This window comes from uncultured Aquimarina sp. (assembly GCF_947496855.1).
In the GTDB taxonomy this organism is placed as follows: Bacteria; Bacteroidota; Bacteroidia; order Flavobacteriales; family Flavobacteriaceae; genus Aquimarina.
In genome coordinates this window covers 288,357-403,699 of sequence record NZ_CANMED010000002.1, presented here as the reverse complement: position 1 = coordinate 403,699, position 115,343 = coordinate 288,357, and the positions used below count along the sequence as shown (strand labels likewise).

93 protein-coding genes (2 of these 93 cut by a window edge) are annotated in these 115,343 nt (G+C 32.2%); 60 read left to right on the top strand and 33 right to left on the bottom strand.

What is annotated here, in order from left to right:
• From Q0921_RS07765 to Q0921_RS07745, 5 genes are all read right to left on the bottom strand, one after another.
• Window positions 1-798: the 5' end (the start) of a RagB/SusD family nutrient uptake outer membrane protein gene (locus Q0921_RS07765; protein WP_299255672.1), read on the bottom strand. 984 nt of this gene lie to the left of the window's left edge; 798 of the gene's 1,782 nt are visible here — the first part of the coding sequence; the start codon lies at window positions 796-798; its stop codon lies beyond the left edge, outside the window.
• 5 nt (window positions 799-803) lie between these two features.
• A complete protein-coding gene (locus Q0921_RS07760; RefSeq protein WP_299255670.1) occupies window positions 804-3,935 on the bottom strand; it encodes a TonB-dependent receptor in 3,132 nt (1,043 codons plus the stop codon).
• Between the two features lie 32 nt (window positions 3,936-3,967).
• Window positions 3,968-6,949, bottom strand: a complete 2,982-nt coding sequence (locus tag Q0921_RS07755; protein WP_299255668.1) for a sulfatase-like hydrolase/transferase — start codon at window positions 6,947-6,949, stop codon at window positions 3,968-3,970.
• 299 nt (window positions 6,950-7,248) lie between these two features.
• The gene (locus tag Q0921_RS07750) at window positions 7,249-7,602 is read right to left on the bottom strand and encodes a hypothetical protein (RefSeq protein WP_299255666.1); all 354 of its coding nucleotides are present in this window, start codon (window positions 7,600-7,602) and stop codon (window positions 7,249-7,251) included.
• A gap of 18 nt (window positions 7,603-7,620) precedes the next feature.
• Window positions 7,621-8,655, bottom strand: a complete 1,035-nt coding sequence (locus tag Q0921_RS07745; protein ID WP_299255664.1) for a family 16 glycosylhydrolase — start codon at window positions 8,653-8,655, stop codon at window positions 7,621-7,623.
• Between the two features lie 285 nt (window positions 8,656-8,940).
• Between Q0921_RS07745 and Q0921_RS07740 the strand changes: the two genes are divergently transcribed.
• The 30 genes from Q0921_RS07740 to Q0921_RS07595 all read left to right on the top strand — a co-directional run bounded on the left by Q0921_RS07740 (window position 8,941) and on the right by Q0921_RS07595 (window position 55,176).
• Window positions 8,941-9,588 (top strand): bifunctional 4-hydroxy-2-oxoglutarate aldolase/2-dehydro-3-deoxy-phosphogluconate aldolase, encoded by a 648-nt coding sequence (locus Q0921_RS07740; RefSeq protein ID WP_299255662.1) that lies wholly within the window; start codon window positions 8,941-8,943, stop codon window positions 9,586-9,588.
• A 166-nt stretch (window positions 9,589-9,754) separates the two neighbouring features.
• Complete coding sequence (locus Q0921_RS07735) at window positions 9,755-10,621, top strand: AraC family transcriptional regulator (protein ID WP_299255660.1); 867 nt, start codon at window positions 9,755-9,757, stop codon at window positions 10,619-10,621.
• Window positions 10,622-10,855: 234 nt separating this feature from the next.
• On the top strand, window positions 10,856-13,987 hold the full coding sequence (locus Q0921_RS07730; RefSeq protein WP_299255658.1) for a TonB-dependent receptor: 3,132 nt from the start codon (window positions 10,856-10,858) through the stop codon (window positions 13,985-13,987).
• Between the two features lie 12 nt (window positions 13,988-13,999).
• Window positions 14,000-15,718, top strand: coding sequence for a RagB/SusD family nutrient uptake outer membrane protein (locus Q0921_RS07725; RefSeq protein ID WP_299255656.1), 1,719 nt, complete (start codon window positions 14,000-14,002; stop codon window positions 15,716-15,718).
• Between the two features lie 587 nt (window positions 15,719-16,305).
• On the top strand, window positions 16,306-17,724 hold the full coding sequence (locus tag Q0921_RS07720; protein WP_299255654.1) for a sulfatase-like hydrolase/transferase: 1,419 nt from the start codon (window positions 16,306-16,308) through the stop codon (window positions 17,722-17,724).
• A 302-nt stretch (window positions 17,725-18,026) separates the two neighbouring features.
• Window positions 18,027-20,018, top strand: a complete 1,992-nt coding sequence (locus Q0921_RS07715) for a beta-L-arabinofuranosidase domain-containing protein (protein WP_299255652.1) — start codon at window positions 18,027-18,029, stop codon at window positions 20,016-20,018.
• 4 nt (window positions 20,019-20,022) lie between these two features.
• The gene (locus Q0921_RS07710) at window positions 20,023-21,843 is read left to right on the top strand and encodes an alkaline phosphatase D family protein (RefSeq protein ID WP_299255650.1); all 1,821 of its coding nucleotides are present in this window, start codon (window positions 20,023-20,025) and stop codon (window positions 21,841-21,843) included.
• A gap of 9 nt (window positions 21,844-21,852) precedes the next feature.
• Complete coding sequence (locus Q0921_RS07705; protein WP_299255648.1) at window positions 21,853-23,715, top strand: CRTAC1 family protein; 1,863 nt, start codon at window positions 21,853-21,855, stop codon at window positions 23,713-23,715.
• Window positions 23,716-23,731: 16 nt separating this feature from the next.
• The gene (locus tag Q0921_RS07700; protein WP_299255646.1) at window positions 23,732-25,297 is read left to right on the top strand and encodes an MFS transporter; all 1,566 of its coding nucleotides are present in this window, start codon (window positions 23,732-23,734) and stop codon (window positions 25,295-25,297) included.
• A gap of 23 nt (window positions 25,298-25,320) precedes the next feature.
• Entirely contained in the window at window positions 25,321-26,295 is a 975-nt protein-coding gene (locus Q0921_RS07695) for a family 16 glycosylhydrolase (protein ID WP_299255644.1), read from the top strand.
• Window positions 26,296-26,358: 63 nt separating this feature from the next.
• Complete coding sequence (locus Q0921_RS07690; RefSeq protein ID WP_299255642.1) at window positions 26,359-28,740, top strand: beta-galactosidase; 2,382 nt, start codon at window positions 26,359-26,361, stop codon at window positions 28,738-28,740.
• A 2-nt stretch (window positions 28,741-28,742) separates the two neighbouring features.
• Complete coding sequence (locus tag Q0921_RS07685) at window positions 28,743-30,380, top strand: sulfatase (RefSeq protein WP_299255640.1); 1,638 nt, start codon at window positions 28,743-28,745, stop codon at window positions 30,378-30,380.
• A 12-nt stretch (window positions 30,381-30,392) separates the two neighbouring features.
• A complete protein-coding gene (locus Q0921_RS07680; protein WP_299255638.1) occupies window positions 30,393-32,315 on the top strand; it encodes an FAD-dependent oxidoreductase in 1,923 nt (640 codons plus the stop codon).
• A 3-nt stretch (window positions 32,316-32,318) separates the two neighbouring features.
• Window positions 32,319-33,452: a hypothetical protein gene (locus tag Q0921_RS07675; RefSeq protein WP_299255636.1), complete on the top strand. Its 1,134-nt coding sequence runs from the start codon at window positions 32,319-32,321 to the stop codon at window positions 33,450-33,452.
• A 196-nt stretch (window positions 33,453-33,648) separates the two neighbouring features.
• Window positions 33,649-35,304 carry a sulfatase gene (locus Q0921_RS07670; protein WP_299255634.1) on the top strand — a complete coding sequence of 552 codons (1,656 nt, stop codon included), beginning with the start codon at window positions 33,649-33,651 and terminating at the stop codon, window positions 35,302-35,304.
• Window positions 35,305-35,308: 4 nt separating this feature from the next.
• Window positions 35,309-37,195 (top strand): CRTAC1 family protein, encoded by a 1,887-nt coding sequence (locus tag Q0921_RS07665; RefSeq protein ID WP_299255632.1) that lies wholly within the window; start codon window positions 35,309-35,311, stop codon window positions 37,193-37,195.
• Window positions 37,196-37,212: 17 nt separating this feature from the next.
• The gene (locus Q0921_RS07660; RefSeq protein ID WP_299255630.1) at window positions 37,213-38,673 is read left to right on the top strand and encodes a hypothetical protein; all 1,461 of its coding nucleotides are present in this window, start codon (window positions 37,213-37,215) and stop codon (window positions 38,671-38,673) included.
• 1 nt (window position 38,674) lies between these two features.
• Entirely contained in the window at window positions 38,675-40,951 is a 2,277-nt protein-coding gene (locus Q0921_RS07655) for a beta-galactosidase (protein WP_299255628.1), read from the top strand.
• Window positions 40,952-40,955: 4 nt separating this feature from the next.
• Window positions 40,956-42,464 carry a sulfatase-like hydrolase/transferase gene (locus Q0921_RS07650; RefSeq protein ID WP_299255626.1) on the top strand — a complete coding sequence of 503 codons (1,509 nt, stop codon included), beginning with the start codon at window positions 40,956-40,958 and terminating at the stop codon, window positions 42,462-42,464.
• Between the two features lie 1,038 nt (window positions 42,465-43,502).
• A complete protein-coding gene (locus Q0921_RS07645; RefSeq protein WP_299255624.1) occupies window positions 43,503-45,584 on the top strand; it encodes a T9SS type A sorting domain-containing protein in 2,082 nt (693 codons plus the stop codon).
• Window positions 45,585-46,119: 535 nt separating this feature from the next.
• The gene (locus Q0921_RS07640; protein WP_299255622.1) at window positions 46,120-47,079 is read left to right on the top strand and encodes a 2-dehydro-3-deoxygalactonokinase; all 960 of its coding nucleotides are present in this window, start codon (window positions 46,120-46,122) and stop codon (window positions 47,077-47,079) included.
• A gap of 232 nt (window positions 47,080-47,311) precedes the next feature.
• Window positions 47,312-48,874 carry a hypothetical protein gene (locus Q0921_RS07635; RefSeq protein WP_299255620.1) on the top strand — a complete coding sequence of 521 codons (1,563 nt, stop codon included), beginning with the start codon at window positions 47,312-47,314 and terminating at the stop codon, window positions 48,872-48,874.
• 211 nt (window positions 48,875-49,085) lie between these two features.
• Window positions 49,086-49,676, top strand: coding sequence for a Crp/Fnr family transcriptional regulator (locus Q0921_RS07630; protein WP_299255618.1), 591 nt, complete (start codon window positions 49,086-49,088; stop codon window positions 49,674-49,676).
• Window positions 49,677-50,197: 521 nt separating this feature from the next.
• Complete coding sequence (locus Q0921_RS07625) at window positions 50,198-51,970, top strand: cbb3-type cytochrome c oxidase subunit I (protein WP_299255616.1); 1,773 nt, start codon at window positions 50,198-50,200, stop codon at window positions 51,968-51,970.
• 11 nt (window positions 51,971-51,981) lie between these two features.
• The gene (locus Q0921_RS07620) at window positions 51,982-52,986 is read left to right on the top strand and encodes a cbb3-type cytochrome c oxidase subunit II (protein ID WP_299255614.1); all 1,005 of its coding nucleotides are present in this window, start codon (window positions 51,982-51,984) and stop codon (window positions 52,984-52,986) included.
• A gap of 128 nt (window positions 52,987-53,114) precedes the next feature.
• The gene (locus Q0921_RS07615) at window positions 53,115-53,381 is read left to right on the top strand and encodes a hypothetical protein (protein ID WP_299255612.1); all 267 of its coding nucleotides are present in this window, start codon (window positions 53,115-53,117) and stop codon (window positions 53,379-53,381) included.
• Window positions 53,381-53,803, top strand: a complete 423-nt coding sequence (locus tag Q0921_RS07610; RefSeq protein WP_299255610.1) for a cytochrome C — start codon at window positions 53,381-53,383, stop codon at window positions 53,801-53,803. The genes Q0921_RS07615 and Q0921_RS07610 overlap by 1 nt, the downstream gene beginning before the upstream one ends.
• A 6-nt stretch (window positions 53,804-53,809) precedes the next feature.
• Window positions 53,810-54,076, top strand: a complete 267-nt coding sequence (locus Q0921_RS07605) for a DUF2024 family protein (protein WP_299255608.1) — start codon at window positions 53,810-53,812, stop codon at window positions 54,074-54,076.
• 153 nt (window positions 54,077-54,229) lie between these two features.
• Window positions 54,230-54,574, top strand: coding sequence for a cupin (locus Q0921_RS07600; RefSeq protein WP_299255606.1), 345 nt, complete (start codon window positions 54,230-54,232; stop codon window positions 54,572-54,574).
• 179 nt (window positions 54,575-54,753) lie between these two features.
• Window positions 54,754-55,176: a hypothetical protein gene (locus tag Q0921_RS07595; protein WP_299255604.1), complete on the top strand. Its 423-nt coding sequence runs from the start codon at window positions 54,754-54,756 to the stop codon at window positions 55,174-55,176.
• A 125-nt stretch (window positions 55,177-55,301) separates the two neighbouring features.
• On the opposite strand, the gene Q0921_RS07590 is transcribed toward Q0921_RS07595, so the two are convergent.
• Window positions 55,302-55,871 carry a Crp/Fnr family transcriptional regulator gene (locus Q0921_RS07590; RefSeq protein WP_299255602.1) on the bottom strand — a complete coding sequence of 190 codons (570 nt, stop codon included), beginning with the start codon at window positions 55,869-55,871 and terminating at the stop codon, window positions 55,302-55,304.
• Window positions 55,872-56,020: 149 nt separating this feature from the next.
• Here Q0921_RS07590 and Q0921_RS07585 point away from each other — a divergent pair, with 149 nt between their 5' ends.
• From Q0921_RS07585 to Q0921_RS07560, 6 genes are all read left to right on the top strand, one after another.
• Window positions 56,021-56,473 carry a hypothetical protein gene (locus Q0921_RS07585; RefSeq protein ID WP_299255600.1) on the top strand — a complete coding sequence of 151 codons (453 nt, stop codon included), beginning with the start codon at window positions 56,021-56,023 and terminating at the stop codon, window positions 56,471-56,473.
• 6 nt (window positions 56,474-56,479) lie between these two features.
• Entirely contained in the window at window positions 56,480-58,822 is a 2,343-nt protein-coding gene (locus Q0921_RS07580; protein WP_299255598.1) for a TolC family protein, read from the top strand.
• A gap of 25 nt (window positions 58,823-58,847) precedes the next feature.
• On the top strand, window positions 58,848-59,933 hold the full coding sequence (locus Q0921_RS07575) for an efflux RND transporter periplasmic adaptor subunit (protein ID WP_299255596.1): 1,086 nt from the start codon (window positions 58,848-58,850) through the stop codon (window positions 59,931-59,933).
• 19 nt (window positions 59,934-59,952) lie between these two features.
• The gene (locus Q0921_RS07570) at window positions 59,953-63,069 is read left to right on the top strand and encodes an efflux RND transporter permease subunit (protein WP_299255594.1); all 3,117 of its coding nucleotides are present in this window, start codon (window positions 59,953-59,955) and stop codon (window positions 63,067-63,069) included.
• Between the two features lie 77 nt (window positions 63,070-63,146).
• Window positions 63,147-64,238, top strand: coding sequence for an adenylate/guanylate cyclase domain-containing protein (locus Q0921_RS07565; RefSeq protein ID WP_299255592.1), 1,092 nt, complete (start codon window positions 63,147-63,149; stop codon window positions 64,236-64,238).
• Between the two features lie 105 nt (window positions 64,239-64,343).
• Window positions 64,344-65,333, top strand: coding sequence for a lipid A deacylase LpxR family protein (locus tag Q0921_RS07560; protein WP_299255590.1), 990 nt, complete (start codon window positions 64,344-64,346; stop codon window positions 65,331-65,333).
• A 424-nt stretch (window positions 65,334-65,757) separates the two neighbouring features.
• On the opposite strand, the gene Q0921_RS07555 is transcribed toward Q0921_RS07560, so the two are convergent.
• From Q0921_RS07555 to Q0921_RS07550, 3 genes are all read right to left on the bottom strand, one after another.
• Entirely contained in the window at window positions 65,758-67,287 is a 1,530-nt protein-coding gene (locus Q0921_RS07555; RefSeq protein WP_299255588.1) for an Iota-carrageenase, read from the bottom strand.
• Between the two features lie 161 nt (window positions 67,288-67,448).
• On the bottom strand, window positions 67,449-67,637 hold the full coding sequence (locus Q0921_RS25055; protein ID WP_366520001.1) for a T9SS type A sorting domain-containing protein: 189 nt from the start codon (window positions 67,635-67,637) through the stop codon (window positions 67,449-67,451).
• 96 nt (window positions 67,638-67,733) lie between these two features.
• Entirely contained in the window at window positions 67,734-68,543 is an 810-nt protein-coding gene (locus Q0921_RS07550; RefSeq protein ID WP_299255587.1) for a family 16 glycosylhydrolase, read from the bottom strand.
• Window positions 68,544-68,893: 350 nt separating this feature from the next.
• On the opposite strand from Q0921_RS07550, the gene Q0921_RS07545 reads away from it, so the two are divergent.
• Complete coding sequence (locus Q0921_RS07545) at window positions 68,894-71,227, top strand: hybrid sensor histidine kinase/response regulator (RefSeq protein ID WP_299255585.1); 2,334 nt, start codon at window positions 68,894-68,896, stop codon at window positions 71,225-71,227.
• Window positions 71,228-71,726: 499 nt separating this feature from the next.
• Here Q0921_RS07545 and Q0921_RS07540 read toward each other — a convergent pair whose 3' ends face one another.
• The 6 genes from Q0921_RS07540 to Q0921_RS25050 form a co-directional block, all read right to left on the bottom strand.
• Complete coding sequence (locus Q0921_RS07540) at window positions 71,727-72,743, bottom strand: DUF6588 family protein (RefSeq protein ID WP_299255583.1); 1,017 nt, start codon at window positions 72,741-72,743, stop codon at window positions 71,727-71,729.
• Between the two features lie 189 nt (window positions 72,744-72,932).
• Window positions 72,933-73,124, bottom strand: coding sequence for a hypothetical protein (locus tag Q0921_RS07535; RefSeq protein ID WP_299255581.1), 192 nt, complete (start codon window positions 73,122-73,124; stop codon window positions 72,933-72,935).
• 199 nt (window positions 73,125-73,323) lie between these two features.
• Window positions 73,324-76,290 carry a carboxypeptidase-like regulatory domain-containing protein gene (locus Q0921_RS07530; protein WP_299255579.1) on the bottom strand — a complete coding sequence of 989 codons (2,967 nt, stop codon included), beginning with the start codon at window positions 76,288-76,290 and terminating at the stop codon, window positions 73,324-73,326.
• Between the two features lie 331 nt (window positions 76,291-76,621).
• Entirely contained in the window at window positions 76,622-77,578 is a 957-nt protein-coding gene (locus tag Q0921_RS07525) for a prolyl oligopeptidase family serine peptidase (RefSeq protein ID WP_299255577.1), read from the bottom strand.
• A gap of 30 nt (window positions 77,579-77,608) precedes the next feature.
• Window positions 77,609-78,280: a GTP cyclohydrolase I FolE gene (folE, locus tag Q0921_RS07520; protein ID WP_299255575.1), complete on the bottom strand. Its 672-nt coding sequence runs from the start codon at window positions 78,278-78,280 to the stop codon at window positions 77,609-77,611.
• Between the two features lie 6 nt (window positions 78,281-78,286).
• Window positions 78,287-78,691 (bottom strand): MerC domain-containing protein, encoded by a 405-nt coding sequence (locus Q0921_RS25050; protein ID WP_367183327.1) that lies wholly within the window; start codon window positions 78,689-78,691, stop codon window positions 78,287-78,289.
• Window positions 78,692-78,791: 100 nt separating this feature from the next.
• Here Q0921_RS25050 and Q0921_RS07515 point away from each other — a divergent pair, with 100 nt between their 5' ends.
• The 5 genes from Q0921_RS07515 to Q0921_RS07495 all read left to right on the top strand — a co-directional run bounded on the left by Q0921_RS07515 (window position 78,792) and on the right by Q0921_RS07495 (window position 82,818).
• Entirely contained in the window at window positions 78,792-79,424 is a 633-nt protein-coding gene (locus Q0921_RS07515) for an ABC transporter ATP-binding protein (RefSeq protein WP_299255573.1), read from the top strand.
• 50 nt (window positions 79,425-79,474) lie between these two features.
• Window positions 79,475-80,608 (top strand): FtsX-like permease family protein, encoded by a 1,134-nt coding sequence (locus tag Q0921_RS07510; protein WP_299255571.1) that lies wholly within the window; start codon window positions 79,475-79,477, stop codon window positions 80,606-80,608.
• The gene (locus tag Q0921_RS07505; protein WP_299255570.1) at window positions 80,601-81,038 is read left to right on the top strand and encodes a hypothetical protein; all 438 of its coding nucleotides are present in this window, start codon (window positions 80,601-80,603) and stop codon (window positions 81,036-81,038) included. The genes Q0921_RS07510 and Q0921_RS07505 overlap by 8 nt, the downstream gene beginning before the upstream one ends.
• A gap of 136 nt (window positions 81,039-81,174) precedes the next feature.
• Window positions 81,175-81,891: a 5'-nucleotidase C-terminal domain-containing protein gene (locus tag Q0921_RS07500; protein WP_299255568.1), complete on the top strand. Its 717-nt coding sequence runs from the start codon at window positions 81,175-81,177 to the stop codon at window positions 81,889-81,891.
• A gap of 12 nt (window positions 81,892-81,903) precedes the next feature.
• Complete coding sequence (locus Q0921_RS07495) at window positions 81,904-82,818, top strand: bifunctional UDP-sugar hydrolase/5'-nucleotidase (RefSeq protein ID WP_299255566.1); 915 nt, start codon at window positions 81,904-81,906, stop codon at window positions 82,816-82,818.
• Between the two features lie 140 nt (window positions 82,819-82,958).
• On the opposite strand, the gene Q0921_RS07490 is transcribed toward Q0921_RS07495, so the two are convergent.
• From Q0921_RS07490 to Q0921_RS07455, 8 genes are all read right to left on the bottom strand, one after another.
• On the bottom strand, window positions 82,959-84,176 hold the full coding sequence (locus tag Q0921_RS07490) for a GTP-binding protein (protein ID WP_299255564.1): 1,218 nt from the start codon (window positions 84,174-84,176) through the stop codon (window positions 82,959-82,961).
• 18 nt (window positions 84,177-84,194) lie between these two features.
• Window positions 84,195-85,022, bottom strand: coding sequence for a hypothetical protein (locus tag Q0921_RS07485; protein ID WP_299255562.1), 828 nt, complete (start codon window positions 85,020-85,022; stop codon window positions 84,195-84,197).
• A 33-nt stretch (window positions 85,023-85,055) separates the two neighbouring features.
• Complete coding sequence (locus Q0921_RS07480; protein WP_299255560.1) at window positions 85,056-86,009, bottom strand: DUF5829 family protein; 954 nt, start codon at window positions 86,007-86,009, stop codon at window positions 85,056-85,058.
• Window positions 86,010-86,077: 68 nt separating this feature from the next.
• Window positions 86,078-86,665 (bottom strand): HupE/UreJ family protein, encoded by a 588-nt coding sequence (locus Q0921_RS07475; RefSeq protein ID WP_299255558.1) that lies wholly within the window; start codon window positions 86,663-86,665, stop codon window positions 86,078-86,080.
• 13 nt (window positions 86,666-86,678) lie between these two features.
• On the bottom strand, window positions 86,679-87,197 hold the full coding sequence (locus Q0921_RS07470) for a DUF6702 family protein (protein WP_299255556.1): 519 nt from the start codon (window positions 87,195-87,197) through the stop codon (window positions 86,679-86,681).
• Window positions 87,198-87,260: 63 nt separating this feature from the next.
• Window positions 87,261-87,758, bottom strand: a complete 498-nt coding sequence (locus tag Q0921_RS07465; protein WP_299255554.1) for a hypothetical protein — start codon at window positions 87,756-87,758, stop codon at window positions 87,261-87,263.
• Window positions 87,759-87,807: 49 nt separating this feature from the next.
• Window positions 87,808-88,107, bottom strand: a complete 300-nt coding sequence (locus Q0921_RS07460) for a hypothetical protein (RefSeq protein ID WP_299255552.1) — start codon at window positions 88,105-88,107, stop codon at window positions 87,808-87,810.
• 6 nt (window positions 88,108-88,113) lie between these two features.
• Entirely contained in the window at window positions 88,114-88,518 is a 405-nt protein-coding gene (locus Q0921_RS07455; RefSeq protein WP_299255550.1) for a MerC domain-containing protein, read from the bottom strand.
• Between the two features lie 440 nt (window positions 88,519-88,958).
• Here Q0921_RS07455 and Q0921_RS07450 point away from each other — a divergent pair, with 440 nt between their 5' ends.
• A complete protein-coding gene (locus tag Q0921_RS07450; protein ID WP_299255548.1) occupies window positions 88,959-90,227 on the top strand; it encodes a S8 family serine peptidase in 1,269 nt (422 codons plus the stop codon).
• A 73-nt stretch (window positions 90,228-90,300) separates the two neighbouring features.
• Here the strand turns inward: Q0921_RS07450 and Q0921_RS07445 are convergent, their stop codons facing one another.
• On the bottom strand, window positions 90,301-90,684 hold the full coding sequence (locus Q0921_RS07445) for a Fur family transcriptional regulator (protein WP_299255546.1): 384 nt from the start codon (window positions 90,682-90,684) through the stop codon (window positions 90,301-90,303).
• Window positions 90,685-90,940: 256 nt separating this feature from the next.
• Between Q0921_RS07445 and Q0921_RS07440 the strand changes: the two genes are divergently transcribed.
• The 6 genes from Q0921_RS07440 (at window position 90,941) to Q0921_RS07415 (ending at window position 98,501) form a co-directional block, all read left to right on the top strand.
• Window positions 90,941-91,447, top strand: coding sequence for a hypothetical protein (locus tag Q0921_RS07440; RefSeq protein ID WP_299255544.1), 507 nt, complete (start codon window positions 90,941-90,943; stop codon window positions 91,445-91,447).
• A gap of 418 nt (window positions 91,448-91,865) precedes the next feature.
• On the top strand, window positions 91,866-92,171 hold the full coding sequence (locus Q0921_RS07435; RefSeq protein WP_299255542.1) for a hypothetical protein: 306 nt from the start codon (window positions 91,866-91,868) through the stop codon (window positions 92,169-92,171).
• A 250-nt stretch (window positions 92,172-92,421) separates the two neighbouring features.
• Window positions 92,422-93,117 carry an ABC transporter ATP-binding protein gene (locus Q0921_RS07430; protein WP_299255541.1) on the top strand — a complete coding sequence of 232 codons (696 nt, stop codon included), beginning with the start codon at window positions 92,422-92,424 and terminating at the stop codon, window positions 93,115-93,117.
• 24 nt (window positions 93,118-93,141) lie between these two features.
• Entirely contained in the window at window positions 93,142-95,628 is a 2,487-nt protein-coding gene (locus tag Q0921_RS07425) for a TonB-dependent receptor (protein WP_299255540.1), read from the top strand.
• 78 nt (window positions 95,629-95,706) lie between these two features.
• Window positions 95,707-97,158, top strand: coding sequence for a DUF3526 domain-containing protein (locus Q0921_RS07420; protein ID WP_299255538.1), 1,452 nt, complete (start codon window positions 95,707-95,709; stop codon window positions 97,156-97,158).
• Entirely contained in the window at window positions 97,155-98,501 is a 1,347-nt protein-coding gene (locus tag Q0921_RS07415; RefSeq protein ID WP_299255536.1) for a DUF3526 domain-containing protein, read from the top strand. The genes Q0921_RS07420 and Q0921_RS07415 overlap by 4 nt, the downstream gene beginning before the upstream one ends.
• Window positions 98,502-98,571: 70 nt before the next feature.
• On the opposite strand, the gene Q0921_RS07410 is transcribed toward Q0921_RS07415, so the two are convergent.
• From Q0921_RS07410 to Q0921_RS07395, 4 genes are all read right to left on the bottom strand, one after another.
• Window positions 98,572-99,627, bottom strand: coding sequence for a succinylglutamate desuccinylase/aspartoacylase family protein (locus tag Q0921_RS07410; protein ID WP_299255534.1), 1,056 nt, complete (start codon window positions 99,625-99,627; stop codon window positions 98,572-98,574).
• Window positions 99,628-99,999: 372 nt separating this feature from the next.
• A complete protein-coding gene (locus tag Q0921_RS07405; protein WP_299255532.1) occupies window positions 100,000-100,443 on the bottom strand; it encodes a hypothetical protein in 444 nt (147 codons plus the stop codon).
• A 554-nt stretch (window positions 100,444-100,997) separates the two neighbouring features.
• Window positions 100,998-101,309 (bottom strand): hypothetical protein, encoded by a 312-nt coding sequence (locus Q0921_RS07400; RefSeq protein WP_299255530.1) that lies wholly within the window; start codon window positions 101,307-101,309, stop codon window positions 100,998-101,000.
• A 98-nt stretch (window positions 101,310-101,407) separates the two neighbouring features.
• Complete coding sequence (locus Q0921_RS07395) at window positions 101,408-102,373, bottom strand: sodium-dependent bicarbonate transport family permease (protein WP_299255528.1); 966 nt, start codon at window positions 102,371-102,373, stop codon at window positions 101,408-101,410.
• 1,115 nt (window positions 102,374-103,488) lie between these two features.
• On the opposite strand from Q0921_RS07395, the gene Q0921_RS07390 reads away from it, so the two are divergent.
• The 6 genes from Q0921_RS07390 to Q0921_RS07365 all read left to right on the top strand — a co-directional run bounded on the left by Q0921_RS07390 (window position 103,489) and on the right by Q0921_RS07365 (window position 108,561).
• Window positions 103,489-104,325, top strand: a complete 837-nt coding sequence (locus Q0921_RS07390; protein WP_299255526.1) for an RsiV family protein — start codon at window positions 103,489-103,491, stop codon at window positions 104,323-104,325.
• An 11-nt stretch (window positions 104,326-104,336) separates the two neighbouring features.
• Window positions 104,337-104,654 carry a hypothetical protein gene (locus Q0921_RS07385; RefSeq protein ID WP_299255524.1) on the top strand — a complete coding sequence of 106 codons (318 nt, stop codon included), beginning with the start codon at window positions 104,337-104,339 and terminating at the stop codon, window positions 104,652-104,654.
• A gap of 12 nt (window positions 104,655-104,666) precedes the next feature.
• Window positions 104,667-105,554 (top strand): YitT family protein, encoded by an 888-nt coding sequence (locus Q0921_RS07380; RefSeq protein WP_299255522.1) that lies wholly within the window; start codon window positions 104,667-104,669, stop codon window positions 105,552-105,554.
• A 23-nt stretch (window positions 105,555-105,577) separates the two neighbouring features.
• On the top strand, window positions 105,578-106,369 hold the full coding sequence (locus Q0921_RS07375; protein WP_299255520.1) for a hypothetical protein: 792 nt from the start codon (window positions 105,578-105,580) through the stop codon (window positions 106,367-106,369).
• 145 nt (window positions 106,370-106,514) lie between these two features.
• Entirely contained in the window at window positions 106,515-106,844 is a 330-nt protein-coding gene (locus Q0921_RS07370; protein ID WP_299255518.1) for a hypothetical protein, read from the top strand.
• Window positions 106,845-107,280: 436 nt separating this feature from the next.
• The gene (locus Q0921_RS07365) at window positions 107,281-108,561 is read left to right on the top strand and encodes an FAD-dependent oxidoreductase (protein WP_299255516.1); all 1,281 of its coding nucleotides are present in this window, start codon (window positions 107,281-107,283) and stop codon (window positions 108,559-108,561) included.
• Window positions 108,562-108,571: 10 nt separating this feature from the next.
• On the opposite strand, the gene Q0921_RS07360 is transcribed toward Q0921_RS07365, so the two are convergent.
• The 5 genes from Q0921_RS07360 to Q0921_RS07340 all read right to left on the bottom strand — a co-directional run bounded on the left by Q0921_RS07360 (window position 108,572) and on the right by Q0921_RS07340 (window position 110,714).
• Window positions 108,572-108,934 (bottom strand): DUF2237 domain-containing protein, encoded by a 363-nt coding sequence (locus Q0921_RS07360; RefSeq protein ID WP_299256125.1) that lies wholly within the window; start codon window positions 108,932-108,934, stop codon window positions 108,572-108,574.
• A 28-nt stretch (window positions 108,935-108,962) separates the two neighbouring features.
• Window positions 108,963-109,394, bottom strand: coding sequence for a hypothetical protein (locus Q0921_RS07355; protein WP_299255514.1), 432 nt, complete (start codon window positions 109,392-109,394; stop codon window positions 108,963-108,965).
• 34 nt (window positions 109,395-109,428) lie between these two features.
• Window positions 109,429-109,650: a hypothetical protein gene (locus Q0921_RS07350; RefSeq protein WP_299255512.1), complete on the bottom strand. Its 222-nt coding sequence runs from the start codon at window positions 109,648-109,650 to the stop codon at window positions 109,429-109,431.
• Window positions 109,651-109,881: 231 nt separating this feature from the next.
• Window positions 109,882-110,019 (bottom strand): hypothetical protein, encoded by a 138-nt coding sequence (locus Q0921_RS07345; RefSeq protein WP_299255510.1) that lies wholly within the window; start codon window positions 110,017-110,019, stop codon window positions 109,882-109,884.
• Between the two features lie 338 nt (window positions 110,020-110,357).
• Entirely contained in the window at window positions 110,358-110,714 is a 357-nt protein-coding gene (locus Q0921_RS07340; RefSeq protein ID WP_299255508.1) for a VOC family protein, read from the bottom strand.
• A gap of 527 nt (window positions 110,715-111,241) precedes the next feature.
• Between Q0921_RS07340 and Q0921_RS07335 the strand changes: the two genes are divergently transcribed.
• From Q0921_RS07335 to Q0921_RS07315, 5 genes are all read left to right on the top strand, one after another.
• Window positions 111,242-112,078 carry a universal stress protein gene (locus Q0921_RS07335; protein WP_299255506.1) on the top strand — a complete coding sequence of 279 codons (837 nt, stop codon included), beginning with the start codon at window positions 111,242-111,244 and terminating at the stop codon, window positions 112,076-112,078.
• Between the two features lie 24 nt (window positions 112,079-112,102).
• A complete protein-coding gene (gene cls / locus Q0921_RS07330; RefSeq protein ID WP_299255504.1) occupies window positions 112,103-113,524 on the top strand; it encodes a cardiolipin synthase in 1,422 nt (473 codons plus the stop codon).
• A 12-nt stretch (window positions 113,525-113,536) separates the two neighbouring features.
• On the top strand, window positions 113,537-114,322 hold the full coding sequence (locus Q0921_RS07325; protein WP_299255502.1) for a patatin-like phospholipase family protein: 786 nt from the start codon (window positions 113,537-113,539) through the stop codon (window positions 114,320-114,322).
• Window positions 114,319-114,951: a Crp/Fnr family transcriptional regulator gene (locus Q0921_RS07320; protein WP_299255500.1), complete on the top strand. Its 633-nt coding sequence runs from the start codon at window positions 114,319-114,321 to the stop codon at window positions 114,949-114,951. The genes Q0921_RS07325 and Q0921_RS07320 overlap by 4 nt, the downstream gene beginning before the upstream one ends.
• A gap of 220 nt (window positions 114,952-115,171) precedes the next feature.
• Window positions 115,172-115,343 carry the 5' portion of a sulfite exporter TauE/SafE family protein gene (locus Q0921_RS07315; protein ID WP_299255498.1) on the top strand. The gene runs 626 nt beyond the window's last position, so the window shows 172 of its 798 coding nt (coding positions 1-172); the start codon lies at window positions 115,172-115,174; its stop codon lies beyond the right edge, outside the window.

Below are 115,343 nucleotides of genomic sequence, written 5' to 3'. Positions count from 1 at the left end.
CGTTGTAAACATCTTAGCCATGTCTGTCTCCAGCTGGTAACCAAAATCATTTATTAAACTTTGATAAAGAACTTTTGCAGTTTCAATGGATGCATCTGTACCCTCGTATAAATAACTATTCGCTAATATCATTGTAGCAGCGCCTTTGGTAATCCTTCCCTTTTCTTCAATCTCACTTGGATTTGGTAAAAACTCAATAGCTTCTTCTAGATCTTGTCTAAAAAATTCTCTTACTTCCTCAGAAGGAGATACATCTCTATTTCTAGCATCTAAATCTTCTTCATATCGATCACGAATAATTACATTCCCGTTGTTAAAAGTAGAATGTAGATAAAAATGATAAAGTCCTCTAAAAAATTGAGCTTCTGCTTTTTGCTTATTCCATTCGTCGATTTCAGGTTGAGAGTTAATTGTGGATTCAATAAGTTCTAATCCATAAAGAGCTTGATTAGCTATAAAAATACCTCGATATAAAGCTGCCCATTTTCTCGAAACTTCTGTCGTCGCAGAGTTATACTCATGTCTATACCAGACTAATCTATCTAGTGGGTTATTACCACCATTTCCTCTGTTGCCGACAGAACCTTCATCAGAATTTAAAGTATTCTCTTCAATACTCAAAACATAATGATGAAATAAACTGTTATATGAAGCATTTATAAGTAAGTTGGTATCCTCTAAATCTTGAATTGTATCAGGAAACTCAGGCGCATTAGGATTTGGTTCTTCTAAATAATCATCACACGAAATGATAAAAAATGCGCAAATAACCGTTAATATATATTGTATTTTATTCATCTTAATTAAAAATTTAATCGTACTCCTAAGTTATAACTTGCTGTAATTGGAATTACTCCAATGTCCAGTCCTCTTCTTTGGATATTATTGCCTCCTACTTCCGGGTCTAGACCTGAATATTCTGTTAATGTTAATACGTTTTGAGCATTAGCGTATATGTTAAATGTCCCTAAACCTAATTTATCAGTAACATCAGTAGGCAACCTATAAGATACAACCACATTCGCTAACCGTATAAAAGAACCATCTTCAATATAAAAATCGGTATCAGGTCTAAAATTGGGATGCAGTGGTGATCGACCCCTAAATGTGGGAATGTTCGTATTTTCATTTACACCAGGAACAAACTGATATAGTAAATCTTGAGAACGTCTGTCATTGATGGCATTGGCTCTAGTAGCGTTATAGACTTCATTACCCACAGAGGCATACCAATTGGTATTGAAATACCAATTCTTATATGTAGCTGATAGATTTAAACCAATTTCAAAATCAGGTAAACCACTACCTCCATAAATACGGTCACCGTTATTTCGCAATTCTCCATTACCATCTGTGTCAATGTATCTTAAATCTCCAATTTCTGCAGTTGTGTTAAATTGGGTGTTGTATGTATCTACTTCAGTTTGGGTCCTTAACAAACCATCTGTCGGAAAAACCAGGAAAGAACCTGCTTCTCTGCCTACCTGAAGACCAATTACATTAGACCTACCATCATTAAAAACAGGAAATGTGTTAAATAATTGTTGATTAATATCTCCGTTTAATCGTATGATTTCGTTTTTGTTAGCGGCAAAAGTACCTAGTATATTCCATCGAATCTTCCCGGTTGTAGGTCTGTAGCGCAAGGAAGCTTCGAATCCACTGTTTTTCATATCACCAACGTTAAATGGAGTGAATCGCTGATTTGCAAAAAGATCTCCAGTAGTGATTCCTATAAAACTTGGCGTTACAGGTAAGTTAACTAGCAAATCTTTCTTATTTCCAGTGTAATAATCAAAAGTCAATTCCAACGTGTTTTTAAAAAAATTTGCGTCTACACCAAAATTACTTTGTGTACTTGTTTCCCATTTTAAATTGGAATTTCCATATCTTGTAACAGCTGCTCCTGGCGATACGATGCTACTACCAGATGAATCTTGAAATGCCGCATCAAAGCCTCCTAATAATACATTCTGAAATGAATAGGATTGAATTCTATCATTACCAGATGTCCCATAACTTGCTCTAAATTTTAGATTATTTACTACAGGTTTTATCTTTTTCCAAAATTTTTCTTCAGAAACATTCCATCCTACAGAGGCTGAAGGAAAAAACGCATATTGACTACCAGAAGCAAATTTATTAGAACCATCATATCTTCCACTAGCGCTTAATAAATATTTCCCATCGTAATTATATTGAAGACGACCAACACTACCTATTCGGCGATCTCTAAAATCTGGATTAATGAAAGGGGTTCCTCTAAGTAATAGACCATTAGAAGCGGCACCTGCTCCAATAGTTCCTTGAGAGAGATTTGTAGGGTTATCGAATAAAAGCCCTTGCGCGAATGTTCCTATTGAAGTGAAATTATCTTGTTCTATAGAGAATAATGCAAGTGCTTCTATTGCATGATTTCCAAAATCTTTAACATAGTTTAAACTACTATTCCAGTTTATCAGTATCCGTCTGCTTCTAGATTCGTATACAAAATTATCAAATTCCGTTTGTTGGGGATTTCCAGCTTGATCAAACGTTTGAAAAGGTGGTTGTGTTTGTGTTTCAAATTCATTAGTAACGACACCACTTGTAAGCATTTTAAATGTTAGATTAGGACTTATTTTGTATCCTATCTCAGAACTTGCGTCAAATCTATAACGCCCCAATTCTCTTACTCTAGTCAAAGCACCAAGAAGTTGATTGATATTGGATAAACGCTCATCATTGTCATCAATAATATTGTTTGAATTACCATCCACACGTTCTAAATATGGGAAAGCACGCTGAGCAAGAATTAATAAGTTGAAATTTGGTCGTTCTCTATCGTCCACAGTAAAACCAAAACTATTATTAAAAGACCAGCGACTTTTCTTTATTCTAAAACCACCTCTCAGATTATATCGTCTTAGTGAGGAATTGATTACATTACCTTCTTGATCAAAATAGCCTAAAGTGAAATTATAATTGGAATTTTCATTTCCTCCTGATATATTTAAATTCGCTCTTCTTAAAATTGCGTTATCGTTTTGTACTAAATCTCTAGGATCATTATCATTAAGTAAACTAAATCTATCCGAGCGAGCAGGTGAAAAAGGAGTGCCTCGAGACTGATCATTTAAATCAAAGAAAATTTGTTCATTAGTATTCATTAAAGCCGCTCTTCTTGTTATTTGTTGGATACCATTACTGTAATTAAATTCTATTTTGGTATTACCTTCTTTTCCCCTTCTTGTGGTAATTAAAATAACCCCCCCTGATGCTCTCACGCCATAAATAGAAGCAGAAGCTGCGTCTTTAAGGACGTCTATTGTTTCTATTTCATTAGGGTTTAATTGTGGGTCGCCAGATTGAGGTACACCATCTACTACAAATAAAGGGTCATTAGAACCAGTTAAAGAAGAAACACCTCTTATAAGAATACCTGAACCTTCTCCTGGTTCTCCACTGGCAGAAGTAACATTTAGCCCTGCAACCTGTCCTCTAAGTGCAGAGCTTACATCGGCAGTAATCACATTTTCAATTTCTTTAGCTTTTACTTGAGAAACAGCACCTGTAACTTCTTTTTTCGATTGAGTCCCGTAACCAATAACTATGATTTCATCTAAGCTGCTAGCTTCTAGTTCCATTCTAATATTCATTGTAGAATTTTTTACTTTTAATGATTGAGATTTAAGGCCCAAATAAGTAAAAATTAGTATGTCTCCTATACTAGCTTCTATTGCAAAGTTTCCATCAAAATTGGTGGATGTTCCTTTAGAGGTATCTTTAATTAAAACATTTATCCCAGGTATTGGTAAACCATCATCTTCTCCTGTAACAGTTCCATTCACAATAATAGTTTGCGAATAAACCGAGAAACTAAAAAATAGTGTAAAAAACACCTGCAGCCAAAACTTTAAATTTTGTGTTTTATGTATTCCGTTAATATATTTCATTTAATTACATTTTATTTTGTTATTCCCCATCATTAAATTTTTATTACTTTTTTTATTAAAACTTGATTATCTGCACTTATTCTCATCAGATAAATTCCTTTAGCAAAAGGAGAAATATCAATTTGTCGTTTGTTTATATTGGTTCCTTTAATTTTTTTGATAGCCTTACCGGTAAGTGTTAAAATGGTAATTTCTAAATCGGTAACGGTATTTTTAAAATTAAAGTTTATAGAGCCTTGAGAAGGATTTGGAAATATATTTAAATCGTTTTGTTCTTGTTCGTCAAAAGAAAGTGTCTGCTGGTTTAATATAATGTCCCCTGTATTACCAGCTACTGTATTATCGTTTTTCCACAAGTTATAAGGATTAGTTTCATTCGAATTCCAATTTGTAAAATCATTTATACTATTTCTTAATACTGCGATATTACCGTCTGAATTTCCTACATATACTCCAAAATTTTGATCATAAGGGTTGGCTACATCACCACCTGAGACATCAATGTCATATCCAATAAGTGCTACTGGAAGTTCACAATAAGCGTTTCCACCACCTACGGCCCAACCAGCAGATTGAATATTTGTGTTTTCTATTCCATTAGTATTGAGCCCAGTAATCCAAAGATTACTATTGTCATCAGGATGTGTCGATGAATCTCCTGCATATATTAAAACCGAATCTCCAACGGGAGATAAATCCCAATCGCCGTCAGTACCAAAGGTTTGTGTCGTATTTCCAACAGGGGTTTCTGCATTATTAATTACGCTGGTTACAATACCATCTCTTCCTAGTTTAAAAACAGTTCCGATACTATGCGCACTAGCAGCAGTCCAAGAAAAGACATCATCGATTCCAAAAGGATTTCCATTACCTGCTATATTAAACGAACCATCACTTTTCCAACTTCTGTTAGAAAAACTAATGGACGTTCCTGGTGTAATATCTTTTAGTATTATAAAAGCTAATTCTCCTATATTACCTTCATCTGCTTTATATCCGACTATAGCTATATCACCTGCAGTCAGCGAAGTTGGTATTGTAACATCTGATATAGTTATTTCTGCAGGAGTACTATTGAAAGTACCTGTAGATACGTTTGTTATTTCAATAATAACTGTTTCCATTTCTTCTGGAATCCCATCATCACTAGATATAATGGCTATATCTAAACTATTTGTACCTTCTAAAATCGTTACCGTTCCTGAAAGCGACATGTAATCGGAACCATCTGTAGTCGCTGTTCCACCTACTGAGTAACCAACAAGTATATCTTCATTTGCGTTAATTCCTGTTGGTAAACTTACCGTAAAGAGACCATTTGTTTGTCCTTCTACCGAATTAGTTGTCCCTTTAATATTAATCTCATCAGTTGATGAAATAAGCGGCATTCCGAAAAGTGCATCATATCTTGGTAAAGAACCATTGTTCCATAATGCTTGATGAGGATGTGGTCTGTTATGATCAAACCAACAAGGGTCTACATTTTGAAAATCAGAGACCCAAGCTACCGCTTGAGTAAGCATATTTTCAACTATTGTTTCTGCGTTTGGTAATGAACTTCTGATGTCCGTACTTTCTGCTAAATCTGTAGCTATGTTATATAGTTTCCAATCTTCAGTAGAAGAGCCATTACCCTTTTTAGTAATTTTGTAGTCTCCATTCATTATAGCAGCATTATGAAAACCATTTTGCGGTCGCATAACATATATAGATTCTCCAGAACGTGCATCTTGATTAGCTACAATATCGTTTAAGAGGGCTTTTCCTTCAAGTAATTTACCACTAGGAACTGCTGCGCCAGCTAATTCCAAAAATGATGGATATAAATCTATTGAAGATACTAAATGATCATAAGTTTGTCCAGTAGATATTTCATTAGGCCAGTGAAAAAACATTGGAACTCGGTGCCCTCCTTCGTCTACACTTCCTTTTCCTTGAGTTAAAGGGTAATTTACCGCTCCTGCTTGTCTGAGTTTACCTCCATTATCACTCATAAATACGATTAATGTGTTGTCTAAAATATTATTTGCTTCTAAAGCGTCTTTTACTAAACCAATACCCTCATCCATTATACTTACCATTGTAGCATATGTAAGGCGATCCTCAACTAATGATGCTCTGAATTCTGCCTCGGTACCCGTCCAATTGTTTGGGATTCTCGCATTTAGGATGTCAGGACTTGCCGCTACTACAGAACTAAATGTACTACCTGGGCTTCCATTTCCATTAGCAGCATCAAACATTGCAATTTTATCAGCAGGGGCTTGCAATGGTGTATGAGGAGCATTATAAGCCAGATACATGAAAAATGGATCAGTATTAGCTGCATTTGTATTTATGTAGTTAACAGCTTCCTCTGTTAATATATTTGTTAAATATTTATCATTATCAAATTCTGTTCGATCTACATAATTTTGATTCCTTAATAAAGGAACTCTATATTCATTGGTTACAGGGTTGCCATTATTTATACTGTTATAATATTGTGCTTCATAATCAGACTCAAAATATTGATGCCCCCCACCAAGCATTCCAAAAAAATAATCAAATCCTCTAGTATTTGGAATAAAGTTGTCAGAAACACCTAGATGCCATTTTCCAATAGCAGCTGTGTTGTAATTGTTTTCTTGTAAAACCTTACTAAAAAATTTTTCATTGGTCGATATCCCATTAGTGTCCTCCACGCTGTTAGGTAAGTTGTATTGTGCACAAATTCTATGTGGATATACACCCGTTAGTAAAGCTGCTCTGCTAGGTCCACAAAAAGGATGTGCTACGTGAGCATTTTTGGCAATCATACCATTATTAGCTAGAGCATCTAATTCTGGAGTTGGTATTATACCGTATTCTTCTGGAAAAGCTGTAGGCCTATTAAAACCTACATCCGTATAGCCTAAATCATCTGCAAAAATTAAAATAATATTGGGTCTTGTGTTTTCAGTTTGAGACCACATATATAGATTTGTAATCATAAAGATCAAAGTCAGGATTGATTTATTTTTTTTTGTAGTCATTATAATTCAAGTTTGAACGTTAAAAAAATCAGTTATGCATAAAAACTGTTCTGGGTGTTTATAAAATATAAAATGCGTTGACCTCAAATGTATGTGTAGATAGCGAAAACAATTAAGTTAATATTAACTTGAACCTGCACGATATTAACTTAATAGCTGTTTTTTTTAGTAATTCTTAAAAAAATGATGCGAAAAATTAGACAATTTGAAATATTCTTGTTTCAGGGTTAAAAAAAACGTACTTGTTGTCTAGTACGTTTTTCTGCTAATTCAGAGGTGTAATCTTTATAAAGTTAAAACTATAATTTTTTCATTTTTTCCCTCATTTTCTTTAACCAAGGCTGCATTTCTTTATAGGTCTTACCAGTAAGTATGGATAATTGATTATGAAAATTTATGCTGGCTTCTTTATTATTTTTTTTCATTTCTTCTTCAGAAATTCTTCCCGCTTTAAATGATTTATTGCTATCTCTATAAGCTTCAACCATTTTCATTCTTATTTTGGAAAGTTCAGATTTTTGTTTCTGATCTAAATCAAATTCTTTTGCTGCGGCTTCAACGTAATAAGTGTTTCGTTCTTGGTGATAATTTCCTTGCCCATAAGAAGTTGAAAACAATACGAACAACAATGAAGTAATAATAATCTTTTTCATGAATTTAAATATTAATAATTATTTTTTTTGCCAAACTCTAATGTATTCGATTTCGAAATCGACAATGCCATCATCTTTTTTGTCATCAGGACTTTTTGCTTCTAACTCTTCTTTAGTGGTAGGTATATCGTGCCATGGGAACGTTTCTTGATCAAGCCATAAACTAATAGGTTTGGTAGCGACATAGCCATTGTAATCATCTGGTAATTTTATTTTTTTTCTATTTTCTTTAGCCCACTTAGTTACTTCTTCCGAGGTCACTTCAGAAAAAAGTTTACCATCGATGTAATATTTGACACCTCCTTCATTCCATTCGACTCCCCATACATGAAAGTCATCTGCAACTCTAAATCCAACGTCTTTTTTTTCAGTATAAGAGGGTTTACCAGTTACAGGTTTCTCCCAATCTCTTATGGACCACCATAATTGACTATCCAAATGTGCTTTGTTAATTTTATTGGTACCACCATATAGTTCAAAAAAGTCAAATTCTAGTTTTTCCCCCATCGACCAAAATGCGCTAGAAACGGGCGCATCAGCAGCTTTACTTTTTATTTCTATATACCCATATTTAAATTCTCTTCTTCCTATTATGCAGGCGGTCGTTATGTTTTGATACGGTAAAGGATCACCAAAAACTGGTTTTCTTATTTCATCACTAAATGGGAAATCTGGTTCCCATCGTGTTTCGAGTATTAACTTTCCATCACTTAATCGATAATTTTTACCGGAAAATTGAGATGGAGCCCTTCCTTTCCAGACATTTTTATTCGGTTTATCGGGATGTTTGTAAAAGGGCTTACCATTTTTAAATTTTCCAACGATATACCATTTATCTTCATCCATTGCCGATGAATCAAACTCGTCACTAATTTCTTGGTTCAATTTCCACTTTCCCTTATTTTTTGGGTCAGATAAAGGAAGAACAACTGCTCCATTATTTTCTTCTGGAATTGGGCTCTGAGAAATGAAACTTTTCTTACCGATACAAGACAGTAAGAATGTGAAATTAAAAAGAAGAAAATAACGATAAATAACAAAAGTTTTATTCATTCTATTTACTAAAAGTGATTAAGATTAAAAGCAAATTTCTAGATTAAAAACATAATGATGTTGTCAAAAATTATCATTTATTAAGTTCAGATTACCTTTATTTGATGAATTGACATTTTAAAAGGTAATATAAAGTGATTATGAGATAAATATTGTCTTTTTTTCTTTGTGGGTATTCCTGTTCTTTGAGTTTGTATCTGTTTAGAATAGCAAATTGAAATTTGTCGCCGTTCAAGCATATACTGTTAATACTTTAATAATTGATAATTAATATTTTGATATTATATGATGAATTCATCTTTTTCTTGGGAGCTTTACAATAAAGCACCAATAGTTGGTATTGTAAGAGGATTGCCAATAGATATTGTGGAAAAAATAGTTGAAACATACCTTCGTGCGGAACTATTTACTATTGAGATTACAATGAACACACCTAACTTTTCTGATATAATAAAAAAACTCAGAAAAGATTTTCCAAACCTTAATGTTGGGGCAGGAACAGTTTGTACAATGAAAGATTTGCATAATGCTTTGGATGCGGGATCTCAATTTATAGTTACACCAATCGTTGATGTTCAGGTAATAGAGTACTGTGTTTCTAAAGGTATTCCAATTTTCCCAGGAGCTTTTACTCCTTCAGAAATATATAAGGCCTGGTCGTTAGGGGCTACTGGTGTAAAAGTTTTTCCTGCTACGCAGTTAGGGGTGCAGTACATTAAGGATGTTTTGGCTCCTTTGGATATGATTAAATTAGTGCCAACTGGGGGAGTTAACAAAGATAATATAGCGGCATTTTTTGAAGCTGGTGCTGTAGGAGTTGGTATGGGAAGTTCACTTTTTAACAAAGATTTAATCAATTCTAATGATTTTGAGGGGCTTTTGAATCATTTCAAGAAAATAAAGAGTAAAATCGGATCTTTTTTAAATAATTGAAGTAATAAAACTAAAAAAACAACATAAATAATTGATAATCAATTGTTTGTTATTGTTTTGTTCTCTTTTGATTTAGGGATATTAATTAATAAATACTTGTCTGGTTAGTATATCGTTAATTACTTGTTAAATAATTATCAAATTTATTTTTTTATATTTGACAACTGTGAAACTTGTAATAAAAAATAGCGATACACTAAAAGATAAACGTCTTAGTGTTGTAGAAAAACTTGATCCTTGCTTAGATTCTGTTTGGCATTATCATTCGGAGTTTGAACTTTTGTATATATCAAGTAGTTTCGGAATTCGTTTTGTTGGAGATAATGTTTCACCTTTTAGTCCTGGAGATTTAGTGTTGGTAGGTTCCTATCTTCCACATTTGTGGCGAAATGATATGGCATATTATAATGATGAAGAAAATGAAGAAATTAGAAAAGTAAAAACAATTGTAACTAAGTTCACTAAAGATTTTATAGGTGAAGATACTTTTAGTAATCCTGAGTTTTCCGAAATAGATAGACTTCTTAATGAATCAAAATATGGGATTAGTTTTGGTGGCGAGGTAAGTTCAGAGCTACATAAAGATTTACTTGAATTACCAAATTTATCACGCCCTGAACAAAGTATTCAGTTATTAAATATTCTTTACCAACTGTCTAAAACTGACAATAAAGTTTTTCTGTCCTCCACAGATATGAGACAGTTTACTAAGAAGCATTCCTATAGAATAGATGCGGTTATAAAGTATATTTCAGATAATTATGCTGTTGATATGACATTAAACGATGTGGCTGAAGTCGCTTGTATGACTACGAATTCATTTTGTAGATTTTTTAAAAAAATGACAAACAAGTCGTTTACTCAGTTTTTGAATGAAGTTCGCATACGTAATGCCTCCAGAATGCTTGTTCAGGAGAATGTTTCTGTATCAACTGTTTGCTATGCGGTAGGGTATAATTCCATAACTAATTTTAACAAACAGTTTAAGCAGATAATGGGAGCCACTCCTAAAGACTACCGATTATCAATTTAACAAATTAGAAAATATTTTAAGGTAAAATTGAGTTATTAAATGATAATTTAATTGATCTTTTTATGTTAATTATCCAGTTATTTTATTAAAAATTTATCAGGTATTTAATTTAATTCAAAAATTATTTTAAAAACGTGATACTACAATCAATAAAATAACTCGCTTTTTATGGGAAATCCACATTTTTTTAAGAAAAAAAAATCCACGTTTAGAATAAAAATCCCAAAACCAAAGGTGAAAATAATTTCACTGTTTTTTGTTGTGTTTTGCTGTTTTGCAAATTTTACTTTTGCATCTAATATTGTTAGGGATTACAAAAACAAAAAAGAATTACAAGAAATTCTTATATCTGGTATTGTATCCGGCCCTAATGGGCCTATACCAGGAGTTAATATTTTAGTAAAAGGAACTACCGTAGGAACACAGACTGATTTTGATGGAAATTATAGTATTAGAGTGCAGGATAATAATGCTGTACTAATATTTTCTTATGTAGGGTTTACGACTCAAGAAATAGGTGTAGGTAGCAATAGTATAATTAATGTTACTTTAGAAGAGGATGCTGGATTATTGGATGAAATTGTTGTTGTAGGGTATGGAAATAAAAAAAGAGGTGAAGTTACTGGTTCTATAAGTACCCTTAGAGCAGAAGAAATAGAAAATACTTCGAACAGAGAGATAGCTAAATCTTTAGCTGGTAGAGTAACAGGTTTGATTGTTTCCGATAGAGGGGGGTTACCAGGGTCTAACAATGATGTTACCTTATTAATTAGAGGGCAAGCAACATTGGGCAATAACGCACCCTTAATTTTGATAGATGGTATCCCAGCTGGAATTGGTACATTTAATCAATTATCGCCTCAAGATATCGAAAACGTTAGTATTTTAAAAGATGGTGCGGCGGCTGTTTACGGTAATAGAGCTGCTAATGGAGTTATATTGGTAACTACAAAAAGAGGTAAATCTGGTAAACTTAGAATCAATGCTTCTACTTCTTATACTGTTTCTACATTCTCATCAAAACCTAGTTTAACGAGTTCTGAGCAATATGCGATTTATGAAAATGAAATAGCAGATAGATTAGGTAATGCGTTACCATTTACAGAATCAGACATACAGAATTTTGCATCTGGATCAGATCCATTAAATTTCCCAAATACCAACTGGTTTGAGGGTACTTTTGCTACTACAGCTCCAGAAAGTAGGAATTCAATTTCTATTTCTGGAGGAGGGAAAAAAGCTAACTATTTTGTGAGTTTGGATAATTTGCAAAGAGAAGGTTTATTCGCTTCTGGAGATACAGATTTTAAGCAAAACCAAATTAGATCAAATATAGATTTAAACATTACTGATAATTTAAAGTTTAGTGTAGATTTATCTGGTAGATTTGCAAAAAATAGAGCTCCAGGAGTTCCTGTAAGTTTTATTTATAAACATATTTATGCAAACCTTCCTACGGAAATTGATGTGTATCCAAATGGATTACCTGCTAGAGGAGGAGAAAATGGTGCAAACCCCATAATAATGTCTAGTAGAATAGCTGGATTTAATGATAATAACGTTAATGATCTTAGAGGAAGATTGGCTATTGATTGGAAGTTAGATCGCTTAACAGAAGGTTTAAGTTTTAATGCGTATGCAGGACTTAGAAGAACTTTGACTACCCAGAGAGATTTTTATAATCCATGGATCTATTATGTTTTAAATCAAGGTGCAAATGAGTTTGAAGAAAATATTGGTTTTTCCCAGCAAGGATCAGTTAATATTTTAAGGAACACTTCTTTTGAGTTTGATGAAACTTTACTGAATGCTTCTTTACGTTATAAGCGCAAATTCGCAAATGCTCATTCCGTTAATGCATTGGCAGCTTTTGAACAAATTACGACGGAGACAAGCACATTTTTTGCACAAGCTAATAATTTACCAACGGATCAATTACCTTTCTTGTTTGCAGGAGATCCTGAAACAGCCATAAATGGAGGAACTGCTTCTGAATTGGCTCTTTTAAGTTATTTTGGGACTTTATCTTATGATTATGATAAGAGGTATTTCATAGATTTAATGTTAAGAAGGGATGGCTCTAGTAGATTTGGTCCTGGTAAGCGATTTGGTACTTTCTATAGTGTCGGTGGTAATTGGGCAATAGGTAACGAAAAATTTATGGAAAATGTCTCTTGGTTAAACGCATTGAACATCAAAGGGTCTTATTCTGTGCTAGGTAATGATAGAATTGCACCTTTCGGATTCCTTTCCCAATTTAGTTTTGGTAACAATAATCCTGGTGTCCCAAGACCTAATTATTACGTTTTTGGAGAGTCTGGAGCGGTATTTAATGGTTTTAGAACAAATGGTCCTGCAAATCCTGATGTTACCTGGGAAACTGCAGAGACGGGAAATATTGCTATAGTATTTTCACTATTCAATAATAGATTATCAGGAGAAGTGAATTTTTATAGGCAAAGAAGATCAGATATCTTAGTGAATAATCAAGGGCAAATCCCTGACTTTTCAGGTTTAGAAAACTTACCTCCAGAAAATCTTGGGATTGTTGATAGTGAAGGTATAGAAATTACGCTAGGGTGGTCAGATAAGATTGGAAATGTTGGGTACAATTTAGGTTTTAATTTAACGCAAGCTCAAAATGAAGTGGTGTTTTTACCTCAGCCAGAAAACCTTCCAGAAAGACAAGATATAACAGGTTTTAGTATTGGTTCTTATGTTGTGGCGCCTACAAATGGAATTTTTTCTAATCAAACACAAGTAGATGATGCTCCAGCAACAATAGCTGGTACTGTAGAAGGGGAGCCGTTTTATCGAGATATTAATGAAGATGGTGTTATAGATAATCAAGATTGGATTAGAATAAATTCTTCTAATATTCCAGAAATTCAATATGGTATTACAGCTGGTGTAAACTATAAAAATGTTAATTTGAATCTTTTGTTTCAAGGACAAGCCAAAGCACAAGCCTTAGTTTTCTTTGATCAGTTAGGGTCTAAACCTGAACAGATTTTTACAGATAGATGGACCCCAAATAATAGGGGAGCTAGATACCCAAGAGCATTTGGTTTAAATGATCAGTATAGTGGAGCTCAGGATAATAATAATTCTGTGTTTGCTGATTTGTGGTACCATGATGCATCTTTTTTAAGGTTAAAAGAAGTAGAAATTGGGTATACATTATCAAAAGAGAAAACAACCTTTGCAGATATAAAACTTTTTGCTAGAGGTTTTAATTTATTAACCATGTTTTCAGAAATACAGGATCTTGGTCTAGATCCAGAAGCAACGGGGTATAATAATTTTAGAGACTCCACGTATCCGTCGTTAAAGTCATATACGTTTGGTATGAATATTACTTTTTAAAAAAACAAAATTATGAAACAGTTAAAAAAAATTTTCTTTTTCATTGTTGCTATTGTGTTAGCAACAAGTTGTGAAGACGTTTTAGAAACACAAGATTTAAGTGCTTTTTCAGAAGACACTGTTTATAGCACTCCGGATCTTTTAGAAGGAGTTGTTTTTTCTGCCTATAATAGTACAGAAGGTTGGGGTTTTAATAAATCGATTTGGTGGTCAAGAAGATATAATATTGAAGCAGGCTCTTTTGAAGCCAAATTTAATTTTAGAGATTTGGATAGATTACGTTTAAGGGGTAATGGTTGGACAGCACAAAATGCGGGAGATTTTAGAGATAAATGGAGAGATAATTTTCGTTTTATTAATGAGATCAATCAATTTATGGACAATGTAGATGATAGTGAAGCTATGGCATTAGATCCAGATAGGGTAATTTCTTTAAAAGCGGAAATGAAGTTTTTGAGAGCTAATATTTACACTAAAATGATAAAAATGTTTGGAGGTGTTCCCATTTTTACTACTGCATTTGGATTAGATTCTGATTTTGATGTTCAGAGAAATTCGTATGAGGAATGTGTGGATTTTATAGTTAAAGAATTAGACGAAGCGGCAGCAGCCTTACCTGAAACTAGATCGGCTGAAGAGTTTGGTAGAGCAACTAAATTAGCAGCTTTGGCCGTAAAAAGTAGAACATTGCTTTTTGCTGCGAGTGTATTACACGATCCTTCTACAGAACCAAGTGGGCCTTTGTATGATTATCCCAAAGATTCCAAATGGAAAGATGCGGCAGATGCCGCTCAAGAAGTAATAGATATTGTTGGCGCTAGAGATTTAATTGCTACATCTAATGCGGAAGCATATAGGAATTTGTTTCTATCAGTTAATAACGATATCATATTTGCGAGACCTTATGGAGGTGATTTGTATGATTTTGGATTAGATGCCAATTCATTAATCGATCAAACACAATCTCCTTCAGGTTTTGGTGGTTGGGGTATCTCTTCACCAACGCACAATTTTGCCTTAGAGTTCAATATGGCAGATGGAACTACTACAGATGGTTCAAGTTATGACCCTGTGAATCCAAATGATAATAGAGAAATGAGGTATTATGCGAATTTGAATTTTCAAGGGGCAGAATTTAGAGGTCGTTCTGTTGATTATGCTTTATGTCCTTCTGACCCAACGCTACATGGTTTAGATTCTCCTGCAGGTTCCACCGTTGGTAGTCCAGGAAATGATTTACATTCTTCAAAAACTGGTTATAATATTAGAAAATTTCATAATGAAAATTTATCATCTATAAATGAAACTACTGCTGGTAGACCGTATGTTTTATATCGTTTAGCGGAAATTTACCTAAATTATGCAGAAGCCCAGTATCAACTTGGTCAAGAAGGTATTGCTAGAGATTTTCTAAATAAAGTGTCTAGCCGAGCGCTTCAGCCATTAATTACTGAGGGTGGATCAGATCTTTTAGCAGCTATTAAAAGAGAAAGAAGAATTGAGTTAGCTTTTGAAGGGCATAACTTTTGGGATGAAAGAAGATGGATGAATACAGAAAATTTAGGTTTTGATATTAAAGGTTTAAAATGGGAGAAAGATGGCACGGGTAATTTGAGCCATACAGAAGAAACTGTTGTTACAAGACCTTGGTTTGATAGGCAATATTATGTGCCTATTCCTAATGATGAAATATTAAAGGCACCTTCATTATTACAAAATGTAGGGTATTAAAATGTTGATATTACTAGGTCATTTATCGTTTTATTGAAAAAAAATCATCTCGGTAAATTCAAAAAAACTAAAAGTACTTTTAGTTTAATATATTTATTTATTAGCCTTTTTAATGAAGTTTTTTTGTTACATAACAAAAAAACTTCATTGATTTTAATTCATAATTTGGTAAAAGAGCTATTCTGTTTGTTTTACTTTTGAAGGTGCTAAACTTGTAATGAGTAAGGTAAGTTCGATAAAAGAAAACCTTACAAGTTCGAGTTTTTTATTATCACAAAAGTTTGTTTAAATAATCATTTTCTGACAGCAACATGATGTCAATTTTTATTGTTTTTTTTAAATAACAATAAAATAGATTATATAAAATGACGTTGCTCTCTAGCGTTTTTAAGAATGATGATAATAACTTAAGGCATAGAAATTATTATAAACCTATTTTCTTGTATTTGATTTTTTTATATAACCTAATAATATAAACTGAATCTTCTTTTTTATATGGATAAAGGTAAATGAGTGTTATTAAATGATAACTTTTATAGATTGTGATTTCTGTTTACAAAGTATTTTTGCTTTTTTGAATGTATACTATGAGAAAAATACAAACATTTCTTTTTGTAGCCTTATTATCGGGAATAGTTAAGGCTCAGAATAAACCCAATATCATTTTTTTATTTGCTGATGATGCCGGTTACGCGGATTTTGGATTTCATGGAAGTGAAGTGATGAAAACACCAAATCTTGATAAACTTGCAAGACAAGGTGTGAAATTTACACAAGGTTATGTTACTGATGCGACTTGTGGTCCATCTAGAGCAGGCTTAATTACTGGTAAGTACCAACAGCGTTTCGGTTATCAGGAAATTAATGTACCAAACTATATGAGTAAAAACTCAAAGTTTTTGGGTGATGATATGGGGCTACCACTGGATCAAAAAACGATAGCAGATTATTTAAAAAAGCTTGGATATACAAACGCAGTTTACGGCAAGTGGCATTTAGGCAATGCCGACCGTTTCCATCCTTTAAAAAGAGGCTTTGATGAATTTTATGGCTTTAGAGGTGGAGCTCGAAGTTATTTTGGGTACGATAATTTTGAAGGAGTTCATCACGATAATAAAATGGAACGAAATTTCGGAAATTTTGAAGAACCTAAACAGTATGCAACGGATGCATTTGCTGATGAAGCAGTTTCATTTATTGAGAGGAATAAAAACAAACCATTTTTTGTTTATTTAGCTTTTAATGCGGTGCATACACCAATGCACGCTACTGAAGAAGATCTAAAACAGTTTCCTAAACTAAAAGGCAAACGTAAAGAAGTAGCTGCAATGACATTAGCACTTGATAGAGCTTGCGGTAAAGTATTGGACAAGTTAAAAGAATTAGGGTTAGAAGAAAATACTATTATTGTGTTTTCTAATGATAATGGTGGTCCAACGGATAAAAACGCATCACTGAATTTACCATTAAGCGGAACCAAATCAAACCATTTAGAAGGTGGTTTAAGAGTCCCTTTTTTAATCAAATGGCCTGAAAAATTGAAGGCAGGTAAAATATATGATTATCCTGTAAGTACTTTTGATTTACTACCTACATTCTATGCTGCAGCTGGTGGAAATACAAAAGATTTAAAAGATATAGATGGTGTAGATTTAATACCTTTTGTAAATAAATTAAGCAAAGAAAGACCACACGAAGATTTATATTGGAAAAAAGAAGCACGTGCTGTTTACAGACATAATGATTGGAAATTAATTCGTTTTGCAGACAGACCTGCAGAATTGTACGATGTATCTACTGATGTAACCGAAGAAAATAACTTAGCAGCAAAATATCCTGAACGTGTAAAAAACATGTTTAAAAAACTCTTTGAATGGGAATTAACTCAAGAACGACCTCTATGGATGCTTCAACAACGTTTTGAAAAATACGATATAGACAGGATGGATCGTTATAGAACTCCAAAATTAGTAAAAGAAGAAATGGAAAAATATAATAAGAATTAAGTTCTAATAAGATATGTAAACTTGAAACTGATTATCATAAATGATATGTGAAATTTCCTATTCTTAGCTGTGTTTTACTTTACAATGATCACTTATGTAGGTTGTAAAGCATAAGATCAACCAAGAAATAAGAAAACACAAAACAAGTTGAAGTAATACCTTTTCAGATCTAGAAAACAAGGGTAATTGGATATCCCAGCAGCAGTGTAGCGACCAACAAAAAAATGATCAATCATATTTCAATCAGGAAAAACTAACAATTAATAAATAATAAAATTCTCAAAATAAAAGATAATAATTATATGAGCACAGGTTCAAATATTCATAATAAAGCCATAACAAATACTTCTAACAGTCCATACGTAAAACTGAAGAGTATCAATTTTGGTGATTGCAAATGGAGTTCAGGATTTTGGTCTGAAAAAGTAAAAGTAGCAGAAGAACGCATGTTACCTTATATGGGTGATTTATTATGTGGTGATATTGGTCATGGGCTTAATAATTTTAAAATAGCAGCTGGAGAAAAAGAGGGCGTGCACAAAGGATTCTACTGGCATGATGGGGACTTTTTTAAGTTTATGGAAGCCAAGATGTATATTTATGGACAAACTAAGGATACCTCTATTCTAAAAGAACTGGACGAGTATATTGAGATAATCGAAAAAGCTCAGGAAGAAGACGGTTATATACATACGCATATACAAATTACGGAAGGTGCAGATCGATTTGAGAATAGGAAATACCATGAAATGTATAATTTTGGTCATCTTTTTATTTCAGCATCTGTACACAATCGTATTACAGGACAGCATAATTTTTTGGACATAGCAATCAAGCAAGCCGATTTGTTATATACTTATTTTATGCCAGATACAAAGCATTACCAACGCTTTGGCTTTAATCAAACTCAAATTATGGGTCTGGTAGAATTATATAGAACAGTAAAAGACAAGAAATACCTAAAGCTTGCCGAAAAGTTCATCAATAGACGAGGTACGTTTGAGATAAAACACGATTCTACAACTGTTGGTTATCCTATTGGTGATATGGTACAAGAACGTACTCCTTTTAGAGAATCTGAAGAAGCTGTTGGTCACGCTGTGTTAGCTTTGTATTATTATGCGGGAGCAGCTGATGTCTATGCAGAAACTGGAGAAAAAGAACTCATTGATGCTTTGGATAAACTTTGGGAAAACGTTACTGGTAAAAAAATGTACGTGACCGGTGCCGTTGGTCAAGCCCACTATGGAGCTTCGACAAGCTTGGATATGATAGAAGAAGGCTTCATCGATGCCTATATGATGCCTAATATGACGGCTTATAACGAAACTTGTGCAAATCTTTGTAATGCTATGTTTAGTAGTCGTATGATGGGGCTTAAAGGAGAATCTAGATATGCGGATATTATTGAGTTAGTTCTATATAATAGTGGATTGTCTGGCATTAGCTTAGAAGGTAAAGATTATTTTTATTCTAATCCATTACGAATGGTAAATAACTCTAGAGATTATGGAGCAAACGATAATGCTACAGAAAGCCCCGTAAGAGAGTCTTATTTAGAATGTTTTTGTTGCCCACCCAATTTGGTGCGTACCATATGTAAAACTTCAGGATGGGCTTATAATTTGTCTGAGAATGGAGTAGCTGTAGTGTTATTCGGAGGAAATAATTTAAACACTACTATGTTAGATGGTTCTGCGTTAAAATTATCTCAAGACACTGAATATCCTTGGAAAGGGTTTGTTAAAATAACAGTGGATGCGTGTAAAAACGATGCTTTTGATATTCAAATTCGGATTCCAAAATGGGCAGTTGGTAGTATGTTAAAAGTAAATGGAGAAGATGCAAATGTTACGATAAATCCTGGAACGTTTGCAACCATTAATAGAATCTGGAGAGCTGGTGATATTATCACTTTGGATATGCCGATGGAGATAAAACGCCTAGAAGGTCATAACAGAATCGAAGAAACTAGAAATCAGATCGCTATAAAAAGAGGGCCTATTGTATATTGTTTAGAAACACCTGATTTACCTAAAAACACATCCATTCTTAATGCTTACATAAACGGAGGTGCTCAATTAGAAGCAATACATAAACCTGACTTCTTAGAAGGAGTTACTGTTATTGAAACAGAATTGTTATTAAGAGAAGATAGAAACCAAGATATGTATCAGGAAATTTCAAAACCAGTTTTCAAAACTCATAAAACACAACTTGTACCGTATTACTCTTGGAGCAATAGAGGTCAAGCGGAAATGACGGTATTTATTCCCGTTTTATGGAATAATTAAAATAATGAAAAGTAAGTTAATAGCAATAGCGATATGTTTAACACTGTCCTTATCGATACAAGGACAACATTTACTTGAACTACCTAAAAATATAAAACCAGAGGATCGTATTTGTTTTGCATTATATACGGTTCATGAAAACACGGTAAAACTCAATGCACAGTTCTATCCTATAAAAAATTTTGAACCTTTTGAAGCTTACTTAGAAATTCAAGAAAATGAAAAGTGGATAATCAAAGATACAGCAGCAATTCAGTATCCTGGTTACACAGCGCTCTTTAGATTAGAGAATTGGGATGATACTAAAGAAAAAAAATACCGAGTCGTACATAATGACAAGGCGTTTTATGAAGGAATTATTCGAAAAAATCCAATTCATAAAGATGAGTTTGTTTTAGCTGCTTTAACCTGTAATTCGATATATCCAGAGCATGGGGGTGATATTCCTAGAACGGATATTATAGATAACATTAAAAAAATACAGCCAGATTTACTGTTTTTCTCTGGTGACCAAGTTTACGACCATAGCCAGCATTATCTATACTGGTTAAAATTTGGAAGAGATTTTGGAGACGTTATCAGAAATACACCAACAATATGTATTGTTGACGATCATGACGTTGGTCAAGGCAATATTTGGGGTAATGGCGGTATAAAAAGTGAAGATAGAAGAGGGGTTTTAGGAGGTTATTACATGCCTGTGGAGTATATAAAAGAAGTAGAAAGAGCACAAACAAGCCACTTGCCAGACCCTTACGACCCAACACCTATTGCGCAAGGTATTGGTGTTTATTATACAGACTTAAATTGGGGAGGTATAAGCTTTGCCATTCTTGAGGATAGAAAATTTAAATCAGGACCAGGAAGAATTTTCAAACATAAAGGAAAAGTCATCGATGCTATTTTTGACCCAAAAGTCAACACTAAAGATTTTGACGACCCTAAAGCGTTCTTATTAGGTGAAAGACAACTTCAGTTTTTAGGTGATTGGACGACGGATTGGAAAAATGCCGAAATGAAAACGGTGCTATCGCAAACCATTTTTGCTATGGCAAACAATTATACAGGTAAGCACAATAGAGAAATTTTCGCTGATTTTGATTCTAACGGATGGCCACAAAGTGGAAGAAATAGGGCACTAAAAGCAATACGAAAAAGTTTTTCGCCTATGATTGGGGGAGACCAGCATTTGGGTAGTCTATTACACCATGGTGTTGATGATTGGAATGATGCAGGATATTCGTTTTGTACGCCAGCTATCGCTAATTATTGGTTGCGTTGGTGGGATCCAAAAGAAGCAGGGGCTAATTCAGTAAAAGGAGAACCAGGCTATACAGGAGAATTTTTAGATGGCTTTCAAAATAAGATTACAGTCAAAGCAGTTGCAAATCCTTCGTTAGAAGAAATTAACCAAGGTGGTAAACTGTCTACCAGAGTTGCCGGTTTTGGATTAGTCAAATACAATAAACCAGACAGAACCATCACTTTTGAATGTTGGCCAAGAAACATAGATATCACAAATCCAAAAAGCAAACAATATAAAGGTTGGCCAATTACAATTTCGCAATTTGATAATTTTAATCCTAGAAATTATTTCGAACTGCCTACATTCCAATTATCAAAAGACAACCAAGTTGTAACTGTAAGAAACAACACAACTGGAGAATTAGAATCCTCTGTTAGAACTAAAGGTAAGTTGTATCAACCAAAAACTCTTAAATCTGGTTCTTACAAAATCGAAATAGGCGAAAATGATGCTGAAAAAAAATATTTTGAAGTATTCGCAACAAAAAAGAATAAGAAAAAAATAACTGTAGAGTTTTGAAATAATATCATGAATTATATAAAGTATATTAAAAATACATCATTGTTGTTTATTATTTCAGTGTTTTGTTTAAGTTCTGGTTTTAGTCAAACTAATATCTTTACTGAAGTTGATGAAGAATTCCCCCGTCAAGATAAAAACTTAAGAAAATGGGATGCTCCAGTTGTAGCGGATTTAGACCAAGATGGTTATCAGGACTTATTGATTAATGATCATGGATTTGGAGTTCAAGTACAATGGAATAACAATGGGAAATTTGCAAAGCCGTACGATATTATCATGGGAGATCTACATGGTATTTCTGTTGGTGATATTGATAAGGACGGTAATTTAGAAGTAATTATGTCCCGTGGGGGAGGCTCTGGAAGTAATGCTAGGAATTCAAAATTATATCGTGTTACTAGAGATAGAAAATTTATTGAGCTGGACGATTTTGATGAGCCACTAGCTATGATGCGTGGTAGAACAGTTGCTTTTATTGATGGGGATAATGATGGGGATCTGGACTTACTTAATTTTGCATTTCCAGATTCAGCTAAAAAAGGTGAAAGCGAAAATTATATTTATAAAAATAATGGTAAAGGCGAATTAACCCTGCACTCGATGTTGCCTGCTAGTAAAGCAAATGGACAAAAAACATTGATTACCGATTTTAATGGAGATACTATTTTTGATATTATTCTTTATGGCGAAGGTGTTATAAAAGCCTATCAAGGGAATGGTGATTTAACTTACAAAGATGTTTCGAAAAAAATATTTCCAAGAGATATAGAGGGAGTAAGTGGAATTACGGAAATTGATTTTGATAACGACGGGGATTTCGATATATATATAACAAGAGGGCAAGAATTCGAAAAAGGTGAATCTTTTTATGATGAGGAAACAAAGACATTTGGTTTTTTTACAAAAAGAGGGGAATTTCAGCTTGAAGATATAGAAATTGGTGATGTTCTAAATTTAGAAAATTTTCAATCTCAATGGCCCAATAACAATACTTATTTTATAGGAGAAGCTTCGTATGATTATCAATTTAAAGGAGAAACTCATTCAGGAAAAAATATAAGACTTGTTAATAGTGATGCATTAGGTTTTCCTGACAATGCCAATTATAAAGAAAAAAAAGGATGGTATATCGGGTATGTTGGTAACAAGAAATGGCGAATAGCTGGTTTTCTCTGGGCACCTGCTACGGGAATTGTACATGGTGTTTCATCTTACCCCAAAACAAAGAACCCGGAAGGATTAAATGATATTCTACTAGAAAATATAGGAAATAAGTTTAAAGACATCACAAAAGAATTTGGTTTGTCAAAAAAAGAACACAATATGGCTGCAAGTGTAGCTGATTTTGATAACAATGGATTTCAAGATTTATTAGTGGTTAGACGAGGTGATTTGATTCACGCTAATGAATCCACAATTTATCTAAATGAAGGAAGGTCTGGATTTAAGAAACTTCATGGTCACAATGTGATCTCTACAGAATTAGGTGCAATAGGAATGGCGGTTGAAACTTTGGATTATAATCAAGATGGAAAAGTAGATGTAATTATAGGAAACGAACGTGGATTATGGCATTTGTTTAAAAATCAATCAGTAAATAAGTTGAATGGTTATTTAACTGTTAAAGTCGGAAATTCTAAATCTGGCGTATCTGCATTGGGTGCAACAGTTGAAGTGAAATCTTGTAAAAATAATCAAATACAACGTGTAGGTGCTACAGGTGCTCAGTATTCTTTAAGCAATAATACATTGGTACATTTCGGTTTAGGAAATTGCTTTTCAGCAGAAGTAAAAGTCATCTGGACCAATGGAGAAACTGAAACAAAAACTGTTTCAACAATTAATAAAATAATAAAAATAGGGAACTAATTAAAACTAAGAATATATGAGTTCATTCAAAAAAAATGCGTACACCTATTCAATCATTGTAGCATTAGGAGGTTTCGTGTTTGGTTTAGACGCTGCTTTGATTTCTGGGGCGTTTAAATTTATTACGGCAGAATTTAATCTGAATGATTGGCAGGTTGGGGCTCTCGGGTTTGGACCTGGAATTGGAGTTTTAGTTGCTTTGCCATTAGCAGCATGGGCAAGCAATAAATATGGTCGTAAATCTACATTGAAAATTATAGCAGCTTTATATCTTGTTTCAGCACTAGGATCTGCGTTCGCTCCCTCGTTTATCACATTGTTAATAGCACGTTTTTTAGGCGGACTAGCATTTAGTTCTATTACATTGGCAGCAATGTATATAGGTGAAATTGCACCTGCCAATTGGCGTGGTAAATTAGTGTCCATGACGCAAATAAATATTGTAATTGGTTTAACAGCGGCTTATTTTATAAACTATTGGTTACTGACCGTTACAAACAGTGATGCAGAATGGATTCACAGTTTAGGTATAAAACAGCACACATGGAGATGGATGTTGGGGATTGAAATTGTACCAGCATTAATTTGGTTTGGTTTACTGTATCTGGTCCCTCGAAGCCCTGCTTGGTTAGTTTATAAAGATAAGTTAGATGAAGCAAAACTGACATTAAGTAAAGTAATGCCTGAAGATGAAATTGATACACATATTTCTGAAATGCAGCAAAGTGTAACAGAAAGTAATCAAAACAATTCAGTAGGCTCTCAGTTAAAAGAAATATTTAGCTCAAAAATGACCATAATTGTTATTGTTGCTTTAACCATGTCATTGGTACAGCAATTTACGGGTATTAATGCAGTTTTAACCTACGCGCCAACAGTAATGGAACAATTAGGCTTAGGAGAGCAGGCAGCATTTCAACAAGCTATTTGGATTGGCTTAGTAAGTATTTTGTTTACAGTTTTATCAATTATTTTAATCGATAAAGTTGGCAGGCGCCCAATGATGATTTGGGGATTAGTTTGGGTTGTTTTAAGCTTAGGAATTTGTGCTTATGGTTTTGGTGCAGCTAAATATGAGTTAACTGATGTAGCTATTGCGGAGATGAGTGATATTCCTGAAGTAACAAAACTCACAACATTAGTTGGTAAACAGTTTGAAACCGATATTGAATTTAAAGAAGCCATAAAAGGTATTATGGGAGATATTTCAGCAAGAGATAATTCAAGTGTGTTTTTGCAAAAATCCGCAGTACTCAATGCTACTTTAATTCTTATTGGAATTTTGAGTTTTATTGCAGCGTTTCATTTTTCGGTCGGGCCAATAATGTGGGTATTGTTATCTGAGATCTTCCCAATTTCTTTACGTGGAATTGCTATTCCTTTTTTTGCCTTAATATCAAGTACGATTAGTGCACTGACACAATTCTTTTTTCCATGGCAACTTGCCAATATGGGAGCAAGTAGCATCTTTTTGTTTTATGCAGGAATCGTTTTTGTTGGCTTATTAATACTCGTCAAGTTTTTACCAGAAACTAAAAATCTTACGATCGAAGAAATTCAAGCAAAATTGAAAAAAAAATAAATGTTTAATAAAAACAAGTAATTATGAAAATAAATAATAAGACACAATTATGGCTTTTAGTTTTATTGATCATAATTGTCAATATTTCATGTTCAAATAATGATGAATCTAATTCAGATGTTGAAGAAATTGATCCTGACGATACTGATAATCCAGTTGATAATCCTAATTTTCCACTATCAGATCAAGATAATACAGGGAATTGGGTTCTTAATTCAGAAATAAGTGACGAATTTGATACAGGTTCATTAGACGAAGATAAATGGCAAATCCAAGGAAAAGATGGAGTGTATAAGTCTAATTTTGTGGGTAGGCATCCTTCTCAGTTTTCACCTAATAATGCTATCGTAGAAGATGGTAAGCTTAAAATTTTGACAAAATGGGAACCCGATTTTCCTTTTTCTGATGCGACACGAGAACAATGTGGAGAAACCTATAGCTATGAAAATATTACAACAGCTGCGGTAATTAGTAGAAAACAATTTCAATACGGTTATATGGAAATACGTTCTAAATCAGCTAAGGCAAGAATAACTAGCTCATTCTGGACGACAGGTTTTCAATCAGAGTTAGATATGTTTGAAATGTTTGGTGATCCTAAACCAGGAGAAACTAGTCTTGACTGGCAGAAAAGATTAAAATTTAATATGATAAGTTGGAATCCAGACAATCCGTATTATTTACCTGATGGAAATGGCCCGGCACATACTAGAAATATTCAAGCAGAAAATAATACTGCTGATGATTTTCACGTGTATGGTTTTGAGTGGACAGCTGATTTTATAAAAGTGTATATCGATGGTGAGTTACATCCACTCGGAACAATTTTAAAATCTCAGGTTACTAATAATGGAGCAGATCCAGATCGATGGGTTACAGATGTGGCTTATTGGATTTGGTTTGATTCCGAAACGTTTTGTTTTTTGGGATTACCAGAAGCAGCAGATTTACCAGTGGCTTACGAAATCGATTATGTACGAATTTGGCAAAATAACTAATCATTTAGAAACAGATCTGCCGTTAAAAATATTTCTATATACTACTCTCAATTGTCTAAATTCATGAAAAATAAACCATTATTATTAGGACTTTTATTCATCACTCTTCTTAGCGCGTGTAGTCCAAAATCAGAAAAAAAATATAAAACGCTTAAAGAAAAAGCTCTTGGTAAAATTGAACATCTTGAGAGTTTAATGAGTAAAGCGGAAGAAAAATCTTTAGATGTAACAAGAGAAGAAACAACAATATGGTTCTCTAAAGAGTTCCTGAAATTTGCAGATTGGGACGAAGCGAATAAAAATGCAGTTTCAAAGTTGTTCGGTTACGAGCGTTTTTATGCTAAAAACAAAGATTCGTTAGCAGAAAAACTTCCTGATTATGAGCGTACAAAAGTTATCCAGATATTAGATAAAAGTATTGAGGATTTGAATAGAGAATTAAAAGGAGAAATAAAACGTCGTCCTGTATCTAAAGTGGATTGGAAAAATGCCAAGGCAGCGGATAATATGTTTGTAAGTAATGGAAAGCCATCTTTTCCATATGATTATTTTTCAAAAACAGTAGGGCAACCCTTGACGAATGATGCTGTTTACAACGATCATCTAGGTGCTATTTTTCATGGAGGAGAAAACTTATATCCAGTAGATCATGATCGTGCTATCAATTCTTTTCTATTAAAAGAAGATGGGACGTTTGATGAAGAGCTAATGAAAGAACTTACAGGTATTCCAGATACCAATATCGGTTTTCTGATTTATTGGTCTATGGGTATTCCAGAATGGGTAGAGGCAAAAGAACCAGAAATTAGAAAAGGTCGTTCTTTATTCACAGGTTTTGATATTGATAATCCATTGGCTAGAGATGTATGGGGGAAAATTATACGTCATACAGGAGAATTAACCAAAGGTAAAAAGGTCACCGAGTTAGGATATATTTTTGCTAACGAACCACATTGGTATTCAGAAAAAGGACATTGGACACATCGGTATAAAGAGATGAATGAAATTTCATCCTATACTTTAAATAAATTTAGGTCTTGGTTGAAAAATAAATACAAGAACAACATCAATAAATTAAATACTAATTGGGATACTAAATTTAGTAGCTTTAATAAGGTTGATATTAAAATACCAATTGATAAGTCCTTAATAGGTAAGCCTATTTGGTATGACTGGAGTCGTTATAATATGCAAAGAACTACAGAGTGGTTTACGTTTAATCAAGATGAATTACATGCAGTTAATCCAGAGGCAGATACACACATAAAATTATTCCCGAGAACTTTTTATGAAGATTCACGTTCTCACGGAATGGATTTTGAAGCGCTTACCGAGTTAACTACTATGATTGGCCATGATGCTAAAGCTCTTGGTGGTCCAAGTATCAGATCACATATTAATTCGGATTGGCATAAGCAATATGCTTATAAATGGGATGGAATGGCAATTTTACATGATTTTTTAGAGTCAGTTAGTCCAAATAAAATTAACGTTAACTCCGAGTCTCATTTTCTTTCTTCAGGAATGTGGAGGGATATGGAAGCACGAACAAGTTACGTTCGTAATGTATATTGGTTATCAACTTTAATGGGAATGGATGCTAATATGGGATGGTTTTGGGCACGCGATCCAGATGGATCACCAGAAGACCGTTTAGAGGGGGAATTAAATTTTTTCGATCCTGGTTTAGGTGGAGCATATGCTGGTTCCAATAATATGCAACCTCACATTGCCAATGAAGTTACTCAAGTAATGTATGATTTGAATTCATTCTCTGAAGAGATTATAGCACTTCGTGAACAGCCTCGCCCGTTACGTTTATTTTATTCAGAAACTTCTGCTATTAATACACCTAAATACATGACCCAAACCGGAAAATTGTATAAGTCTTTATTTTTTGAAGGACTACCATTAGGTTTTGTTACAAAAAACATAATTGAAACGCAAGACAACAGTATTTGGAATGTGGTTGTTGTCCATAATACAAAATATGTTACTGATGCTGAGTTCGCTGCGATACAATCCTATTTAGATAATGGAGGTACTGTAATTATAGATTCATCGGAAAGTTTATCAATGAATGAATATGGTAAAAAACGTACCGAAAAACTAATGACAGGTAAAGGAAAGCTTATGACTTTAAAAAATGCGGATATAACTGAAATCAAAAAAATAGCTTTGGCTGAAGTTGCTGACCACATGCCTGAAGTAATTATTGAATCCGATAACGGTAAAGATTTTAAAACAACCATCTCACGTGTTGTTAAGGAAGAGGATGGTTCCTATTTAGTTAATTTACTTAATGTAGGTCATAGCACAACCAAGATTAAATTATCTTTAAAATCTAGAGCATCAATAACTATCAAAAATTTAATGACATCTAATCCGGTTGATGCGGAATTCAATTTAGCCTCAGAAGAAGTATTGTTATTGAAAATCAAATAACAATGAATCGAATTTTTGGAATATTTATACTATTGTTACTTTTTGCTTGTAATGAGCAAGAAGTTGAAGAAAATAAGAAGCCCAATATATTATTTATTGCCATAGATGATCTTCGTCCAGAATTAGGGTCTTATGGTTCAGAAATTGCTGTAAGCCCTAATTTAGATAAACTGGCAAGTCAAGGTTTGCAATTTAACAATGCTCATTGCCAGCAAGCCATTTGCGGTCCTTCTAGAGCAAGTGTACTCACCGGAATAAGACCAGAGTCAAGTGGTGTTTTTCATAATTACATCAAATTTAGAGAGGTAAATCCTGATGTTGTAACACTTCCACAGTACTTCATGCAAAACGGATATGAAACGGTTTATACAGGAAAAATATTTCATCATAGCGATTTAGATGACGAAAGATCTTGGAGTAGATCTCCCGCTGTAGATAGTATGAAGAAAAAAGGGATAAAAAAGCCGGTAGGATTTGCTTTAAAAGAAAATAATGAAAAGCGTGCTAAAGTTAGAAAAGAAATGGTAGCGAAATATGGCAACGTGGCTAAATATGGTTTGGCTTCTGGTGTAGCATATGAATCTGCTGATGTAGCGGATAATGTCTATCAGGATGGTTACAACACTCAATTAGCTATTGCTACGATGAAAGAAATGCTTGCTAAAAAAAATGGGGAACCTTTTTTTTTAGGTTTAGGCTTTAATAAACCACATCTAAATTGGGTAGCACCAAAAAAATACTGGGATCTATATAATAGAAATGATATTAACCTTGCCATAGAAACGAAAAAACCAAAAAATGCAGCCGAAATGGGATTGCATCCATCTTTTGAACTCCGAGTAAGAAGTGGAATTCCTAAGAAAGGACCAATAGACAAGGAGCTAGCGATTACTTTAAAACATGCCTATTTGGCTTGTGTGAGTTATGTGGATGCACAGATCGGTAAGATGATTAACGCATTAGAAGATGAAGGCATTCGTGATAATACAATTATCATTGTTTGGAGTGACCACGGATTTCATTTAGGAGATATGGGAATTTGGGGGAAAGCAACTAATTATGAAATTGCGACACGTGTCCCTTTAATGATTTGGACACCAGATATGCCAAAAGGAAGTCGAGGAAAAACAACTGATGCTTTGGTAGAATTGGTTGATATGTATCCAACATTAGCAGATTTAGCTGAAATAGAAATCCCTAATCATGTTGAAGGTACAAGCTTTAAACCTTTACTAGAAAACCCAAATGCGCCATGGAAAGGTGCTGCATTTAGTCAATTTCCGTCGCCTGCATTAAGAGAATGGGGAGCTTTTCCGCTCAGACCAGCTATGCGGGAAACGTATTTTGGACCATTATTAGATGAAGTCGAAGAACGTATTAAAATACAACAAGGCGATAAATGGAATAGAGATCTGTTTGAAAACACCTTGATGGGGTATGCAATGCGAACAGAACAATACAGGTTTGTGGTTTGGAAAGATAGAGCAAATCCAGAAAAAGAACCCGTTTTTATTGAGTTGTTTGATCATAAAATAGACCCAACAGAAACAAAAAATATCGCTGAAACTAATCCTGAAATTGTTAAAGAATTGATGGTTCAATTCAACAAAGGCTGGAAAGGAAATAGTCCAATGAAATAAAATACCCTAAACATGAAGAGAAGAGATTTTTTTAAGAAAGGAACGACAGCAGCTGTTGCAGCTGGAGTAGTGCCAATGGTATTTGCTTCTTGTGCTAGTTCTAAAGATATGGTTTACGATAAAATCGAAGATAAATGGTATCATTTAGGAACAGGAAAAACAGGTACACCAAATAGAAAACCAATAGTTAATTATGATGTTGCAGTTATTGGTGGAGGAGCAGCTGGTATTTGTGCTGCTGTTGCCGCAGCTAGAAATGACTCAAAAACGGTATTGATTCAAGATAGACCTGCTTTAGGAGGCAATGCCTCAAGCGAAATACGAGTGCATCTAAATGGTGTTAATAATATCAAAGGAAAAGCAGAGCGTGAAACAGGTATTATAGAAGAAATATTATTACATAATCGTTTCGAAAATGAGCAAGAATCTTTTCCTGTTTTTGATCACGTCTTGTACGATTTTGTTGTTCGTGAACCCAATCTAACTTTGATGCTAAATACACAAGCTATTGAGGCTGTAATGGATGGCGATAAAATTAAATCGGCAGTATGTTGGCAAGCTACAACCGAAAAAATGTACACCATCAATGCACCTATTTTTATTGATTGTTCAGGAGACGGGTTATTAGCCGCAACTGCTGGTGCAGAATACAGAACAGGTAGAGAAGGTAAGGCCGAATTTAACGAAACTTTCGCACCAGATGAGCCAGATGGCTGGCAGATGGGGGCTACACTTTTAATGTCTTCAAAAGATATGGGAAGACCAATGAAATACTCTCCACCATCCTACGCTATAAAATACACACATGAGGGTGCACATTCACGTAGACATTTTAAATGGTTTAAAGATGGTATTTGGTGGATAGAAATTGGTAGTAACGATGATATTATTGCAGATGCAGAAAAAAATCGTCATAAATTAATGGCGTTTCTCCATGGCGTTTGGGATTATATTAAAAATTCTGGAAAGTTTCCCGAAGCAGAAAATTTGGCTTTAGACTGGGTAGGGTCTTTACCAGGTAGACGAGAATCTCGTCGTTTTATTGGAGATTATATTGTTTCTGAACGTGATATGACAGAGCATAAGCATTTCGATGATGCTATAGCTTTTGGTGGATGGTCTCTAGATGAACATAATCCTGGAGGAATTGAAAATATTTCAGAGCCACCAAGTTATTTCCATTATCATTTTAAAGAAGTATATCAATTTCCGTTTAGAAGCTTGTATTCTAAGAATATTTCGAATTTAATGTTTGCTGGTCGTAATGTGAGTCAGACACATATCGCTTTATCATCGAGTAGAATTATGGCTACTTGCGCATTACAAGGACAAGCGGTTGGTACAGCTGCAACAATTTGCAATAAAAGGAATATCTTACCTAGAGAAGTCGCTCAAAAGCATGTTAATGAATTACAGGAGCAATTGCTTAGAGATGATGCGTTTATTCCAAAGCGACCTGCAAAAGATGCTAATGATCTAGCTAGAAAAGCTAATTTAATATTTGCTTCTTCAACATCTTCAGGCGATGTCAATAATTTAACTAATGGGATGTCGAGAGATATTGACGGTAAAATTAATCATTGGCAATCGGATGGTTTATCTGCTGAAATTCAAATGGAATGGGAGAATCTAATCTCACTTTCTAATATAGAGTTAAAGTGCGATACCAATCTAAAACGTAATATCATGATGCGTAAGGATAGTAGAAATGATGATTTATATGGTAACCATATTCCTAAGGAAATGTTGAAAGCCTTAAGTTTTGAAGGTCGCGTTAATGGACAATGGAAGAACCTTGGCAAAATTGAAGCTAATAGAACACGTTTAATTAAATTGAAGTTCGAGACCATCAAAACAACAGCTATTAGAGTTAAAATGACTGAAACTTATGGTAAAAAAAATGTAAAATTATTCGAAATACGTTGTTATGTTTAATTAATGATAAGTCAAACTAAAATAGCATTTTTGTGGTTAATTCCACTGATTTTTATTTTCAATGGGATTGTTTCCCAAAGGCAATCCGAATTCAATGAAATTAAACACACAGTTTTAATTAAGCATCCTGGAGAGAAATATGCTGTGAAAACAACGCTTACAGAAGTGCAAAATGAAGAAGGTCTTCCTATTGAATATTATATGGATGTTAAATCCGTGATTTGTTTAGCAGAGGTTTGTAAGGTCATTCCTGTGACATTATATTGGAATAATATTGGAGGATATCAAAATTATAGACTTCAGAAAGGCACTACTTTAGAAAAATATGAAGCCGACTTATTTGAACCCAACGATTACAAAAAACTGCATAGTATTTTAGAAAATCAGAATTCGCCTTTCAAAGATATTTTTATTGAAGATATTTGGACAGTTCCCAGTACAATAGGAGATCAGGGTATTGATGCTGTTTCTGGTGCTACAATTTTACAGTTAGACGACAAAGATACAGTTCCTGGTGCGGCCCTAACCTGTTATACCTTGTGGCATTGGGCAAATGGAAATATCGTTTCTGTAATTAAGAAAAAAACAGGTGAATCTACTTCTATCGAGCAATTAAAAATGTTTATTTCGAATAAAAATGAAGTCTATTTTGATATTGCTTTAAGTGTTTTGAAAGAAAAAAATAATTATTATAAACCATTTGTAGAAGCCATTATTCAGCGTGCAGCAAACGAAGATAATTTACTTCGAGAAACATTTGATTACTTAGAAAACGCTACCCCCGATATTTATTTGCAAGCCATATTAGACTTATTTTTACAAGGTGCGAAAAAGCAAAAACTAGCGGCAGTTCGTTCGTTGAATAATTCAGAGGTTAATATATCCAAAACGTATTTAGATAGTTTAAGCAAAGAATTGAATCGACTAAAATCTTTTCAAGAAGTAACTGCCTTGTTAGAACTGATGCAGAATAAGAATCCAAATTCTTCTGTTGTTAATCAAAATGTTGTGCCACTATTGGACTCAAATTTTTTAATTGCAAGACGCGCTTATTGGTTTTTAACAAATCAAAAACTTGATAATAGTCAAAAAGAACGCATATCTAATTTTTATAAGATTCATAAGCAGAAATTATAATCTATTGATATTGATTTCGACACTATCTTGTTGTAAAACTAAAGTGCCAGATTATGACGATTGTTGTACTTCGCGCTATTTTAAAATAATTAGTGGAGATTGCAGGGGTAAAATATTGCACATATAAGATAATATCAGTAGTTGAAATATGGTTGAATTTAATGAAATTGTGAAACCAAATTTAAATAAATTAAATATGCAAATACGTCTTATTCTTATTGGTTTTTTAGGACTTGTCCTAAGTTGTAAATCAAAAGAAACAAGCAAAGAAGAAATTTTCGAAAAGAAACCTAATATTTTATTTATTGCTATTGATGACTTGCGACCAGAAATAGGAGCTTATGGTTCTGATATTGCAGTCACTCCAAATTTGGACAAGTTGGCAAGTGAAGGTTTATTGTTTGATCGCGCTTATTGTCAAGAGGCTATTTGCAGTCCATCTAGAGCAAGTCTAATGACTGGTGCTAGACCAGAAACTATAAGCGTAGTGGAGAATTTCACATATTTTAGAGAGGCTAATCCAGATATAATTACACTTCCGCAACATTTTAGAAACAATGGATATGAAACTGTACATACAGGTAAGATTTATCATAAACCAGCCTTTGCAGATCCAGAGCTTTCTTGGAGTAGAACTCCGGCAATTAATAAAATGACAGTTGAAAAAAGTGATACACCTGGGGGATTTGCAAATCCAGAAAGTCAAGAAATGTTCAAAAAGAATAGGGCAGATATGATTGCCAGATATGGGCCAAATGCACCGAGAAACGGTTTAGGTAAAGGACCAGCTTACGAAAATGCAGATGTACCAGATACGTTCTACGAGGATGGTTATAATGCTGAACTAGCTATTGTGACATTGAGAGACATGTTAGAAAAAAATCCTGATAAGCCTTTCTTTCTGGGAATGGGAATGAAAAAGCCGCATTTGGATTGGTTGGCACCAAAAAAGTATTGGGATTTATACAATCGTGAGGATGTAAAACTGACTGAGTATAAGAATATGCCCAAAAATGGCGCAACTATGGGGTTGCATCCTTCTTTTGAATTACGTGCAAGATTTGGAATTCCAAAGAAAGGAGATATTGATGATGAGATGGCAAAAACATTGAAGCACGCATACCTTGCCTGCGTATCCTATATTGATGCTCAAATAGGGAAAATGATTAAGGGCCTAGAAGATGCTGGAGTGAGAGATAATACAATTATCATTGTTTGGAGTGACCATGGTTGGCATTTAGGTGATATGGGAATTTGGGGAAAAGCGACAAATTATGAAATTGGAACACGGGTTCCTTTGATGATTTGGACACCTGATATGTCAGCAAATAGCATAGGTAAAAAAACAGATGCTTTAGTAGAATTGGTTGATATGTATCCGACATTGGTCGAACTCGCTGGATTAGAAAAGCCAGCTCATCTCGAGGGACAAAGTTTTGTGCCATTACTGGATAATCCGGAGAGAAAATGGAAAGATGCAGCATTTAGCCAATTTCCAACACCTGCATTGAGAGAATGGGCGGCAAATCCGTTATCAAAAGGTATGCGTGAAACTTATTTTGGACCATTGATAGAAGAAGTAGAAGAAAAAATAATAGCGCAACAAGGTGAGAAATGGGATAGAAATTTATTTGAAAATGACTTAATGGGGTACGCAATGCGAACCGATAGATATCGCTTTATTGTATGGAAAAATTATAAAAATAAAGATGAAAAACCTGTTTTCATAGAATTATTTGACCATAAATCTGATCCTAATGAGACTGTAAATATTGCTCAAAGTAATCCGAAAATTGTAAATGAACTTATGATCCAATTTAATAAAGGTTGGGAAGGAAATAAAGCAAAATAATTTTATGGATTTAGAAATTTTATATCGTGTATATTTAGTAAGGATCATTTTGTTATTATTTGTCTCAACTTGTTGTATCTCACAATCCAAAAAAGATGAAAGTGAAATAGTGTTTTCAGAAAATGAAAATATTATTTCACTAGAAAATCGTAATCGTAGAAAGTTTGATAACGCTGTTATTGCAGATCTTGATCAAGACGGTTTTCTAGATTTACTTCTTACGGATCATTCTAGAAGAGTTGAGTTATTTTGGAATAATAAGGGAGTATTTGAAAAAGGAGATCCTTTTATTTTCGGGGATACGCATGGTATTGCTGTTGCAGATTATAATATGGACGGTATTATGGATGTCATTGTACAACCTGGTGGGGGAGGTGGTAAAAAACCTAGAAAAGTGAAAGTTTTTCAGGTACAAAAAAACCGCAAAATTTTTGGAGGAGATGCTTTTGAGCATTTTGAAGGTGGAAGTGGTCGTGCAGCTAAGTTGATTGATTATGATCTTGATGGTAAATTAGATTTAATAACATCTGTTTTTCCTCATAAAGATAAATTAGAACGAGCAAACGTATTATATCAAGCAAACGATGAAAAAGGCTTTAATTTTATAGAACATCTTCCATATGGAAATCGCTTTGATACTCGTATATCATTAATAGATTTTAATACAGATAATACAAAAGACTTTTTAGCGCATGGCCGCAAAAATGTAACCGCAGTTCAAAGCCAACAGACTGGGGGATTCAAAAATGTATCTGAAACTATAATTCCAGATTTCATGAACTTGAGTAATGTGAATAGTGTTTCTCAAATAGATATAGATAATGATGGAGATTTTGATCTGTTTTTAACGAGATCTAAGGAGCCATTTGGAATAGAAAGTGATTATAATGAAGAAAAGAAGACATTTTACTTTTTTGCTCGGACCAAGGCTATCAAATATGATGATTTAGAAATTGAAGGAGATTTCTTTATTGAAAATCTACAGATGTCTTTTCCGGATTTTAGAATTTTTATGGGTGCTAAAAAGAAGGAATGGACACGCACGCTGGATAAGCACGGCCATCATGATGTGAAAATACAAAAGGAAGAAGCAGAGGGGTTTCCTGAGGATATTTCGGAAAAAGGTCTTTACATAGGATATGTGGGTGGCAATATGTGGCGTATAGGTGGATTTACAAAATCTCCTACATCTGGAGTTATTCATAACGTTATGAAAGCACCTAAAATTATAGAGCTTAAAAGTATGCCGGCAAAGTTATTAGAGAATCGTGACGGTATTTTTGTAGATGTTACTAGTGCTCAGGGAATTGATATAAAAGGGCAAACTAGCAGCAGCGCAGTAGGCGATTTTAATAATGATGGATGGTCGGATATTTTTGTGCTAAGATTTGGAAATCCTGCTGTAGAAACAAAGCAAATTCTTCTCATTAACAACAAAGGAAAAGGATACAGTCGTGCAGATAATCATGGGATTATTACCACAGAGTTAGGAGCAACAGGAATGGGTGCAGATGCCTTTGATTATGATAAAGATGGTGATTTAGACATCATATTTGCAAATGAACGTGGTAAATGGCATTTGTTCACAAATAATTATAACTCAATATCAGATAAATACGTGCTTATAAATGTAGGTTATTCGCCTTCAGGAAAAGCAACTGCAATGGGAGCTGTTTTAACGATTAATGCATGTGGAAACACATACAAAAGAATCGTGGGTGAAACATCATCATCGTATTCGCATAGTTTTAATACACAATTGCATGTAGGCTTAGGTGCTTGTGAAAAAATAGAATCAGCAACAGTTTTGTGGAGTAATGGTGAGCAAGCAAATGTATTTATTAATAAATTAAATACAAGATATACCATTGGAACGAGTAAAATAAACTAATATAAATCATCCTCAAATTGAAATCTATAAACACATTTTTTTTAACTGTAACAGTATTGGTTGTGCTCAATTGTAAAGCACAGCAAACTGAAACAGTTTTGATTAAAGAGAATTATAAAAATTGGAATTGGAAAAACGTTCACGTCGCAAAAAACAAGTACATCAGTTTAGCTGTAGTCCCAGATGCTGGCGGACGAATTTTAGAATATAATTTAGGAGAAGTTCCTTCGTTATGGATAAATTCAAAAATGTTAGGAAAAACATTCTCGGCAACAGATGAAATAAAGCAAAATGAATGGCGAAACTTTGGAGGGTATAGGTTAGTGCCATTACCTTATGAAAATTGTTCCGTAGATAAGGAAGGGAAAAGAGGTAAGCGTTGGCCGCCACCAGTAATTATTGGAGCAGCCACTTATGATGTTAAAGTAGGTGAAAATGATTTAGGATTTCAAACCATTGAAGCTACTTCTGGAATACAGCAACTACCAGTACCAAGGTTTTTTGGGAACAAAGGTTTCGTACATCCGGTTAAAATTGAAGAAGAATTACAATATTCTAGAATACTTTACATAGAACCTAATAGCAGCTTAGTCTACATAGACCATATACTTAAAAATGTTGGAAATACTACCGTAAAGCGTGGTTTGAAAATATCGAGTCAGCATGTTTCTGAAACTGAGTTAGGTTTACATGATGGTGAAAATTATGTGGCTTATGTGCCTTTTAATAAAGATTTAAAATTACCGAACGGAGAGCAATTCGAAATAACTACAAATCCAGATCAGCGCTGGCGATATCTTAATCGTAATCGTTTTAAACTGGATAAAAATAATCCAAAACATATTGAAAAATATTATAATCATGGAACGAATTGGAATGGGGAAGTAGCACCAGGAATTTATGAGATAGAATATGACTATAATCAAATGGCGGGCATTCATATGATTGCTTCAGAATCTTGGTTGTGTTATGTAAACAAGAAAACCAGTACTGCTTTTGCGAAAATCATGGAACCTTATAATCCTAAATTAGAATATGATCATGGTTTAAATAATGCTGTTTTTTGCAGCGGTTTATCAGAAGGTTATATTGAGACTGAGGTACAAACACCACTTTATGAGTTAAGTCCAAATGAAAGTTTTAATTACAAAGAAATTCATGGTGCTGCGCAAATAGAAGATGCTCCAGTTATTGCGGTTAATCTAGCTGGTATAACAACTAAAAAACTTACTGTTAGCAAGAATTCAAATATAATTACCGGAAAATACGGTGTTTTTAGTGAGGGCAAAACCAGTTTAAAGGTCATGGATATGAATGGTAAAATTATTCAAGTAAAAGAATTACAGGAAGTTAACCCACTAGAGGTGTTCTATTTAAACACAACAATTGAATTAGCAAAACAAGCTGCATCCATAGTAGTTTACATAAAAAATGTAGATGGTAAGGAAATTTTATTAGATCATACTATAATTAACTAATATGAAAAAAGTATTTTCTATTATACTCATTATCCTTATAGGAGCCAGTTGTAGCACGTTAAAAGAAACGACCACTACAGCTAGTATGGCGCAATCTAGAATTAAGGAATTAGAAATTTTAATTACAAAGCTAGAACAAAAGGGAATAAATTCTTACAAAGAAAAACTAGCTATCGCAACATCTCAAGAGTTTTTAAAATATGCGGACTGGGACGAGCGCAATGAAGAAACAAACCTAGCTGTTTTTAAAAATTATAAGCTATACAAAGATAATGCGGCTGCTTATGCGAAGAACCTTCCAGAATTTGAACGAAAAGATGTAGTTCTGTTGCTAGAAAAAAGTATCAAGCAGGCAACAGATTTACTTAACGGTATAACTACACGAGAAAACTACAGGAGACCAGACTGGTCTAATCTAGAAATAAAAGGCAATCAAATTCTTGATAACGGGAAACCTGTCTTTCTCTCAGATTATACATGGCAACAAAGTTCTAAGGTGCTAGATGAATATTTTGGCTCGATGGACCGTTCTTTAATAGGCCCTAATGACTTAATTAATATACAAGGTGATCTAAAAAAGAGCTGGTTAGAAAAACATAAATCAGGTAAAACAGGAGAAGCTGGAGTGGTATTTGTTTCACATACTAATATGCCAGTATGGACTAAGCAAGCTTATGGAGAAGATTTTGATACGATTATGGGAAAACCATTTACCCATTATGATATAGATAATCCAGGAGCTCGAGATGTATATGCAAAGTTATTCAAAAAAACCATACCTTATTTTCATAAAGACAAAGCTAGCCAGCTAGGATATATGCTAATTAATGAGCCTAGATGGAGTAATTATGTAAATAGGAAAAAGGCAAACTGGTATGGCTCTGAGGTATCTCATTATACTACGGATAAATTTGTAATTTGGCTTGTTCAAAAGCATGGAACGCTATCTAATGTTAATAAAATCTGGCAGACTAACTTTGATAATTATGATGAGTTAATTGCTTCATTACCTGTAGAATTTGCAGAAACGGGAACTCCTAAATGGTATGATTGGTCAACTTTTAATGAAGATCGAGTAACTGATTGGATCAGTTTTTTGATAACAGAGCTTAAAAAATATGATAATAATGCCCGTATACACGTAAAAGTGATGCCTTCTATTTTTACAGATAATAATCCAGACGCAGGAATAGATTGGGAAGCAATTATCGAGTTAAGTGGCATAAACGGTAATGATGCCGCATCCCATTATACGATGGATAGACCTAGTAAAGCTACCTGGATGAAAGATTACAGCTGGAACTGGAGAGAACTATTTATGGGATATGATTTTCTTAAATCATTACAGCCAGATCAAGTTAACATGAACTCTGAAAGTCATTTTTTAAGTGGTAACCATTCTAGAGATTTGTATATGGATCCTGCTTATGTACGAGCATCTTACTGGAGCGCACATACACTAGGATTAAATGCAACCCAAACCTGGTACTGGCCTAGGAGGTTAGATGGCTCGTTAAGAAAAGGAACTCTAAAGGGTTATGCAGGTTCTAATAACCACCAGCCGCGAGTTACTTATGAAGTAGAAAACACGTTGATAGATCTTAATACATATTCTGAAGAGATAACACTTTTTCAAAATGAGCGCAAACCTCTACGTCTATTTTATTCAAAGACCAGTGCAAAGAACAAAACTGAGTATATGGATGAGCAATTTGAGCTCTATGAGAGTCTTAGTTTTGAGGGATTGTCCTTAGGCTTTGTGACACAAAATGTTTTGAAAAGAATAGATCATAAAGAATGGAATGCTGTTCTCATATATAAAACTCCTCGCGTAACTCAAGATGAATTATCTCAAATCCAAGACTACCTTTATAAAGGTGGTGTGGTTTTTATAGATGATGAAAGTTTAAAAGGAGATGAATATGGGTTTAAATTACCGGAGTTAGTTGCAAGTCAAGGTAAAATTATTAGGACTACGTCTCTGGTAGAAATGAAATCTAAAAGTTTAAAATATTTAGAAAATAAAAATCTTCTTCCCGAAATTGAACTAGTTGAAAATAGCGGAGCTACTTCAAAAAAATGCCTTTGGAGAGTTATTACAGATACGGAAGGTAAACATATCTTATCTATTACTAGTACAGGAAAGGAAACGATAGAACTTAGAATAAAAACCAGAGAAGATAAAGAATTAAAGGGATTTAAAGATATAATAACAGGAACAACAATGGAGGATGATATCGTTATTAAACCTTACCAAGTATTATTTATAAAAAATTAAAATGATGAAAAAAATAGGAGTATTTATATGGGGTAGTGTAATGATATTATGCTTTGTAGGATGCAATTCCCCAAGAACTGATAATACCGAGAATGAGTCCAAGACTATAGCAATAAATACAAAATTAACCTCAGTAACTAAAAGACCAAATATTTTATTGGTGTTGTGCGATGACTTAGGATATGCGGATGTAGGCTTCAATGGATCAAACGACATAAAAACACCTTCTTTAGATGCTTTGGCTTCAACAGGAACAAAGTTAACTTCTGCCTATGTTCCCCATCCATTTTGCGGCCCGAGTCGTGCAGGTATAATGACAGGGCGTTATGCACATACTATTGGTGCTCAATTTAATTTACCTCCTAATAGTGAAACAATAGGAAAAGGGATTGATACTAATGAGACTTTTATGAGTAAGGTGCTGCAAGAATCTGGTTATAGAACTGGGTTGGTTGGCAAGTGGCACTTAGGCGCTATTGATAAATATCATCCGAACAACAGAGGTTTTGATGATTTCTATGGCTTTCTGGGAGGAGGACATAATTATCATCCAGAAGATTACAAAACTAAGTATGCAAAAGCAAAAGCAAAAGGTACGGAGGTCATTTGGGATTATTTGAGTCCTTTAGAGTATAATGGAAAAGAAGTGGTAGATGATAATCAGTATTTGACAGACGTTTTATCAAATCAAGGTGTTCGATTCATAGAAGAATATTCGAAGAAAGATGATCCATTCTTTTTATTTATGTCATACAACGCACCACATACACCTTTAGAGGCAAAAAAAGAAGATATGGAGATGTTTTCTAATATAAAAGATAAAAATCGACGTACATATGCTGCAATGGTTTATGCTGTAGATCGAGGTGTTGGTAAAATGATTGAAAAACTGAAGGCAACAGGAGAATATGAAAATACACTTATTATATTCTTTAGTGATAATGGAGGAAGACTAGATAAAGGAGCGAATAACTTTCCGTTAAAAGAAGGGAAAGGCAGTGTGTATGAAGGTGGTTATCGAGTTCCTATGTTCTTTCATTGGGCAGGTAAAGTGCCGTCTGGGATGATTTATAATCATCCGGTATCAGCCTTAGATTTATATCCTACGCTAACAACATTAGCTGAAGCTGGTAATAAAATTCCTTCTGATAAGATATTAACGGGTAAAAATATATGGGATGATTTTTTGGCGAATAAAGAAGTGAAAGAGAGAGGACATATTTTTACAATGAGACATAGAAATGGTTTTAGTGATGTAGGTATACGAAATGGAAAGTGGAAGGCAGTAAAGGCCTTTCAAGAAAAATGGAAACTATTTAATATTGAAGAAGATATTAATGAATCTAGAGATATTAGTTCGAGTCATGCAGAGATTCTTAAAAAATTAGTTATAGAAGCAAAGACTTGGAGCAGAACACATATTCAACCAAGATGGTGGCATAATAATGAGACGGGAGAAGAATGGAAAATAGACGAAATGCCTCATTTTGAAAAGACATTTAGTATTGATTAATAATGATTTAATGATGCTAAATATTTGTTGTTAATTGAAGGCTTCGTAGAAATACGGAGCCTTTATGTTAAATTATTAATATTGGTTTAATTACACTTTTAAAATTTAAGCACTGGCTTATTTAGAATTCCATCTTTTATACCAATAGTTTGGATCGCTTGCTTATATCTATTTCTTATAATCGGTATTATAAAAATTGAACATTATCCTATGTCTTAAGTTAATGATCCATAGTAAATTGGCTTATATTTATTATGCGTAATAACAGGGGGCTATATCATTTTTATGGTTTTGTATTTTGGTTGATAAGTTTAACTATGGGAGTTTTTTTTGGAGGACCTCAAAAATCACTTAGCTATATTTTTAGTTGGATTAATAATTTATTTTATACAAGTTATTTTTGATCCAGATCAGATGCTTTATTGCTATATGGATTGAAAGAAAGCGTCTAAAATAAAAGTATTGTACAGATTTATTATATAGAAGCTAAATTCCCCATTTTTTTATTTGAATATATATAATGTAAACTATTTTTTTTTATAATTATTTGATTTTTAGTTTTTTGTATTGTGTTTTTGTCTTTTTTTTTGAAATAAAGATGATAAGATAGTTTAGTCTTTAGGTAATTTTATGTATGTGATATGTTTTTGATAAAAGTAGTTTTGTATAACTAAATTAGAACTTAATAAACTCCAAAAATGATCCCTGTCTTTTCCCCCAAAAACACCCTTTCTGATACTATTCTTGTAGAATGTGATTTTATTCAAAACTTCTTAATTAATGAAACTTCAAAATACTTAACACAAAGTTTTTAAAACATCAATTTATACATAATATCTCCAAAACATTCGTAGTCTATATCTATTGAAAATTGTTTTGTAGGGGTTAATGTTTTTAGAAATTAAAATTTTTAAGAACAGATTTAATATAGCCAGAGAAGCAGAATGATCTTTTATCCTTCACAAGACGATTTATCCGTACTTATTTATAACCAAACTATTAAACTATCGTAAACCTTAAAACCAAACACCTATTAAAATGAAAAAAAATAATTTTTTTACACTTGTTGCAATTTTATTTGTAGCATTTAATTCTATTGGTCAAACATTCGATGAAAAGACCTTCGAAGAAAGAATCCGTCCTTACGGAGAAGCAGATAACCCTGATATTTCGTGGAGAATACGATGGGATAGGTCAGATTTATTTAAAAACGATGATTTTCCAGATCCAGCTTTTAAATATGATACTAGGAAATGGGCTAAAACTCCTGAAGATGTGCAGACTTGGGTATGGAGAAATAAGGAAAATATCCAGCAGCGAAATGGTTCCCTATTTATCACCGCGAGATATAAGGAATCTGGTTTTCCAGAAAAAAGAGTTTCGAAAGGTTGTATAAATGGATTCCCAGATAGTAACACGGCACCTGTTAGATTTTCAACAGGTATGTTAAGAGGTACTACACCGGATTTTGTTTATGGATACTATGAAGCAGCTGTAAAAGGAAGTGCAGGTTTCCCTGGAGTTTCACCGGCATTCTGGTTATATAATACCATAAGATCAAATGCAAACGTAGGTCAGGTACGATATTCAGAAATTGATATTGTAGAAATTACTCAGGAAGGAACAAGTGAAGCAACAAGAAAAGTAATGGATCATAATTTACACGCTATTACTTCTGCTTCGACGGTACAACAATTTGACCCTACACTCAATAGACCTGTTGGAGCTTATAAACCGAGAGTAGATTCAAACGGAGGTTTGACAGTAGGACCTTTACCTAGTACTGCGGGAAGAAGATGGTGGAGGCCAAAGCAAAATACTGCAGCACAAAGAAATGAAACACACGAATTTGAGCCACGTGATATTAATATTTTTGGATGTTTGGTAACTGAAAAAGAAATTGTTTGGTACGTTAACGGAAAAGAAATAGGAAGAAAACCAAATGTATTATGGCAAAATGACCCATCGAACCCTATGAGAATTACTTTTTCTTTGGGAATTAGAGCACCGTACACTCAATTTTGTAGTAATAGATTTGTATTGCCGGATCCAAGTGTTTTAAATAGAGCTAAGGATTTCTTTCCACAAACTATGCAAGTTTTATACGTAAAAGTATTTGAACCAACTAGTGAGCCAAGTACGAAAATTGATGTGAATAATGTAGTTATAAAAGAATCAGAAGTACCATTACGAGTAGGTGGTAATACTATACTTACACCTGTAATTGCTCCTAAAAAAGCTACAAATAAAGGCTTCACTTTTTATAGCGTTTCAGGTATGGATGTTGCTAGAGTAGATTCTAAGACGGGTATAGTTACTGCCTTAAAAAGAGGATCTGCAACATTTAGAGTTATAACTGATGATGGAAATTTCTTTGACGACATAACTTTAACTGTTGAAGCTAACCCAGGGCAAACAAGAAATACTACTATTCCAGTTCCTCCAGGATCTGCAGGTTTAGCGCCAACAGGTACTGATAATACTGATAACAATATCAATTGTGGTAATATACCTGTATGGAATGCTTCTGATGATTACTCAAGAGATGATAGAGTTAAATTTAGAGGTAAAGTATATAAGTTAATATTTGGCGCTGGTAGATGTGAGCCAGGAGGGGATAGTACCTGTTCTGAAAGACAATGGGAAAGAATAGGTTCTTGTGGTAATGGAAACGGAAACGGAAATGAGGTAAACTGTTCCAGTATTCCTAAATGGGTTAAGAGTGGTGAGTATTCAATTGGGAATAGAGTAAAACTTGAAGCTAAAGTATTTAGATTGATTTCAAGTAATGGTAAATGTAAACCTGGAGCTGATTTAGATTGCTCTAGAGGGCAATGGAAAGAAATTGGTTCTTGCGGAAATAACAAAAGTTCTAATAATATATCTATTTTGTCTAATGAGATTGAGGTTTATCCTAATCCAACAGTAAACGTTGTTAATATTACATCTAGAAAAGGATCAACAATATCAATTATTAATCCTAAAGGAAAAGTAGTAAAAACAAAAGTTGTTCAAGGAGAAGTTACTTCTTTTGATACACATGGTTTACCTAAGGGTTTATATCTTGTGAAGATAAATAATAAGAAGAAAGTTGTTACTAAGAAATTAATAATAAAATAAAACCATAAAGTAGATTATATACTTTTAAACACAAACTCACTAATTAACGATAGTTTAGTTTTTATATAAATGTCTTCATAATTTTAAATTGTGAAGGCATTTATCTTTATAGTTATTTAACCTCTGCACTAATATTAGAAAAACTATTTGTTTATACTACTTTCCTTTTTAATTTGGGTTTATAAGTATTATGATTCCAAAAAAGGATTGATCATACAAAAAAAAGTATTTCATTTTCATTTACGAAATATGTAAATATGGTAAAATAATGTAAGTAATGGGTAGTTACAACCCGTAATGATGAAGCTTAGTCTAGTTTCTTTGTTTTGTAATGAAAGTAAGTTTCTGTACTCTAAAATAAAATTTTAGAATCCTATAGGATAGAGATTAGGAGTATAGTTTTAACAAGGAAAACAAGGATTTATAATATATGAGTTTTATTTTTTTATTGTAAATCCGCAATATAGTTTTTAAGTTTTCTTCTGCTTTCGTTTCAATGGTTATTTAATACATAAAGTTAAAATAGTTAAAGTAAATGACTTTACCACAACAATTTATAAGCTGTGATTGGGGAACTTCTAATTTTAGAATTCGACTAATCGATTCACTTAATTTGAAAGTTTTAGAGGAGTTTAAAACTGATATGGGTGTAAATAAGTTATACCAAAAGTTTAAAAATCAAGACAGGGTTTCGCAAGAACAGTTTTTTAAAGATTATCTTATAGAACAAGTAAGATTATTTACAGAGTTAAAGGAGGGTGAGATATTGATAGTTGCCTCTGGGATGATTACTTCGGCTATTGGTATGACTGAACTACCGTACGCAAAGGTGCCGATATCATTTAGTTGTGAAGACTTATTTATTGAATTCAAATCTTTAGGAAAAGATTTTCAAATTCTATTGATATCTGGTTTAAAAACGAAGAATAATGTAATGCGAGGAGAAGAGATTCAAGCAATAGGTCTCATAGAATATTTACCTGCGGATTCAGAAGGTATTTTAATTTTACCCGGAACACATAGTAAACATATTAATTTTAAATTAAACAAAATAAATGATTTCACCACTTTTATGACAGGTGAACTTTTTGAAATTTTTAGTGAATATAGTATTCTATCGAATTCAATAAAAAGAATGGAATGGGATTCTAAATTTATAGGCTCTTTTTTAGAAGGTGTAAAGGTGGGTACAACTAACACTCACATGTCTTCTTTTTTCTCGATAAGAGCAAATCATTTACTTCATAATACTTTATTGGAAAAAAACTACTACTATCTTTCTGGGATGCTTATAGGAAGTGAATTAGCTTATCTTAAAAACACAAAAGAAAAAATATTTTTGTCGTCTTCTGGAATTTTAAATGAGTTGTATTTACGAGCTCTTACTTCTTTTATATCAGCCGACAGGGTATTTTGTTTTGAAGAAGAAGCAATAGATAAAGCTTTAATAACCGGTCATAAAAAAATGATTGAAGGAGTTACTATTAATAAATAAAACACAAGTTTTACTCGTTAAATACTCTTAAACTATTCAAAGACCACAAGAGTTTGAATTGCATATTTATAGTTTTTTTGTGATTATTTTTATCAAATAAAACGAATAATAGGTAAAATAATGTTATAACAGGAATAATTACGTAAATGAGAGTGGTTTTGTTAGGTTTAGATTTGTGTAGATATTTTTTTTAAAAAATTAACTAAAACACAAACTTAAACTAACAAACGTTATGAAAACAACAATTAGAAAGTCAAAAAAAATCTTTCTTTTATTAGTAGTAATAGCTTTAGGAAGCTGTTCTAATGAATTAGAAGAATTAGATGAAACATTAAAAGAAACAGGTCCAGCTATAGAAAGAGCTCCTAGTCAGTTTCAAAATGCAAATTTTTATACTCCACCTGCGTCAAATATTAGAAAAGTTCAGTTTACCGGCACAACGACTGCACAACTAAACCAATTAATTAATCAAAATTCAAAGCCTGATGGTCCAGGTGTTATTATTGAAATTCCTAGAAGAGCCTATAATTGGAACAAAGTGGCTTTAAAATCAAATATTCATTTACAGATTGCTGGCGGAACTACAATTAAATTTGATGGTACACGAGGAGGTGTCTTTTCCATAGGAGCTGGTCGCGGTGGTCAACGACTTAAAAATGTAAGTATTAGTGGACAAGGTGGGCAAAAATTTACAGTAGATATTTCCGCCACGAATCTTGTTAATCAAAACGTCAATGTGGTCAAAATTGGACGTGTTGATAACTTTAGAGTTGCTGACATAAATATCAAAGACAGAAGATCTTCTGTGAATTCTATAGTGTTAGTTCATGTAGGAAGAGCTTCAGAAGACAGACCTGGTCCTGCTGATGGAGTTATAGAAAATATTAAGCAAACCGGATCTCATACGGGATACGGATTAATACAAACCTACAGTGCCGATAATGTACTATTCAAGAATCTAGATTGTGACGGAGGTGTTACATTAAGAATGGAAACTGATGACATAGTCATGAAAAGTGAATTAAAGAATGGTTCTAAAAAAGGAGGAATTAAGGATATTTTTGCTTACAATATTAAAAATACGAATGGTATAACGCCTGTAATGTTTTCTCCTCATTTTGTTAAAAACGGGAAAGTAACTGTCGAAAAAGTTAATGCTACAGGATCTACTTTTGCTGTTAGAGTCGAAAAAGGATTTTTAGAATTATTTGATCTAAACGATACATTTCCTATAAATAATGATGGACAAAGAAGGTTCCAACAATTTATTGAAAATCAGTTTAACATCAATGGGACTGCTTTATCTGGAAGAGCTTATAAACGTAATAACGGAAGAAGATGGGCTGTTAGATTATCTCCTGCTGCAAGTACTGCTCCTAGAAACGCTTTTGTTAAAAATCAATTAGGTGAAATAGGAAATGGATTAGAAGCGGGTGGTTTTACTAACGCTAATGTGAAAAATATTACCGCAAAATATCAAAATGATAGAGGAGCAAAAATAAAACAAATTCATTTACAGTTTATTCCGTGTAGTATTTGGGGCAACGGTTTAAGAAACCCTGGTACAAGTTTAAATATGTTCAATGGGTTTGAATATCACGGGCCTTCAGTAGCTTTAAGTTATGATAATACTACTGGTGGTAATACAGGAGGGAACTATAGAGTAACTTTGGCGAATCAACGATTTAATGGTTTTCCTAATGGATTTATTCAAAATATTAAGTCAAATACAAGCTCTGTATGTAGCAATGGTTCTGGTGCTATTACTAATTATATTGCAAGTTTTCCAAACTAATTGTATAAGTTTTTTAAATTAAAGAAGACTCCTTTGATTCTATATCAAAGGAGTTTTTGTTGTTCATTCTATCTTTTAAGTTGTATTTGAAACCTGTTAATTTTATATTTATTTCAGGCTTTTATTAGTTTTAATATTAATTTGTTAGAAAAGAGGTCTATTTTATTTATTACCTCTATTTTTACTATAGTATAAGGTAAAAATCGTTACTATGATTAAGAGATCAGAAAAAATGCAGTACGAGTTTGACAAACTCTTTACTGATTTAAAAAACGAGAACGAAACTGCTTTTAATGAATTACATGGTATTTTCAAGCAAGGTTCCTGTAAAAAAGGAGAAACACTGATTCAGATTCACAAACCTTGCACAAATTTATACTGGATAACATCTGGAGTTATTAAACAATACCAGGATAGAGAAGATGGTACTCGATATACAAAGTGGTTCGCTTTTGAGGGAGAGCTACTATCTTCACCCCATAGCTTTAAATTCGGTGATCCTTCCTCTGAAGGTGCAGATGCACTAGAAGATTGTGAATTTATGGTTATGTCTCGGACTGATGGTGATGCTCTTTGTGAAAAATACAACTGTGTCGATAGGTTCTTCAGATTATTGGCGGAACTCTATTTTATAGAATCCAATGCACGCGTATTTTTTATGCAAGCATATAGCGCTAAAGAAAAATACGATCACATCATGAAGTACAATTCCCATATGTTACTTCGATTACCGCAACAAGAGATTGCATCATTTCTAGGTATAAGAAAAGAAACTTTAAGTCGTATTCGCAAGTATTCTTAAGCCTTCATTGATGTCATATCTATTTTTTTTAGACTATTTTTTCATAGTTTACAAAACTTATGCGTAATTTTTTTACATCTTTTGATTCGGAAAATCATTGTTTGATAAATTTAAAAAGACTTCTTCTTTCCTGCTTTTATAAAGACAAGTACAACTTTATATGAATTAAAAAACGTTTGGAATTCTAAATAGATAATTAGTTTTTAATCCGAAATTTTAACGCATATCAAATTTATTGACATTTGTCAATTTTGTTATTATTCTTCAATAGTAATTTTATCTAGAATTTTAAAACTGGCAAAAGTAAACAACATTATTCATTATCTATCAATAATCATTTCACCAAATAAAAGGGCTTTTTTACTCTTTGTTTAGACTGCTGAAACAATAAAATATTTTTTTAAAATAGGTAAATATTGATTTACAAGGTATTTTTTTAGTAGTATAAAGTTTGATTATTAGTTGTTTGCGTGCTATTTTATTTGTGTTGTAAAGGGTAAAAAGGTATAAATATCATCAAAATGACAATAAAGCAATTAACATTACTACTTATTCAATCATTAGAAGTTACTACAGAAAATTGGCTTACTAGTCCAGGCGTTTTAGGAACTATATTTTTGGTGTTTCTCATCATTTTTTTAGGGATCTTCATTTTTATCAAACGTTTAAATATTTATGTAGATCTTCTTAAAAAAAACACAAAAGATCTTACAGAAGAGGAGTTTGAACGTCGTTTATTTAATCTTGATAAGGAAGAGGTTGACGAAATTTTAGAATTACGTCGACAAGGTTTTGATAAAAACAAAAAAACAAAACCCCAATTAGCTAATGATATAAAATCAAAGAACACTGGGTTTATAAAAAAAATTATCAACCCAAAGAACCCTTTGTTCGATGAAAAATCTAGATCTACAGTCAAAATAGAAGTATCTCAAGAATTAAAAGAAATTGTTGTTTGGTATCTGGGCGCAGCGGTATTTTGGCTCATTTTTGGGACACTTGTTGGTCAGTACTTAGGGATGAAGTTTGTTTGGCCAGATATGGACAATACACCTTGGTTGTCCTTTGGAAGATTAAGGCCAGTGCACACTAATACCGTTTTTTGGGGTTGGGGATCGATGGCAATGGTTGGTTTAGGTCATTATGTAATCTCCAGAACATCTAATACAGAAATATATAGTTATTCTCGATCTAAAGCTGCTTTTTGGTTAATGAATACAGCTGTGTTTATTGGTAACCTGTCTTTAATGGCTGGAATAAATAATGGTGGTGGTGAATATAGAGAATACATCTGGCCTATTATGATATTATTTGCTATTGGTTTGATCATCACCTTCTTTAATTTTTATAAAACCGTAGCAAAACGTAAAATTTCAGAAATATATATATCTAATTGGTTTATTCTAGCCGCACTTATTTGGACCACTGTTTTAACTTTTATTGGTTACTTCCCAACGTATCAAGAAGGATTAGGAGAGACCGTTATACAGGGGTATTATATGCACCAAGGAGTAGGAATGTGGTTTATGACCTTTACTTTAGGGTTGGTTTATTATTTCTTACCATCATCCCTTAATAAGCCTATCTATTCCTATTCATTGGGTGTTTTAGCTTTCTGGACACAGATGTTATTTTATACCTTAATAGGTACGCATCACTTTGTATTTAGTCCTTTGCCCTGGTGGTTGCAGACTGTGGCTATTGTTTTTAGTGCTGGAATGTTTATACCCGTATTCGCAGGTAGCACCAACTTTTATATGACGATGCGTGGTAATTGGAATCAAATTTCAAAAAGTTATGTTTTACCTTTTTTCTTAGTTGGTGTAGTATTCTATTTTGTAGGCTCAGTCCAAGGCAGTTTTCAAGCGTTCAGGTTTACTAATTATCTATGGCATTTTACTGATTTCAATGTCGCGCACTCACATATGACAATGTATGGCATCATAACCTTCTTAATTTGGGCGTGTATGTATACTATTATTCCAAAAATTACGGGAAATGAACCACCACAAAGATTTGTAGGTGCACATTTTTGGCTCGCTTTTGTAGGTCTTTTTGCATATATGATTTCAATGATGGCTGGTGGGACTCTAAAAGGATTGAGTTGGATAGAAGGCAATCCATTTATTGAATCAGTCATCTTAATGGAAAACTTCTGGGTTTGGCGAGCTGTAGGAGGATCATTAATGTTCGTTTCTCATATCATTTTTGGATATAATTTCTACCTAATGATTCAAAAAAAGAAAATAGCTAAAATTTCTCGTAAGCAAACATTAGAAACTCAAATAAATTAATACATAATATAATGTTGAATTTACATAAAGACCATAAAAATTTAGTGCTACTAGCCTTTGTTGTTTTTGCTGCATTAAGCATAGGTGTTGCTATTATGCCGGCGTATCAAATGGAGGAGTATCAACCTATCCCTGGTATGAAGGATCTTACAGCTCAGGAGAGAAGAGGACTTTCAATATATGTATCTGAAGGTTGTGTAGCTTGTCATACTCAGCAGGTTAGAAATATTGAAATGGATAATATATGGGGGGATAGACCTTCACTAGCTTCAGATTACTATTACAGTAAACAACGAATGGATATATGGAGACAGTCGCCTTCTTTATTAGGTAGTGAACGTACAGGTCCAGATCTTACAGATATTGGAAATAGACAACCTAGCCAAGATTGGCATTTGTTACATTTATACAACCCTAGGTTAGTTGTAGAAGCTTCAGTAATGCCTCAATATTCTTGGATGTTTCATAAGAGTGACACTTCTTATGTTGATAGTGATGCTGTCACATTACCACGCTCAATAACTCAAATGAAAGATAGTGAGGTTGTAGTAGCTAGTCAAGATGCTTTGGATCTTGTAGCATATTTAAAAAGTTTACAACAATTTTCTTTTGAAGATAATGAACCACCTATGAACTTTATACCTGCATTATCTAAAGATGGAGAAACAGCAATCGGAGGTTCTAAAAAATCTGAAGGAGCAGGTTTGTATCAAAATAATTGTGCCGCTTGCCACCAAGTTACCGGACGTGGAGTAAAAGGTGCTTTTCCACCACTTGTAGGAAGTATTATCGTTAATGATCAAAATCCAGAAATGCTGATCAAAATCATACTTGTGGGATATGATGCCAGAGAAGAATATGGAGTAATGCCTGCTCTAGGAGAAAACCTTACCGATGAAGATATAAAAGCTATTGCAGACCACGAACGTTCTAGTTGGGGTAATAATGCACCAGAAGTACCACTAGAAACGATAACACGATTAAGAGATTCAATAACTAATGATAGAACACTATAAAAATATTAATCATTTACATTGATTGTTATGTACACTAACAATTTAAGCTACTAAATAATTTATTATTCTATCCCATAGAGTGGTTGTAGGGTTTCAAGTTAAAGTAACTTTTAAAAATTTATAAAGAGATGAAAACTAAAATTATAACATTCTTACTACTATTAAAGTGTGCGATATCATTTGCTTGTGATCTTTGTAAAAAAAATCAACCTAAAGGTTTCGAAAATATTACACATGGAGACGGTCCCCAGGACAATATAGATTACATTATTATGTATAGCGCAATAGTTATTGTTGGTTATACACTTATTATGAGCCTAAAATATTTGATTAGGCCGAAAGAAAATGAAAGTAATCATATCAAGAACCTAATCCTAGACAATAAATCAAACTAATGGAAAACAAAAGAGAAGTAACCGTTTTTTTAGATGATGAGAAAGTTCCTTTTGGAGTTTTTGAACCACCAGCAAAAATTGTGTTAGATACTACTAAAATTTGTGATGGAAAACACAAACTAAAAATCAAAGCAATATCATCAATGGGTATTGAAGGTGTGCGTGTAATTCCTTTTGAAGTTCGTAATGGTCCTGAGATTTCAGTAGTAGGATTGAAAGAACATGAAATCATAGAATCCAATACGGCAATCATTGTAAATGCCTATGGAAGTGAAACTACAGAGTCTTTTATTATAAAAGGATCTGAGACACCCAAAGCTGTTCCTTCTTGGGTATGGGCATGTATTATAATGTTTGTAGCATTTGCTATTTTCTATTTTATAACACATTGGGATATGGACACCTATAAATCCTTTTTTTAAGTTATTATGAAAATATCAATTTGGGATACCCAAGTAAATAGAGAAGATGGCTTGATCATGTATTTTGAAATAGTAGTTCCTATGAATATTACGAACGAAAAAACTATTTGTGCCTACGGAAAAGAGTATTTAAAAAAGAAAGTTTTTCGCACAAATGAAATGAGCTCCAGTAAATGTTCTTTTTGTCAGATAGAAAGTCGTTCGTCACATATTATAGGCCAAATACATAGTGTTGGTTATAGCATTGTTGAGATAGAAAATTGTAATGCTTAAAAGATGTAACTCGATAGAGGCGCATTGATTTTAGCAAATGGTTTCTTTATAAGAGTGTATATATAATTGCTTTTGAGACCGAACAGAAAACTTTCTATAAATAGCTCAAATATTTATGATCAAATTAGTTGTACAATTATTAAAATAATAAATATGAAAATAGTAGCATCATTAAATGAGGGACTTGCCTATAATGAAGACCGTCCCGCAATAAATATTTTATTAGAAACGGAAACCTCTAAAGAAATTAGAATAGTTTTTAGAAAAGGTCAAATAATGAAAAAACATCATACACCTTTTCCTATAGTAGTTGAGGTCTTTAAAGGCGTAATAGATTTTGGAGTAGAAAACGAGAAAGAGCAATTAACTGCCGGAAGTATTATCGCGCTTTCTGGTGGTGTGCCTCACGACTTGACAGCACTAGAAGACAGTATTGTCCGTTTGTCATTATCAAAGCAAGATAAATTAAAGCGAGTAAAGAATATTAAAACCGCTTAATAGTAATATGATGCTTTTGCGAAAAAGAATAGTAATAGTATTCCCTATCTTATTGCTTGGTTTTGTACTCTCCATATCGTTTATGGAAGCTTGGCTTAAATTTCAGACAGAAGGTGTTACTCGTCAAGTTCGATTTTGATTTTGATTTTTTTAAAATTACATTTAAAAAGATATTTTTTATGAAAAAGATTCTTGTAGTTCTATTGGTTTTGTCACTGTGTTATTTTGTAAGTTGTACATCCAATTCACAAATTGATTCTGACTATTCCTCAATTGATCGGACCTTACGATTAAATAGCGGAGAGAAGTGGAAAGCAAGCGGAGCTATGACCAATGGAATGAATAAGATGAATACTATTGTTAAAAAACTCGACATCAAATCATTTGATTCTAGAGTCATTGGATATGAATTAGATTTTGAGATAAGAATGATGATGTCTGTTTGTGGTGCAACCGGAGAAGCTCACGATCAATTTCACCATTATTTAGATCCTTTGAAGGAACAAATTAGAGGTTTACAAATCGCTAATGATATAGCAAAAGTACCACTCTTAAAATCTATAAATAAATACTTGGATGAATATGAAAATTACTTTAATTAGAATATAAACTAATAAAAAGTACTGTTTTTGATTAATCTAAGGAAGCTGTTCAGAAGAGGTAAGTTCTTTTCTTAAAATGAGAAAAACATTATTTTTCATTTAAAACAATTGTTAACTAAAAATGCTTATGGATATTTCCTAATTCTGCTCAAAGTTTCTCGGGTAATGCCTAAAAATTTAGCAAGTTCTTTTTGGGGCAATTCTTGATTAAAATGTGGCTGGTTTTTTTGTAGGTAAGTATACTTTTCTTTTGCGGTTAATGCTTGTAAAAAAAACATACGTTCTTCGGATTGGATTAAATAAATTTCTAACATTTCACGAAAAAAGGTTTCTACTTCGCGATATTTCTCTGCCAATTGATAGCATTTTTCTCTCGATACCATCAAAAACTCACAATCTTCTATAACTTTAATACCTTCATTAGTTGAAGTTTGTTCTACAAAACTTCTAAAAGAAGTTACAAAATCACCTTTAAAATTAAACCAGATAATGTGCTCCGTACCATCTTCTTTATGTCTAAATTGTTTGGTAATTCCAGAATCTAAAATGTACATAGACTTGCACATACTATTTGGATGTTCTAAAATAGCACCTTTTTTTGCAGAGCTCCATTTAAATGTTTCATTAAATGCGATGTAGGCTTCTTCATTCTTCAACTTTAGCTTTTCTAATTTTTGAGCCAAAATATTTTCCATACTTCTAATTATTACAACCTAAAAATACATAAAGTATTCTTTTGAAATCAAATAAATATCTAAGTATATATTACTTAAATACTTTATTGACATATGTCACACATATCCATAACTGATCGCTATAAATTTGTATTGAAAATAAAACAGTTATGGAATCACAGACAGCAATACAGTTTTTCCCAATGTTAAGTGGAGGTGAATTTTACCCTGTTATGTTTAGTAAGATTTTATCGGCTTTTTATACTTCTAATCAAAAATACTTAACAAGAGGAGAGTTGCAATTTAAAGCTAATCTTACGGTTGATGAAATTAATTATGGGCTTCAATTTCTTATTAGCCTTGGAGAAATATCTATAGAAGGGAAAAATGTTTTATCAGAAACATACTATTCTTTTAATACCGAAGGACATATTAAAAATTTTAGAAATAGTATATCTAAAAGTAAAGACTTGTTGACTACTCTAGAAAGGACTGTGGACCGCAGAGATAACTCTAACCAAATGCTTAACGATTTTATAAAAGATACTGTTGTTTTTTATAGTGAAGTATTGGACTACATAGAAATAAAAATTAGAGAACATTTTAATTCAAAAAATGCTTAAATAATCATGAAAAAGTTAATAATATTTATAATCTGCTTTAATTTTCTACAGCTGTTATCAGCTCAAAAAAACACCTATAATATTGGAATTTTACTTGATACAACTTCTGAAAGAATTGATTCCCTTATTCAAAAATTACAAGCGCAAATTAAAGTAACAGTAGGTCAAGATGCTATAATCAATTTTAGAGAAAAAGATATTTTGATAAATAATCATAATATAAATATATCACAAAAACAATACACGCAACTTTTAAATAATGATACTGATATTATTTTGGCTCTGGGTGTTGTAAATGGCTATATGATTAGTCAACAAACATCCTATAAGAAACCTACCATATTATTTGGAGTTTTAAATGCAGATATGAACAGTGTAGATGCTAATCGACTTACATCTTCCATTAATAATTTAACCTATATCGTTGAGCAAGATTCTTACAAAAGAGATCTTGAGAAGTTTAAAGAACTAACTGATTTTAAAAATATAGGTATTCTCATAGAGAAAGAATTTATTGATGTCCTTCCTGTAAAACAAACCTTTAGTCGTATTGCAGAAGATATAGGGGTTAATTATACGGTCATTCCTTTAAATATGATTATCAAAAATACTAAAGCTTTGGATACTGTAGACGCCGTTTATGTTGCAGGAGGATTTACAATGTCTGATGGAAAAGTGAAGGCACTTGCAAAAATATGTATAGAAAAAAGGTTGCCTTCTTTTACCATTAACGGCGTTGATCAAGTAGCATTAGGTTTGATGGCAACTAATAATTCGCAAAGTGATTTTGATCAAATAATAAGAAGATTAGCACTAACAGTAGAACGCTATGTGAGTGGTAACCCTCTTTCCGAAATGGAAGTTTTAATGACATCAAAATCAAGCCTTTCAATAAATTATAATACTGCTGAAGCTGTTGGAGTACCTATTAGATATAGCTTAGTGAATGAAGCTGAATTTACCGGTTCATTTGATAATGTTGTTCCCGATGAAACCTATTCACTTGTTGAGGCTATTAATAAGGCACTTGACAAAAATCTAAACCTACAATCTATAACCAAGCAAGTTTCATTATCTGGCCAGGATATAAAAACAGCTAAGAATAGTTATTTGCCAGAGGTAATTGCCAGTGGTGTTAGTACATACATAGATCCTGATGTAGCGATATTAGGCCTTGGACAGAGTCCGGAATTTCAAAGTTCAGGTGCTATTAACCTGCAACAAACACTATTTTCGGAACAAGCAAATGCTAATATTACCATACAGAAAAACCTACAAAAGGCAGAACAAGAAATATTGAATGCAGAAGAATTGAATACTGTTTTTGAGGTGTCTAACACCTATTTAAGGATTTTAATTCTCAAAGCTAATGCCGAAATACAACGGAGCAATCTTAAAATTACAAAAAAGAATTACACTATAGCCGAACAAAACTATGAAGCTGGACTTTCTGGAAAGTCTGATATGCTACGTTTTAAAAGTGAAATAGCTCAAAACACACAGATTTTGGTTGAAGCTGTAAATCAAATTGAACAAAGTTTTATTCAGCTTAATCAATTACTAAATAATCCAATAGACACTAAGATAGAAATCGAAGATGTTTCTTTAGAATTGGGTTTGCTTGGTGCTATTCAATATAAAGAGTTTACAGCACTACTAGATAATCCAATAACCAGAGCTCCTTTTGTTAGTTTCTTGACTGAGCAAGCAAAATTAAATGCGCCAGAGTTAAAAGCGATAAATTATAATCTTAAAGCAACGGATCGTAGCATTGACTTCAATGGAAAAGGGCGATTGTTTCCTACAATAGGATTACAGGCGCAGTACAATACGGTGTTTAATAGAAGTGGTAAAGGCAGTACTGCACCAGAAGGATTCATATTACCAGATAACAACTATAATGTAGGTATCGCAGTTTCTATTCCTATTTTCAATAGAAATCAAACCAATGTAAATAGACAAACCGCTCGAATTCAAAAAGAACAATTAACGATCAATCGAGAGAATAACGAATTAGCGATAAGCAGCAATGTGAGTACAAGTATCCTAAATGTAATTAACCAAATGACTAATATCGATTTGTCTAAAGTATCTGAAGAAACAGCGAAAGCATCCTTGGATCTTATACAAACATCCTATGCTTCTGGAGCAGTAAATGTGGTTCAACTCATTGATTCCCAAAACAACTATTTGAATGCCCAATTAAATAAAACAACGGCAGTATACAGTTATTTACTAAGTGTACTTCAAGTAGAACGTTCTATAGGACACTTTTTCTTATTAAATACAAGCGAAGCAAACGCTGCTTTCGCTTCTAAATTCTTAGAATTTCAAAATAATAAAAACTAATAAGCATTATTAAAATCTCAATTAAATGAAACAGTTAATCAAAATATTTAGCCTTCTGGTAATTGTAGGTTTACAATCATCTTGTTCAGAAGATAAAAAACAAGAACCACGTAAACCAAAACTGGTAAAGTATCAACAAATAGGATTGTCTAATAACCCAAGTAATACCAGTTATAGTGGTATTGCACAAAAGAATCTTGTTATTGATTTAAGTTTTAGAAGTAATGGTAGCATTACCAAATTTAACATCCAATTAGGACAAAAAGTAAAAAAAGGAGAGCTCTTGGCTACGTTAGACAATGTATCATCAAGACTTACTTATGAACAAGCGATAACGCGACAGAATGCATCGAAGTCAAATGTAACAACGGCAAAATCAGCTTTAGAAAGAGCGCGTATTTTGTATGAAAAAGGTAGTGCTTCATTGAGTAATTTTGAGCAAACCAAGAATGCATTCCGTTCTGCAAAAGAAGATTATGAATCCTCAAAACGTGCGGTATCTATTCAGCGAGATCAAATTAAATATGGTCATATCTATGCACCTTATGATGGTATAATAGCGGCGGTATATTCAGAAATTAATGAAAATGTAGCGCCTGGACAATCTATCGCCACTTTGAATGCTGGAGATACTATGGAAATTGAATTGGGCGTGCCAGAAAGTAACATCAATAACATTGCTAAAGGAGATAAAGCAATTATTAAGTTTTCTGCTATTCCAGATACTTCATTTAGTGGTACGGTTACCGAAGTTGCTCCTGCACTTTCTATAGAATCAGCAACCTATCCGGTACATATCACGCTTGATGATATCACTGAATCTATAAAAAGTGGTATGGCAGCTACAGTCAGTTTCAGTGAAAGTAAAACAAAAATGCTTCAAAAAAAATTAGTAATTCCAGCGCAAGCAGTTGGTGAGGATTATGATGGGAAATATGTGTTTCTCATTGTTGAAAATGATAGTATGATGATTGCAAAAAAACATCCTGTAACTATAGGAATACTCACACGAAATGGATTTGAAATTAAAGAAGGAATAAAGAGCGGAGACCGTGTGGCTGTAGCAGGTTTACAGACGCTTTTAGATGGTCAAAAAATACGATTACAATAAGTCAAAAACTATAGAAATTATGAATATCGCAAAATTTTCTATCGAAAAAAATAGAATTACCCTTATGATATTGGGTAGCATTATCCTGTTAGGTATTTCTATATACGCTAGCTTATCTAGAGATAGTATGCCACCTTATACGGTACGTGTTGCAAATATTGTTACGGAATTTCCAGGTGCTAGTCCAGAACGTGTAGAACTCCTTGTGACCGATAAAATCGAAAAAATATCTCAAGAATTACCAGAGCTAAAAGAGGTTAAAAGTACGTCTAGAACCGGTTTATCTGTAGTCACTGTAACGCTTAAAGAAGATGTTGGGCCAGAAGTATTACAATCTGTTTGGAATCGTTTACGAAGAAAATTAGAGGGTATGAAGGGATTACCCAATGAAGTTGCTCCATTTTTAGATGATGACGGTATAGGTGATGTTTATGGTATTGTTATCGGATTGGTTTCGGATGGGTTTTCGTATGCTGAAATGAAAAACTATGTAGATGATATAAAAGATGATCTTATTAAATTACCAGACGCCGCAAAAGTAGTGTTGGGTGGTGTTCAAGATGAGCGTGTTTTTATCGAGTTTGATAATACACGCTTAAAAGCTTATGGGCTGTCTGCTGTAAAATTGCAGCAAATTGTTCAAAACACTAATATTTTAACTTCTGGGGGAGAGATTAATTTGGGGGATGAACGTATTACATTAGAACCTACGGGAAATTTTAATACTGTAGAAGATATTAAAAACATGCTGGTTCCTGTGAGCGATAATGGCTTACAATTAGTAAAGTTGGGTGATATCACAACTATTAGCAAAGACTATATTGATCCTTCAGAACAGCGTGTAAGGATTAATGGAAACGATGCCGTTTCATTACACATTAACCTTAAGAAAAACTCCAACATAATTGAGTTAGGTACTCAAGCAGATAAAATAATTGCCAAATGGCAAGATCAATTACCAGCAGGATTAGAGTTGCAACGTATCTCATCTTTAGATAATTATATTGATGATAAAGTAAGTGGTTTTGTGAGTAACCTGCTTCAATCTATTGGAATTGTGCTATTAGTAATGCTTGTTTTTTTAGGCTTTAGAACTGGTATTATTATTGCGAGCTTAATTCCTATTGTAACCATTACGACATTGCTAATAATGGGACTTATGGATGTGGGGTTAAATCAAGTAACTTTAGCATCTTTAATTATTGCTTTGGGAATGCTAGTCGATAATGCTATTGTCGTTGCCGAAACAATTATTGTAAAAATGGAAGAAGGACATTCTGCAAAAAAAGCTGCGGTAGATGCTTGTTCCGAATTATTTACACCATTGTTAATTTCAACATTAACAACCTCGGTTGCCTTTCTTGCTTTTTACTTATCGCCAACAAATATGGGGGATATAGTAGGGCCTATTTTTATTGTGGTTTCCATCGCGTTACTATCTTCTTGGTTAATCGCATTGAGTGTTATTACTACATTTTGTTACTTGTTTTTGAAAGTAATTCCAAAAGATCAACGCAAGCTAAGTACCATTGATAAACTTATCAATAGTTTAAAAAAGAAGTATAAAAACATCATTATAGAATCGCTTCATCATAAATGGAAAATAATTGGGGTAATTACAGCTGCTTTTATATTATCGTTAGTTGGGTTTACTCAAATTCCGTTTTTATTTTTTCCAGATAGTGACCGTAACATGATTACTGTAGATATTAATTTGCCAGAAGGCACAAAAATTAAAACTACAACAGCCGTCGTAAAGAAATTAGAACAGTATATGAAAGATTCTCTACAGCTTAATACCCAAAGAGAAAATGGCATTGTAGATTGGTCTTCTTACATCGGTCAAGGGCCGGAATCATATGATTTAGGATATGCACAAGACGAAGCAAATTCTAACTACGCACATATTATGATAAACACCTCTTCATTTGAATTTAATCAGGCGATGATTAGCAAATTAGATGCTTTTGGATATGATTATTTTTCTAATGCAGATATTCGTGTAAAGGCATTGGCTGCAGGTGGAGGAACCATCCCTATTGAAATAAAAATAATTGGTAAAAACCCGGATGAATTAGCAAAGATAGCTGCTACTGTTAAGGCACGATTATCTGAAATTTCAGGAACTAAAAATGTAAAAGATAATTGGGGACCAAAAACGAAAAAATTCATCATCAAAATAGATCAAAACAGAGCATTAGCAGCTGGTGTAAGTAGCCAGGATATTGCCATTTCATTACAGACAACATTAGACGGATTCCAAACAGGAGAATATAGAGAGGATGATAAATCTATTCCTATTTTGATGCGTAATGAGATTAATAAACAACAAACATTATCATCTTTAGAAACACTAAATATTTATGCCCAAGCTACTGGTAGAAGTGTACCTTTATTGCAGGTGGCATCAATTATTCCTCAATGGCAGTATGCTTCTATAAAACGGTATAACCTTAATAAATCTATAAGTATTACCAGTGAATTAAGAGCTAGTGGTAATGCGGCAATCATTACCGCAGAAATTTCTGATTGGTTAAAAACACAGATGGATAATTGGCCAGTAGATTACAGATATGAATTTGGTGGTGATGAAAAAGAAACTGCCGAGAATATGGGCTCTGTAATTGGTTATTTACCGATTTCAGGATTTCTTATTGTGCTATTACTTATTATTCAATTTAATTCCTTTAGAAAGATGTGCATGATTGTATCTACAATTCCATTAGCACTCATTGGCGTAGTAATAGGATTGTTAATCTTTAGAGAACCTTTTGGTTTTATGCCTTTTTTAGGAACTATTTCTTTAGCAGGAATCGTAATTAACAATGCCATTGTACTGATAGACCGAATGGAGATTGAACAAAAAGATCTAAATAGAAAAATTGAAGATGCCGTTATTACAGCTTGCTTACAGCGTTTTAGACCTATTTTACTTGCTACATTTACAACCGTATTGGGGTTGATTCCTTTATATTTAAGTGGAGGCGAACTTTGGGAAGGTATGGCTATTAGTATTATGGTGGGACTGCTTTTTGGTACCATAATCACACTGGTATTTATACCAGCTTTGTATAGCGTATTGTTTAAAGTAAATTATAACGGCTATGAGTTTGATGAACGTTTATTAGAAGATTAATAGTATTTGCCTTAGCTATACCACACGGTCTATGTTTGCTATAGCTTTTACTTTTTAAATTCATATAAAAACTACCAATGGAAATAACTAATAGAAACCTAAAAGAATACTTAAAACGATTAGTTCGTTCTACCATTTTTTGGACTATCGCTATGTTATTGTTTAGTATTTTTAGATACTTCGCCCTAAAAAATGAAATAGGTATTAGTATAGATCCAAATTACGAAGGTTTTTATCAATTAAAAGATAGTCTTCTAAACTTTGCTCTAGGAGGGTTTCTTATAGGGATACTTTATGCTAATATTGAGTTTTTAATTGATAAGTTTATAGCACAAAGAAGCGCATTAGTGTTAATTATATTGTTCGAAATTCTCTTAACATTTACAGCAATTATTACTGTTTCAAATTTGGTATTGAGTTGGTGGGTAAAAAACAAGAACATCCCTTATGTTGTAGAGCCTGGTTGGTGGTATAAAGACAGCTCTTTTATTCCGGCATTAATTTACATAGGAATATCAATAGTTATATATTCACTAATTACTATTGTTTTTGAAAAATTTGGTAGAGGTGTTTTTTTTAAAATGCTTATTGGAAGTTACAAACAACCACAGGAAACTAAACGTATTTTTATGTTTCTGGATTTAACAAGTTCTACAACTATTGCAGAACGATTAGGACATCAAAAATACAGCCAATTCATTCAAGATTTTTTTTATGATTTAAATGAGATTGCCGCACCTTATGAAGCTGAAATCTATCAATACATTGGTGATGAGGCGGTATTGAGTTGGTCTTACAAAAAGGGTGTTTATAAAAATAACTGCTTAAACTTGTTTTATGCTTTTAAAAAGAAAATAGCATCTAAATCTAAATTTTATTTAGATAAATATGATATAATTCCTGAGTTTAAAGCAGGTATCCACGGCGGTTCTTTAATGGTCGCAGAGGTAGGTGTTGTAAAAAAAGAATTAGCCTACCACGGTGATGTTATTAATACTACAGCACGTGTACAAGCCAAATGTAATGATTACCGTGTATCTATTTTAACAACAAAAAGCTTGTTAAATAATTTAGATATTGAAGGTCGTTTCATAGCTTCTATTGTGGCAAAAGTGGTACTTAAAGGTAAAGAAAAACCAGTGCAATTATACACACTAACAATAATATAACTTGAGTTTGATTGATTGAAAAAAGAAGCTTTATTAATTGACATATGTCACAACCATTTGGAATTAGTACATCTAAGTTTGTGTTGGATTTTAAAAGCTAAGACAATGTTTACACACTTTCTAAGAAATAGAAATAGTTCAAAATGGTTTAGATCAAGAGTGACAGGTATATTAATCTTAAGTCTTATAGCTACTTATTCACAAGAAAGTAATAAGGGAGCATTTAAGTATGAAATAGAATTAGGGACTGATAATGATTTTTTGGTAGTTAATACTTCAACAGATAAATATTACACATATGGTATTAATGCTTCATTTAGATGGCGTTTAGATAAACCAAATTTCATAAGTAAACTTTTTTCAAATAGAACAGGTTATTTTGAGAGTCTTGGGTTTAATATGGAAGGGTATACGCCAGATTATCAGTCTTCTAAAAATGAAACCGAAAGACCTTATGCTGGTTGGAGTTATTTTGAATTTCAATCTACATATGGTTTTAAAAAATCTTTTTTGCGATTGGGTATAGATGTTGGTATTCTGGGGCCAGATTCACAAGCCGGAGCCGTACAAAATTGGTTTCATGGACACGTAACTGGTGATAGAGTTTTGGATGGTTGGAAATATCAAATTAATAACCAATTAGGAGTAAACTTAAGAGTACTGTACGCAGTGTCATTTTATCAAAATAAAATATTTGATTTCTATGGTGCTACGGATATCTCATTAGGTAATATTTTTACTTACATAAATCCGGGTATCAATTTTCGTATTGGAAAATTTAACAGCCTGTCTAATAGTGCTGCATATCAAAATGCGATACTTGCTAATAACTCTAATAGAGAATTTTTTTTGGATGGAGGTATTGCTGTTAAAATGTCTGCTTTTAATGCTACAATTCAAGGGAACAAAATAGATGAATTCAACTTTATAGATAGTGAAATTATAAACAATGTTTATTTTAATGGTCAAATAGGTATGTATTATGGATCTAATAGATGGACTCTAGGCGCAAAATATTTCTTTTCGAGTGGTGAATTAAACGACAATGATAGTCAAAGATATGCGATGCTCACTTTCTCTTATAAGTTTGATTAAATTATAGTAATATTTTTATTTGTGCTTAAGTATAATTTCAATCTAGAAAATATTCAGCATTACCTTTTTATCAATGAAAAACATAGAATACGTATAAATTATTTAAAGGTATTATAAGAGGAACGTATGTAAGGACTAGCCTTTATGTATTAAGTGAAAAAGTGATGTTATAATTTCAAACTAGTTAATATTTTCTCAAATACTATTAAAAACCAATTTGGTAAGAATTCCGTGTAAAAGCTATTGTGTTAAATAAGAAGTTGAATGTTTAGAATTTCAAATTCTAAAATTAGAAGGAGGTATTGAAAATTAATTGACCCATTTAAGATGTTAAATTTGTAACGTTTTAATGGGTCAATTATAGATTTTAAAAATTTAAGAGAATATACATTTATTGAGATTTTCAAAAAAAACTACTCTATTTTTAGTTACAGTCTGTAAAAGTTATTCTACACCCTTTTCTTCCTCTTATAAGAGGGGTTGTGTTATCGATTTTAATTCTATCTCCACCATTACTAGGAAACCCAATGGCAGAGTTATTATTAATAAGTGTATTAACATTGTAACTTCCTTCTGAATCAGGCCCATTACCTGATATAGTATTATCGTATACTGCTGCTAGAGAAGGTCCGTAGAATACGACATCCTTACCAAATCTTTCTTTACATAGACCATTGCTATTTCTTTCTTCGCAAGGTAAGTATAGTCTATGATTAAAATTGAGTTGACCAGTAGTTCCGTAAGTTGCTTTGATATTAGAAATACGTGTATTTGATGAGAAGGTTCCAGCCTTGAATTGTGCTATTGCAAATGAATTGGCAGCTGCAGCCGGGGTTAATCTGGCAGCAAAAATACCACCACCTCTTTTATAAACTTCCTCAACAGATCCAGCTCCAAATTGGCTCTCAACATTAGTTCTGTGTTGATTACCATTTATAGAATTATTCGCTGCGAATATTTCTACAAAACCACGCTCGATTCTTACAGCAAATGAACTGTTAAAACTTCTAATATTGCCTGCCGTAACTGTTCCGTTTTCCATAAAGTGAGGTGACAACATCAAAGCGGCTAAACCATTTCTACTAATAATTTTTTTTGCAACAATGTCATTGACACCGCCTATATTGGGAATCATCCTTCCTTTATTAACACTTTTCATAGCTAAATTATCAGTTTCTATCCTCAATGTGACACCGCCATCACAGTCTAAATTGTTAAAGTAAACATTGTTCGCTGCATAGGCTTGGATTAACCCATAGCCGCGTAAAGCATTGTTTTGCTTAATTTTTTCAATGATACCGTCTCTAGACCAATTTGCTACACCATTAATTACTCCTATGTCAACTAAAATAGAAGCAAAAACAGAATTTTTATCTTCAATAGTAAAATTGGAAATTTTAAAGTTTCGAACATCTCTTACTGCGCATACAATAAGATTTCTGCTTGGGTTTCTTCTAAGATCTACAGTGAAACCCTTACCTTTACCTATAATAGCGGCATTTGTTATTCTCGGCCCTCTGTCTCCAAATCTAAACATAGTTTGGTTTCTTTTAATTCCTGATTGGGAAAAAAGAACAGCATTCTGATCAATTTCAATAGTAATGTTCGATTTCATCACAATATCTGTAAAATAATAATTACCGTTTGGTATGATTAACTTTCCAAAAGTATTGCCATTTAATTGATTACTGATGTCATCTATAGCTTCTTGAAGCTTTGGACTATCGTTATTGTTGTCATTATTATTTACTCCATAGTCAGTTACTAGGTTTTTAATTATTGAAAAACTTTCAGGTTCTTTATAAAAGTCATTGGTGTCAACATTAAGTCTATTCTTAGATTCTTCTGTAGTTATATTTTCGGTTTCGGGAATAAAATCTTCAATATTGTCAGAACATCCTATTGCTAAAAAAGTTAGCAATATTAATATGTAATTAAGTTTTGTTACTTTCATGATTTAGTTTTTGTGTTTATTCGCAACTATTACAAAATTGGTTGTATGATTATTTACAATAGCTACAAGTTTATAATTAAGATTTGTGATAATAAGATTTTTAGTTTTTAGAGGAGTACAGAATTATATTGGCCAATTAGCCCTTGCTTTAATGATGTTTTTTATTCAAAAATAACTTTACGGGTATATAAATTTTGACCATTTTCGATCGTTATAATATATATTCCACTTTTAATATTCGATGTATTAAGCTCAAAATTACTGTTGCTAAACGATTCTTTATGTATAACTTTACCTTGTATATCAGAAATAATTATTGATGCTTCACTCTTATTGTTAATCTCTTCAATATTTAAACTTAATAAATGCTCATTTTGATTGACATATAGGTCAAAAGTTTTTGAATCTAAATATTCACGATTTAATTTTTTTTCCGTATTTTTTTTTCAAACTCTTACATATTCAACTTCACTTGTCATTGGAAATTTACTTGGTGTATCTGGTGTCGGCACTGGTTGTCTCACTCCATTTTTATCATAAAAATAATAAGGTTCTCTAAGGCCAAGAGAAACGATTAGATTCATCGCGTATTTATGGAACTTATTTTGAACGGTCCTTCCTATTTTTTTACCGTCAATGTAAAATTCTATCTTTTCTGCAGTCCAAAGGTATCCGTAGACGTGAAATTTTTTACTAGGACCTAAACCATTACCAGTTTCTTGTCTTATTGGCATTCGTACATTATTCTTATTAATATGCACTACATTCCATGAGATTATATCATTATCTCTTTGTTTCGATTGAAGCTCCGGACAATCTATCTCTACATACTTAACGTTCTGTCCACTATTTCTAACTCTTGAATACAACCAAAAAGCAGGAGATGCACCTGGAAATCTGGGAGCACCTTTCATTTTCACTTCAAAATATCCATACTTTATTTTCTTTTTACTAGTAAGAATTCCAGATTTAAAATACAGCTGTTTACCATTTCTTTTATGTTTATCCCAATCGATAGACATCTGTAATCTTTTGTTTTTTATCAAAACTTTTCGAGAATCAGAAGACCAAGCAGGCCAATTATCTATATTTGTAGACCATTTATTTTTATTGATATTTCTATCAAATTCATCAGAGAAATCCTGTTGTATTGTCCAATTTCCGTTAATTCCTAAGGGTTGAGGAGTTTTCTTTTGTGAATAGAGAGTCATGGTGCAATTAACTATAATAAAAAAAAGTATAATTAATCTTTTCATATTCAAGGTTTTAGTTTGTGCTAATTCGAAATTAATAATTAACTCAGAATATGGACAGAACTAAATTACCTTCTTAATACTTTTTTTTACCATTTTCATTTAAAAAGGTATGAGTGCCAATTCCACAGAAAAATTCTAAAAGTAGTGAATGGCTAATGATTCATAATTTGTTACAGAAATAGTTTTTTTATGTTTCTTACATCTAACTCTTTATTCTACTATAGTTTTGTGTTTTAGCATAAATAATGAGTAACTACCTACCGAACTCCATTATTTAATTTAAAACATTTGATATATAAGCTTTGTAGATGTTATTTTTTGTAAATTTAAAATTGATTAATTCCCCGAATATGAAGTTGTTATTACTAATAACCTACTTATTAACTTTATTTTCATATGCTCAGAAACCAGTTTTTGATCCCGAAAAATCCACAGGTAAATTATTTGAATATGCAGAATTTACGAATGTAGGTAAATCCAAATATTCCATAGACGATATTATTAAGGACAATCTTTTAAATTATGAAAGTTTACAATCAGAAAATCATGACTTTGGTTTTACATCAGACACTTATTGGTTACGTTTCAAGCTAAAGAATAGCTCCAACGTTGTTAAAAATTACTATTTAGAAACAGCAAGACCTGTAACAGATATAGTCAACTTATACGAAATAGGGCATTTGATAAAGGAACAAAAAAATGGAGATCAAATTTCTTATAATGATAAACCTATAAAGCATAGGCAAATTATTTTTAAAATTTTAATAAAACCTCAGAGTGAAAAAGAATTTTATATTAAGATTACAAGTGATGGTGAAACAATAAACCTTCCTCTTAACTTATATAATGAATCAGCATTCATAAATAATAATTACAAACAACAATTATTTTTAGGACTTTTTTACGGTGTGTTGATTTTGGCAGGTTTTATTTATTTATTCTTCTTTACTAGTTTAAAGAACAAAGCATTTTTGTATTATGGAATATATGTATTCTCTATTGCTTTAATGCAAGCTGCATTGGATGGTTTTGTTCATCAATATTTTTTACCAAATGGAGGCTATTTAAATAGTAGAATGGTTTTAATCTCTGCTTTACTTTCAAATTATTTCTTACTAAAGTATTGCGAATATTTTTTAAATGTAAGATTATATCTACCAGGTTATTTGAGACTATATAAAATTATTTATGGTGTACTTGCGGTTCTTTTTGTTATGTTATTTATAAGCTCAAAGACATTAGAATTAGTTTATCCAATCAGTAATTTTAATGGCCTCTTAAGTTTGATACTCATAATTACTACAGTATTTACAATAAGTTTCAAGAAAATATCGGTGGATACGTATTTTTCTATTGGAATTTTCTTTTTAGTAATTGGGCTTTTGGGTTTTGTACTGAACAATTTAGGATTATTACCTACAAATTTCTACACCTTAAACAGTTCTAAGTTTGGCAGTGGTTTTGAGGTAGTTTTTTTATCATTATCCATGACTAATCTTTTAAGAATATTGAGAGAGCAAAAGGAAGCATCACAAAAGTTAGCGCTAAAAAAATCTGAAGAAGTGAGTGAGCTTAAGACATTTTTTATGTCCAATATGAGTCATGAATTAAGGACCCCTATTAATGCAATAATGGGTGTTGTGGAGACAGAATTAGCTAATAAAACAAATACGATCGAAGAACAGGAAAAATATCAAACTATTAGAAATGCTAGCATTAGTTTATTGAGTAATGTAAATGATATTTTAGATTTTGAAAAAATTGAAAAGAGTGAAATTCGGCTTAAAAATGAAGTTTTCAACCCCTCAATTATTTTAAATCAAATAAGCAAAAACTGGGAATTAGAAGCTTTAAAAAAAGGATTAGATTATCGTTTGGAAATAAAATCCGAAATACCAACAAGAGTTACAGGCGATGAAGATAGATTATTACAAATTATAAATAACGTACTAAGTAATGCTATTAAATTCACAAATACGGGAACTATTATTCTAAAAATAACATGTTCATCTCAAGCAAATGATATTTCTCTATTTTCTTTTCAGGTTTCAGATACAGGTATTGGTATACACGAAAAAAACAAAGATATTCTTTTTAATAGCTTCAATCAAATGCGATTAAATCATAAGCGTCAGTTTGGAGGAATAGGTTTGGGGCTTACAATTGCTAAACATTTAATCAATTTATTTGGAGGAAATATAAAGATTGAAAGTAAATTAAATAAAGGGACCGATGTTTTTATTGAAATCCCGTTAAAAGAAATTCGTGATGCGGAAGTCGATTTAAAATTAAATAGGAATATTTTGGGCAAACCACTACATATTCTTGTAGTAGAGGATAATAAGCTGAACCAAATGGTAATGAGCAAACATTTAGAAAGTTTTACCAGTGTTAGTTTTTCGGTTGTAGAAAATGGAAAAGAAGCTATAGATATATTACAAATAGAAACATATGATTTGGTATTAATGGATTTACAAATGCCTATTATGGATGGTTATGAAGCTACGGAATTAATTAGAAGTGGTACATTAGGTAATGCGATTAGTAATATCCCAATAATAGCAGTGACTGCAGATGCTATGGAAGAGACTAGGCAACATGTTTTAGATATAGGAATGAATGATTATATGACTAAACCTGTTAAAAGGGATTTACTATTAAAAAAGATTAGGTTTACTAATTAGCAGAAAGAATATAATCAAGTTATGAACTCAAATTTTAATTTTATCATTTTATTTTAAATAATTAAATTACTCATTTCGTATCCCTGCTGTGAGTATAGTAGCATTAACTAAAACGTAAAAACGTAACTAATAAAAGATTCATCATACATTCCTAAATGAAAATCGTGTCTTTGTCTCGTTTCTCATTCGACGTCAAAATTGACAGCAACTAGGTTGTATTTACCTTTAATACCAAAATTAGATTCTTTAAATGTATGTGCTGTAAGCAAGCATAAAATATATCAGCTATTAAAAATTACTTTTTCCTGTTTTTTTTAATTTGATAATTGATTATGAAATTTTTTGTTTTCCTCGGTTTGATTAAAGGTTAACCTTGTATTGAATATCCAGCGAAGGTAGTGTTGTATTGTGTCTGAAAATGAGTAAAATAGGGTTAAAAAAACTAATAACCATTTCTTAGTTTTGTTTCCAATGCTTCTCTGAAATCTAAGTTTTTATATTAAAATCCAAAATTCAATCCAAATGATAGGCCACTATATTCAGCAAAGGTATAATCAATATTTACTCTAAAAAACGATAAAGCAACCTTGGCTCCCAGTGTTCCTCTTACTCCAGAAACTTCACTTTCTATAGAAAAAGGATCGACAATTGTTTCTGAACTCACGAATCCTGATTGTACTCGATAAGTACCTTTGAGATCTGTTGAAGACTTACCCGAAAGATAACCTATTCCACCATATACATTGAACACTGGTAATTTAGTTGATCCTATCACTTGAAACAGCCAAGTATTGGTATCATTCTCGAAACGTTGATCCTCTCCTTGAACAATATTTGTATTCGTAAAATCATAGCTTCCGTCCAGATGTGTATAGGCAATAAGTCCTGAAATAGCAACGGGAAATAATTTATCTGCAGGAAGCCAGGACGTTATTTCATGTTGTAATCCAAATCCATAGAAACCAACTTCAGCATCATTTGTTTTTACCTTAGGGAAAAATCTAGCTTTAATTTCGGTACCTTTTATCAATCCTAAACTTGCTTGCAAAAACGCTGTGGGGACAAAATTTATATTAGACTCTCCTAAGCCAGTAGGTAATTCGAATTCTGCATCTTGCGGTGGAAACCCGGGAACAGTGCTTTCTCCTTCTACAACTACAATAACGTTCTCAATATCACCAAAGGCTGTTGCAACAGGTCTAGCGACGCCTGGATTATCCCGAAAATCTAAATTTTCATAATTTGTAGGATCTAGTACAAATGATTTATTATCATTTCCCACAAATGCAGCATTAACCACTAGTGAAATTTCAAAACCAAAACGTTTTTTTGCTTTCGCACTATTAAACCATCCATGATTCATACTGTACATTAAACCATCAGTAGCAGGGTTTAAATAATCGGAAGTAAAGCGCTGTGCATCATTAATACCAGCAGCTAATAAGTTATCGATATTTTGTTGAGAAAATATAGGGGATAAAGACAAAAAAAGTAAGACAAATGCAATTCTTTTCATAAGATTTGGGTTAATTTAATATAAATAGGTTTAGTAATATACTAAATTTTCCCTACATCCTTGTTTTTGTTACTAACATAGATGTAGACGAAAAAATGAGTTCACTCTATTATTACTTAGAAAAGTTAATTTATTTGACTCTATAATTTTTAATTACTTATTTAAAGATTCTGACCGAGCTGTGAAAATCTAAAGCCTCTTTTCCAAACCTTTAATAAATATTGTTGCCATTTCTTCTGTAGCCGAATCTCCATTTTCTGATGATGACTTTATGACATCTAGGAATGTACCATGTGTTATCCGGAAATCATTTAAAATATTCTCTACCATCTGAAACGGTGATAATTGTCTATCAACTTCTTTAATAGTAGGTAATTTCAAAATGCTATTGCCATATATACTCCGGTTTTATTCCAAAAACCCAAATTCTCTCTAATACGATACCTGTTTTGGGATTTTATTTCACTATATTTTTTTCCAAATTGTTTGTGTAACTCAAAATACTAGACCTTCAGCATTCTGGTAGAAGCTTTTATACGCTAAACCTGAAAAACACTAAAATTATTTTTTTCATGTTGGTTTATAAAACAAACTTATCCAGCGTTACTTTTTGTTCTTGGTTATATAGTTTAACGACTTTTACACTTTTCGTTTGATTAGAGAGGCCATAGTTTCTGTAAATTGTATATTTCATTAACGAAGGAGTAGGGCTCGACTCTTTTTCAAAAGATTGAATATTAATAATCCATTCCCCTTCTATAAAAGGTTTATCTATAATGAACTCTTCTGATACGACACCACTTTTTATTCTGTTTGAAAGTAATTCTTGATTTCCCTCAAACGTATGAGACCATTTATAAAACTTTTTTTGAGGATCAACGAACTGTAATTCAAATTCTGTAAAAGGTTTATTCCATTCAAAAACTATACGTACATGAGAACCTTTTGCAATTAGTAAATCTTTTGGTAGATCAGTATATGATATTTCGGATCTATGATTATTTAAAAAATGTCTGAATTGCGCTTCTGCTTGAGGTAATATTTCAGAGAAATCGATATTCTTATCGTCATTATCTAAAATTCTTTTATATAGTTCAAACGATTTTTCATACTTTTTATTTTCTTTATAACTTCTGGCAAGATCAAGATAAGATTGAGCATAATGTGGTTTTAAATCTCCTATTTTTTCATAGATTAATAAAGCCTTTTCTATTTCATTTCTTTCTTCCAGATAAAAGGCCAAGGTCCGTAATACGCTATAATTACTTTCAGATAACTCTGCTAGATTTGATAAGATTTCATCCGAAAAATTTTTATCCCATCTTTTAAAATAGTACATACTGTAGATGTGAAAAGGCACTTCTAATCGATGTGTTTCTAGCAATGAAAAATAGATGTTTTTTGCATTTGAGTAACTATTGCTTTCCCACATGGCTTTCAAGTATGGAGGTCTTTTTAGATTAGGATCTAATAAAAAGTGTGATTCTTTGTATTCATTACCTTCAACCAAAAGTGATGGAGTAGACTTTTTTTCGTCTAATTCGTCAATATTAAAAACTGTTGTAATAATAAATACGCCACCGCTAGTACCATATTTCGTCATTTCAGCAAATGAACTTAGCAACGTGATACTTTTTATTTGTGATGGTAGTAGATGAACTGGAGGATTTTTGTATACAGCACCATCTACAACATAAATAGGATAGTCTTCATACCAAGAAACAAGCCTAATAACACTAATACTTGCTTGATCACCAAACCCTGTCACCTGAACACCAGGTATAATTCGAAAAACATCTCCAAAGAAAAATGAAGATTTAGGAAACTGTTCGTTATATATAGTAAAATTAGAACCAACCATTCTTTTCTTTTTATCTTCTCTGATTATGTCTTGTTTTGATCTTGAATCATTTTTTGCTTTTAGATATACTTGATCAAGAGTTTTATACTTGGGTTTTAATGTTACTGATATTTTTTTTGATGTATCTATTTTTACTCGTTTTGAAAGCATTCCAAATGCCTTAAAAACAAGCACATCATCGTACTCTGCATTAATTGAAAATTCACCATTGGCATTTGTCTCTACCTCATTTAGAGAACCAACCAAGGATACTTTACAACCTTGTATTGGCATGTTGTTTTTTGTGAATACGGTTCCTTGAATGCTGTTTTTTGTGAAATCGATATTGTATACCGATTGATCTTCGATATCATTCATAATAACTTCGACAGCAGTTTCTGTATTTATTTTTGACAGGTTAATATAATATCCTTCACTAGAAATACTTGCATCTTGGAGGATCGTATGATTTGCTTTTGGATTACTATTAACATAAAACGCAGGGATGGAATACATAAATTTATGATCTCCGTAGGTGTGAATACCATCGGTAAATACCAAATATTGATCTGGTGTTTGTTTTTGTTTAAAAAGATCAATAAAATTACTTCCGCCATTGTATCGTAGCTTACGGATCTCAGAAAGCAGCTCTTTACTGTTTCCTCGTTTTATGTAAAATACTTTATCATTTCCTACAATATTAGAAAAGGGTATTAAAGTTATCCGGGCTTCTTTAAGCTTATCTATGTATTTCTTTAAAAAATCTAATTCTGTTTCTAAATCTAAGTTTTTCCTTGATAACGAGGTGTCCCAGTACAATGTTATATTTTCTGGTTTCTTTCTTTTTTTGATAGTATTAGAGGAATCCGGAAACGAAATATCTAATTTAAAAGCCATACTGATTCCGTATTTGACTTCCCAATCATCCTGACTAATATATTTTACAAATCCTTTTTTGTTATTGCTTCCGCAAATTGCAAAACCAATATCATCACCATAAACTTCTACAAGTTCCAAACTTACAATGATATCTTCATTGACCACAATATTATGAGGGGATAAGTCTATAATTTCTTCTCCATCTTTGGCAACTATAGTGTGATATATGTTATTGTTAAGAATGTTTGTTCCCGGTTTATTTTGGTATTTTTTATAGATATTGACTCTTACTAATAAACTATCACTGTAATTTTCTAAGACATAAAATTTTAATTTTTCAAGCTTTGTATTTTTCTTTCTAATTTTCATAGAAGATGCGATTTCTCCTCCTAATGCTTTTTTATCTTTCCAGTATCCCATAAATTTTTTGGAGTAATCGTAAGGACCAATAGTCATTTTTTGTCTTTCCTTTGCTATGACAACAGTCTCTTCTAAAGTAAAAACATCGGGTTCGATATAAATTTTATCATCTTTTAATAAGAGTTTATATAGCTTTTTGGCAGTAAGGGTAATGCTTTTGTAACCAATACTGGATATTTGCAAAACATCATCGTCGTTTATGGTATTCTCATCGTACTGTAGCACAAACTCACCATCACTTTGGCTTACGGTACCAATACCTTTTTCCAGAAATCCTACATTAACATAAGGCACAGCTTGTTGTGTTTCTTTATCTAAGATATATGCATCGATAGTAATCTCGTATTGACCTATTGCGAGTTGATAACTTGCAAGAAATATCCAAAAAAATAAAGCTTTCAGTTTCATATGCGTGATTAATTATAGATGAACAGTTTTTAGTGTAAATATAGTTTTGAGGATTAATACTAAAAATACTACTGAAACTGCAGTTTACACTACTTATTGCTGTTAAAAATCTGTTATAAAGATGGTTATAGGTCTATTTTTCTGCTTTGTTTAACAAATGTTAAACAAAGCAGAAAAATACTTTGAAAATGGAAAGCTATTTTAAACTCATTATTGGGATTGAGAATGTTGTTGAAGTACCTAATTCTTTAGTAAACTACCACTTATTGATTATAAATTCTCGGAGCAAAGAAAATATCTGAACTCTACTGATTCCTAAAATACAAGTTGACTATCTTCCGTGTAATTCCATATTTGGTAAGTCGTTAAGATCTTTTACATAAAAATCGAAAAACCTTTTGGTTTGCGCAAAAAACTCCTTTCGGAACTCTCGTATTCCGTGATCAGCTCCTTCAAATAAAATATAACGTACTGGATGTTTATATTCATATAACTTGTTCACTAACTCCAATGATTCTGAAGCTTGAACACGCCAATCAGAACTACCGTGCATTATTAAAAGCGGTGTAGTCTTACACATTTTATCTGCCCAAAATACTGCTGATCGAGCTGTAAGTTCTTTCTCCTTATTCTTACGATAATTTGGAATGAATTTTTCATATACGTGTTTTTCGAATTCTGGTCGATTTTCAAGTGCTTTAAAAGCATTAGCAGCGCCAGCCAGTACAACAGCCGCCTTGAATTGACAAGATTCTTTAAGAGCGAGATAGGTCATCATACCACCTCTACTTGCACCTTCGATACCTATTCTTGAAGTATCTGCATTATCAATTTCGTCCAAAGTAGGCACGAGATTTAAAACATCATTTAAGTCTTTTCCTCCGACTTCTTCTTTTCCTTCGCTTCCGCTATTTCCTCGATATTGACTAGCTACTACTACATATCCCCAGCTAGCTAGTTTTCCTAAAAAGAAGCCTACTCCAGTTTCATTCCATTGTCCAAATTCGCCAGTTCCTCCTCTATTTGAAATAATACAAGGGAAACTACCTTCTTGAATAGGCTTGGCAATGAAACCTTTAATCTTAAGAGAATCTGATAGGTAGGTAATTCGAAAAAACTCAATGTTTTTAAGAGCCTTAATCATGGTTGAATCGGCCTTATGAATTTTGGCAATTGTAGAATCGCTTAAAATTAACCTTTCTTTTGCTATAATCTTCCCATTTTGAGAATGAGAAAAAGAACACTTTAAAAAAGTGAAAAGTAGAAGTATTGTTAGTTTATATCTCATTATTTGGTTTCGCTTAATGATTTATAGCATTTAAACTACGTCAAAAGGTTTATTTATAACTTCTAAGAATTCTTTTCTAGTATCGGACCCAGTAAATTTTCCTCCATATTCGATTGTACTAGTGAAACTGCTTTTGTCCTTAATTCCTCTTGAGGAAACACATAGATGTTTAGCCTGTATTACTACAATGACATCCTCTGTTCCTAAGGTTTCTTGTAAGTCTTTTAAAATTTGAAGGCATAATCTCTCCTGCACCTGAGGGCGATGCGCATAATAATCTACTAATCGATTAATTTTTGACAGCCCAATTACTTTGTCTTTGGGAATGTATCCCACATGTGCAGTGCCGACAATTGGTAGAAAATGATGTTCGCAAGATGAATCAATGTTGATGTTTTGCTCAATCAACATTTTCTTATATCCATATTTATTTTCAAAAATGGAAGTCTTTGGACGGTTCTTTGGGTTTAAACCATAAAAAAGTTCTTTCACATACATTTTGGCAAACCTATAAGGGGTTCCAGAGAGGCTATCATCCGTTAGATCAAGTCCCAACTCCTTCATGATTTCTGCAAAATGATGTTGTATGTTTTTAATCTTGTCATCATCAGATGTATCAAAAGCATCTGGTCGTAAAGGCGTTTCTGTCGAATTAGAAATATGCGCATCACCGATGGATTCTATTTCATTTCTAGTGTTCATAATAAATTAATTTATACAGTATTTTTCATTGTTACATATACAATACTTTTGATTGTAAAAATGTAGGCGAGCTAAAAAAATAGCAACAACATATATAAGTCCTCCGATTACTGTTAGAATATCAAGTTTTTCATTAATTATAATTGCGAATAGAAGAGACCAACATATCCAAAAAAGATACTTCAACTTATGATTTGAATTGGTTTGTGTAGTTTTATGAACAGCTATAAAGGATAGCCCAAAAAAAATATAATCTAAGGATTTCCACCAAAAAGAATGTGTTTCTTCGGAAACTATCAATCCTGTATAAACTAAAAATAAAAAAGTAGTAACAACGCAATGTATTAGATATAAGCTACTCGCTAAAATCCCTAATCTGTCTGAATTTTTATGTAAATCTAATATTCTCAATGAAAATTGAATTTTTTAATAGCAACAAATATAGTATTATTTTATAAATGCAACTTTGTTGCTTTAGTAATATTTATTTATTTTTGGCAAAAATGATTTTATGATCCGTACGACATCGTTAAGGTTTGCATATCAGAATACAAAAACTCATACTTTTTATTTTCCCGACATAGACTTGTCATTTGAACAGAATGCTTTAATTCTAGGGAACTCTGGTATTGGTAAAACCACTTTGTTACATCTTATTGCAGGTCTTTTAATTCCAAAAAAAGGGAATATATTTATTGGTAATACCTGTGTGCAAGAACTCACCAGAAATCAACTAAATAATTTCAGAGGTAAACAGATAGGAATAATTTTTCAAAGAACATATTTTATTAAGTCTCTAACCTTATTAGAAAATCTCAAAATACGTGAGAAACTTTCTAAAAAAACAACCGATCAGCAGAGGAGAATACGATTAATAGAGCAACTAGAGTTAACCGAAGTTAGGAATAAGAAAGTTTATGAATTAAGTGAAGGTCAACGGCAACGACTTTCTATTGCTCTTGGAATTATACATAAACCAAAGGTTATATTGGCAGATGAACCTACCTCTAATTTAGATGATAAGAACTGTGAAAAGGTCATTTCTTTATTGAAAAAAGAGGCTCGAATTTGTAAAAGTAATTTGGTCATTATTACACATGATCAAAGAGTTAAACCACATTTCGACAAACACATAATTCTATAAAATTGTTATACTTAGCTTTTAAAAATATCATTTCAAAGCCTTTGAATACTATGCTTAGTATTTTGCTTTTAACGTTAAGTATTTTGTTAGCTACTTTTGTTTTGCAAATAAACAAACAGCTTAACCGTCATCTGGAGAAAAATAGTAAACCATTTGATATGGTAATTGGAGCAAAAGGAAGTCCGTTACAGCTAGTATTATCTACTATTTTACATATAGATAATCCAACAGGTAACATATCCCTAGACGAAGCTTCAAGGATAAGCAAAAACCCTATGATAAAAGAAGTTATACCACTTTCTTTTGGGGATAATTATAAAGGTTATAAAATTCTGGGAACTTCTAGTCAATATTTAGGTAAATATGGTGCCACCTGTAAGGAAGGAAGACTAAATACAAAAAATTTTGAAGCAGTATTTGGAAGTGAAGCTGCAAAAAATCTGAATATTAGTGTTGGAAATGCTTTTGTTAGTTCTCATGGGCTACTACAGAATGATATTGATGTTCATGATGAAAAACCTTTTGTAGTTACTGGCATTTTAGCACCTACTGGAACAGTTGTAGATCATCTCATTATTACAAATATTGAAAGTATTTGGGGCGTTCACGAGCATGAACACAAAGAGCACAAAGAAGAGCATAAAGAAATTACAGCCTTATTGTTAAATTTTAGAAACCCTATTGGAGCATTGCAACTTTCTAGGTCTATAAATAAAGATACCTCATTACAGGCAGCACTCCCAAAATTGGAAATTGACCGATTATTAAAATTTTTAGGTATTGGTTTTCAAACAATCAATGGTATTGCTCTGGCAATACTTTTAGTGGCGGGTTTAAGTATTTTTATTAACCTTATAAAAACTGTGAGAGAAAGGAAACATGAATTAGCTTTATTAAGAACATATGGAGCTACTAACTTTCAATTACTGAAATTGGTTTTTTACGAAGCACTTTTTTTATCTTTAATTGGATTTATCTTGGGATGGCTTTTAGGAAGAATAGGTGTTTTACTATTTACAACTTTAGCCTCGAACGCCTATAAATATCATTTAGAGATTAGTATACCTGATGAAAAAGAGTTTTTTATATTAATTATAGTACTTTTTACTACAATACTTGCTACGATTTTAGCCTCTTATTCTTTATTTAAATTAAATATTTCTAAAATTCTAGCCGATGCGTAAAGTACTTTTATTACTTATTTTCATAAGTATCCCATTTCATTTTTTTGCTCAGCAAAAATTATCTTGGAACGATTTAACAGAGGTTAGTTTTAAAGATGTTTACAATGTGCATTATGATGACTATTTTTTGAAACCAACATTTGGACCTATTATAAAATCGCTTGAAGGATCCAAAATTAGTATCAGAGGTTATTTCTTGGATTTTTCTTATGAAGAAGAATTTCATATGGTTTCCAGAAACCCTATGTCTTCCTGTTTTTTCTGCGGCGGTGCAGGTCCTGAAACTATTGTAGAAGTTGTTTTTAAAAATAAACAAAAATATAAAACAGATCAGATAGTAGAAGTTACTGGAATACTGGAACTAAATGCAGATGATGTAGATCACTGTAATTATATATTAAAAGAAGCAACAGCTAGATTAGTGCAGTAAATTGAATTAAAATTATACATTAGCTGTTATAGAAATAAATAATCAAGTTTTATAATACATGGATAAAATAGCATACCATAATTGCCTTAAAAAAAATATAATTCACAAAAGTTTCTTTTTACTCATATTTATAATAATGCTCTCATCTTGCCAGAAAAAAGAGCACCTTGTAAAGGTGGAAGGAGTAAGAATTGAAATAAATGATGCTACTCAGGGTAATCCAGATATAGAGGCTTATATAAAACCATACAAAGCACACGTAAAAAAAACTTTAGATAGTACATTGGCTTATGCACCTGAGGCCTATTCTAAGAGTGATGGAATCCTAAATACTGCTATAGGTAATCTAATGGCTGATCTTATTTTAGAGCAAGCTAACCCTTTCTTTGTATCAAAGACTAAAAATGAAATTGACATGGTTTTATTAAATAGTGGTGGAATAAGGGCATCAATACCAAAAGGTAATATTACAGCACGTACGGCCTATCAGGTGATGCCATTTGAGAATAGCATTATAGTTGTTGAAATGAAGGGTGTTCATATCAGGAAGTTGATTACCTATTTACAAGAATCTCGAAAAGCACACCCTATTTCTGGATTACAATTAATTGTTGATAAAGATTTTAATATTGTGAAAGCCTTGATCAATAATATGGAAATTAAGGATGAAGAGATTTACTTCGTTGCAACTAATGATTATTTGTATCACGGAGGTGATGAGATGTATTTTTTTGAGCACGCTAAGAAAGCTCATAAGTTAAATTATAAAATTAGAAATGCAATGATTGACTATTTTAAAAAAGTAGATACAATTGCACCTAAGATTGATGATAGATTTTTACAAACCAACTAATTCAATAAAGAAATGAAACGAAGAGAATTTGTAAAGCACACAGCAGTAACGGCTGGTTTGTTAACAATTGGAGGAGCTAGTTTATCATCTTTTTCTGCAAGCAAAACTAAAAAGATAACAATCTTGCATACAAACGATGTGCATAGTCATATAGATCCATTCGGGCCGGATGATGGTAGAAATTCAAATAAAGGAGGTGTTGCACGAAGAGCTACAATTATTGAAAGTATCAGAAAAGAGAATCCAAATACATTATTATTAGATGCAGGTGATATTTTTCAAGGAACCCCTTATTTTAATTTTTACGGTGGTGAATTAGAATTCAAGTTGATGAGTATGCTTAAATATGATGTGGTAACCATAGGTAATCATGATTTTGATAATGGAATTGAGGGATTACATGCGCAAATGCCCTATGCAAAATTTAATTTTGTTTCTGCAAACTATGATTTTACTAATACAGTTATGGATACGTTTGTGAAACCATATAAAATAATAGTAAAAGATACTATCAAGATTGGAATATTTGGTTTAGGTATAGAGTTAGAAGGACTTGTAATGAAAGATTTATACAAGGAAACTAAATACCTTAATCCTATAGAGATTGCTCAGGATATGAGTGCTAGATTAAAAAATGAAGAAAAGTGTGATTTAGTAATATGTTTATCACATTTAGGATATGATTACAAAAATGAACCGAGTAAAGTAAGTGATTTGAGTCTTGCAGAAGCTACAGATAATATTGATCTTATTATTGGAGGACATACCCACACCTTTCTTAAAGAACCGACTGTAGTAAAAAACAGAAAAGATAAAAACGTGCTCGTTAATCAGGTTGGATGCTACGGTCTATATCTAGGGAGAATAGATTTTCATTTTGATAGTGAAAAAAATAAAACTTCATACGGAAGTGCTATGGTAGTATAAGATTTTAATAGAATTATTCTTAAGCACAAACATAGCTAACAAACGAAGAATTTTGAGCACTATACATACGATATGAATAAATCCGGTTTACTAAAAGCTAACCGGATTTATTTATATAGCACCTTTAGATTTTATACCAATTAGGTTGATGATTCTTCGTAATCAGGAATAGGCCAATGATCGTTTACATCGAACGCTCCTTTTTTCCATAGGTCAAGCTCTGATTCTGTAAGCAAACAGTCATCTAGTTGTTTAGTAACCAGGTTTATATTTATGTTTTGACCAATAAATACGAGTTCGATTTTACGATCGCCAAAGGTAGGATCCCACTCAGCTTCAATCATCTTTTGATTATCTAAAAATGAGGCATAAGTAATTCTTTCACTAAAGGGCATTGAAGCCCACCAAACTCCGGCTGGATCAGTTTTAAGTGAGCCTCCAGCGGAACCCCAAATAAGGGCTTGATTGGGGCGAGAGGCAAGCCAAAATAATCCCTTGCTACGAATAATATTTGATGGAAAGTGATCCGTGGCAAATTCTAAAAATCGCTGAGGGTGAAAAGGTTTGAGTTCTCTGTAAACAAAAGAACCAATTCCATATTCTTCGGTTTCAGGGATGTGCTCATTTTCGAGTTCCTGTATCCATCCAGCTGACGCTTCTGCTTCTTCAAAATCAAACAATCCTGTATCAATTACTTCACGTATTGATACTTGAGAATTTTGAGTAGGGATAACGCGAGCATTTGGATTTAATTTATGGATAATATCATATAAATTTCTCAATTCTGATTCCGTTATCAAGTCTACTTTATTTAACAAAATAACATTGGCAAACTCTATTTGGTCAGTTAGTAGGTTAACAATAGTACGGTCATCTCCCTCAATATTAGTAAGGTTTCTATCTGTTAGATATTGTGGACTAGAAAAATCCTTTAGAAAATTATAGCCGTCAACAACCGTAACCATAGTATCTACATAGCTAAATTTGCTTAAATCTAGTTGTCCATCTTCACTAGCAAAACTAAAAGTCTGTGCTACAGGAATAGGTTCCGAAATTCCAGTGCTTTCTATAATTAAATAATCAAACCGTTGTTCTTTAGCTAATTTTTCTACTTCTATCATTAGGTCTTCTCTTAAGGTACAGCAGATACAACCATTGGACATTTCTACAAGTTTTTCTTCGGTTCTGGAGAGCGTGTTTTCATTTTTAACGAGTTGTACATCAATATTGATTTCACTCATATCATTGACGATAACCGCAACTTTTAGCCCCTCTTTGTTATGTAAAATATGATTTAATAATGTTGTTTTTCCTGCACCAAGAAAACCACTTAATACAGTTACAGGTAATTTTTTCATTGATTAGAATATTTTGTTTTAATCTTTTAATGTGATCTTACGAGTTACTTTGTTAAATGTTCCAGGAATTAAGTTTCCTGCCTCATCAACTAATTCTAATTGAATAGTAACTTCTCCCAGAGGAAGTCCTTTGATAACATGAGGAGCCCATTCTGTGATCATAAATTCATTATTATTAATTTTTGCGCGGACTTTATTTCCTTCATTAGAAAGTTTTGTATTTAGAACAAAGAAATCTAATAATATTTCCTCTGTACCTTTTCCAGTATATTCGCCTTTTGGTCTACTATAAATAAGTGTTGGTGCTTCCATATTTAAACTTAATTTATCCTCAGGATTTTCTCCAACTACTAGTTTACGAACAACTACAGAATTTTTATTCTTTACTGATTCATGAAATGAACGGCTTAAAAAAGCAACCAAATGATGAACGCCATCAGGTATTTCTTTTTTAAAATTTGGTTCATAATGAGCAGAGTAGGGTTGGTTATTTAGAATAAAATGGATGTGTTGTCCTTTGCCAGAATTTGCCAGCTTTTGTGCATTTGGGCCTTTAGTTTGAGCACCTAATTCATACTTCTCAACGTTAAAAGAAAAATCCATTTCACCAGATTTCTTAGCAACTATTTCTTTAGATGTATCCAAAATAAGTGATGCGTCAACATATGCAGGAGAGTCTGCTAATTTTTCTAATGTAATTTTTGGTTTCACTACTTCTATTTCTTCAGTAATTTCCATTTCAAGCTCATTTATAGTTTCTCTTTCTTTTTTCTCTTGCTTGCAGGAGATAATTACGAAAAATAATAAGAATGCAGTAATAATTTGATAATGAGTTTTTTTGTTCATTTTGTTTTATTTTTAATTAATGTAAAATTCTTTTTATGGGGTGTTTTTATAGAGTCTATCAAAGCTCCATATCGATTCGGTCCCTTGATTGGTAATCGTAACGTTACCTATTCGGGTAGTGCTGTTGTTGTTTTCATTTAATCGACAAATTATTTTCGTAATTCTGCTATACTTAACCTTATTAGAAGGCTCTATATTAATAATAATATCACCGCCAGCTATGGTAAGTATATTTCCGTTTTTTTCCAATAGCTTACAACCTAAAAGCCTTAATTCTTGAGTTACGCGGCGATAATCATCTGGTATACAACTTAGGGAAATTTCTTTAATCCCGTTAAACAGTTTTTCTTCTGTGTAAGTGGATTCAAGGAATGCTTCACGTGAATATGTGGTGTGACGCTTTCCATGAAGGTTATCTAAAAAAGTTGGATTGTAAAAACCATACCAAGTATGTAATGAAGTACCAGGACTTGGTGTATAAAAGGCTTTAAACCAAGTTTGTTTATGGTTTCCTAAAGACATTTTTACAGTTTCGGCGGCATAAAGAAACGAATCTTTCGTAGCTTTCAATTTAGGTTTAACACCCAAATGAAAATGCTCATCGTTATTTTTTAGAGAGAAACCAATACCGCTTTTCCCAACCGGTTCATTATACCGATTTTTTGGACTTAAAATCTCGATATAGTGTTTATATCCGCGTAAATAACAAGTAGACGCTTCATTATGTACGGGAGCAAAATCTGGTAATCCCAGATCTAGAGAACCATATTCATTTTTCCATGTATTGTTCTTTATTAATTTTTCATAAGTAATACTATCGACAACTACGTATAAATGATCTAATAGTAACTTAGATACATCTTTATTGAAAGCCCCATCAATCTTTTCTCGGTCGATAATAACCTCAGAATCTTCTTTTTTTTCTCGTTTATTACAAGAGCCAAAAGAAATGGACAGAATTAAACAAATAGTTATTTGTTTAAACATAACAATCTCTTTTTTCTTTAGACATTATATATCAGCAAATTAATTCTTCTAGTAATATGATTGGTTTATTATTGTGCATCATTAAGAGCATTTAATAAGATGGTTGCAGCAATTCCAAAACCTGCTCCTGATATAAATAGATTCCATTTTAAATGCCCTCCTCTAATAAATTGGGTATATAACCATAGAGATATCATAAAAATTAGTACGATAAACAATTGTCCAACCTCAATACCTATATTAAATGCCAATAAAGGCATAATAATACTATCACTAAATAGCATGAATTTAAAATTACTGGCAAACGCTAATCCATGAATTAATCCAAAAACTAACGCGATGCTATATTTTATTTTAGTGTCCGAAAATTTACCGTGTTTATTATAATTGATAATGTTAGCTAATGCTGTTATCATTATAGTAAAAGGAATTAGCATATCTATAAGTTTGGAATTGGCTGGAATCATATCCAAAGCACTCAGTATAAGAGTTCCACTATGCCCAATAGTGAATGCAGTAATAATAACTAATATTTGTTTCCATTGCTCTAGTTTAAAAGCAGCACATAATGTCATTACAAATAATAAATGGTCATATGCGTTAATATCCACTATATGATGCCATCCATTAATAAAAAAAGAACTTAAATCGTCCATTAGGTATGAGGTGTTATAAATTAAGAGTTATTGGTTTATCTAGTGATGTGATTTCGAAGTAATTTTCTGAAATAAAAGGGGGAATTCTTACTGTCATTCTATTTGATTGTAAAAAATCAAAATCTTCAAAAAAAAGTGTGTTTTCGATACAAATTTGATCTCCCTCTTTTATAACTGGAATCTTATTAGAAAATTTAATAGATATAACATTATGTTTTTCAAAAACTTCTGATGATTCATATGCAAGAGTGTATATTTTATCATTAATGATTATTTTATAATATCTTTCAAAATAATCTTCAATACCCTCTATATCTTGTTCGGATAACTTTAATGCATTAAAGTTTTTAGTAAACGTGTCATTCATACTATAAGTAAAATCATCCATGAAAACTCTACATTCTACTCTTAAAATGTTGCTTTTTGGAAAGGTTTGAATTAGCGAAGATGTTAATTTTATAGGATGGGAACTGCTAAATGATGTTGAAAAAAGTAATAGACATCCAAGAAGTAATATCTGATGGAATTTCATAGTTGCAGTATTTTAATTATTTAGATAATATTTGTTTAGGATAAGTAATTACGATAGTAGTACCTAGTTAGGAGATAATTTACCGTACAATAGGACTTTTTTTTCGATTGTTTCTGGAGGATAAAAAATTAGATTATTTGTTTGATATACAAAGCTTTCAGTAATAATTTTATTGTGTTTTAGAGATTTCCCTAGTACCGAAGTTTCTAGCATGTACCTTTGTTGTTTTTGTAAATGTCTGGATGCCAAAAGCATTATTCTTAAAATTGGATGACTTTGGTTTAGGAAGAAGTCTGGTAATGTTTTATCCAATTGTAACAAGGTTTCATTAGCATTAAAAAAAGGTTCAATTTCTGGTTCAAGTACTTCTCTATAGAAAATATTCATGTATTTCGTTATAAAAACAACTTGAGTAATTTTTTGATTCTCAATTAAGGTAAGAAGGCTTTTCTGAGTATCTATATCCCACCTGAAATTAGCTCCAAGGGCTGTATGAAAAAATGCTTTGCCACTATAAGTTTGTCTTAAAATACTTTCTATATTGTCCGTTGGACAAATCATAAACAAACAGTTGTCGGATTTTAGTTTCTTAAAAATCATACAATTTCTGCTACATTAAAAAAAACGGTGAGTGATATAAATCTATTTTTAGATTTATATAAGATTGTTTAGAATATACAAATGTATATGCTACTTTATTTGTGACGGTAAAGAAGTAATTTCTTCTGGTTTGTGTTATGGTTTTTTCCAAAATCAGAATAATATTCTTCAATTTAGTTTGTTTCCAAGGCTGAAGAGTAAATACTTGATTATTCCCAGATGTATCAAAAAGATCCGTTCGTAAAGACGTTTCTGTCGAATTGGAAATATGTACATCGCTGAAGGATTCTATTTCATTTCTGGTGTTCATTGTAAATTAATTTATACAGCATTTTTTATCGTTACATCTGCAATACTTTTGATTGTAAAAATGTAGGCTAACTAAGAAAATAGCAACAACATAGATAAGTTCTTCAGCCAATGGTAGGAGATCAATTTTTTCATTAATTATAATTGTGAATAGAAGAGACCAACCTATCCAAAAAAGATACTTCAGTTTTTGATTTGAAGTGGTTTGTGTAGTTTTATGAACAGCTATAAATGATAGCCCTAAAAAAATAAAGTCTAAGGATTTCCACCAAAAAGAATGTGTTTCTTCGGAAACTATTAATCCTGTTTGAGCTAAAAATAAAAAAGGAGTAACAAGGCAATGAGCTAAACATAAGCTACTTGCTATAATCCCTAATCTGTCTGGGTTTCTATGTAAATCTAGTAGGCGCAATGAAAATAAGTTTTTATAATCGCAACAAATATAGTGTTATTTTATTAAATGCAACATTGTTGCATTTAATAAAATACTTGTAAAGTAGGGATTGAATAGATTTCTTCTTTTAACAAAATTGGTTAGACTAATACACTTCGATAGAATTAGGATTTATGTTAAATAATAGTTAATAATAGTTAATAATAGTTAATATATGTTAATGTTTTTTGTCGTTTAAGCATAGGGATTTCTTACAAATTTTTACTGAGGGAATTTTCTGATTAAATGCTTGTTAATCCGCTATTTTAGCTAAAGCAACAAGATTGCAATAGTGTGTTTTTTTATATTTAATACCCTTCTTATTTTTTGCTTTTCAGTGACTTAGCCTGTGGTTTTGCCATAATTTTTTTTTGATTTGAATTTATACATTTGGACTTTAACACAAATTTTAACTCAATATGAAAAATTTAAGTAAACTAGCTGTGGGTACCCTGCTCTCGGCATTAGTAATGACTTCTTGTCAAAATGAAAATCTCTCTGATGGAGCTGCGGAAACGATTGTAGAGCCTACCAGTACGGAAGGGAAAATAATTCCTGGTGAATACATTGTAGTATTCAAAGATTCCAAAATTGAACCAGCATCGAAAGTTTTAGAAAAACGATCTTTTACGAGTAGAGAAGAAAAAGCAAAATCGGTTCGAGACATTTCTGAAGTATCTATTAAAAGAATGAATACTATTTTATCAGAAAATGCTCTGGATCAATCTAAAGTTTTAAGCTATTATACTACCAAAATTTCTGGGATGGCTATTAAACTTGGAGATAATGAATTCCAAAAATTATCTAAAGACCCTAGTATAGCCGCAATCGAGTATAATCGAGTTGTGGAATTACCAAAATTTGAAGTAGAAGAGGTTGTAACCGGAGAAGTGTCTCAAAAAATGGCCCAAGAAACCCCTTGTGGTATCACAAGAGCTGGAGGTGCTGCTAACGGTGCAGGTAAAGACGAATGGATTTGGATTATTGATAGTGGTATTGATTTAGATCATCCAGACTTGAATGTAGTTACGAATTCTACCTATGCAAGATCTTTTGTAGGTGGATCTGCTAATGATTGTAATGGTCATGGAACTCACGTAGCCGGAACAGCTGCTGCAGTTAATAATGGTATTGGTGTTGTAGGTGTTTCTGCCGGCGCAAGTGTAGTACCAGTTAGAGTTTTTGGATGTAATGGAGGTAGTAGTACTGCTACAATATTATCTGGAATAAATCATGTAGGACAATATGATCTGGCAGGTGATGTAGCTAACTTAAGTTTAGGAGGATTTTTTGGATCTGGGTGCTCAAGTAATTCTTCTTACAGAAGTGCATTATTGGCTTTAGGAAATGGAGGAACAAGAGTTGCAATTGCAGCAGGAAATAGTAGCGCTAACTCGGCTAATTATCAGCCAGCTTGTGTTAATGGAACGAATATCTATACCGTTGCTTCAATGACTTGTAATAGAGGATTTTCATCTTTCTCAAATTATAATATGAATCCGGTGGATGTGATCGCTACAGGTAGTAGCGTGAGAAGTACATATTTAAATGGAGGTTATGCTACATTAAGTGGTACTTCTATGGCATCACCTCACGTTGCAGGAATTATGCACGCTAGAGGAAATGGACCTAGAACATCTGGTACTGTAAGTAACAGAGGAGAAAACTATCCCATAGCTGTAAGATAAAAGATATAGTCTTTGTTTTTAAGTTGGGACGTGTAGTTACGAAACCATTGGCTGGAGAGCTGATGGTTTCATTTTATTTACACTTATTACAGATGCCAATTACCAAGAACTGAGTCTCTTGAATGGTGAAACCTTCTAAAGTTGGAATATGTAAAGTATTAGGTTGACAAGTCACCTCTTTACACGTTTGGCATTCAAAATGTATGTGATTATGAATCTTATGAGATGTTCCACAGCTATTACAAAGCGCATAATATGCTTTTCCATTCTTACCAGTTACAAAATGAACCTCTCCTTTATCGGCAAATCGATCTAAAATTCTATATATAGTCGTTTTATTAACCTTTATAGGTATAGCTGCCATAATATCTTCAGCGGACATCGCGTGTTCTGTTTCAGAAAGGATTTTCTTAACAAGATTTTGCTTTTCAGTATTTCTTGATTTTTTGATTTCCATGGTACAGTATTCAAACTCCTTTACTTTATCGAAAGTAGTGATTTTTTAGCTATTAGTGTTTTTTCTATGAAATTGAAAAAAACCTTATTTCAATATTTATCTTTCAGCAAATTTGTTTTTTACAATAAATGGAAATCTTTTTAAATTCGATTAGTAAGGATGTGGAGTTTTTTTAATTTCAAAAGGGATATTAAAATAATTTAGTAAAAAATTAGTTTTATATAAGATTTGAATCGTAAACTAATTAATCAAAATCATGAAAACATTTAGTAAATTAACCCTAATTGCAACAGTTCTTTTATTTATTTCCTGCAAACAAAATCCTGCTGAAGCTCCAGAACATAAAGCGATGGTGACTGAACATTCCGAAATGGAAGAGTCTCATAGTAAAATGGAAAAAGAACACAATGCTATGAAAGATGATCATCAACAAATGGAAGCTGCTCATAAAACTATCGAAAATGATTCTATTCATTTATTAACAGAAAAGAATCATGAAACCTTATTATCCAAACATGGTAAACTTATTTCGGCACATAAGGCATTGATAGAAAAACATACTGAATTAGAAGTAAAACATGCTTCTGGTGAGATAACATTAGAACAAATGACAGGAGAACATGAGTCAATGAAAGCTGAACATGAAAATATGGAGAAAGAGCATAAAAGTATAACAGCTGAGCATAAACGAATTACAGAAGAGGATCAAAAAATGATGAAGGAAGATAAGGAGAAAACTGCGGAAGAGACTTCTGATCAGTAAATCTTTAATCATATTAGAAAAAATCCTTGAAATATTATTTCAAGGATTTTTTAATTTACTACAATCATGAATTTAGACTTTTTAATCTAAACTACAGCACAATACTAATAAACTGTAAACCTGTGCTGAATTACTTATTAATTAAGAGAATGGTTTAATCTAAGAATAAAGGCCTTTAAGAATTCATCCAGAAGGGTAAAACGTAGAACCCTTACTTATACAGATGGGATTGAATATTTTTGTGGATACAGTATTCAAACTGCTTTATTTTATCGGAAGTAATGATTTTTTAATCATTAGCGTTTTTTTATGAAAGTAAGACGAAACTTCTCGGAATTGCTTAAATAAAACCTAATGAATAATTTAAAATTTTGTTAAAATAAAAAAAACCTATTTTATTATTTCTAATATTGCGAACATGCACAAACGTGTACTTACATATGTAATTGCTCTGTTTTTTACAGTGTCATTCCTTGTTCCGAGGGTCACAAGCTTGCATGCCTTGAGTCATCTATCGGATGACGACACTCCTATTTCTTGTGAAATTTGCGATATTATAGTTGATTCTCATCAGTTTGATCTAGTCAATGATGATAATTTCTACATAGAAATTGAAGGTAAAAGTATACCCAGCTCATTTGTTGTAGTAACCCAATACAATGCTCCACAAGAAAAGATTCTTTCTCCAGCTTATATTTATAATAAGCCTCCACCTCTTACTTAAAGGATGTATCTCTTGTTATTAAAATCTATTTAAGACACGAATTTGTATTCGTGAATCAATTATTTATTCCATTTTTATTATTAGCACTCATAATTATTATGAAGTAGCTGGAAAAAGTATAATAATAATGTATTTATAGTCTACAATAGAACACACTACACAATAAGATATTTTCAATACAACTCGATTTTCGTCTTTAATAATTGAGTTTAAAACACGAATCGTCAAACTTATTTTTTTACATATACATATGCTGAAAGCAATCAATCTTACCAAAACATACGGTAAGCACCAGGCACTTAGTCAATTGAATTTATCTGTTGATAAAGGAGAAATATTTTGTTTACTAGGTCAAAATGGTGCAGGAAAAACAACAACAATCAATCTATTTTTAGGCCTAATTCAATCCACAAGCGGCGAAGCTTTAATCAATGGAATTACTGTTACGCCTACTAGTAATAAAACTACCAAAATGATTGCTTACATCCCTGAAGTTGTACAATTGTATGGGAATCTGTCGGGTATTGAAAACTTAAATTTTTTCAGCAGATTGGCTGGTTTTAAATACGCCAATAAAGAACTTTCTGACTTTTTATCAAAAGCTGGATTACAAGAAAACGCACATCAAAATAAATTATCCTCTTATTCTAAAGGGATGAGACAGAAAGTTGGTATCGCCATTGCACTTTCTAAAAATGCGGATTACATCTTCATGGATGAACCCATCTCAGGTTTAGACCCTAAAGCTACACTTGAGTTCACCAAAATTTGCAAAGAATTAAGCAATGATGGTAAAGCAATTTTTATGGCTACTCATGACATTTTTAATGCAGTAAACGTAGGAACCAAAATCGGTATTATGAAAGAAGGACAATTGGTACATACTTCTAACACGGAGACTATTAATGCAACTCAATTACAAGATTTATACTTAAAAACTATCTAAACGTAAAACAAATTAACTCACACAATGAAACTTTTTAAATTATTACCCACCCTTTTATTACTATTATTTGGATATGCAACATTTGCACAAGTAAAAGTAACTGGAACTATCGTCGATTCGGAAAACACCCCTATAATTGGAGCTACAATTTTATTAAAGAATACAGAAAATACTTTTGGCAAATTAACTGATAAATCAGGACAATTCGAAATAGATGCCCCTTCTGGTAACTACAACTTAGAAGTACGATATTTAGGGTTTCAATCTTATAAAAATAGTATTGAAATTAGCAATAGTTCTACATTTGATGCAGGAACTATTCAATTAGAAGAAGGTACAGAACAACTACAAAGAGTAGAAGTCGTTGGTCGTGCACGAACGGATTACAATAGTGATTATTCGTTTTCATCTACCAAGGTCGCCATAAAAAACAGAGAATTACCTCAGGCAGTATCAACTATTACAAAGGAATTAATAAATGACAGGCAAGCCTTTCAGATAGCGGATGCAATAAAAAATTCTAGTAGTGTAACGCATACAGGGTTTTATAATCATTTTAATATTAGAGGTATTACTCAGGCAGAAGATGGTCAACTTATTAATGGTATGCGAACGCGTCAGTATTATTTTTTACAACCGATTACCTCCCATATAGAAAGAGCAGAAGTTATTAAAGGTCCGTCTTCTGTAACTTTTTCTAGTGTTGATCCTGGTGGATCCGTTAATTTGGTGACTAAGAAACCATTAAAGGAAAAAAGAAATGAAGTAAGTGCTACTGTAGGAAGTTTCGGAACATTAAGAGCAACCGCGGATTTCACAGGGCCATTAAACGATTCAGGAACTTTATTATATCGTTTTAATACAGCTGTTCAGGAAGCGAGATCTTTTAGAGATTTAGTACAGAACAATCAATTTTTGATAACACCATCCATTACATTTTTGCCTAATAGTACTACAGCGCTAAACGTAGAAATGATATACAGTAGTGGTGTTGGGAATTTGGATCGAGGTCAACCTCTTTTTGGTGCGATTAATGGTCAATTTGATCTAAATAGTACAGATATTTCAACAAATGTTGGAGCTGCGAATGATTTTTATGCTTCGAAAGAGTTTATGGTAATCAGTAATTTTAGTAAAGAGATTACAGATAACATTGGATTCAATGCTTCTTATATGAAGCAAACTTGGGAAGAAGACCTTGCAGAGCATCGTGTTGCCGGTTCTGCGGCAGTAGATATAGATGGGAATTCAATACCGACATTAGCTGAATTAAGATATACAGAGAGACAACAATTTTGGATTACAGATAATTATACTGCATATATTAATTATGACTTTGAAAATGATAAAGTTACTAATAAATTATTAGTAGGATATGATGGTAGCAGATGGGAGCGTACTATAGGTGGAGCATCAAATGGTGCTCGTAGATATAGAAGATTAAATGGTACTGCAACTTCTTTTGATCCTGCCGAAGCTGATCAATTTGAAACTATTGACATCGATGGTGTAATCGCACCAAGACCAAATGTTGATCATTTTGATCTTGCAGACCCTAATAATACAGCCAGAGAAACTTCAGGTTATATTACTTCAGAATTTGCTATTCCAGCAAATCTTACTACTTCAAATGGTATTTATATCCAGAACCAGTTTAAGATAGGTAAATTTTCTGCATTACTAAATCTTCGATACGATTGGTACGAAGATATTTTTGATTACAAATCAAACAGTGAAGAATCATTTAAGAATCAAGCTTTTATACCTAGAATAGGGTTAACGTATGAAGCTACTGAGGCTATTAGTGTTTATGGCTCCTATGTAGAAGGATTTCAGCCACAGTCTAATACGGTTTCTCTTTCTCCTGCTACCGAAGGGTTTTTCTGGGCAGGTTCTCCCGCTAGTTTTGATCCTTTAGAAAGTGACAATATAGAATTTGGTGCCAAAGGAGAGTTTTTAGGGGGAAAATTAACAGTGAACGCTGCGGTATATCAAATAACTCAAAAAAATCTATTACAGCAAGACCCTAATGATGAATCTGTATTGACAGAACGAGGAGAGCAGCGTAGTAGAGGTTTTGAATGGGATCTTACCGGATATGTATTACCTAATCTTCAATTAAGTGCTTCATATGCATTTATTGATGCTGAAATTATAGAAGATGATGATCCAGCATTAATTGGTGAACGTATTGGAGGAGCGCCTGAGCATAGTGCTAATTTTTGGGGGCGATATGATTTTACGCGTGGAACTCTAAGAAATATTGGTGTAGGTTTAGGAATGGTATATCGTGGAGATCGTTTGTCTTGGTATGGAGATCGCATCGTATTACCATCATATACTGTATTTGATGCAGCTCTGTATTATCGTCCTTCTGGAATTGATATGCAAATTGCTTTAAAACTTAATAATTTATTAGATGAAACTTATTGGAATGGAGCCTTAAATGCAACTAGAGTTTTCCCTGGAGCTCCAAGAAATGTGTTGTTAACTACAACATATAAATTCTAAAAAAAAAATGAAACCGATATGATTCGTGTAATCATATCGGTTTTATATGACCATTGAAAAAACAATAAAGACAAACATATGAAATGGGCAAATATTAAGTTATTCGCATTAAATTTTTGGCATAATGCAACGACTCCCAAAAGTTTTTATCTATTGTACTCTATTTTTATATTACTAACAGGGTATGCGGCGGTTAGTGGTATAAATAACCATATTACGCAGAATGAAATTCGATTAGAACATCAAATTAAAGCTAGACAAAGCTGGGAAGCTAACCCTGATAAACATCCACATCGAATGGCTCATTTTGGAACTTTTGCTTTTAGAATAAATGCTTCCTTAGGAATATTTGATTATGGATTAGAAAGTTTTACAGGAAACACCGTTTTTTTAGAAGCTCATCGACAAAACAGTGCTAACTTTTCTGAAGCTACTTTTTCTACAGGTATGCTAAGATTCGGAGAATTAAGCTTATCATTATTGTTACAACTAGTACTTCCGCTAATCTTGTTTTTCTTAGGTTTTTCGAGTGTAGCAAAGGATCGCGAGAATGGAACATTAAAAATGTTATTGTCGCAAGGTGCTACCTGGAAAGAAATCCTTTTTGGAAAGTCTATAGGACTTTTTACAATTTCTATACTATTTTTTATTCCTATTTTTTTAGCAGTGATCATAGCACTTTTGATGTTCGGACAAGAAGCAGCTAATGATTTTCTTTGGTTGCGATTACTATTAATAGGCAGTGGGTATTTAGCTTTTTTATTTATCATATCTTCCATAACTATTATAGTCTCTGCAAGTACCCGTACTTCAAAAAATGCTTTACTTCGATTATTAGGTATTTGGTTACTATTGGTCGTGTTATTACCAAAATCTGCCCAAGCTATGGGGAATTATTGGTTTCCGACACCTAGTAAATTAGCCTTTCAATCCGCTATTGAGAAAGAGGTAATTAAAAAAGGGGATAGCCATAACCCAAATGATCCTCACTACAACAATCTCAGGGACTCTGTTCTAAGTGTTCATAATGTGAGCGAGGTAACGGATTTACCGTTTAATTATTCGGGATTTGTAATGAGAGAAGGAGAGAGAATTACATCTACCTTATATAGAAAGCATAATAAGAAATTGGTTAACATCTATAAAAATCAAAATGATGTAACAAAGTTTTCATCATTTATCAATCCTTTTATTGCTATAAAACAGTTATCAATGACACTGTCGGGAACAGATTTTTCCTCTTACATCGATTTTCAAAACCAAGCTGATAGCTATCGTTATCAATTAGCGCAAACTATGAATGAATTACAAATGGAATACATAAGTCCAAAAAAAGAGAGTGGTTCTGAAGGGAAAACCCATGTAGTAGACCATGAACATTGGTCAGCATTTAGTGATTTTAATCACCAACCTATGACTTTGTCTAAATCAATAAAAGAAGCTTTTCTTGCATTGATTTCTATAATATTATGGATGCTATTTACCTTTTGGTTATTGCTATTCACATCAAAAAAAGCAAAAGCTATATGACAATATTTAAGTTATTTTTACAGCAATGCATAAGATCAAAAGAGGTCTGGATAAGTTTGTTACTTATTACACTTTTAGGTATAATAAGTATTATTATTGGTAACAAGCATCTAGAAAGACAGCAGGACGCGATTGCCGAAGTGAATGCATATCAGGAACAACATTTTGACAGACAAGTAGCACTTCATAATGAGGATCTAGGATTGTTACTGTATTACGCAAAATTTGCCTATATAAACACTTTAAATCCATTAGCTGGATTATCTATTGGTCAGTCAGACGTAAACCCTACAGTAAAGCGAATTACTATTAAGACTTTTGAAGCGCAAAAATATGATACCGATTTAGTGAATCCAATGAATTTGCAATCCGGTAATCTCGATTTATCGTTTGTAATCATTTATCTATTTCCTTTACTGGTCATTGTATTATCGTTTAATGTACTTTCTGAAGAAACAGAAACCGGGACATGGCGATTAGTGACGATCCAAGCAAGATCTAAATTAGGATTCATTATTTCCAAACTTTTAATTCGATTAGTCTTATTATATATCGTTCTAGTATTTCTTTTTTTTATAGCAAAACTAGTACTCAACTTAACTCTAAATAGTGACTTTATCTGGATGTTGGGTTTATCCATGTTATATATTCTATTTTGGTTTACACTCACTTTTTTTATCATTACTTTTAAAAAATCTTCTGGCTTTAATGCGCTATTATTTTTATCAGTTTGGTTAGTTTTGATTATTCTTTTACCAGCAGGAATTAATGCATATGTATCCTCAAAATATCCTGTACCAGAAGCCTTAAGTACGACCATAGCACAGCGAGATGGATATCATACTAAGTGGGACACGGATAAATTAACAACTATAGAGAAGTTTTATAAGCATTATCCTCAATTTAAAAAACACGGATATCCTACAGATGGGTTTAACTGGTTATGGTATTATGCCATGCAGCAGATGGGAGATGATGACTCAAAAAATGAACAAGAAGCTCTAAAAGAAAAGATAAAGTTACGAGAACAGACCAGTATACAAATTGCATCTGTAATTCCTAATATGCATTTGCAACTTGTTTTCAATCGATTATCTGGAACAAGTATGAGTCAACAAATGGATTATCTAGAGGCCACTGATGCATTTCATGAAAGACTAAGATTGTTTTTTTATCCAAAAATATTTAAAAAACAAAACGCGGACACTGTTGATTGGAGTCAATTTACTCCAGAATATCATAAAACAACATCTAACATTTCACCGATACAAAGTGTGATACCGATCATAATTGCATTGATATTTATGATTTTGATTTCTATACCAATGACAAGACGTTTATAACGTTCAGACTATGAAAAATAATCACGGCGTTTTTGTGCAAAAAAATAACATCGCCTTAAATATGGTATTATCAATTTGAAATTGGTGTAACACCAACATTCATAATAGTTTCGCCTTCATTAATAGGGGGAGTGCCGATCATATATAAGATCATTCCACTTTGTGATGCTTTAACATTTTCTAATTTATTGCCAAAAAAATCAGTAATGTATCCTAAAAGCTCTCCCTTTTTAATGAAATCACCAGCTTTTTTCTCAGTATAAAAGAGCCCAGTTGATGTACTCTTTATTGTAAATCGTTTTGCTATGACTATTGATTTTCTTGAAACGGATTCGTTATTGAAATCCATCATGTTGAGATGAACGAATAATGAAAACATTCCATTCACAATTCTATCAGTTTCTATTTTATTTGGAATACCTAATCTACCACACTCAATATCAACAGAAGGTATCTTACGATGAAAGGCTTCTTGCGAACAATACAAACTAGGCGCCTGTAGTCGTTCTTTAGCAATATTAAAAATTATAGAATAATCAAATCCCATTGCTAAAGCCATTTCTCTTCCTTTTCGAGAAACCTCTGGAAGTGCTTCGCTTTGATACCACGCATTATAGGAATGTAAATCTTCTGGAGCATCTCCAGCATGCATATCAACGAAGAAATCGGATCTTTCGATTACTTTTTTAGTGAGTACGTCTGCCATGCGTTGGGTTATAGATCCATTCGAATCTCCTGGAAAAGAACGATTTAAATTTTTATTGTCCATTGGGTTTAAAAACGGGCTTCTACCCAAAAAAGCCGGTACATTGGCTATTTGTACTAAAATAATCGTTCCGGATAATTTCGTAGGATCAATTTTTTGATTTAGTTGTTGAGCAGCAAGAATAGGTGGATATTCATACCCATGAACTCCTGCAGTTATTCCTAAAATAGATCCTTGTTTTGAACCGTGAAATACAGTTACAGGAATAAAGGTGCTATCTGTGTCATTAACTACAGGTATTTCAAAATGTTTTTTGGTTCCCGGTTTGATCGATTTATTTTGAAAAACAAAAGATTTTTGTGCTATAACAAAAGTTGAAGTAAGCAGAAATGTAAATAAAAAAGTTCTATTCTTAATCATGTAAACGAAGATAACTATACAGGAATATAAATAATAATTTCTATTGGAGTTATTCAAATATATAGTGTTGTGGACCATCGTTTAATTTCCCCGATTGTAACTGACAATCCAATTCTCTGGTAAAAGTTTAAAGACCTAAATACTATATAAATAAATTATGTAACTATTTATAGTTGGCTATATCTAGAATATTAGTAAAGAATAGAAAAGCATGAGTAGTATCGTATTCACTTTATCGAATGATGCATAAATCATAAATTAAAAAGAGGTTGTCATTTAAGGCAACCTCTTTTTGGAAACAACATAATAAAAAGCACTACATATAAAAGCTATAATGGGCAAATTATAGCTTTCTAGTACAATATTTTGATTTCAAAATCGTAATCTTACACCCAATCCTTCCATTCTTGGAGGTAGAGACTTGTGATAGTTTGTGGCCATGTTTACGGGATTCGTTAATTGACCAAATATATTTACTTTATGTAATTGATATTGTGAACGTTTTCTTACGAGTAATGAGTTTAAGTGATTTTCTTGTTTGTTTATCTTTTCTAATTCTTTTTTAACCTTGTGCTCAAGAGTTACTAAAGAAAGGGGTATAGAATATTCTAACTCCGCACTAACAAAACGAAAATTATTTTTATCATTGAAATAGTTTGTAAACTCAAAGTTTAGATCGTTTTTATATTCATTAAAACAGAATAGTATTTCTTTACATGTATTAAAGTTCACGGTAAACTTATTGTCTGATATTCCGCCATAAATAATGGTCATACTAAATACAGAAAGTATCCAAGTGTTATATGCCTTTTTCATACTATATTATTTTTTTAGTTTCCTGAAAATAATTTTTCATTACGTCTAAATTAAACAAAATAAATCATATATTTTTATTTATATTTATAATGATTTAAATAAAAAATATTTATGATAAAAAGTAGAGGTTAACATTTGTTATACAAAATTATGAGATTAACATTTTATGAAAATTTTTAAGAATTACGCTGAAAATTGTTATGTGAAAACTTTGGAGAATAATCATATAGTCATAAGAAGTACAGTTTCGTTTCTAAGTATTAGGAATTTGTTTTTTCTTGGTTTTCATTTTATAATGAACCGTTTTTTATTCGATTTTAATTAGTGTAAGAAAGAAGTTTTTGAATACAATATTGAAGAGGAAATATTTTAATAGCTACCGTGTCGCAATAAATCCATTTTCTTGGATTGAGTATCGCTTTTAAGATTTTTATGACTGGTGTACGTATTAAAAAGAGAGCCTTTTACAGGAAGAGGCTCTCTTTTTGTAAACTAATTTAATCCACTGGATTGAACGAATTTTGAATATTTAATTATTTGACTAATTCTAATTTTTAATCTTCGACAGAAATATTGATTATACTACTCATTTTAAGTTTTTTTCCATCTAATCTTGCTTGAGTAAAAAACTCTTTTGCTATAACTTGCTCTCTCAATAGTTCATCTATTCTTCCACTATCATACTCACACTCATCAATAGAATTTCCTTCAGTAATTGATAATCGGTGCAATTTATGAAAGTTGATTTTTACATTAAGTACTGCATTAATAATGTCTGCTGCTTCTGATGCTGTAAAGTGACCATCGATCAAGTTTATCTTTTGATCTGTTTTTACTTCCATTGTTGCTGTTTCTGTAGCTTCCATAATTTCTTATTAAAATTTATTCTTATTTAGAATACAAAGATGAAATTAATATGTTATATATTTTTATTTATATATTTTATTGTAATCATAAAATATTATTATGTCATTTGTATAATGCAGAGATATAAAGGCATTCCTAATGTTATATTAAAAGGAAAAGTGATTGCCAGAGCCATTGGAATATAAAGACTAGGATTTGCTTTTGGAAGTGCTAATTTCATAGCTGCAGGTACTGCTATATATGATGCACTAGCAGCGAGTATAGCAAATAACAATCTATTTCCTTCTCCAGAACTAAAAAGACCACTTACTACCGCAACAATACAACCGTTTATAACTGGTATGATGATGGCGAATAGAAATGCAAACCATCCTTTTTTGATAAAATCAGAAAGTTTACGACCACTAGTGATTCCCATATCCAAAAGAAATACGGCTAGGAATCCTTTAAATATATCTGTGGTAAAAGGTTTGATTCCTTCGGCTTGTGCTTCACTAGCAAATAAACCTACAATTAAACTACCTATTATAAGTAGAACACTGCCATTTGTTAGTGCGTGATGTACTACCGTTTTTATAGGAATTTTATCTTCGTTCTTGTTTTTTTTAAAAATTGTAACTAAGAGTAATCCCACCATTATAGAAGGTGCTTCCATTAATGCCATTACTGCTACCATGTGACCGCTAAAGGCAATGTTTTCTATTTCCAAAAAAGATATGGTAGTTACAAATGTTACTGCACTTACAGAACCGTATGAAGCTGCAATAGCTCCTGCATTTTCGAGACTAAATTTTCTTCGTAATATAAAATATGTATACACAGGAATGAAAATGGCCAGAAATATTCCAAAAAGTAATGACCAAAGTATTTCTGCATTAAATGTACTATGTGAAAGCTCTTGCCCCCCCTTAAAACCAATCGAAAGTAAAAGATAAAGTGAAATGAACTTTGAAGAGTTTTCAGGAATATTAAGATCACTTTTAAGTTGAACTGCAATAATTCCTAAGAAGAAAAAAAGTAATGCAGGGTTGGTCAGGTTGTCTATAAGTAAATGTAAATCCATATGGCTGTTAATATGATTTTATGATAACAATTTATTTTGAAAAAGATGAGGTGGTTATTTCTTAGTTATAAGAGTGGGATTTTGTAGAAATAGTAAACATATTACGCTTCCAGAAATTAATATTTCTGTTAAGAAAAGGTTGTTGTTTCTAATAGAAAGTGTTAGAAAAGTAAAAAAGAGGATGAAGATTATGATTAAATTAAAGAGTGCTGGGGATTCTATTTTTTCATTATTATTTGAACGAATCACTTTTACTTTTCCTGATTGGTTTTTCTTTAAATGTAGATCTCTCATTAGTTTTGTTTTTGCAAAGGTGATGTATTATTTCATATGTTTTTATTTATATTTATAATGATTTGTATAAAAAAAAATTATGCAATTCCTATTTGATCAACGGCAGGTTTTCTCTGGAATATTTGATAAAAAGAGTGGTACAAAGAATTCTGAGGATTTGAATTTAACACAATCATATGTTTCTTTGCGATTAAAAAATCTTCAGAATTAATTTTCTATCCTTTTAACTGAAGTAATTGAAAGAAAGTTATGGGTCACGAATTTTAAAAAAGAAATTGCAAATACTATTAAGAAGATATTAGCGAAATAAAGTAAATAAATTATAAAACCTTAGTCTATAATGGACAACTATCTGATGTATTGAAGGTTTCGGTAATATTTATTAGTAAATATATTATGTCTTATCTGATTTTATAAATACAGGATAAAGGCGTCGAATTAACTCTTGATAAGATAAAGAAGGTGCAGTTAGTTGATAGCTTAGAAGAAAACATAGTAAAAATTCAGAAAAAATTGGTGAGTTTATAAAGTATTAGGATCATTTTAACAAAATTATTTTCTTCATTCGATACCTCTATTACATCTATATTCTTTTTGGTAGCGAATTATTTTACACTCCTATTTCTAACTAGGTAAAAGTGTTTTTTGTCCGGTCATATTTTAGAAATTAATCAATTCCAGTATTGTTTATTCAAATTGTTTCATTATAATCATTTGCATAAAATAATTTTATGCAAATGATTATAAATATAAATAAAAATATATGAAACTTTTTATGCAGCTTTGTATCAAATATTAACAATATTAAATCACCTTAAAAGATGAAAAATCTAATTTGTATTTCCTTGATTACAATACTTATGTCTTGTAACACTATATCAAATGATTCGAATCATCAATTGATTGAACAAGATTCTAAACCGTTCTTAATATCTCATAATTTCTCCAAAGAGAAGTCGGGTTATTGGCTAGAGAAAAAGGAAAAAGCTTCGTTAAATGATTTTGTTAGCACTAAAAAGTTTTATAAAGAAGAAAATTCATTAATTCTTGATTATAAATATCCTTATCTAGATGAACAAATGAATCCTTTGTTCCATAATTTTAATTCTTTTATAGAGAAGAATTATTTAAAAACAGAGATGTCAATTCTGCAAGTACTTCAAAATGATGATTTATCATGTGACCCTTTATTCAAAGATGTGGAAAGGAAGAGAAGAAATCTGGATTATAAAGTGTACACTAAAAATAATCAATTCTTAAGTATCTTATTATACAAGACAAATTATTATGACGCCGATCTTCATAATTCTTTTATGTTTAAGGGTTTAAATTATAATGTACAAACAGGAATGTTTATTACATATGATGATTTGTTTGAAAATAAAAGTGAGGAGTTTCTATTGTTTAAACTAAATCAAGAGTTGCAAGCGCGTATTGTAGGGCAGGATTCTTTTAATGATTGCTGGGAATTTACTAAAGATACCTTTGAAGTTTTCAAAAATAATTTTGTTGTCGATTCCGATCATATAAAATTCTATTTTGACGATTGTGCGGTATGTCCTTCGTATGCAGGAAACTATTTTTTAGAAATACCAATAGAAGAACTATCCTCAATTTTAAGAGTAGAAAATTCTGAGGTGCCCTACTATAAATCTTAAAACCAAGAATTATGGTCAAGATATTCATCATTCCAAAAAGTAAATTACAAACTGATGAAATTATAGAATTTTTACTAAGAGGGAAGTATCTTTTGACAGTCATAATCACAGAACATTGCGTGCAGGCTAAAATAGATGCGAAAAGCAGAACAAACAGGGTAAATAGGACATTAATTTCGGGTGTTATTAAATCATTACAGTTTAGCAATTTAAATAATCGTCTTAGAGAAATGTTCGGTTCTAACATGCCTGTTTTATATTCAATTCCAATCGTGCATATGGATCCGCAGCAGTCAGAAGCTATTGCAGATTACATAACTGTATTCTAAATAAGAATCTAAATGACTAAAAATACTTCAATACATAAAAACCAAATGATAAGAGTTGCATATGAGTACATACAAATTGCCCTAGGAGTGCTATTAGCGAGTATTGGTTTGAAGGCTTTTCTTCTACCTAATGGATTTTTAGATGGAGGTGTCACAGGAATTGCGATTTTATTAAATAGCCTATTTGATATCAATATATCAATAGTATTGATAGTTCTTAGTATTCCGTTTCTAATATTGGCGTATTTCACGATCTCTAGATATATGGTTTTTAAATCTTTGGTTAGTATTATTAGTTTTGCAGTTTTTATTCATTTTGAAAATTTTGAAGTGGTCACTAGTGACAAATTATTGACTTCAATTTTTGGAGGACTTTTACTAGGTTTAGGTATAGGTATTACCATAAAAAATGGTGCTGTTTTAGATGGGTCTGAAATTTTAGGAATATATCTTAATAGGCATTTTGGTATAAGTATTGGAAAAGTGACCTTGCTTTTTAATTTTATACTCTTCGCAATTACAGCAATCATTATTTCCAAAGAAACTGCTATGTATTCTATTCTAGCGTTTTTAGTAACTGCAAAAATAACAGACCTCACTATAGAAGGATTTGAGAATTTTATTGGAGTGATGATCGTATCAAAAAAGTATGATCGAATTAGAGAAGCAATTACAACCAAATTAGGAGCTGGGATGACTGTATTTAATGGAGTTCATGGATATGGAAATCAAGGAAAGGCTGAAAATTTTGAAGTGATTCATACCATTATAAATCGAATTGAGATAGGCAAAGTAAATAAAATTATTGATCAAATTGATCCTAATGCTTTTGTGATCGAATATGATGTAAATCATATCAAAGGAGGTGTTCTAAGGAGATATCTTTCTAAGAACAAATAAATATATTTTTAAATATAAATACTATGAAAAAATCTTATATCCTACTATGTAGTATCATCACTATGGTATATGCAACTGCATCTGCTAATAAATTAGAAAGTGTTGATCCTGTTATAGAAATCTTGGAATCTTATATAGAGCTTATGAATTCTATAGAGAAAGACAACTCGGTTTCCGAAGTATTAGCGCTATATAGCGAACAGTATTCCGGAAACACAACTTATGTAAAGCTGTCTGGAGCGATCGTTAAGAAAAACTACACAAAAGACAATATTAGATTTCAACTTAATGATATCGTTCAGGATGGTAATTATAGTCTTAAGATAAAAACGAATAAAATTTTATATAGTACCCAAAAAGAAACTGCAGGAACCGTTTCAGCATTATTAGATTTTGAATCTATTATAGATGATAAAATTGCAGAAAAAGGTACTATTCTTATGAATATTGTTGTTGTACAGCAAAAAGGGCAATGGAAAATTACTCAGAATAATATGGTTCGGGTTTCTGAGTTAAAAGATATTGGAGATTGTGTTTGCCATATTTTTGAGAAAGGTAGCACCCAATTTGTAACTGAGTTATATTACCCAGCGGGTGTTAAATATGATCATAAATTTGAAGCTTTTCGAATAACATCCAATGAAGAAAACAGGATCGTAAAATCCGGGGGGAAAGTCTTTGTTTGGGAAAATAATAGTAATAAGTTGACTTTGAACCAGAAAGAATTGGGAGTCGTAAAAACTCCAAAACAAATGGTTCAATTACTTATTCAAAAAATGAATACGGAAACCTGTGCTTCAATCATCTTTAGATAGTGATACAATTTAGTTACCTCAATCCTTAATAATTGTTTTATGTCACGAAAATTTTAATTTAATTCAAGTATAAAACGGGTATTAAAAACAATACCTAAGTACTGCTTAGAATTTAGAAATATTAATTAAAAACAAACAAAATACTATGATATTATCATCACATAAAACACTTTTGGAAGATATCCAGAATGCAAAGAAACAAGGATTTACAGTAGATTTTTTATTCAAAGATGATATGATATATGATTGTAAAACAAATAAAGGGTATGGTAAACGCGGTTGTGTTTTGATAGAATATTGTAGACACGAAGGATTAAGTGATCCCAGTGATGCTTCCATTTTATTCTTAATTGCCTGTGATGATGGAGTAAAAGGTTGTTTAAGTAGTAATTACGGAGTACACGCTGATCTTGATCTCATGCAATTTGCGTTATCACTTAGAAGTCAAGATCAAGAAAATAAAAGCAATGTTTAGTATATGAGATTTTATTATCCGAAAAAAAGGAGAGCGTTGCGGAGATGAACAGCTGTTAATTCTAGAAAAGTAAAACATAAAAATCCTCAAAGGTACAGTCGTAAATTCCGGACTTTACAGACTGACTTGCCATAATATTTCTATTTACAGTCATTCTCTGAGGATTATAAGATAAAATAACTAATAAAGCTCATAAAAAATGTGCTCAAAAAGTTTTTAAATGTGCCCAATAATATTTTAAGCAAGATATGAAATTTATGAATCTATGAGGCTACTATAAGGTATTAGCTTTGTTTTTTGTGAAACGTTTGATGCCTTCATTTTAAGACTAAACAAAAATTAACAATAACTATCATTAGCAACGGTAAACCCTTTGTATATTTGAGATTAGATAGTAATTTAAATGATTTTACCCGGAGATCGAAACACATAGTGTATGAAAAAAGAGGAATATAAAATCCATATCATTGGTGGTGGAGTAAGTGGATTAATTGCAGCTCAGGTATTAGAGAATTATGGATATTCACCAGTAATTATAGAAACTACAGGCCGTGCTGGTGGTCGTGTTAAGACGGATATGGTCGAGGGATATCAATTAGACCATGGTTTTCAGGTGTTGTTAACTGCATACCCTGCAGCTAAGAAATATTTGAATTTCGAGAAATTATCGCTACAAACGTTTTTATCGGGAGCGTCTATTTTTACTAATGGAAAGCAGAAAGTTATTGGTGATCCTCTTAGAAACCCTTCTCTTTTGATACCTACTTTATTATCTAACATAGGTAATTTCTCTGATAAAATAAAGGTATTGCGACTTAACTCAATGCTGAAGAAAAAATCAATCACTACAATTTTTGAAGAAAACGAAACTACTACACTGAATTACTTACAAGGTTATGGTTTTTCTAAAGAAATGATCAAGGATTTTTTTAAACCTTTTTTCAGTGGAATCTTCTTAGAACCTAACCTGGAAACCTCGAGTAGGATGTTTCAGTTTGTGTATAAAATGTTTGGAGAAGGATTCGCGGCATTACCAAAAAATGGTATCGAAGGAGTTGTTAATCAATTGGTTGATAAATTAGAAAAAACAAAATTTTTGTATAATACCTCTGTTAAACAAGTCATCGATGGCAGTGTATTCTTAGATAATGGAGAAGAACTAAAAAGTGATTTTACCATAGTTGCTGCACAGGCACATCAACTTATTACTAATCTCAATAATCAAGAGATGGAATGGAGATCTTGTGATACCTTCTATTTTGAAGTTGATGATAGAGTGATTGACAAACCGCTTATTGGCCTCATTACTGATAATGATGCTTTGATAAATAATATTTTTTACCATACTAGCTTACAAACTTCTGGAACGACCAACAAAGAACTTTTATCAGTTACTGTTGTTAAAAATCATCAACTTAATGAGAAAGAGTTAAAAGAAAAAGTGATAGAAGATTTAGATCAGTTTTGTGGTATTTCAGGATGTAAATTTATCAAGTACTATCATATCAAAAATGCACTTCCAAAGCTTAGAAATTTACAATATGAAATTTCTGCTACCGAAACTAAATTAACTAATACCATATTTTTAGCAGGCGATCAGCTGCTTAATGGTTCATTAAATGCTGCAATGATATCTGGAGAACGTGCCGCATTAGGAATTATAAAAACCTTAGAAGATGGCTTGATTGTAGAAGAATTCACTTCCGAATTTAATTAGAAAAAACTCCTTAGAAAGTGTGTTTGTGTGCTAGTAGTGTTTCAATATCCGTGTATGTTAGTGCTTTCTTATGACAGCTTTCCAGAACAATTGGAGGTGCTTTTCCATCTTTTTCAGCTTGTAGCCATCTAGAGATGCATAGACACCACTTGTCTCCGGGTCTCAGACCAGGAAAATTCCAGTAAGGCAAAGGAGTAGAAAGATCATTTCCTTTGGATTTAGTATATGCTAAAAACTCTGAGGTTACTATTGCACAAATAATATGAGTACCCGTATCTTCTGTATTAGTTCTACAAAGTCCATCTCTGTAATATCCTGTCATAGGTTCGCAACAACAAGGTTGTAAAGAAGTTCCCAGCACGTTTAATTCTATAGTCATTTTTTTAGTTTAAGATCTTGTGTTAAATAGAATCTACATGTGGAAATCTTTGATCATATTCTGTTTTTAGTCGTGTTAACTTTTTAAAAAAAGGAATATTTTCTTGATGTGTACGATTATTTTTAAAATGAACAAACTTGCCTTGTGCGTGGATACTAATACCGTTAGTTTTGTAAAGATAAAACTGATAGTAAGGAACAACCCATGTGAAATTTTGTAATCCTTTATTGATAGCTATTAAAATTCCACCGGGTCTCAATTCAATGCTTCCATAATTTACATCTGATACAGTATTTAAAATTTTATTCAGGTTAGGACTTACATTTTCTATGATCATACGTTTAGATCCGATACCTTTTAGCCTAATTGAATTGATCAGTGAAAAAGGTTTTCCAACCAGATCATTGATCTGTTCTTTGTTTTTTTTGTTTGAATATGTGGTGTTTAATATCATAAAGACAAATTATTGATTTATAAATAATTGTAATCTATACCGTTGGTACTCCTTTAAGACGTTTTTCTATTTTTCTTTTCTTAGCAGTAAGTCGTTTCATAATATCCATAAGTTTAGACTCTTGTGTCTTCTTATAGATTTCATTTATAGCCAAAACAAGTGATTTTGCTTCTCTAGAAGCAGCTACGCGATCACTGGTAGTCATATTACTCATCTTTCTACTTTCAAACTCTAAAGCTTTTTCAATAAGTTCCATACCTTTTAATTTTTAAATAAAGATACGAAATGTTTAACATTTTTCATAAATGTTTAAACAGGATTAACAATTAAATGTAAACATTTCTGAAGAAGAAGGGGAGTGGCTTCGTTTTATTGATAATTATGAATTGAATATGTGGGTTAATTATATAGAGATAATTCGTACTTACCGCGTTATTGATTTACTTTGAGGTTGTTCTCTAGCCAAAACTTCGAAGACCTATTTCAATCATTCTTGACTAAACAGATTACTTTGCTGCAGTACCTCTACTCGTGAAATTTTACCCGATTTGTCGAATGTAAAAATTTCTACGATATCACTACTTTCTTTATATTTTGGAGTGAGCCATACTTTATCGTGCATCATAAGCCTATTATCAGTTTCTGTTAAATGCTGAATTTCGTTGCGAACATCCGAATGTTTCTTAAGATCTGCCGCGCTGTTTTTATATAATGCCTCTATACCATCAACCTTTAGATCAAAGGTACCATCTTCACCGTACCTATTGACTTTTATACCATTCGTGAAATTTGCTACAAAAAGTTTCGCATCCTTTTGATTTACTGCTGCAACAATATTTTATGCCTTATCTGTTTTTGACATTCCTTGAGAAAATACCAGGATTGGAAAGAACATTAGCATCCCAATGCATACTAGTTTTAAGGTTTTCATGGATTCGTTCATTAAAAGTTAAACCAACTATTTTAAATTTGCTCTCCAAAAGTTAGTAAATTATTGTCCGGATCAAGAATAGAAAATTCCTTTTGTTTCCAAGGTTTTGTTTCCAGATATCCATTTGGATGGATTTTTATGCTGTTGTCTAATAATACTTGGTAAAACTTTTCAATATTCTCCACTCGGATATAAACTTGTCCATAATTTTCTTTTGGATCAAGTGTTTTGAACTCAAAAAAGTGAATCTCGATAGCATCCTTTTTTAGCATCAAGTAGTCATCATAATCCACCCTTCCTAATTGTTTAAAACTTAGCCCATTTATATAGAAATCCCTAGTAATGGTTTTATTCCGCATAGGTAGTTTTGGATGGATGTCTTTTAACATTTTAATGAGTTTATTAAAGTTTTAATTAAAACAGTATAATATCTAAAATAAGATAAACAGCAAATATTATGACTATTAGCTGTTTTTGCGATATTCTGAGCTTAAGTGTTTTGATAATCGTATCAGATTTTATAGCAATTACCAACAAAACTAATAATACAATTACAGTTTTAATCAATTCAGGGTATTCTTGAAACATAATTAAAATAAACTTTTAATTCCTTCTAAAATCTTATTAAACTTTGAATTATAATATAGAATCCCAGCGAATTAAAATTAATTAAAATTATAATATATGGTTTTTTACTCCTGTAATATAATGATTAAATTAGAATAAAGGACAGTCTAAAAGGCTAGTCGTCTTGACATTTGAAATGCGAAAGAACTACATTTTCTATACCTAGAATACGCAACTGATTTTCTTTTCTGCACAAATTTTAGTTGTCCTTTAGTCTACATCAGTATGACAAATATCATAGTTCCCTAACCCTTGTTGGATTACTTTTATAGTATTAAATCATATGGTTATGAAAAACATTTTGCTACCTACCGACTTTTCTGAAAATGCAGAAAATGCTATTAATTATGCATTGGAGTTCTTTAAAAATGAGCTCTGTACATTTTATATACTCAATGTGCAAAAAACTTCTAACTATATGATGGATGATCTAATGGCAGCTCCGGCAAATACCTCACTCCATCAGTCTGTAATTCATAATTCAAAAGAAAAGCTAAACCTTCTCATAGAAAAACTTCAACAAGAAATTAAACACGAGAATTATACATTTCTGGGGATTACTGATTATGATGTGTTTACGGATGCTATTAAGCAAGCAGTGAAATCTAAAGATATTAATCTTATCGTGATGGGTACTAATGGTGCAACTGGAACAAGAGAAGTAGTTTTTGGGAGTAATACGCTTAATGTGATACGTAAAATTGATTGTCCGGTATTGGTAATTCCACAAGGATATACTTTTGAAGGGCTGAAAACCATATTGTACACAATCGATTATAACGATCATTTCAATAAGGAGAATATAGAACCATTGGTCGATACGTTGATTAAATCCAAAGCTTCTTTAAGAATTCTGAAAATAAAAGAAGACGATACGGTTACTGTTGCTGATTTTGATGATAAGAAGCATTTAAAAGATTTTTTTAAAGACATCAATCATACATTTCATTCTATTACTAATGTGCCTACGCCTTTAGCGATCGATAGCTTTGTACAAATTATGAACGTGGATATGAATGCTATGTTTATACATAGAGAAACTTTTTTGGATCGATTCTTTCACGGTTCAGAAACCTCCAAAATAAGTTATGGCACTAGAGTTCCGTTGCTTATTATGCATAATTAATGTTATACAAAAACGTATCATAAGATGGTATACACTACTTTTCTTATTATCTATTTTTTGGTAGGAACGGTTATTGTCATTAAATTGATATTATATGGTATCCGCCCAACCAAAACCTTGGCTTGGATGTTGGCTATTTTTACAATTCCCGTTGGTGGAATGTTATTCTATCTTCTATTAGGTAGAAATCGAAGAAAAAATAAGCTTTTTCAGTTAAAAAGAACGGATGAAATTATTTCTTATTTAGAAAAAGCAGAAAGTCATTACGAACCTGTAACCGAAGAAGAATATCAAGAACATCAAAAGTTAATTAAACTCATTACTATGAACTGCGGTTTTGCGCCTAGTGCAGGAAATAACCTGAGACTTCTTAAAAATGGTGATACTACGTTTCAGGCAATATTCGAAAGCTTAAAAAGAGCAGAACATTTTATACACTTGCAGTACTATATTTTTGAAAATGGATATTTGGCTGAAGGGCTGTTCGATCTTTTTGAGCAAAAAGTAAAAGAAGGAGTTCAGATACGGATTCTCTATGATGGAATAGGAAGCCGGTCCTTAAGCAAAAAGTATATCCGGAAACTTCAGAAAGCAGGAGTGGAGATCTATAGTTTTTTACCCGTTAAATTTGGTAAATTTTTATCATCTATAAATTATAGGAATCATCGTAAAATCATTGTGATAGATAATAAAATAGCTTTTACTGGCGGTATTAATGTTTCTGATAAATATGTAACAGGTGACTCTAATTTAGGTATCTGGCATGATATGCATTTACAGCTAGAAGGTCCTGTTGTACATAGTTTACAGGCAATTTTTGTAATGGATTGGTACTTGATAAGTAACCATGAAGATATTTTAAGTACGTCTTACTTTACAACCTATAAGAAAACAGGAAATATGACCGCTCAAACTGTCCATAGTGGTCCGGATGAAGATTTCTCGGCTGCAAGACAATTATATTTTTCGTTGATCAATGAAGCTAAAAACTATGTGTATATTGCTAATCCATATATCATTCCTGGTGAAGCAATTCTGGAGGCATTAAAAGTAGCTGCTCTTAGTGGAGTGGAGGTAAGACTCTTACTTTCTGATATATCCGATAGTAAGGTTGTACGATGGTGTGTGCGCTCCTATTTCGAAAGATTGTTAGAAGCTGGTGTTAAAATTTATTTGTTTTCAGATGGTTTTCTTCATAGTAAAACCTTGGTTGCTGATGATACAATTTCCTCTATAGGTACTGCTAATTTGGATATTAGAAGTTTTGAGCAGAATTATGAAGTAAATGTCGCAGTATATGATGATACGTTTGCTATTGAACTAAAAAATGATTTTTTAAGCGATTGTGAACAGAGTATTCAGTTAGACTATGCTACTTTTGTGAATAGGCCTTGGAAAGAAAAGTTAAAAGAAGGAGTAGCCAAAATTTTCAGTCCGGTTTTGTAGAAAACACATATAATGAAAGCATCAAAAAATATAGGTTTGGTACTCTCTGGAGGAGGATTTAAGGGAGTAGCACATTTAGGAGCCATAAAAGCAATAGAGGAAGCAGGTATACATCCCAATTTTGTTTCCGGAACAAGTGCAGGAGCAATTGTAGGGGGGTTATACGCGGGTGGTTATGCGATAGAAGAAATCAAAGGTTTTTTTAGTAAAACGCCTTTGTTTAAATTGAATAGATTTACCAGAAAAAAGGCAGGTTTTTTAGATTCTGAAAAATTTTTTGATGATTTAATAAGATATTTCCCTCAAAACTCTTTTGAAAATCTGGAGAAAAAACTTTTTGTAACTGCTACCAACCTGGTGGAGGGGACGGTTATGGTTTTTAGTACTGGAGAGCTTATTAGACCCATATTGGCTTCTGCTGCTTTTCCCGGAATGTTTTCTCCAATAAAAATTGAAGATCAATTATATTCTGATGGAGGGATTTTAGATAATTTTCCGATTGAACCCTTAAAGGAACCCTGTGATATGATAATAGGTATCGATGTTACACCAATAAGAAAACCGAAAATTTCAGATTTTAAGCACTCTTACAACGTAATGCAGCGTGCATACTATCTGCGTGCGATGCCTAATTCTGAAACAAAATTTAAGCACTGCAACCTTATCATTCAACCAAAGGAACTGATAAATCACGGAATTTTTAGTAGTGGAAATCTGGATAAAATATTTGATGTTGGATATAAGGAAGCAAAGCAACAATTAGCAGTATATTTTGAGAATCAAAAACAAAAACAATGATTCAGGAACTTAAGAGTAATTATGGACATCTTTTTGAGAATGAACTATTAGAAGAAATTAATAGTGTGGCAACTTTTAAAGAGGTTTCCGAAGGTAATGAACTCATAAAACCAGGAAGTTATATTAAGTCGATGCCATTAATTATTAGCGGGGCGATTAAAATATTAAGAGAAGATCAGGATGGTGATGAATTATTACTTTATTTTTTAGAAAGAGGAGATACCTGTGCTATGACTTTATCTTGCTGTATTGGTCATCATAAAAGCGAGATCAAAGCAATTGCAGAAACAGATTCTAAACTGATCATGATTCCTATAGGAAAAATGGAAGAATGGACTGCAAAGTATAAATCTTGGAGGAATTTTGTTTTTGAAAGCTATCATAAAAGATTAATGGAAGCTATTGAAACGATTGACAATATTGCTTTTCTAAAAATGGATGAACGATTACTGAAATATCTTAAAGATAAAACCAAAGTCAATAAGGATATTATCGTGCATAATACGCATCAGGAAATAGCGTATGATCTGCACACTTCACGCGTAGTAATATCCAGATTACTCAAAAAATTAGAAGTAGAAGGTAAAATAAATTTAAACAGGAATAGTATTAAAATTCTGAATCTTTAAATCGAAGGAATTCCCTTTTTATTAGGATAGAAAAAATATTCCAGCCTACGCTGGAATGAGAATATGCAAACCATCTGATAATTATCTGTCATTCTAGTGTATGCTAGAATATAAAAATGAATTGTAAAAAGCTTTGATACTACGATCTCATTTTAATCCTATGTAACCATTGTTACTGTGACCATTTCAACCTGAAGTTATTTTTGTTAAAAAATAATTAATGGAAGGAATAGAAATTTTGGGATATTTTGGAGCATTGGCTATAGGAGTTGTATTAGGTTTAATAGGTGGAGGAGGTTCTATAATGACCGTACCAGTTTTTGTATACCTGATGCATATCAACCCTGTAACGGCTACTGCATATTCATTATTTGTTGTAGGCTCTTCGGCCT

Coding starts and splice junctions, on each gene's coding strand:
- Q0921_RS07760 (WP_299255670.1), bottom strand. CDS start 3,935: ATGAAATATATTAACGGAATACATAAAACACAAAATTTAAAGTTTTGG.
- Q0921_RS07755 (WP_299255668.1), bottom strand. CDS start 6,949: ATGACTACAAAAAAAAATAAATCAATCCTGACTTTGATCTTTATGATT.
- Q0921_RS07750 (WP_299255666.1), bottom strand. CDS start 7,602: ATGAAAAAGATTATTATTACTTCATTGTTGTTCGTATTGTTTTCAACT.
- Q0921_RS07745 (WP_299255664.1), bottom strand. CDS start 8,655: ATGAATAAAACTTTTGTTATTTATCGTTATTTTCTTCTTTTTAATTTC.
- Q0921_RS07740 (WP_299255662.1), top strand. CDS start 8,941: ATGATGAATTCATCTTTTTCTTGGGAGCTTTACAATAAAGCACCAATA.
- Q0921_RS07725 (WP_299255656.1), top strand. CDS start 14,000: ATGAAACAGTTAAAAAAAATTTTCTTTTTCATTGTTGCTATTGTGTTA.
- Q0921_RS07720 (WP_299255654.1), top strand. CDS start 16,306: ATGAGAAAAATACAAACATTTCTTTTTGTAGCCTTATTATCGGGAATA.
- Q0921_RS07715 (WP_299255652.1), top strand. CDS start 18,027: ATGAGCACAGGTTCAAATATTCATAATAAAGCCATAACAAATACTTCT.
- Q0921_RS07710 (WP_299255650.1), top strand. CDS start 20,023: ATGAAAAGTAAGTTAATAGCAATAGCGATATGTTTAACACTGTCCTTA.
- Q0921_RS07705 (WP_299255648.1), top strand. CDS start 21,853: ATGAATTATATAAAGTATATTAAAAATACATCATTGTTGTTTATTATT.
- Q0921_RS07700 (WP_299255646.1), top strand. CDS start 23,732: ATGAGTTCATTCAAAAAAAATGCGTACACCTATTCAATCATTGTAGCA.
- Q0921_RS07695 (WP_299255644.1), top strand. CDS start 25,321: ATGAAAATAAATAATAAGACACAATTATGGCTTTTAGTTTTATTGATC.
- Q0921_RS07690 (WP_299255642.1), top strand. CDS start 26,359: ATGAAAAATAAACCATTATTATTAGGACTTTTATTCATCACTCTTCTT.
- Q0921_RS07685 (WP_299255640.1), top strand. CDS start 28,743: ATGAATCGAATTTTTGGAATATTTATACTATTGTTACTTTTTGCTTGT.
- Q0921_RS07680 (WP_299255638.1), top strand. CDS start 30,393: ATGAAGAGAAGAGATTTTTTTAAGAAAGGAACGACAGCAGCTGTTGCA.
- Q0921_RS07675 (WP_299255636.1), top strand. CDS start 32,319: ATGATAAGTCAAACTAAAATAGCATTTTTGTGGTTAATTCCACTGATT.
- Q0921_RS07670 (WP_299255634.1), top strand. CDS start 33,649: ATGCAAATACGTCTTATTCTTATTGGTTTTTTAGGACTTGTCCTAAGT.
- Q0921_RS07665 (WP_299255632.1), top strand. CDS start 35,309: ATGGATTTAGAAATTTTATATCGTGTATATTTAGTAAGGATCATTTTG.
- Q0921_RS07655 (WP_299255628.1), top strand. CDS start 38,675: ATGAAAAAAGTATTTTCTATTATACTCATTATCCTTATAGGAGCCAGT.
- Q0921_RS07650 (WP_299255626.1), top strand. CDS start 40,956: ATGAAAAAAATAGGAGTATTTATATGGGGTAGTGTAATGATATTATGC.
- Q0921_RS07645 (WP_299255624.1), top strand. CDS start 43,503: ATGAAAAAAAATAATTTTTTTACACTTGTTGCAATTTTATTTGTAGCA.
- Q0921_RS07640 (WP_299255622.1), top strand. CDS start 46,120: ATGACTTTACCACAACAATTTATAAGCTGTGATTGGGGAACTTCTAAT.
- Q0921_RS07635 (WP_299255620.1), top strand. CDS start 47,312: ATGAAAACAACAATTAGAAAGTCAAAAAAAATCTTTCTTTTATTAGTA.
- Q0921_RS07630 (WP_299255618.1), top strand. CDS start 49,086: ATGATTAAGAGATCAGAAAAAATGCAGTACGAGTTTGACAAACTCTTT.
- Q0921_RS07625 (WP_299255616.1), top strand. CDS start 50,198: ATGACAATAAAGCAATTAACATTACTACTTATTCAATCATTAGAAGTT.
- Q0921_RS07620 (WP_299255614.1), top strand. CDS start 51,982: ATGTTGAATTTACATAAAGACCATAAAAATTTAGTGCTACTAGCCTTT.
- Q0921_RS07615 (WP_299255612.1), top strand. CDS start 53,115: ATGAAAACTAAAATTATAACATTCTTACTACTATTAAAGTGTGCGATA.
- Q0921_RS07610 (WP_299255610.1), top strand. CDS start 53,381: ATGGAAAACAAAAGAGAAGTAACCGTTTTTTTAGATGATGAGAAAGTT.
- Q0921_RS07605 (WP_299255608.1), top strand. CDS start 53,810: ATGAAAATATCAATTTGGGATACCCAAGTAAATAGAGAAGATGGCTTG.
- Q0921_RS07600 (WP_299255606.1), top strand. CDS start 54,230: ATGAAAATAGTAGCATCATTAAATGAGGGACTTGCCTATAATGAAGAC.
- Q0921_RS07595 (WP_299255604.1), top strand. CDS start 54,754: ATGAAAAAGATTCTTGTAGTTCTATTGGTTTTGTCACTGTGTTATTTT.
- Q0921_RS07590 (WP_299255602.1), bottom strand. CDS start 55,871: ATGGAAAATATTTTGGCTCAAAAATTAGAAAAGCTAAAGTTGAAGAAT.
- Q0921_RS07585 (WP_299255600.1), top strand. CDS start 56,021: ATGGAATCACAGACAGCAATACAGTTTTTCCCAATGTTAAGTGGAGGT.
- Q0921_RS07580 (WP_299255598.1), top strand. CDS start 56,480: ATGAAAAAGTTAATAATATTTATAATCTGCTTTAATTTTCTACAGCTG.
- Q0921_RS07575 (WP_299255596.1), top strand. CDS start 58,848: ATGAAACAGTTAATCAAAATATTTAGCCTTCTGGTAATTGTAGGTTTA.
- Q0921_RS07570 (WP_299255594.1), top strand. CDS start 59,953: ATGAATATCGCAAAATTTTCTATCGAAAAAAATAGAATTACCCTTATG.
- Q0921_RS07565 (WP_299255592.1), top strand. CDS start 63,147: ATGGAAATAACTAATAGAAACCTAAAAGAATACTTAAAACGATTAGTT.
- Q0921_RS07560 (WP_299255590.1), top strand. CDS start 64,344: ATGTTTACACACTTTCTAAGAAATAGAAATAGTTCAAAATGGTTTAGA.
- Q0921_RS07555 (WP_299255588.1), bottom strand. CDS start 67,287: ATGAAAGTAACAAAACTTAATTACATATTAATATTGCTAACTTTTTTA.
- Q0921_RS07550 (WP_299255587.1), bottom strand. CDS start 68,543: ATGAAAAGATTAATTATACTTTTTTTTATTATAGTTAATTGCACCATG.
- Q0921_RS07545 (WP_299255585.1), top strand. CDS start 68,894: ATGAAGTTGTTATTACTAATAACCTACTTATTAACTTTATTTTCATAT.
- Q0921_RS07540 (WP_299255583.1), bottom strand. CDS start 72,743: ATGAAAAGAATTGCATTTGTCTTACTTTTTTTGTCTTTATCCCCTATA.
- Q0921_RS07530 (WP_299255579.1), bottom strand. CDS start 76,290: ATGAAACTGAAAGCTTTATTTTTTTGGATATTTCTTGCAAGTTATCAA.
- Q0921_RS07525 (WP_299255577.1), bottom strand. CDS start 77,578: ATGAGATATAAACTAACAATACTTCTACTTTTCACTTTTTTAAAGTGT.
- folE (WP_299255575.1), bottom strand. CDS start 78,280: ATGAACACTAGAAATGAAATAGAATCCATCGGTGATGCGCATATTTCT.
- Q0921_RS07515 (WP_299255573.1), top strand. CDS start 78,792: ATGATCCGTACGACATCGTTAAGGTTTGCATATCAGAATACAAAAACT.
- Q0921_RS07510 (WP_299255571.1), top strand. CDS start 79,475: ATGCTTAGTATTTTGCTTTTAACGTTAAGTATTTTGTTAGCTACTTTT.
- Q0921_RS07505 (WP_299255570.1), top strand. CDS start 80,601: ATGCGTAAAGTACTTTTATTACTTATTTTCATAAGTATCCCATTTCAT.
- Q0921_RS07500 (WP_299255568.1), top strand. CDS start 81,175: ATGCTCTCATCTTGCCAGAAAAAAGAGCACCTTGTAAAGGTGGAAGGA.
- Q0921_RS07495 (WP_299255566.1), top strand. CDS start 81,904: ATGAAACGAAGAGAATTTGTAAAGCACACAGCAGTAACGGCTGGTTTG.
- Q0921_RS07490 (WP_299255564.1), bottom strand. CDS start 84,176: ATGAAAAAATTACCTGTAACTGTATTAAGTGGTTTTCTTGGTGCAGGA.
- Q0921_RS07485 (WP_299255562.1), bottom strand. CDS start 85,022: ATGAACAAAAAAACTCATTATCAAATTATTACTGCATTCTTATTATTT.
- Q0921_RS07480 (WP_299255560.1), bottom strand. CDS start 86,009: ATGTTTAAACAAATAACTATTTGTTTAATTCTGTCCATTTCTTTTGGC.
- Q0921_RS07475 (WP_299255558.1), bottom strand. CDS start 86,665: ATGGACGATTTAAGTTCTTTTTTTATTAATGGATGGCATCATATAGTG.
- Q0921_RS07470 (WP_299255556.1), bottom strand. CDS start 87,197: ATGAAATTCCATCAGATATTACTTCTTGGATGTCTATTACTTTTTTCA.
- Q0921_RS07465 (WP_299255554.1), bottom strand. CDS start 87,758: ATGATTTGTCCAACGGACAATATAGAAAGTATTTTAAGACAAACTTAT.
- Q0921_RS07460 (WP_299255552.1), bottom strand. CDS start 88,107: ATGAACACCAGAAATGAAATAGAATCCTTCAGCGATGTACATATTTCC.
- Q0921_RS07450 (WP_299255548.1), top strand. CDS start 88,959: ATGAAAAATTTAAGTAAACTAGCTGTGGGTACCCTGCTCTCGGCATTA.
- Q0921_RS07445 (WP_299255546.1), bottom strand. CDS start 90,684: ATGGAAATCAAAAAATCAAGAAATACTGAAAAGCAAAATCTTGTTAAG.
- Q0921_RS07440 (WP_299255544.1), top strand. CDS start 90,941: ATGAAAACATTTAGTAAATTAACCCTAATTGCAACAGTTCTTTTATTT.
- Q0921_RS07435 (WP_299255542.1), top strand. CDS start 91,866: ATGCACAAACGTGTACTTACATATGTAATTGCTCTGTTTTTTACAGTG.
- Q0921_RS07430 (WP_299255541.1), top strand. CDS start 92,422: ATGCTGAAAGCAATCAATCTTACCAAAACATACGGTAAGCACCAGGCA.
- Q0921_RS07425 (WP_299255540.1), top strand. CDS start 93,142: ATGAAACTTTTTAAATTATTACCCACCCTTTTATTACTATTATTTGGA.
- Q0921_RS07420 (WP_299255538.1), top strand. CDS start 95,707: ATGAAATGGGCAAATATTAAGTTATTCGCATTAAATTTTTGGCATAAT.
- Q0921_RS07415 (WP_299255536.1), top strand. CDS start 97,155: ATGACAATATTTAAGTTATTTTTACAGCAATGCATAAGATCAAAAGAG.
- Q0921_RS07410 (WP_299255534.1), bottom strand. CDS start 99,627: ATGATTAAGAATAGAACTTTTTTATTTACATTTCTGCTTACTTCAACT.
- Q0921_RS07405 (WP_299255532.1), bottom strand. CDS start 100,443: ATGAAAAAGGCATATAACACTTGGATACTTTCTGTATTTAGTATGACC.
- Q0921_RS07400 (WP_299255530.1), bottom strand. CDS start 101,309: ATGGAAGCTACAGAAACAGCAACAATGGAAGTAAAAACAGATCAAAAG.
- Q0921_RS07395 (WP_299255528.1), bottom strand. CDS start 102,373: ATGGATTTACATTTACTTATAGACAACCTGACCAACCCTGCATTACTT.
- Q0921_RS07390 (WP_299255526.1), top strand. CDS start 103,489: ATGAAAAATCTAATTTGTATTTCCTTGATTACAATACTTATGTCTTGT.
- Q0921_RS07385 (WP_299255524.1), top strand. CDS start 104,337: ATGGTCAAGATATTCATCATTCCAAAAAGTAAATTACAAACTGATGAA.
- Q0921_RS07380 (WP_299255522.1), top strand. CDS start 104,667: ATGACTAAAAATACTTCAATACATAAAAACCAAATGATAAGAGTTGCA.
- Q0921_RS07375 (WP_299255520.1), top strand. CDS start 105,578: ATGAAAAAATCTTATATCCTACTATGTAGTATCATCACTATGGTATAT.
- Q0921_RS07370 (WP_299255518.1), top strand. CDS start 106,515: ATGATATTATCATCACATAAAACACTTTTGGAAGATATCCAGAATGCA.
- Q0921_RS07365 (WP_299255516.1), top strand. CDS start 107,281: ATGAAAAAAGAGGAATATAAAATCCATATCATTGGTGGTGGAGTAAGT.
- Q0921_RS07355 (WP_299255514.1), bottom strand. CDS start 109,394: ATGATATTAAACACCACATATTCAAACAAAAAAAACAAAGAACAGATC.
- Q0921_RS07350 (WP_299255512.1), bottom strand. CDS start 109,650: ATGGAACTTATTGAAAAAGCTTTAGAGTTTGAAAGTAGAAAGATGAGT.
- Q0921_RS07345 (WP_299255510.1), bottom strand. CDS start 110,019: ATGATGCACGATAAAGTATGGCTCACTCCAAAATATAAAGAAAGTAGT.
- Q0921_RS07340 (WP_299255508.1), bottom strand. CDS start 110,714: ATGTTAAAAGACATCCATCCAAAACTACCTATGCGGAATAAAACCATT.
- Q0921_RS07335 (WP_299255506.1), top strand. CDS start 111,242: ATGAAAAACATTTTGCTACCTACCGACTTTTCTGAAAATGCAGAAAAT.
- cls (WP_299255504.1), top strand. CDS start 112,103: ATGGTATACACTACTTTTCTTATTATCTATTTTTTGGTAGGAACGGTT.
- Q0921_RS07325 (WP_299255502.1), top strand. CDS start 113,537: ATGAAAGCATCAAAAAATATAGGTTTGGTACTCTCTGGAGGAGGATTT.
- Q0921_RS07320 (WP_299255500.1), top strand. CDS start 114,319: ATGATTCAGGAACTTAAGAGTAATTATGGACATCTTTTTGAGAATGAA.